This is a genomic window from Shewanella sp. 0m-8, from assembly GCF_052977265.1.
The window spans coordinates 1-115,343 of record NZ_JBRIMB010000002.1; the positions used below are offsets into that span (position 1 = coordinate 1).

Sequence of the window (115,343 nt, forward strand, 5' to 3'; positions counted from 1 at the left end):
TCAACAGCTAGCGGCTAGCACTGCAACGAATGTAACAGGTGCAACCGCTGTAAACAGTATTAAGCACTCACTGCCACGCTTTATCGATTGTACTAATTAACATACCAAATACCCTCAACAGCTAGCGGCTAGCACTGCAACGAATGTAACAGGTGCAACCGCTGTAAACAGTATTAAGCACTCACTGCCACACTTTATCGATTGTACTGATAACATATCAAACGCCCTTAAGAGCTAGCGGTTATGACAGTAAGCGGTACTGCGGTCTAACTGCGACCAAATGCACTGTGCTAGTCGTTCTTTCTAAAAATCCGCCCTCACAGTAGCTTAGATAAAACTTCCACATACGAATAAAGTCGTCGCCGTAGCCAAGCGCTTTTATTTGCGGCAATGCCGCATCGAAGTTATTGTGCCAATCTTTTAGGGTTTTAGCATAATCTAGCCCCATATCGTCCACCGACCAAGTGACAAAGTCGGTATGCTTAGTCAGCTCATTGGTCATACGGGTCACCGAAGGCAAGCAACCTCCCGGGAAGATATAGCGCTGAATAAAATCAGCCCCTTTACGGTAGCTATCGTAACGCTGATCAGCAATGGTAATCGCTTGAATAAGTAAACGCCCATTCGGTTTAAGTAAGCTTTGTAGCTTTTTAAAGAAACCGGGCAAATATTCATGCCCTACGGCTTCAATCATTTCAATAGAAACCACTCGGTCAAATTCACCCGTTAAAATACGATAATCATCTTTAAGTAAGCTAACACTATCCTCTAGCCCCTCTTGCTCAACACGGTTTTTCGCATACTCAAACTGTGCATCGGAGATGGTGGTGGTCGTCACCTTGACCCCATAATGCTTAGCAGCATAGATAGCCAATGCTCCCCAACCGGTTCCGACCTCCAGTAAAGTTTGCCCTGGCGTTAAATCTAAGCGCTCACAAATGGTCTTAAGCTTATGTTGCTGCGCTTCATCAAGTGTTGCACCGCTATGAGGATATAAGGCACTGGAATACAACATCTCTTGGTCGAGAAACTGCTGGTACATCTCATTACCTAAATCATAATGGGCAAGAATATTACGCTTTGACCCCGCTTCAGTATTACGATTAACCAGATGCGATAAGCGGCTAAATGGCGCGGTCAACCATGATAACTTTTGCTCTAATTTATCCAGTAGAGGCAAATTTCGAGCAAATAGCTGCACGACTTTCGTTAAATCAGGGCTAGACCAGTGATCTTGAATATAAGCTTCACCAGCGCCAATGGACCCCGACAATAACACTTGGCGATAAAAACGGGGTTTATGCACCACTATCGTGGCATGTAAGTCAGACTCTTTGCGGCCAAACTCATAACTGTTTTCACCATCGATAAGACTTAAGTGGCCCTCAGCTAAACCTGGCAGCACATTGAGGAGTAACTTTCTTGCGAGGCTATCAGGCAAGCGCTCAGTAGCCAGATTGTGTTTAGTGGTTATATTTTCCATTATGATTTCTCCGCTGGCTTATCTGGGTGGCCAATAAATGGCACGCGCTTAATAAACAGTTTTAGTGCTTGCCAATAGATCCCCTGAACGATTTTTAAGGTCATAAAAGGAAACTTAAGCAGCATTGCCTTTAAATTTTGAGCGCTCATCTCTCGCTTAAATAAGCATAAATTGGCATCGAACAGTTTCTGCGTATTACGGTTTTCAATCCCGACTCTAACGTCTGAAGCTGGCGCCTTAATCCGCCATATATATTTCATATTCAAGTCCATAAAGGGCGAGACATGAAACGCTTTATCTGTTGGCTCAGGCTTTTCAAGGTCAATCAAATAGTAATGGCGTTCATTCCAAGGTGTATTGCTCACCTCAGCGAGTAAGTATTTCGCTTTAGTATCCCTGTAACAGAAAAAGCAATTTATCGGGCTAAAGTAGAAACCGAAGTGACGAACTTGGCCGATAAATACCACCCTATTACAAGCCTGATTAGCACCAAGCTCTGATGTCTTAAGCAATACTCGGGTTTTTAAATCCGGTTGCTCTGCCACCATCTGATTCAAGTAGTCAGTTTGCTTAAACCTTAGCGGCGCAAAATGCTTAGATGAAAATACCCAGCTCATGCTTTCTAATTGGTTTAATTCATCAAGATCGATACCAAGCATCGCCATCGGATAATTAAATCCATGATGACTTGGTTGGTAACGTCGGTGCATGACATTGCCTGTATAGACACCGCTGACCAATGTCTTTAGCGCATGGCTCATAAACGCATCCCAAAGTGTTCACATACATCAAATGCACTGTGTACACCGTCCTCATGAAAACCGTTGTACCAATATGCCCCCGCAAAATGGGTATGGTTAACACCTGAAATCAGTTCTCGCTGAGATTGAGCTCGCATGCTCTGCTCATTAAAAACCGGGTGCGCATAATTAAAAGTACGCAGTACCTTATCTGGTGAGATCAACTCTGATTGATTTAATGTCACGCAAAATGTCGGAGCCGATGCTGGCAAACGCTGCAAAATGTTCATATTGTAGGTTACAGATGCTTGGCGCTGAGTATTACCGTCTAAGCGATAGTTCCAGCTTGCCCATGCAGCGCTTCGCTCAGGCATGAGCTTTTCATCTGTGTGCAAGACGACTTCATTATTCTGATAAGCCAATTGGCTTAGCACTTGCTGCTCATCGCCAGTAGCATCTTCAAGCATGTTTAAGGCCTGGTCGCTATGACAGGCCAAAACCACCTCATCAAACTCCTGCCACTCACCTTGATCAATTTTTAACTCAACTCCCTTGTTAGTTCGCTTTATCGCTGTGACAGGGCTATTTAAATGAATCGACTCTTTAAAGGGGGCGATTAGATCAGGGATATAGCTGCGAGAGCCCCCTTCAAGCACATACCATTGCGGTCTGTCGGCAATATTTAATAAACCGTGATGTTGAAAAAACTGAATAAAGAAACGCAGTGAAAAAGCGCGCATATCGTCAATACTGGATGACCAGATAGCCGCGCCCATCGGCAAAATATAATGCTCACTAAAGAAGTCGCTAAACCCCTTCGCATCTAATAGCTCACCTAATGTTTGATATTCATAGCTATCGTCGGCAAAAGCTTGTTTACAGAGCTTATTAAATCTTAAAATCTCTAAAATAAATGACCAGAACTTAGGCCTAAATAAGTTACGCTTTTGAGCAAATAAAGAGCTCAAGGTATTACCGTTGTACTCCAGTCCAGTATTGGCATTATGTACACTGAAACTCATCTCTGTGGCCAGCGCGTTAACATTTATCCTTGCCAAAAGTTGCTCAAACCTTGGGTAAGTGCGGTCGTTAAACACGATGAACCCTGTATCAATAGCATACTGCTTTCCCGCGACTTCAACATCGACCGTAGCAGTGTGGCCGCCAATATAGTCATTCGCTTCAAATACTGTGACGTCGTGCTTTTTAGATAAAATATGCGCGCAGGTGAGCCCCGAGATCCCGGTACCTACAATCGCTATTGTTTTACGCTGCTTATTATTTTCTACGATATTCATTAGCGTACCTTTTTAGCTGCTGTTGGCTTATCTGCTTGTTGTTCTGCATTCTGAGACTTCGCATTTGTAGATTCTGTATTTATAGACTCTGTATTTTCAAGCTCTGTATTTATAGACGGTGTACTTTTAGCTTGGGCCGTCAAAGGTTCAGGCGAAGCCGAATGTGGGGGACGATTTAATCTCTCCCATAGGCTTCTTGGGAGTAACGAGATGAGCTTTAGAAGTAAGGTGAATTTTTTCGGAAAATGAATTTCTCGCGCTCCTTTTTCTAGCCCGCTGCGAATCGCCTGTGATGCTTGCTCTGGCGTTTGCTGCATCGGCATTGAAAAATTGTTTTTATCCGTTAGCGGGGTTTTAACAAAGCCGGGGCAAATAACGCTCACACCGATATTGTGTGGCTTTAGGTCGATAGCAAGAGTCGCTGCTAAATATTGCACGGCGGCTTTAGATGCACCATAAGCTTCAGCGCGCGAAAAAGGCAAATACACAGCACTTGAGCCCATTAAAGCCAACCTGCCGCCCTTTGCAATCATTGAGGTAAATGCCGATAAGCAATAACCCATGGCAATCAGATTAGTACGGATCACTCGTTCAAAAAGCTCACAGTCAAAATTGAGTGCGTCATCTATGTATTCACAACTACCCGCGTTTAAAATAACTAAGTCTAGCGGGCGCGATAGTTGCGACTTCACTTTAATCGCTTGTGCTGCAACCTGTTCATTGTCTGTTATGTCAAATATAAGCTTTTCAGCCCCATGTAGCTGAGATAACGCCTGCTGATTACGTCCACAAGCAAATACCTTCCAGCCATCGGCTAAGTAGTCTTTTGCTAACTGCAAACCAATGCCAGAGCTTGCTCCAGTAATCAGCACGCTTTTTTGATCCTTGGGTGAGATTGTGGCCGCGTTCATGTTGAAGCCCTAGCCTTAATCATCTTCACTGCACTGCCGAGCAAAGGAATGTGCTCGTATAACATCGCGCCCACATCGAAGAAGTCCTGATGCTGAGTAATTTTGCGCTCAAGCCCAAGTAAACTGACCCCTTCGACTGAGATCTCTGCGCCGCCATTAAGTTTAGGGTGTACAAACTTCATGGTCCATATGAGCGTTGCAGCTCCCTTGGCATGTATCACCTGATGGATATCAAAGTGGATGAAATCGATATTCTGATAAAGTTTACCGAAATACTCGGTAAGCGCTGCAAGACCAGACACATGGTGCAGCGGATCGCTAAACTGAATATCTTCACTATAGACTTGTGCTAACTGATGCAAATTATCTTTATTAAGCACCTGATACAAAGCAATAAAGTTATCAACGAGTACTTTCTCATCGGCAAGCTGGTCACTGACATCACAAGGTGTCTTATCTGAGGTGAACACTTCAATATTGGACATCATCCAAAAATCTCCTTATCTAAATCCACAGTGCCAGTGTTAACGAATTCTTTGCTTGTAGAACGCTTCATTACGGATAACTCGGCGATAGCTCTATTTCTAGCAAACTTGTGCTCGACTATGGGTGGAACATAAACGGGTGGAACATAAACGCTACTATCAAAAAGCTGCGCAGGTGATGGCATTTTAAGCTTATGAATTAATTTCAAATCTACGCCATCTAGCTCAGGTAAATACTTACGGATGAAAGCGCCTGTTGGATCAAACTTTTCGCACTGAGAAATAGGATTAAACACCCTAAAATAGGGCTGAGCATCACACCCGGTCCCCGCAGACCATTGCCAGCCGCCGTTATTCGCCGCTAAATCACCATCGATCAACTTTTGTTTAAAATACCCCTCCCCCCAACGCCAATCGATAAGCAGATGCTTGGTTAAAAAACTCGCAGTGACCATACGTAAGCGATTATGCATCCAGCCCGTTTGATTGAGTTGCCGCATAGCCGCATCAACCAGTGGGTAACCGGTGCGCCCATCACACCAGGCTTGAAATTCTTGCGGATTATTACGCCAAGCAATGTTATTGGCGAGAAGGTTGAAATTGCCCTGCTTGGATAGTCTTGGAAAAGCCACCAGCAGATGACGGTAAAACTCACGCCAAATGAGTTCATTGAGCCAACATCGAGCGGGGCTTTCATCGTGAACGAGGGCATCTGGAAAATGGCTTAGCAATACTTGCACACATTGGCGCGGGCTAAGCACGCCTATCGCCAGATATGCAGAGATTTGACTGGTTCCATCAAGCGCGGGAAAGTCTCGTGTTTTTTGGTAGTCGACCAACTTGTGGTTTGCAAATTGACGTAACTGCTCTTGAGCCGCTTCCTCACCCGCTGTCCATGCTTGGCTCGACTGTTTTTCACAATGCAAGTTTAAGTGATTAGGTTTAGGTAGCGCTGCCGATACCGCTTGTGGCTTAGCTAAAGTCGTTATCTGATTTTGTGCCGCAATTTGACGCCACTTTTTTGCGAACGGGGTAAAAACCTTATACATCGCCCCCGATAGATTAAGCACACTAAGAGGTGCCAGCAGGCAATGCTGCTGGTAAAGCTCAATATTAATCCCGGATACTGCGACAGCATGATCTCGTTGCTGCTCGTTAAATTCTGGCTCACTGCTGGCAAAGACTTTTTCAATCTGCCAATCATTGATGTATCTGCCTAACCATTGAGGGATCTCATCGAAAGTCTCTAGATGACAAACATCGAGAGGGATCCCAAGCTTGGCGAGCTCTACAGCAAGCAAGTTAAGCTGCCTTTCAATAAAATCTAATTGGATCGGTGCGACATCATGGGCTTGCCACTGCGTTGGTGTAGCTAAAAATAACGCTCTGACACTGGCACCGCGACTGCTTGCATACTCACAAGCAGCCATTAAGGCTTGGTTATCTTGTAAACGCAGGTCATTTCTAAACCAAATCAAGGCGTGACCAAATGGTTGCTGATGCTCACTCATTAGTCTCTCCTGTGCTCAAATATCATCTCTAATAGGCATAGCGTAATTTTAGCTCTTGAGGGTGCGGGTTTAGATAGACTTGGTTTTCAATATAAGGCGTTGGAAACTCTCTTAGATAATGATTAATAAGCGTCATCGGCACCAAAATAGGTTGTAAGCCTTGGTTATATTTAAGGATGGATTCGCTCAGCTCAGACTTTTGAGCACTCGATAAATGTTTCTTGAAGTAACCTTGGATATGCTGCAGCGCACTCGTGTGATTTTTACGGGTCGCTCTGATCTTTAAGATCTGCATAAAGCCAGTAAAGTAATCGTTGGCGATTTGCTCAAGGTCGCCAGTCAAATCGGCTAGTAAAGGCCCGAGTTCTCTATATAGTTTGGGATTATGTGCCATTAGCATATATTTATAACGAGCATGAAAATCGAGGAGGTTACTTTTGGTAAAGCCTGATACTTTTAAGCAATGCCAGTCATGATAGGCATAAACGCGAGTGAAGAAGTTTTCACGGATCCGTAAATCATGCAGCCGCCCCTCCTCTTCAACAGGCAATAAAGGGTATCGCTCCATTAATTTTCTAGCGTAAACACCAATGCCCGATTTCCAGCCATTATTCGTCCCATATTTATATTCAGTCACCCGCTCCATACCACAAGTCGGTGACTTCGCGCACAGGATATAACCGCCCAAAAAATCCAATTGTTCAACTTTTTTCTCGCTAAATGCGTTCAATTTGTCAGTCACATCCACCGAACCATCAGCGCTTTTTACAAAGATGACGTCACCGTCTTTTTCAAGGCGAATCGATTTTCTTGGCGCCCCCATGCCAATCGCCATTTCAGGGCAAACTGGCACGTAATGAAAATGCTCAGCAATCTCTTTACGACAATAACTCGACGCTTTATGACCACCATCGAAACGTACTTTCTCTCCGAGTAAACAGGCACTAATTCCGATTTGGATTTTATCTGGATTAAATTGGCTCATGGTCAAACTCCTCTATTAAGAAGTACTTACGTTTCCAACTTACACAAAGATCACTTTTGCTACAATTTATATTAATAAGGACACATAAAAAACGCCAGCTATTATGCTGGCGTTTCAAGTACTTACTTAACTAGTAATCTTAACTAACAATATGCTTAACGGCTCTTTTGCGCAAAACGCTCCAAGCCCCATACCAATAAAATACCGGCAAACATGGCGATAACGGCATAAATCACCAACGAAGGTTGACCGGTAAGGTGTTCATACTGCATTGGCGAAATGATACGCTCATCAAGCGGCACCATTTGGCCTTTTGAGTTTTCGCGAAAAGTCAGCACCTCTTTCCAAGGCCAAATTTTACCTAAGGTACCCAGCATCAAGCCCGTTAAAAATACCAACGTGGCGTCATGATACTTTCTCAGCAGCGCTGACAATACGTGACTAAAACTGAGTATGCCGATTGCCGCACCTGCGGCAAAGGTCGCCATAATCGCAATGTCAAAGTTCTTCACCGCGCCAATCACTGGCGTATATAACCCCAGGAGTAACAATATAAAGCTGCCTGAAATCCCAGGCAAAATCATTGCGGTAATCGCAATACAGCCACCAAGAAAGACATTCAGATAAGTCATTTCAAGCGCTATAGGGTTTAGCATGGTAATACCCCACGCAAAAACAACGCCTAAAACAAATAATACTAAACGTCCTATGGTGATCCCCCGTACCTGCTTAAGCATGTGCACAACTGAGATAACGATAAGACCAAAGAAAAACGACCACACAGGAATTGGATGAGTATCTAGCAGATAAGTGATCAATTTAGCCAAGGTAAGGATACTGGTTAAGATCCCGCCAAAAACACACACTAAAAACGGACCATTAATATGCATGAAAGCGGCTTTTACACCTTGCTCTTTTATTACAGTCAATAAAGAGGGTCTAATCTTCTTTATACTTTCTAATAGCGGATCGAGGATCCCGGTAATAAAGGCAATCGTGCCGCCTGAAACACCAGGAACCACATCGGCGGCTCCCATTGCCATCCCTTTAAGGTAGGTCTTTAAATAATTCACTTTATTCCTTAATTCACACAAAACTTTTTGTCGGCAAAATTATACGTCCCATTTCCATAAAAAAGGAAATGAAGTTTACTTTTCTAAAGCTAAATTAACCTACGGCTGGCATTTATTGTTAATTCAATGTTAACCTCATCCGACCAGTAAGAACCACGTAAGATATACAAGGACAAGCAACTGATGAGCAACATCAATACTAATAACAAGCCCACTAAAGTCATGTCTCTCTATAACCGTGTCACTCGGTTGCCATTTGGCAATAAAATATTCTCGCTAATGGTGAGCCGTATGGCTCCTTATTTTGGCACAGTAAAGCCCATCATCAGTGAATTAAATGTGAATCGCTGTGTCTGTCAGATAAAAAAGCGCAAAGCAGTACACAATCATATCCAAACTGTACACGTTATTGCGATCTGTAACGGACTTGAGATGGCAATGGGCGTGATGGCTGAGGCTTCTATTCCACATCACTTAAGATGGATCCCAAAGGGGATGAGCGTGGACTACACCGCTAAGGCTGGCAGCGATATAACTTGTATTGCACAGGTGAAGCCTGAGCAATGGACTCCAGGTGATATGTTAGTCCCTGTCACCGCCTATGACACTGATGGGGTTGTCGTCGTGCAAGGTACTATCAAACTTTGGATCTCAGAAAAACCTGCGAAAAACTAACCTAAAAAAGCAAAAGTTCTCGACCGATACAAATAGCACTTGTCGGTCGCTGTTTTCCTGCTATCATTTCGAATAATACAGAAACATAGTCATTGTTTTTAAGCTGCGTTAACTAAAATACTTAATCTACACGCTGAATTTAAACGCTAAAAATAGCCACTCTAGATCGACTCTGCATATAGCCACTGACTATAGCCACTAAATTTTGACACTGAATATGGACACTGAATATGGACACTGAAATTGCCGCCAAAGCCCTAAAAGAGCTGGGTCACCCAACGCGCTTGACCCTATTTAGATGTCTTGTCAAAGCGGGCCATAAAGGGCTGCCGGTAGGCCAGCTACAAGAATTGTTACAGATCCCAAACTCTACCTTGTCTCATCACCTTTCAAGTTTAATGTCTGCAGGCTTGGTCAAGCAACATAGAGAGGGGCGTGTACTGCATTGCATTCCACAATTTGACTGCTTAGATGGCCTAATACAATTCTTGCAAGAAGAGTGCTGCACTGACGAGTCTTGTTAACTGGCTTTGTAATCAACAGCCTCAATGACCGTAAACTAGAGTGACAATTTAACTCAACAATCGTCCTGCCAATAGAAGCAAATGAACTCGATGACAAAAGTAGGCATAACACGTGGCACAATAGACAGTTGGGATGATACTAAGGGCTTTGGCTTTATCCAAATCCCAGGGCAAAAACTGCAAGTATTTTTACACATCTCAGCCCTCGTCAATAACAGCCCACGGCCACAAGCGGGCAATCGAGTCCAGTTTCACCAGAGCAAAGATAGACAAGGCAAATTACAAGCCCAGCGAGTGCAATTGCTGAGTACAGGCGAGGTCAAACCTAGCCGAAAGTTCACCAGTTCACGCAGTCGCTTCAGCATTGGAGTCGCCCTAAGCTTTATCTGTATCTTGAGCTTCGGTTACTCACAACAACATATCCCACTCTGGATTTTGCTCTATTTTATCATTACAAGTCTTGTGACGTTTATTGCCTACGGCTGGGATAAGCGTTCAGCACGTAAAAATCGATGGCGCGTCAGCGAATTTAAACTACACCTATTAAGCTTATTAGGCGGCTGGCCAGGAGCACTACTGGCTCAACAATGGCTCAGGCACAAGTCATCTAAAGGTCGGTTTAAGTTTATCTTATGGCTTACTATCAGCTTAAATCTCGGGCTGATTTACCTTGTTTATTCAAAGATATTAACAGCACTATTGACTTAAGTGAGTAAACTTAAGGTTTGCATCCCAATTAAGCTCTGCTTAACCACGATTTTCTGCACGGATTTACCTCTAGAGAGGGATTCGTTATCATGAGTGTCTAATCAAACCAAAGTGATTCAAAAATGAAAGTTATTTTAGCTGTTGTGATTATTGCCTGTGTTGTTTTCTACTTTTTCTCCTCTATGAATAACCAAAAGGCGTCCAAAGAGAATATCGCTATCGGCAGTGCTTTCTTAGCCGATAACAAACTAAAAGATGACGTAACAACCACAGCTTCAGGCCTGCAATATCAAGTGCTTGAACCAGGTACTGGCACTGTGCACCCGAAAGCAAGCGATACTGTAACCGTGCATTATCATGGCACCTTGATTGACGGCACTGTTTTCGATAGCTCAGTTGATCGTGGAGAGCCCATTGCCTTTCCACTTAACCGTGTAATCAAAGGCTGGACCGAAGGCGTACAGTTGATGGTGGTTGGTGAGAAAGCGCGTTTCTTTATACCAAGTGAATTGGCATACGGTAACCGCAGTGCAGGCAAAATCGCAGGAGGTTCAACCCTGATCTTTGATGTTGAACTTATCAGTATCGATTAAAGAATGAATCATCATAAAAAAGCCCGAATGCATAAACATTCGGGCTTTTTTTTGACATTCATTTGAAACGTTACGCTTCGTAGCCAAACGGATCGTCGATTGAGTGCGCTGGCTTTGTGAACCACACAGGGCCTTGCTCTGTCATATACTCTTGTATAAATAGATGGTCTTCATGGCGCACGCCAAACTTACCCGGTACACATAACCCTTGCGACATAAAAAAGACGCCTCATTACTTATAACGAGGCGTCTTTGATGACTCTTTGATAATCTAGCTTAGCAATTTACGCTTCGTAGCCAAATGGGTCGTCAATTGAGTGAGCTGGCTTTGTAAACCAAACTGGGCCATTCTCAGTCATATAGAAGTGGTCTTCATGACGTACCCCAAATTCGCCTGGTACACACAGCATTGGCTCGTTACTGAAACACATACCAGCTGCAAGTGGAGTGTGATCGTTCAGTACCAAATAAGGCCATTCATGAATATCTAAACCAACCCCATGACCAGTACGGTGTGGCAGACCCGGTACATCATAACCAGGGCCAAAACCAGCAGCTTCTAGTACATCACGCGCTGCGCGGTCAACGCTGGCACAGGTTGCACCTATTTGCGCAGCTTCAAACCCAGCTATTTGTGAGTCTTGCTCAAACTGCCACAACTCACGTTGACGTGGGCTAGGCTCACCATATACGTAGGTTCGAGTAATATCTGAGTTGTAGCCATGTAGCTGACAACCTGTATCAATCAATACCGTATCATTAAGCTCTAGCGCCTTTGGTGATTTAACGCCATGCGGGTAAGCACTGTCTTCACCGAAAAGCACGATACAGAAGTAAGAGCCTGCAGGAATGCCAACCTTAATATGTGCAGCATTGATAAAGGCTTCCACTTCGCTAGTGGTGATACCTTCATGCAAAATACGCGCTACCGCTTTATGCACTTCCATTGTCATATCTTTAGCGCGTTGTAGCAGGCTTATTTCTACAGCCGACTTGATCATGCGACAACCCGCTGTTACAGGCTTAGCATTAACATAGTTATATTGAGGATGCTCTTGGCGTACGCCATCGAAAATAAAGAAGGCTGCTGACTCATCAATGCCAATATCGCCCGATGTGATCCCCATGTTCGCCAGTACATTACCGAACAATGCAAACGGGCTTTCATCTTCTTGCCAAGTATTAACTTTACCGCCAATGACCATGTAACCATTTAAGGTATCAACTTCAAACGCTGGTGCAATATATTCAAGCGATCCCTTAGCTGGAAGAATCGCCCCCACCATACGCTCGCTGGCATACCAACGTGTACCGGTGTAATAGTAAAGGTTAGTGCCTGCATTAAGGTAAATAGCGGCAATTCCTTGCTCGTTCATAATAGCTTGCGCTTTAGCGATACGAGCTTGGTACTCTTCACGACTTATAGCCTCAACACCTTGAGTCATATTCGTTAATTTTGCTAATTCCTGCTCTGCGGTAGAACCGCCAACACCTAAGGTCATATGCTTACCCTTCACTTAATTATTTATATTTAAACCTAAACAAGGCTCATTCATTTGAACCAATGACAATGACACACTTTTATGACCCACTTTCTAGCATAAAATATACAAAGCGTCAGTAATAAATAGGACAAAATGCAAATAATTATCGATCCCAGTAATCAGTTTTGATCGCAATTAGGAGGACTAATTTTGAGGAACATGGAGGAACTTAATTAAGTAGCTATATTAAAGAGCTATATTAAAGGACTGTATTAAAGGACTAATAAATGAAGATAGTGAAATAATAGCGTGACACCAAAAATGCTGCCACATCCATTCACAGACAGTAGCGTCTGATTCATCTAAACACTATTTAGCCAGCATCACTTTTAAACCACGACAAACAATAGTCTCGCGGTCATCAACACGATTAACTTTCACTTGTGCCATAGGGATCGCTAAAGCCATCTCTTTTATAGAAGCCAAGCAACCTTGATAGTAGTGGGGGTTGCTCATCAAATTCCCCGCAAGATGGATCCGTGATGGGTTAAATAGATTTACAACCCAAGCTAAGCTGGTGCCAATATAACCACCAGCTCGAGCGAGATCTTCATTACGTACTATATTGCGACGTTTGATTGCCGCGCCGCTCGATAGCTGCTCCAGACTAAACTCTCCCGACTCGGTCATCAAACGACAATGCCCCAATTCACCAGCCATTCCAGAGGCACCAGTAAAAGGTACGCCATTAATCGCAATAGACATACCAATACCCATATCGCACATAACGAGTAGCTCACATACTTGCTTAGGGTCTATCAGCGCCTGTAAGCCAGCATCGCAGTCATTGGCAATCAGTATACGCGCAGCTTTAGTCATTAACTTATCGGCATTTAAGCCCTTAAGCCCGGGTAACGACTGACATGAAACTAATTGCTGCTCCTGTACTAACCCTGGAAGCGCAATGCCTAGCGCGTAGTCATTTAAGCCATAATCTTGCTCTAGCTCTATGATCTGAGTATTTAAACTATCTATGTTAAAGCTATCTGCCACAGCGATTTTGTACTGCTCGATTCGGCCTTGAATTTTTATCTCAAATAAGGCTTTCGACCCACTAATATCGATTGTTAATGTTTGCACTCAGCCCCCAATGACACGGTTATACCACGACTAATACCCATCCCCACGAACAAATAAAATTCTAACATAATAAAGACTTACAACCCTACACTGGGGTTTAGAATAAACGTTAACCGCGTTAATATTGAGCAATTACTCTATAGTTATCGACACGATTTCCCAAGATTGCTCAAGCTCAATTCAGCACTTATTGATCAAATACAGCTTTTACTCGGCACCACTTCCACCAAGCGATAAGGACTAGCAGTGCGGCTATCAAAGGCAAACAGCTGACCAGTAACACGCTCCAACCTAGCTTATGGATCACTAAGCCCGCACTGAGTGATGCCAGCGCCTGCGCACCAAATACAAACGTGTCGTTAAATGCTTGCACCTTGTAGCGCTCACTCTTGCTATAACAGCGTGGGAGTAAGGCTGTACCGGCTACAAATAGGAAGTTCCAGCCTATACCAAGTAGTACTAGCGCAGCCCAGTAGTTAAGTAGATCCCGCCCCATAATCGCTGTCACTATGGTGATAAGGTAAGCGCAAAGACCCAATAACATCATCTTAGATACCCCTAAACGGGCAATGAGTATGCCGCTAAATAACGAAGGTAAATACATCGCGATAATATGACTTTGGATCACCCATTTTGTATCGGCGAGGGAGTGATGCTCAACATGATGCATATGCAGCGGCGTTGCCGTCATAACAAAACTCATCATGGCATAGCCTAGGGTCGCCCCCGCAATGGCAACCCAGATCTGTGATTGGCTTAATATGTTCATTAACGGTCTAGCATCAACTTTTTCAGTCTTATTTTCTAAGGCTTGTTCGAGTTTAGGCTCTCGGTAGAAACTTAAAATTAGCGCTGCAATGAGGCTAACGACGGTTAGGCACAAAAACGCACCAACATAGGCCTGTTGCCAGACGGTTGTTCCCCACACAGCCAGTTCGGGTCCTATAACTGCCGCAGCAAGGCCGCCAAGTAACACTCTAGATGCTGCTTTCGCAGCCATAACCTCACTGACCGACTCCATAGCCGCAAATCGATACTGCTGCACCACAGCACCTGCAGCCCCAAGTAATGTGCCGCTAACGCAGAACAAAATGAAATTATGCTGAGATGTCGCTAATGCCGCAAGCAGCCCAGACATTGCCGCAACTAAGGCGCCACAGATAAAAACCGGCTTACGCCCAAAACACTGCATCAACTTAGAGACAGGCAGCACAGACAAGGCGAGTCCTATCACCATCGAGGCGATGGGCAGGGTCGCCAACTCAGGTGATGGCGCAATTTCAGCGCCAATCAAGCCACCGAGCAGCATCATCATAGGCGTGGCACTCATGGCAAATGCCTGTGCTAGCATTAATATCCAAACATTAAATGGCATAAAATAGGTATTCCTTAATGCTGCAAAGTGTAAATATTGCGCTGTGTTTATAACCAATTTTTATATTAAGCCATAGTGGCATGAACACTTGGCTTAATAAACAATTCGTCCAATTAGCTTCACACAGATACTGACTCCCGCAGATAAATTTACAGCTCTTAACCTCCCAAGCAAAAGCGCTTTATGGTAATCTCCGCGCTAAATTCGTACAAAAATAAACAGCCTATAGCCAGTACAACACGGCTTTTACGCTGATAACGGAGTTTGAATGTCAAATACTATTGCAGCACGCCTCAGCGCGATTCGCACTGAAATGGCTAAATCTAATCTGGACGCTTTTATTATTCCACGCGCCGACGAGTACTTGGGCGAGTACGTGCCAGAGCATAATGAGCGCATGTTGTGGGCCAGCGGTTTTACCGGTTCAGCTGGCGCGATTATCATACTTAAAGACAGCGCGGCAATCTTTGTCGATGGCCGTTATACCGTGCAAGTACGCCAGCAAGTAGACGCCGATTTATTTGAGTATTTAAGCCTTCACGATACGCCACAGGCGCAGTGGCTAATCGAGCAGCTTGGCACGAACGCTAACGTCGGCTTCGATGCCCGCCTGCATACTCTAGCCTGGTTTAACCACACCCATAGCGAGCTTGCTAAAGCGCAAATAAAGCTCACTCAGGTCCAGCAGAACCCAATTGATCTGCACTGGACTGACAGACCATCTCCAGCAAGCCACCCTATCATGCTATTTAGCGCGCAAAGCGCTGGTCGCAGCAGCCTAGAGAAACGCAAAACCATTGGCGCTGAGATCAAAAAACAGGGCGCCGACATTGCCATTATTTCAGCCTTAGATTCTTTCTGCTGGCTACTCAACATTCGCGGCAAAGATATCCCATGCCTACCTGTGGTGTTAGGAACGGCATTACTGCACGCCAATGGCGATATGCTGTTATTTACTGACACAAACAAGCTACCAGAAAACATCCTCGAGCATGTGGGTGAAGGGGTTAGCTTTAAAAATGAGTCAGAATTGGCAGCTGAACTTGCCACACTAAGCGGCACTAAAGTGCTGGCAAGCCCAGAGAGCTGTAACGCTTGGCTGCAACTTACAACTCAGGCGGCGGGCGCACAGCTTATCGCTGGGATCGATCCGGTCGCCTTACCTAAAGCGCAGAAAAACGAGGCTGAGCTTGCAGGCATGAAAGCCTGTCATATCCGTGATGGTGTGGCAGTAAGCCGTTTTCTTGCTTGGTTAGATCGCGAAGTTGCCGCTAATCGCCTATACGATGAAGCCGTACTTGCAGATAAACTGGAAAGCTTTCGCTTAAGCGATCCCTTATACCAGGAGCCGAGTTTCGATACGATTTCAGCCACAGGCGCCAATGCCGCCATGTGTCACTATAACCACAATAATGGCACCCCAGCTCAGATGACAATGAACAGCATCTATCTTGTCGACTCTGGTGCTCAGTATTTAGATGGCACCACAGATGTGACTCGCACCATTGCCATTGGAGATGTTACCGATGAGCAGAGGAAGATGGTCACTTTAGTATTAAAAGGTCACATTGCAATTGACCAAGCTAAGTTCCCTAAAGGCACTAGCGGTATGCAACTAGACTCCTTTGCTCGCCAATATTTATGGCAGCATGGCTTTGACTTTGACCATGGTACCGGTCACGGCGTAGGTCACTATTTAAGTGTGCATGAAGGTCCGCAAGGCATCGCTAAGGGGCGCTCAAACGTTGCCCTACTCGAAGGCATGGTGTTATCAAATGAACCAGGCTATTACCGCGCCAATGAGTTCGGTATTCGATTAGAGAACTTAATCGCTGTGCGTCCATGCCAAACACTGACCAATAGCGAACGGGAAATGCTTGAATTTGAAGCCATGACCTTTATCCCTATGGACTCGCGACTCATCGACAAACAGTATTTAACCGAGTCTGAAGTCAACTGGTTTAACCAATACCATCAACAAGTTAAAGATAAACTATCGCCTTTTATGCAAGGTGATGATTTAACTTGGCTAAATAAAGTGACCACGGCTATCTAATCATTTTATCTGTTCGAACTAACAAGCAGCGTTTAGGTGCTGCTTTTTTTTATGCCACTCCCTAGGCCTACAACTAAAAAGTGCAGGTTTTAACCTAAAAGTTTGCTATACTCCGCCACCGCCATTTTAATGGTATAGATAGCTGCTAGCGTTACCTGTTAGCAATTGAATTGTTGAACATAGGACTACTCAATCATGAGATTTGAATCTTTTAGTTTTGCTCCCGAGATTTTGCGTGCAATCTCTGAATGTGGTTATGAAAAAATGACACCAATTCAGCAGCAAGCGATCCCTGCCGTTCGTCGCGGACAAGACGTACTTGCTAGTGCCCAAACAGGTACGGGTAAAACGGCCGCTTTTGCGCTGCCAATCTTGCAAAAAATGCTCGATAACCCAAGCACGACCGGTCGCTCAAATGCTCGCGCATTAATTTTAACCCCAACGCGCGAACTTGCTGCGCAAATCGCTGACAATATTAACGATTACGCTAAGTACATCGACATGAAAATCGTCACCATTTTAGGTGGCGTAAAAATGGACAGTCAGGCGACTAAACTAAAGCGCGGCGCAGATATTATTATCGCAACACCTGGCCGCCTACTTGAGCATATCGTTGCCTGTAACCTAAGCTTATCTAACGTCGACTTTTTAGTCTTAGATGAAGCCGACCGTATGCTAGATATGGGCTTTAGTGCCGATATCCAAAAAATTCTGCAAGCGGTCAATAAGAAGCGTCAGAACCTATTGTTCTCGGCAACCTTCTCTACCGCAGTAAAGCAGCTGGCAAACACTATGATGGTTAAGCCAAATATCATTGCAGCCGACAAGCAAAACACTACCGCGGTTACTGTTAGCCAAGTAGTTTACCCTGTTGAGCAGCGCCGTAAGCGCGAACTATTGTCTGAACTAATTGGTAAAAAGAACTGGCAACAAGTGCTCGTCTTTACTGCCACTCGCGACGCTGCCGACAAACTTGAAAAAGAGCTTAACCTTGATGGTATTCCAACTGCGGTTGTTCACGGTGAAAAGGCACAAGGTAGCCGTCGTCGTGCACTACGTGAGTTTAAAGAAGGTAAGATGCGCGTGTTAGTGGCAACTGAAGTTGCAGCTCGTGGCCTTGATATTCAAGGCTTAGAGTACGTAGTTAACTACGACCTGCCTTTCCTTGCAGAAGATTATGTTCACCGTATTGGCCGTACAGGTCGTGCTGGTAAATCAGGCGTTGCTATCTCTTTTGTGAGCCGTGAAGAAGAGCGCACTCTTGCCGATATTGAAAAGTTAATTGGCCAGCAACTGCGCCGCATTAGCATTCCTGGCTATGAAGTGGGTAGCCGCGATCTATTGATCAAACAACTACAGAAACGCCGCAGTTTTGCTAAAAAACAGCAGCGTGTCGATAACGCTGGCGCACAGGTTATTGCAGAAAAAAACATGCAAGGCCGCCGCGTAAAGGTAAAAAATGCATCGCCAGCAAAAATAAAGAAGATAAAATAATCGCAGTACGGACATCGAATTATTTTATAAACAAAAAAGGCACCTAATGGTGCCTTTTTTGTGCTAAATGCATATTCCTTCAGCATTGAAATTAAAGTGACACTTTCAAGGTCTGGTAGCTACGTACCATCTTTAGCCTACGAAAAGGAACAATCATGCTAAAAAACACCTTTGCAGCTATTAGTCTACTACTGCTCTGTTTACCTACTTTTGCTAAGCCTATTGCCAGCGACGAGCTCAATGTAACGCCTCTGATGAATGGCCAAACGATCCCGGCAGCTAGCCTTAAAGATCTTAATGATCGCAACATTGATCTTGCCAAGCTCACCCAAGGTAAACCAAGTGTGATATTTTTCTATCGCGGTGGTTGGTGCCCATTTTGTAACTCACAAATGGGGCAACTCAAAGCGATTGAACCTAAGCTGGTTGAGATGGGATTTCAACTGATTGGGATCTCGCCAGATACTCCAGCTAAACTTAAAGAGTCGATGACGGAACATGAGTTAAAATACACTTTATTATCTGATGCAGACTTACATGCCAGTAAAGCATTTGGTCTGGCTTATTTTACTAGCGAGAAAGTCACCAATCGTTATTTAAGCAAGTTGAAACTTGAAAATAAGCTATGGCAAACACCACAAGGTGAGCAACGTTTAGTATTACCTGTACCAGCCATCTATATAACCGATAGTGATGGTTTAATACACTTTCAATACGTGAACCCCAATTTTAGAGTCCGTCCGGCACCAGAGTTAATCATGACTGCGGCCAGTTTAATTCCATAATGGATATTAACGGCTCGCTAAACGCCGATAGCGATCGAAAAAATACGTTTAGCGAGCAAGTAAATTTCATACTTACAACGCCATTAGGTATAATCCTCTCGCCGTCTCACTTATCACATCACCACGGCGGAGAAACAATGTCAGATATCACCTATAACCAAGCTGTTTTAGAGTTCGCCATCGCAGGACTAGACGCACTGTCTGAAGCTAGCGCTAAAAGTAGTAGTGTAAGAACGCCTACAGCTGAGAGTCACTTCCTTTGCAGCTGGATGGTAACCGCATTAAAGCAACGTACTTATTCAAAATTGGTCGCCAATGATTTAACCCTGTGGATCCGTCAGGCTCGCAGCATGGGGGCGGGTGCCGAATTAAAAACATTGCTAGAAAAAATTAAAGCTCAATACAGCTACATTAGTGACAAGCAATCGGGTTTAGGCCAGTCGCTTAAGGCCATGCTAGCTGAGCTAGAAAGCCAAGAGTGGTTAATCATTACCGATCAAGAGGTGACCAAAAAGCTCAAACTTGATAGTGATGGCTGTAACAGCTTAATTATCTCAGATGAGCAGATGGCTCAACGCATTCAAGGTGATGAGTTAATCAAACCTCTTACCTTATACGTGCGTGCAGATGAAGCCACATTCGCTAAAGCAGCTTACCAACACGGTTTATTGTTGAGCCCAGGTGATAAAAAAGCCTCATTGATTAAGCACCATAAAGCTTATCAAATTTGGCCTAAAAACCTGCAACCTGCGCTGACGATTTTACAGCCGATTTAATCTCACCTTAGCGATAAAAAAGGCCTGCAATTGCAGGCCTTCTTATGTTGAGTAGCATTATAAATACTTAGAAAGTGACTCTGACATCCGCGCTACAAGTTGATGTTCCTGCATCACAGGCTTTATAGGTATAGGTTCCGCCAGCTTTAGTCGTAATTCTGTCGGTATAGGTCGCTGCACTAGAGGCGGTATCGATTTGAGTACCGTTGCGGTAAACATCAACATTGTTACCCGCTGCGCCACTAAAGTTCAGCTCTACAATCTTTACGCCTCTTTGCTTGTAGTGATTAGTGGTTACGGTCAGTCCATCACCCGTCCCCGGATCGCCCCCGCCATCACCGCCTGCACAACCATTTGCAGTCAGGTATGTATCTGCAGCCTCTGCATTAATAATACCGTGTCCAAAGTAGACATCGTGGCCGCTAGCGCCAGAATCCCTAGCACTCGCGTTGAGTGCCGCACGGATCTCTTCACCTGTACACTGATTATGATTAGACCAAACCCGTGCTGCGATACCTGATACTGCAGGCGTCGCCATTGAGGTCCCACTCATAAAGCCGTAATCAGATGTGCCAATTGAGAGCTCAGCACTCGCCGCCCCTACGACCAATGCTCGGTCCTCAAATGCTGCGCCAACCGCTGGAATTGACGTAGCGTTTGTATCACCTAACGTGCCATAAAGCATGCCAGGTTCATTGTTGATGATAATCGCACCGACACCACCCGAGGTTTCGCAATTGAGCACCTTGTCATGGAATGAGATAACGCCGCGATCGATAACACATACTTTCCCATTCGCACCTGAATCGATTGCTTCAGCGGTGCCCATGAAGTAAGTACTGCCATTTATAGAGCCCGCGTTCTCCATTGCTGAGCTGGCTAGCGGATTGCCATCAACACTCATATTTGAAGCCGTCGCCATCCCCGCGGGGTACGTCGAGAGGGTATCGACACCACCTGCAGCAATTTCGACACAGATACTGGTGTCGGTGCGCTGCTTTTTACCTCGGCCTGTCGTACAACTTGGAAATTGCGAGAAGTCAGCAATCGCGTCATTAGCATCATTGGCGCCCACCATCATGACTGATGGATAGCCCGCGGGATAAGATCTAACACTATTACCGTCGTTACCTGCAGCAGCGACCACTAAACCACCTGCATCACTGAATGATTGGAATGCATTAGACTCGGTAGAGTTGGAGCCTCCACCACCTAAACTCATACTAATAATGTTAGCGCCGGCTTGGCTACATAGATTTGCTGCATGGGCAAGATCAGATGAATACCCCCAGCCATCAGCGTTAAACACTTTGATGATGTGCATATCGACACCCGGTGCCATGCCCACTACGCCAATACTGTTATCTGCAGCACCAATTGTTCCGGCTACATGAGTACCATGTGGCCCACCATTTTGGTCCCAGCTACCTGTGCCGCTATCGTTATCACCATCAATATTATTCCAAACAAAATCAGGGTTACTTCTATCTAAGCCTGAGTCAATAACGCAGACCTTCATACCAGCACTAGCATTAAAACTAATATCGTTGACGTTTGATTGCTTAACCGCATATGGCGTAACTTGCTCCGTCATTGGGTTACCTGCGTCATCACTAAATGACATTAAGAAACGGGGCTGATCCACTTCGACTAATCTAACATGCGGGTTATTTAATAGGCCTTTAACCTGAGCTAAATCTTTGCCTGAAAATGTCGCAGCAATAAAGCCATTGCCCTCTAGGTTTAGCTCTCCCCCCACTTTCTTAGCTAAAGCTTTAATCACGCCTTTCTTATCATTATCGACCTGAATAACATATCGCTCACTTGCCATAGCACCTGCAGACATGCCAAGAGATAAAGCGATTAACGCCGTAGCTACTTTTGTTAATTTCATATTTTTGCTCCAAAATTCAAACATTAGACCGAGCACTGCGACCCACTCTATTTTTAGTTTTATAAACTTTTTTATTATTTCTTTTTGGTGAAAACAACTAAATCACAAAATAAAACCTAGCACACGCCCGCATCGATAACGATTCATTAACAAAGGCTATAGTGAAAACTTAAAGTAGGACTGAATAATAGTTCAAAAGTATGAGGTGGGAGGAGGAGGCTGATAGGTCACATAATTTCACTTAATTATTTGCCCCTTAAGCTACAATAGCCCAGCATACAAACCCGTTAGCTCAATCCGTTTAATAAGCACAAAAAACGAATTTATATGCACAAATAATTTATGCGTTTTTAAAAATGCTACGAGTAAAAACGACTAAATCAGTCTAAACCTAATGACTCATCCTCTACCTCAATAGCTCTCAATATGACTGACTTCCCGTTATGGTTTCGACTCATGGCACGCTGGATGGATAAATTAGCGAGTAGATCTACTGACAGCATAGACTGGAGACATACCTAAGCTTTTTAGCGCTTAATGGACGCAAAATTACGTGCTAGCATAGCCGTAAACCTTTCGATCGAAATAAACATTATGAGCAGCAACACAAACCCGCACTATGAAACCTTAACTCAACACTTTCAAAGTATTAGCCATTTTGAGCATCTAAGTGCGTTAGGTGATTGGGATCAGGCCGCCATGATGCCAATGGGAGGGGGTGACGCTCGCGGCGCGGCAATGGCCGAACTTGCCAAACATATTCACTCATTAAAAACAGCGCCAATGTTAGCTCACACTATTGAGGAAGCTGAGCAGTTGCCACTCACTGTGCAGCAGCAAGCTAACTTGCGTGAAATTCGCTATCAGTACTTACAAGCTAACGTGGTTCCCGGAGACTTAGTCGAAGCCAAAACTAAGGCGGCTTATCACTGTGAACAAGCCTGGCGTGAGCAACGTCGTAATAACGACTGGCAAGGCTTTAAGCCTAATCTTGAAAGCCTTATGGAGTTAGCCAAAGAGGAAGCCTATATTCGCGCCGAAGCACAGAATGTTAGCCCTTACGATGCGCTCCTCGATAAATTTGAACCCGGAATGACCACCGCTAGCCTCGAACAAATCTTTGGTCAATTAACGTCATGGTTACCAGGCTTAATTCAAACGATTCAAGATAAGCAAAAGTCACAACCCCGTTTTACTATTCCGACTGCCAGTGCTGATAACCAAGCTAAGCTCGGCAGAGAGGTAATGAATATTCTCGGTTTTGACTTTAACCATGGCAGGCTCGATATCAGTAACCATCCTTTTTGTGGTGGCGTCGCCAGTGACGTGCGCCTAACGACTCGCTACGATGAGGCTGACTTTACCAGCGGATTGATGGGTATAGTGCATGAAACGGGTCACGCTAAATACGAGCAAGGCTTACCACTAGCCTGGCGCGGCCAACCTGCTGGACTTGCGCGCTCAATGGCACTGCATGAAAGCCAAAGTCTATTCTGTGAGATGCAATTAGGCCGTGGCCCTGCGTTTCTAAAGCTTATTCAGCCACACTTAACAACACTACTTGGCTGCGAGCTAAGCCACCAGCAACTGACAAACATCTACTCACGAGTCAAACCGGGACACATCCGAGTCGATGCCGACGAAGTGACCTACCCTTGTCATATTTTGCTGCGCTTTGAAGCAGAAAAGGCCCTGGTCACAGGTCAGCTTGCGGTCGCAGACTTACCCGACTTCTGGTCTGCTCAAATGCAGGCGCTGTTGGGGATAAACACTGACGGTGATTATAAGAATGGTTGTATGCAGGATATTCATTGGGCTGTAGGCGAGCTTGGCTATTTCCCGAGTTACACACTAGGCGCTATGTACGCGGCCCAATTTAAAGGCGCAATGGAACAAAGTATCGGTAACTTAGAGGCCTTAATTGACGCAGGAAAACTCGCAGATGTCACCGGCTGGTTACATGACAATGTTTGGTCGCAAGGTAGTCTTTTAGAGACCAACGACTTGATGCGTCAAGCAACGGGTGAAACCCTTAATCCTGCACACTTTAAGAAGCACTTAGAACAACGCTACCTTTAAGCTAGTTATAAATTACAGGCTACCGCCATTCTTCCAGCGCTTGTGTTCAAGGTGCTGGAAGTAAGGGCAACTAACAGGACACGGTATGAAGTTACGTCAGATCCAACCTCTAGATTGGGGCAATATTCTAGCAATCCAACTTGAGTGCTACCCGCAAATCGAGCCTGAATCACTCGATGTTTTGCAAAGTAAGTGGCGCCACTCTCCAGAGAGTTGCTTTGTCATTGAGTCACAATCGCAAGTGATAGGTTACTGTTTATCACACCCTTGGATACTCGATACTCCGCCCTCTTTAGAGCAAGTATTATCAGAGATAGAAGCTGCAAATACCCTGTATTTGCACGATATTGCTCTTTCATCTAAGGCTCAAGGTAAAGGAGCGGGTCGACTCGCTCTAACGGCCCTTGTTAATTTTGCGAAGCTACAGCAATACGCAACGATCTCTTTGGTAGCCGTTCAGGGCGCACACCATTACTGGGCGAAACAGGGCTTTCAGAGCAAGCCTATCGAAAAGGATCTTTCTAGCTATACCGAGGATGCCTGCTATATGGTTTATACCTTATAGCCGAGATTTGGTATCATAAGGGCAATTTCATTAGAGAAGCTAAAAATGGCAACCAGAATCACCTATAAATTTAAGAACCAAGCAAAAGAGATTAACTTTGCTTACGACAAGTTTCATGACATCTACGAAGCAGTAGCTGCAGCAGAAGGCGTTGATTTAACACAATACCTGATGATGGAGCAGCAAGTTGCTATGACCTCAAAAGGCTCCTCTGCTGTTAAAGACTTTCGCGCTAAAGAGTTCGCACGCTTTGGCTTTAGTGACATCTACTACCATAAAGATGAACCGAAAAAGTCATAACGTGTGAGCCAGTAACTGTTTATCACCATCCAATAAACCTAATAAAAGTGATATAAATGACGACTTCTTATATGCCCAATAATGAACACGCCAACTTTCCACGCGCGAGCTTTATTAAGCGCTGTGGTGCCAGTGTTTATGATCTTCTTCTCGCTGTTGCCGTTTATATGGTTGCGGGCGCGATTGGCTTCGGTATTTTTACCGGCTTAACTGCCAGTGGCCTAATCGATATGGCGGGGTTTGAGCACGTCTCTGACTTGCTTAATGAAACTGCACTATATAAAGGCATTTATCAGTTTTGGATTGTGCTATGTGTGGGTCTGTTTTATATCAGCTTTTGGAGCAAGGGGGGACAAACATTAGGGATGAGGGCTTGGCGCCTTAAAATCCAGCATCCTAATGGGCAAAACCTTAGCATGGTGACTGCGGCCGCTAGACTTGTTTGGTCACTACTTGGAATTGGTAACTTATGGATCCTTATCAATGGCGATAAGCTTGCCTTGCAAGATATGATGACTCGCTCAGAAGTTGTCGAATTGTCTAAAGAAGCAAACCAAATGCGTAACTGGCACGGCGTGTAATACACAGCTTAATGATAGGCGCTAATCAGTATTTGTCGGCTACGCCTTATACCAATCAGCGCGAAATGGCTAATGGTTGCTAAACGTCGAGTGCTAATGCTAAGTGCCAGTAACAAGTACTAGTAGCAGTGCTGAACGTTAGCACAGGTACTTACAGCATACTCTCTAAAGCCTTTGATAATCGCCCACAAAAAAAGCCAATCGCACCCCTTTAAAATCGGTGTTGATTGGCTTTTTTAATGGCGCTTTATCAGCTTATACTCTGTAGAGCATCAGCTTCCTAAAACGGTTGTCAGCGTGATTGATTACGCTAATTTAAAATCGCTACTTCCTGATAAAGTAGAGCGCTCCAATACTGAAAATCAATGCAGGCATAGCGGCACTAATAAACGCCGGCAAGCCATAAACTATACTCAATGGGCCGAAAATCTCACTACAGATATAGAAGCTAAACCCGGCTACAACGCCTAGCAATACCCGTGCGCCCATCGTTACCGTTCTCAGTGGACCAAATACAAATGAAAGCGCCACTAACATCATCACGGCGACCGTGACCGGCTGCAGCAACTTACGCCACAGGGCCAACTCATAACGTTCTGACGCCTGATTATTGCTCTTTAGATAATCCAAGTAATCAAGTAAACCTTCAATTGACAAAGATTCAGGCTTAACCGACACCACACTGAGTTTTTCCGGTGTTAGCGACGAAATCCACTTATCTTCCTCTAAGTTAGTTAGCACTACCTGATTATTGTTAATTGTGGTTCTTCTGACATCATATAACTGCCAATAATTCTTCTTATATTCAGCTGAGTCCGCATGCACTGTACTGGTTAAGTTAGTGGTATCGTCAAATTCATACAAGGTGATATTACGCAAACTATCGCTATCGACAACCCCTGCAATGTTAACAAACAGGTCACCATCTTTAGCCCAAATGCCCCGATTAGAATCGATTAAACTGCCACCGGATATATTGGTTCGCTTGATCTCTTTAGCGCGCAACTCCGCTACAGGAGCAACCCACTCTGTGAGCATCATTACGATGATCATCAATGGGATAGCCGTCTTCATCGCCGACATGGTTATTTGTAGGCGCGAAAGTCCTGATGACTGCATCACCACCAGCTCAGAGTTTGACGCGAGCATTCCCATACCAATCAAAGCGCCGAGCAAAACGGCCATAGGGAAAAACAGTTCAATATCTCTTGGGATCAAAAATAACACGTAAACACCAGCATCCATCATGGTGTAAGTGCCTCGTCCCACAAGGCGAAGTTGGTCGACCCACTTAATAATGCCTGACAAACCTGTGAGTACTAATAATGCCAATGAAGAGGTACTAATCAGTACGCGAGCGATATAGATATCTAAGATCTTCATGCTTTGGCCGCCTTTTTACGCTTAAACAGGCCAGTAACCTTCGCCCCTAACGGCCGCTCTTTACCGAGCAGTAATATGCCAATCACCAGGGCTGAAGCATGGATCCACCACATGCCTAAATACTGAGGGATTACGCCATCTTCTAAGGATTTACGGCCAGCAACCATCAAACCAAAGTAACCAAGATATAACAAAATAGCCGGGAACATCTTAGCAAACTTACCCTGACGATTATTCACGCGCGCCATTGGCACTGCAATTAAGGTCATCAATGGGATCGCCAGCGGAATTGCTAGTCGCCAGTGAAATTCAGCTGTCGCTTCTGGGCTATCTATATCCATAAGCTGACCAATTGGCATGGCCGATAACTTACGGCGCCGCTCATCAACCTCTTGTTCTTTAATCTGCATTTGATAGCCACCAAACTCGACGACTTGGTAATCGACACGTTTCGGACTGCCTTGATACTGCACGCCATCTTCTAGCTGCAAACGCTGGCCACCCGTTCCGTCTTCAACCACTTTACCAGAGCGCGCAACGACTACATTGGCGACGCCAGTTTCATCATCCGGTTCTGGCAACTGAGCCACAAACACTTTATCTAACTTGTTATCACGACCAATGCGCTCAACAAACAGTACCGCTCGTCCATTTGGACTCGTTTGGAAACGTCCTTGGGTTAATGCCGCCAGTCCCGCTTCGGATTTGGCATGTTCAAGCACTTGGTTTTGCTGCTCCTCAGCCCAAGGCGCAACATAAATTGATAGGAACGCGGTAAACACCATATTCATCACAGCAAGCAATAGTGTGACTCGGGTGATATACCACTCACTGATCCCTACCCCATGAAAAATAACCATCTCATTTTCGGCATACATACGTCCATGGGCTAATAAAATGCCCAAAAATAGACTCAGCGGTAAAACCAAAACAGTAAGAAACGGCAAGTTAAGACCCAGTAAGGTCATAACTAACGAGGCAGGAAATTCGCCGTCAGAGGCATCAGCAAGCACGCGGACAAAGTGTTGGCTAATAAAAATAGCTAACAACACCAAAAGTACCGCTATTTGCGCTTTAAAAACTTCTCGAATCAGGTATCTAAATACAATCACAGTGAGGATCCGGTCTCCAAACGTTCATTTATGCTGGTATCAATACAACTTTCATGTAGACTGTCTACTTTTAGTAGTTTTGTTACCAACAAGTACATAACATGGCCAGGGAAAACACCTGAAAAGAAAATTATAGGGTGCGCCATATTCGAGCCCTTTTGGGCACAAGCAGACATTATCTAATAAATAATAAAATTTGTCTTTAAGAATCTAGGAGAGCTCATGGAGTTTAGCGTAAAGAGCGGTAGTCCAGAGAAACAACGCTCAGCTTGTATCGTCGTAGGTGTATACGAACCAAGACGCTTGTCCGGTATCGCCGAACAGTTAGATAAAATCAGTGAAGGCTATATCAGCAACTTACTTCGTCGTGGTGATTTGGAAGGAAAGCCAGGACAAATGTTGTTGCTTCATCACGTACCGAATGTACTAAGCGAACGCGTTTTGCTCGTCGGATGCGGTAAAGAGCGCGAACTTGATGAACGTCAATACAAACAAATCATTACGAAAACAATCAACACTTTAAATGAAACGGGTTCAATGGAGGCTGTATGCTTCCTTACCGAGTTACATGTAAAAGGACGCGATACATACTGGAAAGTACGTGAAGCCGTTGAAACCACACAAAATAGCCTATATTGCTTTGACGCGCTAAAAACCCGTAAGGGTGAAACTCGCCGTCCACTGCGTAAACTAGTATTCAACGTACCCACTCGCCGCGAGCTGACGGTTGGTGAGCGTGCTATTGAACACGGTATGGCCGTTTCAGCAGGTATGCACCTTTGTCGCGACGTAGCGAACATGCCACCAAATATCTGTAACCCTGCTTACCTTGCTTCACAGGCTCGCCAGATTGCCGAAAACACTGAAAACCTAACAGTGACAACTATCGGTGAAGAGCAAATGGAAGCGCTAGGCATGAATTCATACCTAGCGGTTGGCCGTGGTAGCGATAATGAGTCAGTAATGACCATTATGGAATACAAGGGCGCCATTGATAATACAGAAAAGCCAATCGTGTTAATCGGTAAGGGACTAACTTTCGACTCTGGTGGTATTTCACTTAAACCTGGCGAAGCCATGGATGAAATGAAGTATGACATGGGTGGTGCTGCCGGTGTTATTGGCGCCATGAAAGCCCTGTGTGATATGCAGCTGCCTATCAATGTCATTGGTATTTTGGCTGGTTGTGAAAACATGCCATCAAGCAATGCTTATCGTCCAGGTGACATCCTTACCACTATGTCTGGCCAAACCGTTGAAGTGCTAAACACTGATGCCGAAGGCCGCTTAGTATTATGTGACGTGCTCACCTATGTTGAGCGCTTCGATCCTGAGCTTGTGGTCGATACTGCAACATTAACTGGCGCTTGTGTTATCGCACTAGGTAAACACGCATCAGGCCTGTTTTCTGGTCACAATCCACTCGCGCATGAGTTATTAAATGCTGGCGAGCAAAGTGGCGACCGCGCATGGCGCATGCCGTTATGGGATGAGTACCAGGAGCACTTGGAAAGCCCATTTGCTGATATGACTAACTTAGGTGGCCGCGCGGCAGGTTCAATCACTGCAGCTTGCTTCTTGTCTCGCTTTGCCAAGAAGTATAACTGGGCCCACTTAGATGTGGCTGGTACAGCTTGGAACAGCGGTGCCAACAAAGGGTCTACGGGTCGTCCAGTTCCGCTATTGACTCAGTTCTTGCTTAACCGAGCAGGCATAGAGCAAGGCGAATAACCCCACGCGAACACTTACATTAAGGCTAAACACGGTTTTCACTCTATAATCCAGCCGGTTTAGCCTTTTTTATTTCAAGCTTAAGCCCTACGTGAATAAACATCCCTGCAAGCTCGTCATGAGCAAAGAAACTCCTTTTGCTGAAAATATCTTCAAAATGAGAGCTGGCTGACATAATTATTATCACAAGATATCGACAATTAATGAATTGAGCTTACAATACGCAAAAATTCACAGCCTCAGTTTTTAAGCTACTTAATCTCGCACAAAACACTGACACCAGCCACTTAATCTTAACTAAGACTCTACTGCGAACTCCCCTCGTTAGTAGTCGCTGCCTGTGCATCAACATTTTATTTATTACTGCCGTAATCCAACATAGGCTGCAATATGCGTAACGCATTTCTGGTATTTTTTCTGTTTGTTTTTTCTTTACCCGCCATAGCGGATCAAGAAAATGAAGACTCGCACTTGCCCAATGCAGAGCAAGTGATCAGAGTCGGCTACCCAGTAGCTGACTGGCAGCCTTTTACTTACATTGGTAAAGATGGAAATGCGATCGGTTTGCTGCCGTCAATTTTACAAGAGATCACTAAGAACAGCGGCTACCGCACAGAGGTCGTGACTTATCCTAACTACCAACAAGTGAATCAAGCACTGCGTGATCGTGAGATTGATATCATTATGGGGGCGTCAAAGACTCCTGAGAGAATGACTTGGCTAAGTTTTAGTTCTCCGCTTATGTTGGTACCAATTGCAGGGATCACTTATCAAGAAAATACCAATAGCCTTTTTGAGTTAAAAGGCCTGCGCATCGCGACCGAAAAAGGCTTTGCGATTAATGAGCAACTCAGAAATGGCCCTAATAGTGTCAAAGTCATCAACTACACCGATAGCCTATCTGCTTATAAAGCGGTGCTCAATGGTAGTTCAGATGCCTACATAAGTAATGCGATCACTCTTGATTACTTACTTATCCACCAATATGCACCGAAAAAATTAAATATTCGCCTGCTTAACGACATGCCTCTTGAAAGTTTGCACTTCGCGGGACTCATCGAAAATAACAAGTTGATCGAACGATTAAATGATGGCTTCAAACAGATCCCTTCAGAGACCTTCGACAAACTCTATGAAGCCTGGCTGACCAGCTCTCAAGTTAAATATATTTATCAGCATCAAGGCTTAAACCTTACCGAATCAGAGAGCAATGCTATCAGAGATAAAAAGGTCATTAAGGTGCTTTACTCTGCTGACAGTTACCCATTTACCTTCACCAATGACGCTGGAGAAATGGATGGAATGGGCGCCGATATCTTAAAAGCGATATCCAACAAACTAAATCTAAAAATTGAAGCCACTGAATTCAATGGTCAAAATATTGAAAAGTACCTTGCTGAAAATGAGTTTGAACTCATTCCAGCCTTTACCTGCGTGCAAGGAAAACATCCATTTACGCAGTGCACAACAGCTTACATACAAGATCCTTGGATTGCGATTGCCGCAACGAACCTGGCTACTGGTCAGCTAGAAACGACTAAAAGACTGGGGATTTTAAGCAGGCATGAGCAGCAAATTGACACTAAAAAAGATTTTCCCTATGCCAATGTAACCAGGTTTAACACCACTAAACACCTGCTTAATGCCGTTATTAACGGTAAAGTTCAGGTCGGTATTTTGCCGCTATCGAAGGCGAGCAGAGTCATTAGCGCGCGTTACTTAGGGAAAATTCAGATCCTAACAACCCCGATAGAGCAGCAGAGCCGCCCCGTCAGCTTTGCAGTGAATAAAATTAACCCCGCTCTATTATCTGTTATTGATAAGACAAAACACGCTATTGATAAGGATGAATTACAGGCTATTACTCATAAATGGAATAATGTCAGTATCGATAGTGACTTCTCCTTTGAAAAAATACCCAACTGGCTATTGCTAGTACTGGGTGGCATTTTTACGCTTTTTTTAGTCATAGCCTATTCAAACAGAAAGTTAAAAGCTGAAATAGCTCAGAGACAGAGTATCGAAAAAGAGCTACGACTGGTGAATAACAACTTTGGTGGCGTCGTTGCACAACTAATACGCTATGGCGATGATATTGAAGATATTTCTTGGAGCTTTATCAGTGGTAATATCGAAAAATACTTTGGTCTAACCCCTAATCAACTCTATCAAGCGCCGCATCTGCTTATGGAATTTTTAGCCATGCACGCAGACGAGCATGGGTTCTTAACTGATATTGAAGAGTCCCGATTCCGAGATTCACTTTATACAACAATGAAGCTTAATATTGACGGTAAGATCTCTTGGTATCAGCTCACGGGCACCTGTACAAAAGAGGATAGAAATAAGCATTGGACCTACACCTTAGTCGATATCACTGTCATTAAAGAGAAACAGGCTGAACTGGACGAAGCTCGATTGATTGCTGAGTCTGCAACGGTAGCTAAGTCACGCTTTCTGGCCATGATGAGCCATGAAATTCGTACGCCAATCAGTGGTATTTTGAGCCTATTAGAGCTCATGGCTCCGCATCTAAACAGCAACGAACTTTATGGGATCCATAAAAACCTCACCCATTCAGGTAGCAACTTGCTCAATATTGTTAATGACGTTTTAGATTTTTCGAAAATCGAGGCTGGGAAATTAGAACTAAGCCCAGATGTATGTCAGTTAAGCAGTTTTATCTGTGAGTTAGTCCAACCACATATTGCCCATATTGAGCGAAAAGGCCTTAAATTCAAGCTTTGGCTTGACCCAAAACTGTCCTATTCGTTAACTCTTGATAATTTGCGGCTTAAACAGGTATTGAACAACCTGCTCAATAACGCATCGAAATTTACCACAGAAGGTGAGATCTGGTTGTCCGTCGGCCTGTTGAGCGCAACCGACAAAGAGCAAACCATCACTTTCGCTGTAACAGATAGTGGCATAGGGATCCGAGAGGAAGATATTAGCAAATTATTTTTGCCATTTGAGCAAGTTGACCTCAGCAGTGAGCGACGCTTTAATGGCACAGGCTTAGGCTTATCTATCTGCGAGCAACTGGTTAAACTCATGGGTGGAGAAATATCGGTAACCAGCACCAACGGCCAAGGCAGTACTTTCCGCTTTAATCTGACCTTGCCAACCGTAGCAGTTGAAATCCCCACTATCGTCAACAAGCGTTGCGGCATCATTGTCACTGATGAAAGTAACTACAATCTATTTAGTGAATACTTAATCAATTGGCATTGCACCACTTTTAATCTATTAGGCACAGATAATAAAACGGGGCTTGCAAGCTATGTCGCCACGCAAAAGCTCGAAGTATTACTGCTATGCGAAGCATGGTGTGAACAGCAATCGATGACCCCTAGCTGGATTAACCACAATATACCCGGCGTACAAGTCATCTTACTTAAAAACAAGAGTATGCTGTCGCCAACACCGGCAACACTAGGTTGGGCACTGTCAGTCAACCCTTTGATCCCTTTGCACTTGCTGCACCTTATGACTAAGCCAGAGTTCTTTAAAAACCAATATATCGGCATGAAGGGAGACATAAAGTTAGCCCTGACCCGTGAACAAGCCATTGCACAAAATAAGCTTATTCTGGTCGCAGAAGATCATCCAATCAATCAAGATGTCATTAGGATGCAACTCAGTAAACTGGGTTACTTTGCAGATATCTTTGATAATGGCCAGCAGGCATTAACAGCTTACCAGCAGACGAAATACATGCTATTGCTTACCGATTGCCATATGCCCGAACTCGATGGTTACGGCTTAGTAAGCGCTATCCGCGACAATGAAAGGCAAAAACAGTTGCCTCGTCTACCCGTAATCGCTCTCACTGCTAATGCCATGTCCAGTGAAAGAAACCGTTGCCATCAGCTTGGTTTCGATGACTATTTAATTAAGCCGGTCACATTACAACAGCTACAAACGGTACTGAGCAGCCACATTAAAGCCGCTGCAGACAATGTAGCTCATCTTGAGAATGCCGAGAACGTTGATAATGCCACTTATCAGCCTTGCGTAGCGACAGAGGAAAAAGTCCAACTGATTATCGATATTGCTGCACTTGAAGCTAATTTCGGCGACTTAGCGATATGTATCAGCTTACTCAATAAGTTTGTCACCACCAGTGTTCAAGATACTGCAGCACTCAACCAGGCTGTCGTAGGCCGAGATTTTATCGCTACCGCACATCACGCCCACAAGCTAAAAGGCGCAGCTGGCGTCATTGAGTGTGAACGTTTAGCCACATGTTGCAGTGAAATCGAAAAAGCAGCCTCGACTCAAGATATCGACACGGTGCAACGACAACTTGCACAATTGAAACAGCTAATGAGCCAGATCTCGACTCAGGTAAAGCGATTAACATGAAAATCCTACTGATTGAAGATCACCAGTTTCAGCGTGAAGCTATGCTAATGCAGCTAGAGCAGATTAATATGCCTCACATTGCGCAGATTAAAACCGCCGCTTCAGGTGTTGAAGCATTACAAATAATGGCAAGTTTTAAGCCCGATATCTTACTGTGTGACTTAAAAATGCCAGAAATGGACGGTATCACTTTTTTAAGTCATATCAGTGAGCTGTCTTTTACTGGCAGCATTATTATCACTAGTGCCAGTAACCAGATCGTACTCGATACCGTAAAGAAAATGTGTATGAACTATCACCTTAAAGTGATTGGTGCCATCAGTAAGCCGGTGAAGATGAATACACTAAAAGAGCTACTCGACTTGGCCAATGTTGAGCGGCTTAGCAGCGCCATGACGCCTACTCATAGATCATCGGTATTAAACAAAGTGTTTACTGAACAGGAACTCGAACATGCATTAGAGCAGGGTTGGATTAAGCCTTATTTTCAACCTCTGGTCACATTAGATACCGGTGAATGGCGAAGTAGTGAAGCGCTGATCCGTTTTGTACACCCTATCTTAGGTGTATTACCGCCAGCATGTTTTTTACCCTTATTGAGCAAAATGCAAAAAGATGCGCAATTAGCCCTATTAAGCATCAACTATGTGCTACAGCATCAACATGAGCTCGGCGAACGCCCCGTTGCAGTTAATATTACGCCTACCACTCTGACGCATAATCATTTTGTTTACCAAGTGCTCTCTTTAGCAGAACAGCAACCTAACCTTTGCAAACAACTCTATTTTGAGATCACTGAAACTGACGCCTTAGAAAATACGGGCAGAGCATTAGAGGCAGCGTCGCGTCTCGCGATGCACGGATTTAGTTTATCAATTGACGACTTCGGTACGGGTTACTCATCATTATCACTGTTAGACACCTTACCATTTGACTCTCTCAAGATAGACATGAGCTTTATTCGATCGATGGAAACGAGTAATACCGCCGCAGCGATTGTAGAAGCCTGTCTATTGTTAAGCCGTCGTTTATCGCTAGAGTCTGTTGCCGAGGGAGTGGAAACATTGCCTCTGTGGCAGCGCTTGCAATCATTAGGTTGCACCTTAGCCCAAGGTTATTATATCGCTATGCCAATGCCTGTAGAGCAATTACACGACTGGCATGAGAGCTGGAAAATCAAAGCAAATAGCATTTCCAGCAAGGCTTAACCTCAGCACAAGAAAGCCAGCGACTTAGCGCTTTAATTCAATCAAGGCGAATGATGGCTGTTCCCCTGGTAAAGTCATTAACGCAAAGGTTATTAATACAGAAGCCATTCAATACAGAAGTCGCCAGCCCAAAAAAACGGCTGAGTCTAAATAGACTCAGCCGTTTTCATATGTTCCATATGCAAATAGATTTACGCTGATTGCTTATGCTTAAGCGTTAACCTCTAGAGTCTCAGTGGTCTCTTCTTCAATTCGCGTAACCAAGAGCTGGTCGACCTTATAACTATCAACATCAACCACTTCAAACTTAAAGCCTGCATGATTAACCGAGTCGGTGCACTTTGGAATTTTGCGCAGCATAAACATCATAAAACCCGCGATAGTCTCGTAGTTATGATTTTGAGGGAACTCCTCAATATCCAGTGCTCGCATCACATCGGTAATCGGCGTCACGCCATCCATCAGCCACGAACGCTCATCGCGAGCAATAATCTGCTCTTCACATTCAGGCAAAGACCACGCGCCCATCACTGCATCTTGCAGATCCTTAGCGGTGACTACGCCCACAACTAAGGAGTATTCATTCATCACTACCGCAAAGTCTGCTCGGCTATTCTTAAAATAATCCATCGACTCAGACAAGCTTAAAGTGTCAGGAATGATAAAGCAGTTACTCACAAGGCTTTTATCTTTAAGGCTGATTTTTTCACCATTAATCAAGCAGATAAGTAGCTTTTTCGCATTGACGATGCCCACCACAGTATCTAACTGCTCGTTACAAACAAGAAAGTTAGAATGAGGCTGCTGTGCTATCTTATGCTTAATTTCATCTTCACTATCTTGCAGAAGAAAATAAGCTAAGCTTTCACGTGCTGTCATCGCTGCCGTGACGGGAATGGTTTGCATTTCAAACACTTTTTCCATCATCAGCTGATCGCCTTTATCTAGCACCCCCGCTTCTGCACCCGCATCCATCACCGCATAAATGTCATCTGAAGTCACCGCATCATTACGCGCCGTTTGCACTTGAAACACACGGAATACGAAGTTAGCAGAGCCGTTAAAGAACCACACCAGCGGTTTAAGCACCACGATGCAGACCATCATAGGGCTAACAAAGGTCATAGCCACTTTTTCCGGAAAGGCCATCGCTAAGCGCTTAGGGATAAGATCGGCAATTAAAATAAATAAGCTGGTCACAATCACAAATGACAGTAGAAAACTCATTTTGTCTAACCAAGGTCCACTCAACCAAGACGATAGGAATGCGTGAATATGAGGCGTAAACGCTGACTCACCCACGATACCACCCATAATCGCCACGGCATTTAAACCTATCTGCACCACAGTAAAGAAATTACCTGGCTGCTCTTGCAGCAACAGGACTTTATTGGCGCGAATATCACCTTCAGCCGCAAGCTGACGCAGACGAATTTTACGCCCTGCCGCCAAGGCTATTTCCGACATAGAAAAAAAACAACTCACCCCAATCAGGAGTAATATAATTACAGCATTATCAAAGAAGCTCATTTAGCACCTTTATCAAAACTAAAAACAGACTTATCCCTTTACTGCATATCATTATTTCTTCTTGGCAGTATTTATCTTTCTCCAAGTAGAACTTTGTATAATGACCAACCACTATTGGCGCGATCGCGGAGTATATCCGCAATACAGACAACTCACCAGCTAATAAATTAGACAATGTGAGCGTCTATTTTTTTATCACTGAAACAAAAAATATTGGCTTAACTTAAGCCTATGTTTGTACGAAAAATAACCACACAGTTGTAACTAACTATATGGCCTAACGCTGCCGATATAATTTCTCAAGCAACACGGGTATGAGTGGCTATTTGTCACAAAGCTGAGTAAAGTGCGAGACTCAAACTGCATTTATAAAGATTAAGGATAATCAATGAAGTTTATTGGATGGCTAGTACATTCTTTACAATGGTTAGCAGTGGCGCTATCCCCTACATTGCTTGGCACTTTTATTGGCATCGCTATCAGCCTGCAATCAGGTCAACTTAATGCTTATATGCTGGCACTGTGGGCTGCGATAGGCTTTCTTATTGGCGCTTTTTGGGCTGAGCATGTACGTAAAACTGTCGGCTTATCATTATTTTTCGGTCGCCTTGCAGGGGCACGAGATCGCCCTAAAAAATAACAAGCCGAAATAACCGAGTCTGCTAAATAAGCCGCTAGGCATGTCAATAAGAGTAGGCAGCCCCACACGTAAAGGGGTATAGGTTATTTTTTCTTTTTAGCGACAAAGTCTTTGGCGCTGCGCTTATTCTGGCTGCGTCGATTGGCTGTTTTATCCCGAGGTGCCCTTTTACTCTGACCCGACGCAGGCTTATCTGTCACCTCAAACCCTTCGAGCGATTCAAGTTTCATTTCTCGCTTAGTTAATAGCTCAATCGCCTTCAAGTTATCGGACTCGCTATGACACACTAACGAGATAGCCACCCCATTGTCACCCGCTCTAGCCGTGCGGCCAATACGGTGCACATATACAGGGGCGCTTGTTGGTAGCTCGACATTAATCACTACAGGCAGCGCATCGATATGAATGCCGCGAGACAGTAAATCCGTAGTCACTAACACTTGCAGTTTACGCGTTTTTAAATCTTCCAATGTTTGCTGCCGCTGAAGCTGCTCTTTATCACCATGCAAGGCCGCCGCATTAATACCTGCTTTAACGAGCCTTTTTGCTAACTTATCGGCATCATCTCGGGCATTAACAAAAGCTAATACCTGTGACCATTGATGCATTTGGTTCAATGCAATCAACGCTCTCGCTTTATCGCCCTTGTTGACAAGGAACAGTAACTCTTTAATGTCACTCGTTACACTGTTCACAGCTTGGGCAGCCAACTTTTTCGGAGCATGTAGTAACTTCAACGCCTTGTCCTTTAATTCAGGAGCTAACGTCGCTGAAAATAATAGGGTTTGTCGCTTTGCAGGAATACATTCAATAATGCGTTCGATATCAGGCCAAAAGCCCATTTCCATCAGCCTATCGGCCTCATCTAGCACCAACTGCTTTACACTTTCCAATGTAATAAGTTGCTGGCGTAGAAAATCGAGTAAACGTCCTGGTGTTGCCACAATAAGCTGAGGCTGTAGCTCAAGCTCTTCAAGCTGCTTGGCCTTATCAACACCACCACATAATACCGTCAACCGAATATTAACTGAGATATGCTTAAGCACCTCACCGACTTGCAACGCAAGCTCTCGGGTAGGCACCAGAATCAGCGCCTTTACTTTACCGTTTTCAACGCCATCATTAGTGATGATTTGCAATAAAGGTAAACCGAACGCATAGGTTTTACCGCTGCCCGTTTGTGCCAATGCTAAGAGGTCTTTTCCCGCTAATATTTCAGGAATAGCAAGTCTTTGGATTTCAGTGGCTACAGAAACACTGCTTGGCAGTTTAGATAGGGTTTCAACGCTGAGGTTAAGGTCGGAAAAATTCATAGTATCGGCTAATATCGGCAAGTGCATGGAGTGTAACCACAGCGACGTGATTAGTAAAATTAACTCTTTACCCCATCACCAGCCCACTCTCGATGCAAACGTGGCAACTAACCACACCGATTAACTGGGTGCATCAATAAATAAATCAGTGATTAGAGGCTGATCTATGAGCGACTTTTAGTGTAAAATCCTCTCTTTCGTCAGCCAAAAAGCTAAGACAATAACGCCAACAACCCACTATGCCGATAACCCACTATGTCTTTTAGTCAGTCGCAAGCCCTGTTTTACATGATGCCAAAGGACGCAAAACCTGCATCTAATGCGCCTAAATCTGCGCAGGACCAAGTGTACTTACTCGCTTGCCAATTGGCAGAGCGGGCTTTTGCTACTCAAGAGTTGGTTTATATCCATTGCCAAGATCAACAGCAAGCTTATGCTATTGACGAGCTGCTTTGGCAATTTGAGCCGCAATCATTTGTGCCCCACAACCTAAAAGGTGAAGGCCCAATCGGCGGCGCTCCGGTAGAAATCGGCTTTGATAGGCTTGGTGCCAACAAAAAACGTCATCTTCTGCTTAATCTTGCAGACCAAGTACCGCAATTTGCGGTAAACTTTGGACAGATTATCGATTTCGTTGCCAATGACGATAGCCACAAAGCGATTGCTCGCGATCGCTATCGGCAGTATCGCGCTCTTGGGATAGCATTAACGACCCAAGATCTAGCAGCACAACCAATTAATTTTTAGTTTGAGATAAACACGCCTCATGGAAAAAACATATAACCCGCAGTCTATCGAACAGTCTCTTTACCAAAACTGGGAAGAGAAAGGTTACTTCAAGCCACACGGCGACGAGTCTCAAGGCAACTATTGCATCATGATCCCGCCACCAAATGTGACGGGTAGTTTGCATATGGGTCACGCCTTCCAAGATACCATCATGGATACGTTAACCCGTTACCAGCGTATGAAGGGTAAGAACACCCTTTGGCAGGTCGGTACAGACCACGCCGGTATTGCCACTCAAATGTTAGTTGAGCGTAAAGTGGCAGCCGAAGAAGGCTTAAACCGCCATGATTTGGGTCGTGAAAACTTTATCGATCGTATCTGGGATTGGAAAGAGCAATCTGGCGGCACCATCACTAAGCAGCTACGTCGCCTTGGCGCATCTGTTGATTGGGACCGTGAACGTTTTACTATGGACGAAGGCATGTCTGAAGCGGTACAAGAAGTATTTGTACGCCTTTACGAAGATGACCTAATCTACCGCGGTAAGCGCCTAGTGAACTGGGATCCGACCCTGCACACCGCTATCTCTGATTTAGAAGTTGAGAACAAAGAAAAGCAAGGCAGCATGTGGCATTTCCGCTACCCACTTGCCGATGGCGCTTTGACTAGCGATGGTAAAGACTACCTAGAAGTAGCAACCACACGTCCTGAAACCATGCTGGGTGACAGTGCAGTAGCGGTTCACCCAGACGATGAGCGTTATCAATCGCTAATTGGCAAATTCATTTTACTGCCAATCGTCAACCGTCTTATCCCTATTGTCGCAGACGATTATGTTGATATCGAGTTCGGTACAGGTTGTGTGAAAATCACTCCTGCGCACGACTTTAACGACTATGAAGTCGGTAAGCGACATGAATTGCCGATGTACAACATCTTAACCATTGATGCGGCAATTCGCTCAAGCGCTGAAGTGGTTAACACCGACGGCACTGCAAACAACGAACTAGATAATAGCCTACCTGAGCGTTATGTCGGTCTTGATCGCTTTAAAGCGCGCAGCGCGATTGTTGCAGAGTTTGAAACATTAGGCCTACTGGGCAAAATCGATCCACACGGATTAAAAGTCCCTTACGGTGACCGCTCTGGTGTGGTAATCGAGCCATTACTAACAGATCAATGGTATGTTGCCGTTGCACCTATGGCTAAAACTGCCATGGAAGCGGTTGAAAACGGTGACATCAAGTTTGTACCACAGCAGTATGAGAACATGTACAACTCTTGGATGCGTGACATTCAAGACTGGTGTATTTCACGTCAGCTTTGGTGGGGTCACCGTATCCCAGCTTGGTACGACGAAGCAGGCAAAGTGTATGTTGGCCGCGATGAAGCAGAAGTCCGTGCTAAGCACAGCCTTGATGACTCAGTAGTACTTCGCCAAGACGCCGACGTACTTGATACCTGGTTCAGTTCAGCATTGTGGACGTTCTCTACACTAGGCTGGCCAAAAGATACCGCTGAGCTTAAAGCCTTCCACCCAACTGATGTGTTGGTTACTGGTTTTGACATCATCTTCTTCTGGGTTGCCCGTATGATCATGATGACCATGCATTTCATCAAAGATGAAAACGGCAAACCACAAGTGCCGTTCAAGACGGTATATGTGACAGGCCTTATCCGTGATGAAGCCGGTAACAAGATGTCTAAGTCTAAGGGTAACGTACTTGATCCATTAGACATGATTGACGGTATCGACCTTGAGTCACTAGTGACTAAGCGTACTGGCAACATGATGCAGCCACAACTTGCCGCTAAGATTGAAAAGAGCACGCGTAAAGAGTTTAGCGAAGGTATCGAGCCGCATGGTACTGACGCACTGCGCTTTACACTAGCGTCTATGGCATCAACGGGCCGTGACATCAACTGGGACATGAAGCGCCTAGATGGTTACCGCAGTTTCTGTAACAAGATCTGGAACGCATCACGTTACGTATTGATGAACACCGAAGTGCAAGCTGAAGGCGCGAGCGATGATGCTGTTGGCGAAGCGCTAGATTGTGGCCAAATTCTGGTTGATGGCAAGCCAGGCGCAATGGAGCTATCGATTGCCGATCGCTGGATTATCGGTCTGTTCAATGAAACCGTTAAAGCCTACGACGAGCACATGGCTAACTACCGTTTCGATCTTGCCGCTAACACCATTTACGAGTTCACTTGGAACCAGTTCTGTGACTGGTACTTAGAGTTAACGAAACCTGTTATGCAAAGTGGCACCGATGCACAGCTTCGTGGTACGCGCCATACTTTGGTTAACGTACTAGAGCAGATGCAGCGTCTAATGCACCCAATCATGCCATACCTAACTGAGACTATCTGGCAGCGCGTTAAGCCACTAGCCGGTGTTGAGGGTGACACATTGATGTTGGCTGCCTTCCCTGAGTATCAAGCTGACAAAGTCGATGCTGCTGCGATGGAAGATTTAGAGTGGGTTAAGCAAGTGATTGTTGCGGTACGTAACATCCGCGCAGAACTTAACATCGCGCCATCTAAGCCGCTTAATGCATTGCTACGTGGCGTGAGCTACAAAGACAGAGCACGTCTTGAAGCGAACCAGATATTCTTCACTACACTGGCAAAACTTGAGACTATCACCATTATGTCTGAAGATGATGTTGCGCCGATGTCGACTACTCAGCTTGTAGGCAACATGGAGCTATTGATCCCAATGGCAGGTCTTATCGACGTGGCTAAAGAAGTGGCGCGTATCGATAAATTACTCGAGAAAGCGGCAGCTGAATTTGCGCGTATCGAAGGTAAGTTATCTAACCAAGGTTTCGTGGCCAAAGCCCCTGCTGCCGTGATTGAAAAAGAGCGTGCTAAGCAAGCCGAATACCAACGTGATATGGACAAGCTAACTGAACAGAAAGCTGAACTGGCTAAGCTAGAAGGCTAATTCGAAAAGCTACAAATAGCGTAAAAAAAGAAAAAGGGCTGTCATCGACAGCCCTTTTTGTTAGCTAAAATCTAATACTTCAACAAAATCACACTCGGTAGTAAGCAATCTCTTGCTGCATAGATTCAGCAAGCTGGGCAAGCTCATGGGTCGCGGCCTGCGTTTGCTCTGCACCTGCTGCTGTTTGATCTGATATATCGCTAATATTAATAATATTGCGACTAATCTCTTCGGTCACTAAGCTCTGCTCTTCTGATGCGGTCGCTATCTGCGTATTCAAAGCACTAATTTGCTCGATGCTCACCATAATTAACTGTAGCGCGTCACCCGCTTGTTGTGATTTATCCACGCTTAACTTAGCTTGCTCTGTACCGCGCTCCATCATCAACATCGAGTCGCGTGCGCCCTGTTGCAAATGCTGGATCATCTTCTGGATCTCCTCAGTCGAGTCCTGAGTTCGTTTAGCCAGCGAACGTACCTCATCAGCGACAACAGCAAAACCTCGGCCCTGCTCTCCAGCCCTAGCCGCTTCAATTGCCGCGTTTAAGGCAAGTAAGTTAGTTTGCTGCGAGATCCCTTGAATAACATCAACAACTGAGCCGATTTCATCAGATGACTTAGACAACAATTGCATCGCTTCTGTCGCCCCATCCATCTCTGTTGATAACGTCTCGATCACCGCAATACTTTCACTCACAACGGTTTGCCCATGATGAGCCACGTCATTTGCTTCTGTTGACGTCATAGCTGCAGCTTCGGCACTTTGCGCAACTTCTCGCACCGTTGCAGAGAACTGATGAATCGCGGCAGCGATTTGCTGAGTTTGCTGTTGCTGGTCAATCACATTACGCTGAGTCTGAGTCGATACCACAGAGTTCTCTTCCGCTGCACTGGCTAAGCGAGCTGTCGACTCATGGGTATTTTGTACAGCATGCTGAAAGCGTGCCGCAATTTGATTCACATAGGTAGCAATATGCGAAAACTCATCATCCCCACCAAGCTCTATGCGCTTGGTTAAATCGCCATTAGCAATATCAATGGCAGTGGTTTCTAGCTCCGTCATCGCCTTGCCCATACGACGAACAATAAGTGATGAGCTAATCGTTATAACCAAGATACAAACCGTCGAGAAAACCGCCACCAGCAAGAGATAAATACGCATGTCTTCATTAAAACGATTGAAGCTATCTCGCCCCTCTACAACCTGCATATCTAAGAAAGACTGCGCCTCAGCGGTAATGTTCTTAAACAGTGGGTTAATCTGTGTCAGCAACACCCGGTTTGCCGCTTCATACTCGCCTCGCTCTAAGGCATCTATTGTTGGGTTAAACCCCTGCGCGACCACTTTATCGAGCTGAGTCTTTAAACGGCTAGCTTGCAGCCGTTCTTCATTATCTAATTTCGCGCCTAAGATTTCATTATCGATAATATTATACAGCAGCTCGATAGCCGCCTGTGCCTGGCTAACATGCAGCCTCAGAGGATGGTTATGCATTTCAGAAAACGGGCTACTTGGATCGTGCTGAAACGCTAATAAAAGCTCACTTCGAGCAGTAGCAAGTTCATTAAGCACCTGTCCAGCGCGAATACTATGCTGCATACCTTCGGCATACAGCTTTCCTATCGAATCGCCCGCATCTTGCATACCAGAAATCCCCTTATACCCTAGGAATAGGAAAGAGATCACGGTCAAAAATACAATCAGTTTTAGTTGAAAACGTACTGATTTAAATGCTGAGACAACATTCGCTTGCGAGTGATTCGATTGGCGAAGGTCTTCTCGGTCTAGCTGTTCGATTAATACAGACATACAGTTCCCTAGTCTCCGGGGTTGCCTTACTGAAATATAAGAAATGCTCGATTTAACTACCTACTCATTGCTTCTAACAATATCGAGTCGGCAAGCAGCATAGAGTAAAAGCGACAATTTAATACCTGAAAATCAATCGATTGTATAAATAGTTGATATGGGTCACAGCGAAAACGAGTCGTAGAATTGGCGGCAAAGCCAATAGTGAGAAATACTAATTTAGTCACCACTAAATTTACAACAAATGTCAATTTGATGACAACGCCAAAAAACCGCCTTAAACATTGTTTTATATAACTATTTTAAAAATAACCATTGCTTTAAACATGAAACAAATTCAAGATGTAAACAAATTGCATAGAGTGTAAATAAAATGAAGCATTTGCTTGTATCGAGTTGTTTATTATTAGGCTTATCGGCCTGTGGCGGATCAGATGATTCGGGATCTGATAATGGCGGCGTAATACCGCCCTTAGCTCAAGCTCCCACTATTGAGCTCGGCGATACCGTAACGGCATGGAATGATTCGCTGATAAACCTCACCGCTGATGTCAATATTTATGCCACTGGCGCTAATACATTTAGCTGGCAGCAAGTATCAGGACCCGAAGTCACATTACAAAACGCGACACTTGAAGGCGTAACTATTAATGCCAAAGAACTATTACAAGATAGCAAGATTGCCCTCAGCCTTACGGTTACAGATAGCAGTAACCAAAGTGCTAGCGAGCAGATAACGATTCAGCTCAATGATAAAATCAGCGCGGCGATGAAAAGCGGCGATGCCAGTATTGCCGCCGCAATGTCACCACAAATAATCAAGCGCGCCTTGAGTCACATTCAGCAGTATCGCTTAGACGGCGATACACTGCTAAAAAGCATCTACCAAAATGATAGCCTTCAATACGATCAAGGCCGTCACTCACAAATGATCCAGCTTGCAGGCGCAGAACATGCCTATCCGCAAAATAAGGCTTATGCCATTGTTACGGGTAATAAAGGCCTAACCTTCGCAGCTACCAATGACAAGTCTGGTCAACGCAATGCTGCATTCGGCACCGATATTATTTCGAGCATGCAGCAAGGTCATAACGCTAGTTTTGAACCTAGCTTTAAGCGCTTATTAGGCTGGATGCTCAAGCAGGATGAAACTGCACTGGCAAAGCCACAACAAGTACGTCTGTTTCTCATGAGCGGCAATACGGTCAGCCGCATCAATAGCTGGATTAGCGAACACTACCCTAATTGGCAGGTACAAACCTGTAGCGATGAAACCACGCTTAGCAGTTGCTTAGCCGAGGCGCAGTTGGTGATAACCGGCTCTTCAGAGCTATTTCCAATCAAAACTGTTGAGCCACTGATTGCTCAAATTCAACAGGCGACACAACCACTGCTCTATGTGCACCTACATAGCTGGAATAGTGTTCCCTTAACCCAAACCGTACTGAACCCTATGGGCTTTAGCATGCAAGGTTCTGGCGGGCCTGGTAACTATTTTGCTCAAGATAAAGCCGACTGGTCATCTGCCACCGCGATGCTCGACAGCTTCAGCGCGCTAGATAAAGAACAATTATGGTTAAGCCTATTCGATAGCGAACGCGTCGATTTTAACCTTGCCAATTGTGCAACGAGTTGCGATGCCAAATTTAACGATGATTATCGGCCAGCGCTCGGTACTATTCGCAGTAATATCCAAGCGATAGAAACCAGTAAACGTGATATTTTCAATCAGCCTGACTACTCTCTCTACAAGCTGCTTATCTTACTTGGTGATAACTATCGCCAAGCGATTCAATACCCGATGGATGTGACGACGACCGATAGCTTGAATTACCTTAAAGCCTATTACGCCGATCATAGCGTTTATAACTTCCGCGATATTAATGCTGTACCAAAGGACTTAGGCAACTTTAGTCGCACCGACTTTAGCCAAATCAGCGCTGTAGATCAGCATGTGAGTTTAAGCAGTAAAAAAGGTTTCCGCTCTGCTGGCGTTTACGCCCTACCGGGCCAAACTGTAAGCGTGACGCGAAGTGATAACAGTCAAGTCCGCACCTGGGTATTTATCAATACTCTGCGCTCAGGTTCAACTCATGAGTTTGCCAGCAACGGCTACAACCGCCCTAAATTATTGCAATCGACCCATATTGAAGTTAAGGCCGGTGAAACCATTAAGTTTACCAGTCCTTATGGCGGACCGATGCAGGTGCGTTTTGACCAAACTGACTTAGCCACTGAATTTAGCTTTAAGCAAGTAGGCCTTCATCCATATTGGCGCACAGGCATGGACGGCAACAAGTTCATGCAAGATTTAGCGGCAAATCAATATGATTGGAGTGAGCTGGCAACAGAGCATTTTGAGGTGCATTCCAAAATCGATAAGATGCAAAACACCCTAAGCCACGAGCCACGGTGGAATACCCCAGAAAAAATGGCAACCGCCATCATGACCCAGGTCCATAACTATCCACATCTATTGGCAGGTTTTAAAGGGCCGTTTATCGACGAGGTTGCAGAGATCAGTGAGTTTGCCACCAGCCAAGGCTGGCAAGTCGATACTATTGATACTGTAAAACATATGAATGCCGACCAAGCCACCTGCGGGGCGGGCTGCTCTGGCAACCCTTATGATGCGAGCTGGTCATTTAGCCCAACTGGCCACGGCGATATCCATGAGCTAGGGCATGGGCTTGAAAAAGGACGTTTACGTTTTGATGGACATGATGGCCATTCAACCACCAATCCTTACTCCTATTACACTAAGTCACGCGCCTATACCGAGCTAGGTAAATTACCTTCTTGCCAAGGTCTTAACATTGATGATGAGTTTGCAGTATTGCAACAAAGCATGAATCAAGCCGACCCATTCGCTTATATGCAAGAGGCTAAGCTAACAAGCTGGTCAAATGGCATGGCAACCATGCTGCAGATGATGGTTGCTGCGCAGAAATATGGCGCACTGGAAAATGGTTGGCATCTGCTCGCAAGACTACACATTTTATTGCGTGAATTTGAACGAGCTAAAGGCTCAGAAGAACTTTGGCTGCAAAAGCGCGCTTTACTCGGCTTTAGTCAATTTAACTTAGATGCCGCAAAGAACATCTCAAATAATGACTTCTTGATGGTGGCGATGAGCTACTCCACTCAGTTAGATTATCGTGAGCTTTATCAAATGTGGGGACTGGCGACGACACAAGCGGCCAAAGATCAAGTCGCTGGATTTAACTTTAGTGTTATCGACAGGAAAGTATATGTCTATAACCCTGGGGATTACTGCCTAAGCTTAGATCTTCAAGCTGTAGCGGTGGATGGTAAACAGGCTTGGCCACTTTAACCCGGTATTTTCAGCGGCGAGTTAAGCGCTAAATTAAGTGTAAATGTGCTTATCGATTAAATAAGCAATCAAATGATCAAAGCCACCAAGATACGGTGGCTTTAGTTTATCCCTCCTTGGTGCGTTTACAAGCCCTATAATATAGATTAAGTTGTGAACAGTTATCATAAAAAATGTACTGAACAAATCATCGAGTTATCGCCATGCATAAGCCATTTGTTATGCGAAAAAATATGCTATTCGATAAAGACTAAAAGGACATTACAACATGGACACCAACAAGCTATTACTTATCATCATTGCGATTCTATTGCCGCCATTGGCAGTATTTTTAAAAAATGGTGCGGGTAAAGACTTATTAATCAACATTATTCTCTGCCTGCTTTTCTTCGTTCCTGGTTTATTACACGCTCTGTGGGTCGTCACTAAGTCGTAATCTAACGAGTAGTTACCTAGCGAGTATTAGCAGCTTGGTATTACTTGGTTAGTTTTAGTTGCTTAGTCTTAGTCGCTTAGTTTTAAAAAGACTGTCCTTCACTATATGCTTGCTAAGTAACCCCAGCTACTGACTCGCCTATAAATGCACAAAGCCTAGTCTCTAATGAGCTAGGCTTTTTGTTTTCCAAAAAGCCAAACATTGGCTGCATTTTACTTATTCTGCGTCAACATCGCCGTCTGCTCTAACTGTTGCTTAACGAGCTCTATCATCGCCTTAGCCGCAAAAGAGAGAGTTTGCTGCTTATGCCAAAACAGGGACAATTCCCACCTAAGATCATTTGCCGCAAGGGGCACATTAACCACAGCATCAACTCGATAGCGCTCGGCAATAATCTGCGGTAACACCATAATTCCCGTACCGGCCGCAACCAGAGCTATGCCAAAGTCAGCATGGCTGACTCGAGTAATTTCAGCGGGGACAAAACCCGCCTTATCGCAGGCCTCTAAGATCAGCTCATAGAGTGCATATTCAGGTTCAAACATCACCTGCGCTAAAGATTGCAGATCTTTAAGCTGTAGCTCTTGATAACCGGCTAACGCGTGGGTTTTCGGCACCACGACGACCATAGGATCATTACGGATCCTTAATCCATCAAATTCACCATCAAATTCAATGATCCCTGTTGCCAACTCAATTTCATTTTTTTGTAAGGCTAGTGTTTGCTCAATGCCGCCACGAACCAGTAATTGCATATCAACTTTCGGATATTGCTGCCTAAACTTTGCTATAACAGGGGCAAATAGCTCGGCGCTACCAAGCGGAGCTAAGCCTAACTTTAAGCTGCCGCCGGTTAAATTACGCAACGCATCGAGCTCATTAAGCAGCTCTTGGCGACCAGCCAGCAATTGCTGCGCATGTCGATAAACCACTTCACCTGCCGCCGTTAGCTTAATTTGTGTGCCACGCTTACCACGCTCTAACAACACCATATCGAGCTCTTCTTCTAGCATTTTTATTGCCTTAGAAAGCGCAGGTTGAGTTAGAAATGCTGTGCGGCTTGCTTTTGCAAATCCACCCGCATCCACGACTTGCATAAAATAGTGCAGGGTTTTAAGATCCATTTAGATAACCAAAATTGATAGATTCCATTCTTAATATTCATTTTTTCTATCAATTAAGCAAGCGTAAACTAAGCATCAATCCTCAAAGCCCTAGTTTGGAATTCACCATGGCAACTTTTGCCAAGCCCTGTCATAAAAATGCTAAGCATATCGCTTTAGCCGCCTCACAGATGATCGCACAAATCGTTGCTTTGTGTTTATTGGCCTGGGCCTGCCAAGTATTAGCACAGAAAATTAACTCCCCTATCCCCGGCAGCGTAATTGGTTTAGGGATTTTATTACTGCTACTTGCCAGTAAGATGGTGCCTGAAAAAAGCGTCAATATGGGAGCCACTTGGCTCATTGGCGATCTACTGCTGTTTTTTATTCCTCCCGTTGTGGCGGTCATTAAATATGAAGCCTTGCTTGAACATTATGGCTTGGTGCTTATCAGTTCCATGTTAGTCGCTAGCACCTGCGTGTTATTGGGCACGGCTTTTACTGTCGATAAATTATTCAAATTTGAACGAAGGCTGCGATTAAGAAAACACTTAGCCTCTTCAAAAGCGCAAGTCATACCGCTACGCCCTGTCGATTTACCCCATGAGAAAAGGAAGGCTGCGTGAATCATTCTGCTATAGGAATATTTTGCTTGGTCTTAACATTGGCGGGTTATTACGCCAGTAAAGCCCTCTATCGCCGTCAACGTAAAGTCTGGTTTGCGCCCATTATTGTCGCGCCTGTCGTTATTTTGTTAGTGGTTGTGTGTTTGAATATTAGTGTTAACGACTACTTCAGTTACACCCACTGGCTAGCTGCGATGCTCGCTCCTGCAACAATCGCTTTTGCGCTGCCAATTTACCGTGAACGCCTGTTAATTAAGCAGTATCCACTGACCTTAAGTTTAGGTGTTATAACGGGTTTATTACTCGGCTTGGGCTCCTCTTGGCTATTGGCCTACTTAACCAACATGCCAGCCGAGTTATCTCATAGCTTAATGGTACGCTCAGTCTCAACCCCCTTCGCTATCGAAGCCACTGGCGCCTTTGGTGGTGTGCCAGAACTCACCGCTATGCTGGTGCTACTGACAGGGATCATGGGCATGCTCATTTGTGAGCCTTTATTTAAAGTCGCTAACATTCGCAGCTCTGTTGCTAAAGGCGTCGCATTAGGTGCTTCCGCCCACGGAGCTGGCGCCGCTAAGGCGAGTGAATTAGGCCGTCAAGAAGGGGTTATCGCGAGCCTGACCATGATATTTACCGGGATTGCGATGGTATTAAGCGCCCCACTCTTTGCCCGATTACTCAGCTAATCGCAACAATACCTATTGAAGTACAACTTGATTCAAGCAATAAAACGACAACTTGAATCGAACCATATTTATGCTTTATTTAGCCTTGATGTGTAATTCCGGCCTCCATAGCCATATCAGCCGCAAGCTTATGGCTTACCTCGCTCCCTCACAATTATCGGCACTTCAGAGTACTTTCCCCATAAAACTCAATTTTGTTTAAAACATCCGTTACGACTCAATGTAATAACGCATTGGTGTTTGCAACCAAATTAGGTAAAGTGTCGCATGCAATTACAAGCTTGCAGCGTTTTGGCAGAGATTCACACGCTCTACAAACCCAAAACCAACACAATTAAGATATATACATAATAACGATTAAATAATTAAAACATTTGAAGGGATAGCTATGAGTGATTCGAACGATGCTTATGCAGATAACGACCTAAGGGAAGTTAAGCAGCTGGGTATGTGGGCCTCTATTGCCAGCTTAAGTTACATTTTCTGGATTGTCGGCGGCATGGAGCTCGTTGAGCGAATCGCCTATTACGGCGTTAAAGCCAGTGCTGGCCTCTACGCCAAAGCCCCAGTATCAGAAGGTGGCTTAGGCATTAGCCTCAGTGATTATGGTGTCATTATTGCTCTGTGGGCATTTATGCAGACCTTTGTACCTGTCTTTACCGGCGGGATCTCAGACCGTGTCGGCTATAAAGAAACAATTTTTGCCTCCACACTTATCAAAATTGCTGGCTACTTAGTCATGGCGTTTTTCCCAAGCTTTTATGGTTTCTTATTTGGTGCCATCTTGCTTGCTGCCGGTACTGGTATATTTAAGCCTGGGATCCAAGGCACATTAGTCTTATCCACGGGTAGACAAAACACCTCGATGGCATGGGGTATATTCTATCAGGTCGTTAATATTGGTGGTTTCCTCGGCCCACTGGTTGCTGTGCATATGCGTCAGCTATCTTGGGATAACGTATTTTATGCCTGCGCTGCAATCATCTCGTTTAACTTCCTGTTCTTATTTGCTTATAAAGAGCCCGGAAAAGAAGAGCGTTTAGAACGTAACCGTAAAATTAAATCGGGTGAGATTAAGCAAGAAGCGCTCTGGCGCGATGCTTTACACGAGCTAAAAAAGCCTATCGTTATCTACTATATGTTGGTATTTGCGGGTTTCTGGTTCCTGTTTAACTCACTGTTCGATGTTCTACCTATTCACATTTCTGAGTGGGTCGATACCAGTGTAATTGTGACCTCGCTATTTGGTCCAGAAGGGACCTCTAATGGCTTCTTCCAATTCTGGCTAGGGCTTGATAATACCGGAACTAAGGTGATGCCAGAGGGCATGCTAAACCTAAATGCCGGCATGATCATGACCAGCTGTTTCTTGGTCGCTGCTTTAACCGCTAAATACCGTATCACTACAGCTATGCTCGCTGGCTGCTTGTTGAGTATTTTGGCGTTCGTATTGATTGGCGCAACAAACGCGGCATGGATGATTGTGCTTGCGATTGCGATGTTCTCATTCGGTGAAATGATGATCAGCCCAAAGAAGAACGAGTTTATGGGTAACATTGCACCGGAAGGTAAAAAAGCCATGTACTTAGGCTTTGTTATGTTACCGCAGGGTATTGGCTGGACGCTTGAAGGTTACTTTGGTCCTAAACTCTACGAGATGTATGCATCGAAGGAGGTTTTTTCCCGCGAACTATTGGCCGAACGTGGCATGAGCGCTGCAGATATTAGCGCGATCCCACAGGGTGAAGCTTTTACAACTTTGGTTAGCTACACCGGCGAGAGTGCACAAGCACTGACAACGCTTTTATATAACACCCATGATATAGGTATGGCTTGGTATATCATTGCCGCAATCGGTAGCATCTCAGCGATTGGTATTTACCTTTACGGTAAGTGGTTGTTTAAGCTTCAGCAGCGTTAAGCAATGTACTGTTACTAAGTATGAAATAAAAAGCAGAGACAAAAAAAGCTGACCTCGGTCAGCTTTTTTTTCGCTTTAAATTTCACATTATCGGAGATAGGTGATAATGGATAACTTATAACTTAAGCGGCTTGTTTTTCTGCAGCGGGCTCATATGCAGCAACTGCAACTGGACCAACTGGTAAAATAACGCGGCCAAACTCAGCATTTAATACTTGTGCCATAGCAAAGTAAATTGCGCTTAAACCACAGAAGATACCTTCGTAGCCAGCGATCGTGCCGATTAGCTCACTACCCGTGAAATCACGAGCTGCAAGTAGGAAGAACAAAATCGTTAATGATGCAAACACAACTTGCTTAGCACGTGGGTAACGTAGTGAGCCCACAAAAAGTGCTGCTGTGAACAGACCCCATAAACCTAAGTACCAACCCATAAAGCTAGCTGGGCTTGCTTCTGCTAGGCCCATTTTAGGCATAACGATTAAGCCAACCAAAGTTAACCAGAATAAACCGTAAGAAGTAAATGCAGTTGTACCAAACGTGTCACCACGCTTAAAGCACATGATACCAACGATAACTTGAGCGATACCGCCGTAGAAGATCCCCATTGCTAAGATCATTGAATCAATTGGGAAGAAACCTGCGTTATGGATGTTAAGTAAGACAGTTGTCATACCAAAGCCCATTAGGCCTAGTGGAGCTGGGTTAGCTAGTTGTGTCGACATTAAGTTCCCCTACAGGAAGTAGTCAAAAAATATATTCGCACCGCTAAATGCAAATATGAAATTAAGTTAATTTGAGCGCGCGCATTCTAGTCGAAGCGATGGGGCCGAGCAAATATGCTCGCAGGCGTAGGGGAAACGAGGGAAATCGAAACTAATACGGTATATTACTAATTAATCAATGTGTTATAAACAAAAAGAGGACTTTAGTTCAAGCGCAAAACCAATGCGAGACGCTGGTCACGTAAACCAATAAAAATATGACATTGAACACACTGTTCAAGTTTAGCACATTAGCAACTGATGAAATTCGCAGAGTAAAAGTGCTGAAAAATTGCACCAGCTCACAAACTAAAAAAATGGTCTTATTTTTAGCAAAAAGACCCTAAGGGTTAAGATATTTGACAGGTTTGGGCTCAACATTCTCACTTTGCTCTCTACATGGCCTTTATATAGCCTTTTACTCAGCCCTTTATTCCACCCTTTATATAGCCCGCTCAAGCGGTATATTTAACAGAAGTCCTGCACCAGAGTGAGCGACATGAGTTAAGAGAAAAACCTATGGATAGCATATTTAGGCATTCTGAATTTCTGCTATCGATAAGTCTCGACTTTCACCAGCAGTTAATTGCGGGTCGAGCACGATGGCGCCGACGGATATTCGATGTAAACCTACAACGGGGTTTCGAAAGCGGCCAAACATGCGCTTGATTTGATGATAACGCCCTTCCATCAAGGTCACCAAAGCCGTGTGTGCATCTATGATCTCCAGCTTAGCGGGTAAGGTCGTGATACCTTCATATTCAAAGTACATCCCATTGGCAAAAGCTGGAATATAAGATTCATCAATGGGATTTTGCAGCGTCACTCGGTACAGCTTTCCGACCTTATGTTCTGGCGACATCAGCTTTTTAGACCAGCGACCATCATTAGTTAACAGCAACAAACCTGAAGTATTGAGATCTAAGCGACCAACAATATGCAGACTGCACTTATCTTCTCTAGCCAGCAAATCGATAACCGTTTTATGCTTATCATCAACGGTAGCACTGACCACGCCAACGGGCTTATATAGCATCACATAGCTCGGCCGGCTGGCTTGCAACACTTGACCATCAAGACAAACATGGGAGAACTCGTCGATAATCAAATCGATATCACGCGCTATCTCACCGTCCACCTGCACTTGCCCTTTAGCCAACAGCAACCTAACATGTTTTTTATTAATACCTGTTTTGACGCTAATAAACCTATCTAGCCGTGCACGTTTTGATTCCATAAAATTCTATTGCTCAGCAGTGATAGGCTGTACTTTATAGGCGCAGCGACGTGCCCCCTGGATAATGTGTTCCTCACGGCTCACCGTAGCGTCATGCTGCAGTAAGGTCTGAAATAACTGCAATTCTGAGCGGCAAAAATTAAGACATTTTGTTGCTGCAGCGCAGATCGGGCAATGGTTTTCAAGTAGCCAGTAACAGCCGTCGCTATGCTCAACCGTCGCCATATAACCTTCATTGGTACGTAACTGTGCCAAGACTTGTAGCTTAATGGCTAAGCTATCGGCACTGATTAACGCATCACGATAAAGCGCAAGTGACACCTGTTCACGATGGCTAATAAGCTGTTCTAAGCCACTGTCGCCAAAAACAGTTTTAACCGAATCAATTAGCTGAACGCTCAGCTCTTCATGTCTATCAGAGAAATGACTATTACTTTGCGGCGTTAGCGCCCAGAAACGTGTCGGTCGCCCACGAGTCGCTTTTCTATCATCAAAAACCACATCGCAACTTTCTTCAAGGCTTTGTAAATGCTGACGCACCCCCATTGTTGTCAGGCCTAGCTCACTAGCAATCGCTTTAGCCGTTAATTCACCTTGGGTTTTAAGCATCTGCAAAATTTTGTCACTGGTCTTCATCGTTATCTCTTTATGGCAGCTTTGTTCTTTTATCGCTCAAGGCACAAAGCGGTATGACTATGGCCATTATTACTCAACCATCAATTAAGTAAACTTTTTTCTTTACTTTATTTTGTAAACTGTTTACTTTACTTAAAACTTAAATAAACAAAAAGGTTTACTAAAATGGAATTAGTCATCATTAGTGCCAGCCAGAGAAGCCCATCGCAGAGTGCCAAAGTCGCCCGTTACCTGAGCGAACAGGTGACGGGTTTTAACAGAGTCAATCACATAGAGCTTTGCCAATACCAGTTACCTTTTTGGGATGGAAGTGCAGAAACCAAATCTGCCGATGGTAGCCGCTGGCCTTTAATTTCTCAGCAAGTAAAGAAAGCAGACGCCTTAGTATTAATTACACCCGAGTGGGGCGGCATGGCATCACCTTTGATGAAGAATTTTTTGTTGATGTGCGACCACCAAGATACCGCCCATAAACCCGCTTTATTGGTTGCTGTTGTCAGTGGGATAAGTGGTGCCTACCCTATTGCCGAGCTAAGAATGAATGCATTAAAAAACAATAAACTGGTGGCGACGCCTGATCATTTAATCGTTAGAAATGTCGAAGAACTCTTCAATACTGACGCGCCACTGTGCGATAGAGAATTACATTTACGGGAACGTATCGACTACAGTTTGCATATGCTCACTCAATACAGCGAAGCCTTAAAAGGAGTGCGGATTAACCATCAAAACAAGCCATTTCCAAAACAGCAGGAGTACCATTATGGCATGTGACCATCAAAGCAAGCCATTTGCAAAGCTGCAATCAATTTAGGACAACAATACAAGGAGTCAATTATGATGCGTTTAGAGCATTTAAATTTAGTGGTCAGAGATATTTCAAAGGCATTAGCGTTTTACCAAGCAATCTTTCCTCATTGGAAAGTTCGCGGCGGAGGAAAGTCTAGTTGGCATGGCGTAGAGCGCAACTGGGTGCACTTTGGTGATGATTATCAATATTTAACGTTTAACGATGACGGTATTGAAGACAACCGTGACTTAAGTGGGCATCAAGTTGGCTTGGCCCACTTTGCATATGTCACCGATGATCTTGATGGGGTGATTGAGCGCCTCAAAACGAGCGGCCATCTTGTAGATAAAGCGGGCGCAGAAGATCCCTATCGCCGTAATGTGTACTTTATCGATCCCGATGGTTACGAAGTTGAGTTTGTTGAATATCTCACGGATATTCCGGCTATGCGCAATCAATATGAATAATCGCCGCTGTCAGCAATAGCATCAACAATAGCGATTAATCGCCAACCTGAACGTCAGTGACAACTATAGCGCCTCAGCTAAAGCTGTAAACGATGAGCCTGATCAACTCATTGTTCTTATCCAGCGACTCGGTAGTACTCTAAGTAGCCGATGCAGTATTGCCCATGGCCAGCTTGGTACAAAGCTATTGGCTTTTTCAGCCTCGATAGCTGCAACCATTGCACTACAGCCCACGTCGGTATCAACAATAAAAGGCACCTTTTCGACGTGCTCGTTTATTTCACTGCGGATAAAACCAGGATGAATACAACTGACCTTAATTGGCGTATACATTACATCAATACGAATACCTTCAGTTAACGACGTAACAGCAGCTTTTGTCGCCGCATAAACGGTCATCGCTCGCCTAAAGCCACGCACAGCACTCACCGAGGATATGGTTACTAAGTGGCCAGCATTTTGTTCACGAAAAATAATCATCGCCGCTTCAGCTTGAGCAAGTAAAGCTACAAAATTAGTTTCCGCCGTTTGCTTATTGGCCTCGAAATGTCCTGTGCCAATGGCAGCGCCCTTACCCATTCCTGCGTTAAGAATGATCCTGTCTAACTGGCCAAATTCAGACTTGAACTCATTAAACACCTTAAACACATCTTGATGCTGATTAACATCAAGCGCTTTAACCGAAACGTTAATATTTGGATTTATCTGTAAGAGATCTTGCTTTAGCTTATCTAAACGCTCAACTCGTCGCGCGCACAAAGCCAAATCTCGCCCCATGTTGGCAAACTCCAGTGCCATGCCTCTACCTAAACCAGAGCTGGCGCCGGTGATCAATATTGTCTTACGCTTAGCCATCATCTGTTTCCATCCATAGCGGTATCGTTTTTAATTCACATGGTTAACATCTAACCTAATCTAATCTAATCTAAGCTACTGTTGAAGTAATAGAATGTAAACCTCAACTCGGCGATTAGAAAGCGACAGAACAGCAGGTTTATCCAAGCCAGATGCCCAGCGATAGTAAGCCGATATAAAATACCAGCCCCACAACAAAAGGCTTATCGGTCTCAGGCAGTCTCCCTAGCAATGCCTTTTCACGTTACGCCGCTGTACTGACTAAGCATAAAAAGTAAGCGCAAAACCTAGCAATTCAATATCAACCCAATCTCAACGAACATCAACCCAGTATGGTTAATGCCTTTGAACGCGCCATCTATCGCCTCTACTTGTCATCGAGCGATGGAGATAATCGCCCCATCGACAATGCAGGTTAAAGTCAGGTTGAGGACCGTTAATAACAATGGTAATCATTTTTTATTCACAAATTATCTGCAAATTATTTGAACTCGAGAAGTAAGACAATTTTGAAATCAATGACTTAAAATCTCGTAGATTGAAAAGCACTTACAAGGAGTAATTTAAGCGTGATTTAGTATTAGCAAACCCGTGTGTTTACTGGGTTATCGACTAGATTTACAGAATTATGGACCTGTGTTAATGGCAAGGGAATGCAAGGCTGACGGAGTATTTGCCATGATTTCCTACCACCATACATTAACGGTAATCGATAATGATTCGCCGGTACAACTTGCACTCAACAAGGCGTTACAACTCGCTAAAAAAACTCATGCGAAAGTCACTGTATTGAAGATTGAGCACCCCTACAATAATGTATTAAGTCGCCTTGGATTACTCTCCAAGCAAGCACTCGACCCCATGCTAGTTGTCAAAAAGCTATTGGCTAAGTATCAACGGCTGGGGGTTGAAGTTGAGATAAAAGCCATTAAGAACCTCCAAGACCATGTTGCGATATTGAATGAAGCCAATAAGGGTAACTACGATTTAATCGTGGTCAATAACAAACACCACAACCCAGTTATCAACGAGTTCATCCCTAGCTGTGAAGCTCACCTACTTAGAGAGTGTGAGCACCCCGTCATGATAGTGGGTAATAAGACTTGGCAGCAACATGGGCATATCCTCACCGCGCTTGAAACCGCAGACCCAGATATTGAACACAGTAAGTTAAATCAATGCTTACTCGATGATACTTTGCAACTGGCGACACTGTTAGACAGCGATATTCATCTGCTTAACTGTTATCAAATAGAAAATTGGAGCATGTCTGTTGAAAAAGAAACTAACCACCTTTCAGATAAGGAGCAAAAACAGCAGCATTGGGCACGCTTACTCAGTAACGCTAAAAACTACCATATAACAAACGAACATTTACACCTTGAGCAAGGCCTACCGGATCATATTATTCCCACTATCGCTCACCAATGTAACGCTAACTTGTTGGTCATTGGCGCAGGTGAGCACCATGGCTTAATAAGTGAACTCAAGGGGCACACCTCTTCTGTGATCGTCAATCAACTCAAATGCGATATCTTGGCTATCAAGCCGCAAATCCACTAAGTCACTAATGCCCCTAATATGAGTCATTATCATGAATGACCATATGAACGCTAATCTCGTTCCGACTGGGTCTGCGCCACTATGTCAGAATCTGCTTGCGCCCAAAAGTCGACTCTAAAACAGGTATCATCCGAAAGAAGCTCAACTTTATGCCAATACTGAGGCGGCGATACCCCGACCTCACCGACTTTAATCACGATCTCTTGCTCCACCTCGCCCCGTCTATCAGTAAAACCATAGAACTTGAGTTCGCCGCTCAACACATGAATTTGTCCATAGACGCCCGCCTTAGTATTGTGCAGGTGTAAAAACATCTTTGGCACGGTCTGCTTGTCAAATACCGGACTCGATTTATAGTTCACATAATCAGTTGGGATCGTGGGCATATTCGTAGAACCTCATTTTATAACGTGTTATTAATGCCAATTAAGCTCAAGTTAAGCGACGATAAGCAAACTACGCACTATAATCGCAACATCCCCATACCAGCTGGCATGCACTTGCTGTAATAATGAGACAAAATGAACAATCAATATAGCTACACTACACAATACACGCTAGATAAAAGCCACTTTAGCGAGTGTTATGACGAATCAGTCATTGTCGATACTTCTGTGCGTGCATATCGTAAGGCCATCATTTTTGGCTTAGTGGGTACCGCCCTAATGCTAACCAATATTAATGGTTACGCTTCATGGTTTTTAATCGCCTTAGGCGCACTTGAAGCATTGAGTGTACGATTTAGAAAACCTTGGTGGCTAATGCGTCAAATGATGAGTAAAGCCGCCAATAATGAAGTGACCTTAACGGTAGATGAATCTGGGATCACTAATGACTCTTTCTACGTGCAGGGCACTATTTTATGGCAAGATGTCACCGAGATAACGGAAACTACTCAGGGCTTTCTATTAAAGCATCTAAAAGGCACCAGCTACCTCTCAAAGCGCAGCCTAGATCAACAGGCCACGCAATTTGTTGTGAGTAAAGCGGCTGAAAAAAGTCAAAAGCTGCAACAAAGCGAAGCGGATTAATCTCTCACATTCGCCATTAGAAATGCGTCAATATACTCGCCACTGCGAAAAGCATATTCACGCATTTCCCCCTCTATCACAAAGCCATGTTTTTTATATAAGCTAATGGCTAAGTGGTTATCAGTGTAGACCTCAAGCTCAATTCTCCTCACTGCAAGCCAATTTTGTGCAAGTGATACCATGGCGTCAAGCAACGCAGAGCCAATACCCATCCCTCGAAATGCCTCATCTACCGCCATACCAATATTTGCTACATGTTTACGCCTAGGGTTACTAAACACTTCCATACCTATTTGACCAACGACCTCGCCATCTCTTATTGCCACTAAGCTATAACAGTTATCAGGCAGTTCCATAAGACGTTTTTGCCAAGTATGTAATGACGGGAAAGGATGTTGTAACGTGCCTGCATAACAGCTTTGCTGACTATAAAGCCGACAGATACCATCAATATCAGCATCAAGGCTGTGACGAATATCTATATCTACCAAAATTGTTTTCTCCCTTTCTAAGGGGATACGCTCTCCAGTCACCACATTCTCCTTTTATTACACAGCACAGTTTAAACACTAACTTTCGCTAAAACAGCTTATATGTCAATACCTAAGCCAGTCTTATCCGTTGCCTGTACTTTTGAATCAAGATAAACACGCGCCTAAAACTGACTACTTTTCAAACTGTATCAGTTTGCAACAAATATCTTAACCTTCATGCTGTATATGGCAATAGATGATACCCTATAGCTTCATTTGTTAATTTTGTAATCAAGAGTTAATGTATTAGATGCCATACTTATTAGCACTTATGCTTACTATCAGCTTATATTCGGGTGCTGCTTTCGCAACCGCTTCAACGGGCTGCGATAACAATACCGACTGTATCGAAGTCGGTCGTTGGGACTTAGGCTTTGCCTTAGGCTATGGTAATAAATCTAATCCTCTTAAAGACTATAAAGACATCCCCCTGTATGTCGTCCCGACCATTGCCTATTATGGTGATAACTGGTTTTTCGATAACGGTAATATCGGCTATACCTTAACGGAGGGCGAAAACTACACCATCAATTTGATCACCACTTTTAGCAGTGATAGCGCCTTCTTCTATCGCTGGGATCCGTCGAATATTTTCCTGCTTTCAGCTGGCGGCAGTAGTCAACGTGCAACCTCCCCGCTCTCAACCTTTGGCAGAGTAAATCCAGAGCCTGCCATTGGTGAGCTAGAAAATCGAAACTTTACATATCTTGGCGGAGCCGAGGCTTTTGTTTACACCCGATTTGGTATAGTGCACGCAACGCTCGCCCATGACATACTTGATGTCCATGGCGGCCTTGAGTCTAAATTGAGGTGGTTTTACAATATTCCCCTAGATAGGTGGAATTTTGAATTTGCTGCGGTATTAGACTGGAAGAGTAAAGAGGTGGTTGACTATTACTATGGTGTCAGACCGAGTGAAAGCCTCTACTGGAGCCAAGAATATCAAGCGGAGTCTGCATTGAATAAGAGTATCGAATTTACTGGGCAGTACGTATTAACTGAAAACTGGAACTTACTCTTAGTGGCACGTTATACCGATATCAGCGATGAAATCGTCGATAGTCCTCTTTTAGAAAAAGATTACACCACCACCTATTTTGTTGGCGCAGCGTATAGGTTCTGATTAGAGTGTCTTCAAAATTCAAACTTGTATTCTTGTGTCTGTTGTTGAGCTCGTTAATGAGTACAACGGCTATTGCAAAAAATAGTACAAAACAGCCAACAACTAACCTAAAACTGTCCCCTGAGTTTTGTATCACTTCAGCTAATGAAGAGTCTTGCGATATAGAAGTCACATTAGAATGGGATATGTTAAAAAACAAAACAGTCTGTATTATTTCAGACTACAAAGATCTAAAGAAATGGTGCAGTCCTTCACCAGACATTCACTCTTTGACCGTCAATATCAGTGCTGACCGTGATATTCAGTTTGTGATGATAGACAAAGATACCCACGAAACAATTGCAGGTGTAAAATTGAAAGTCACACCCGCTTCTTCGCCTCAAGTTAGGCGACGATATCGAAACCCATGGAGTTTATTCTAATGACCAGCTCTCAATCTACGCATAGAGTATTATTAGTCGAAGATGATATTCGTTTAGCCAACTTGATTGTCGACTTCCTAAAGTCACATGGCATGCATGTTGAAGTAGAGCGTAGAGGCGACACTGTCCTTACTCGCCTAATAAACTATAAACCTGACATTATTTTACTCGATATTATGCTGCCTGGGATGGATGGCTTAACCTTATGCGAAAAATTGCCAGATTACTTTGCAGGCCCTATTTTACTGATGAGTGCCCTAGGCTCAAATGAAGATCAAATTAAAGGCTTAGAGTTAGGTGCTGACGATTACGTGGTTAAACCTGTTGACCCAGCATTATTAGTCGCGCGCATTAACAATTTACTACGTCGCCAAGCTAAACCAGCGCAAGTAGAATCTCACTGCCTAAGCTTTGGTAAGTTAAGTATCGACCCGCATACTCAAGCGATTCGTTTGGGTGAGACCGAAGTGGATCTGACCAGTCATGAATTTGAACTACTTTGGTTACTGGCATCACAAGCAGGCCAAGTAATGAGCCGCCAATATATCTATCAATACCTGCTCAATATTGATTTTGACGGTAAAGACAGAAAGATTGATGTACGTATATCACGCCTAAGAAAGAAACTTGGCGATAATATTGAAACCCCTTTTAGAATTAAAACAGTTTGGGGGCAAGGTTACCTCTTCGCGCCAGAAGCGTGGAACAACTAAGTCTGCTAATTTATTAAGATGAAACGGCTTTTCATTAGCCTTTATCTTCTGCTCAGCCTAGGTTTTTTAGGCATAGGATGGGCACTGGATAATTTATGGCAAAATAACGTTGACGAAAAAGGTGCACTCGATGCACCTTTAGTTGCTTTGGCGCAAGTGTTAGCTAAGCTGCCTCAAGATGAACGTCAAGCCATGCTAGAGAGTATTCAAGCTAGGCCTAACTTTCCACTCACCCTGCTTAATGCTGAACAGGTTGCTTTTTCTGGCGAACAATTAGTTCGGGCCGACAAAGTGATTGCCACCCCTTATGACATTAACCATGAGCTGCAATTTGTGGCTGTTGGCGAACAAGTCCTAATGGCAGGTCCGATTGAACTCGACCCAGAAGCCAGCCTAAGAAATATCTATAATATTTTCTTCTATTTTCTATTAGCCTTTATTGCACTCATTTGGGTATGGCCGCTATCGAAAGACTTAAAAATCTTGGGGAAAGCCACTAAAGAGTTTGGACAGGCAAAATGGAATACCCGAATTAAACTCACTAAGCGCTCACAGGTACTGCCTCTAGCCAACACCTTTAACGATATGGCCGCCCATATCAGTGCCCTTATTGAAAACCAAAAACATCTCTCTAATGCCGTCTCTCACGAAATAAGAACGCCACTTGCAAGGCTCAAGTTCGCCCTTGCCCTGTTGCCTCAATACTGCCAACCAGAATCGGATCCCGCTAGGCGCGAACACTTTCTTGACGAGATGAAGCTTGATATCAAAGAGATGGAAAATCTTCTACAAGAACTGCTCACTTATGCCAGTTTGGAAACCCAGCGAGAATCACTCAATTTTGAGCGCTGTGACCTAAACAGCTTAGTCACGCAAACCATCCGACGATTACAAAGCCACCACCCAACCCCGATACTTTTCGATGCCCCCGAAGAGACGATTTACTTGGTCGCAGAACCATCACTGGTTGAGCGCGCTCTGCAAAACCTCATCACCAATGCTCAGCGTTTCTCAATCGATGACATTAAGGTCAACATCGCGATAGACAGTAAAGCCGTCACCTTGTCTGTGACTGACGATGGCGAAGGGATTTTAGAGGAAGACCAAGGTAAGATTTTTGAGCCTTTCTACCGCAGTGCAAGCAGTAAAAATGGTAATAAGGGACACGGCTTAGGCTTAGCTATCATAAAGAGAATCATGGAAAGACACCACGGCGAAGTCACGCTTCTAAGTCAACCAGGCTTTACCCAGTTCACCTTAGTTTGGCCGTTAAACACCACACAGCACTAGTCCAATCCGATCAGCCTCTAGGCTTATAAAACGCCTTTTAAGAGCCATCAGAACCAAAGTCTAGAGTGGAATTCACTTTCGCCCTTTCATCAAGTAACTGCGCTTTTCTCGCTTTAAATAATGCAAGCTGACGCCTCCGTTTACGCTGCTGACATAAACGGATCACATCATATTTTTGCGCATCAGAAAACTCGAGCCAGTTAAAACGCTCATTTCTATTACGTAAGCACCCTTTGCAATAGCCTCTAGCATCACTCTGACATACGCCAATACAAGGGCTGGGGATCTCAAAAAACTCTAACTGCTCCATACCTTAAACATATACTATCTTGACAATGAAAGGCTAAAATAAATACAGTGAGATGACTAATACCAATCACTCTCCCCATGTTTGGCGAGATTAAAGTCGCCGAGAATTGAGCACTAAGAAGGTAACAATATGAAACAACAGCAACGAAGCCTCTTTGTCACACTACTCGCGTTACCGCTATTATTCTTATCGGCCTGTAGCTCTACGCCTAAGAATGATTATGACCTTGATTATAACTTTGCTAACTTAAAGAGCTTTTCACAGCTCCCCCCGCCAGCAAATAGCGACCCTCTGAGCGCTAACAGAATTAAACAAGCCATAAGCAGCTCACTGACCAGTCAAGGTTTTATCCCCAATGACCAGGCCGCTGATTTTTATGTGGGTTATGGTTTTAGAATTGATGACAAACCCAAAGACTCGGGCTTTTCAATCGGATTAGGTACGGGGACATGGGGCAGTTCTGGTGGCGCAAGTATCGGCACTAGCGTCGATGTCCCCGTTGGCAGTAATACCGCCAAAATACAAACCATACAGATTGATATTCTCGACCCTAAAACCAATCAATTAATCTGGCGCGGTACAGACAAGTTCACCTTTGATGAGGGCGGTGAAGCAAAAGCACAAGAAACTAATGCTACCGTTGCAAAAATCCTAGCGCAGTTCCCCCCTAAGCAACAAAAGTAGATTGATATACAATGAACCGCCCACAGCCCGTGTTCGGTTCATAACGAGTCACTGATAATAGGAGCACAACAAAAAGTCACTCGCTATTGGTGCGCATTGACCGTGCGTCCTTCAGCCCACTGCCTTAATGATTGCAGTTTTTCACGCATCACTACCGACAATGGGCGCGTTTTCATCAGCTCTTCTTGCAGCAGAGCTTGATCAACATCTCGCTCCGATGCTTTAGCCGTATAGATAGCAGAAATAACCGCTTGCTCAATCTCCGCCCCTGAAAAACCTTGGCTAATCTTAGCCAGCTGACTTAAGTTAAAGTGAGTAGGCTCAAGCTGACGTCGCTTGATATGAATAAGAAAAATAGCTTTACGGATCTCTGCATCGGGCAGATCCACAAAGAATATCTCATCCATACGCCCCTTACGCATCAACTCGGGGGGTAAGGCGCTAATATCATTAGCCGTAGCGACTAAGAACACATCTGATTTTCGCTCTGACATCCAGGTTAGAATTGTGCCAAGAATTCGCTTTGAAGTGCCATCATCACTACTACCACTGCTTAAGCCCTTTTCTATTTCATCAATCCACAACACACAAGGTGCCATTAAATCCGCAAGTTCTAACGCCTTTCGCAAGTTCTTCTCTGTCTCACCAATGTACTTATTATAAAGTGCTGACATATCCATCTTAAGTAATGGCCTTTGCCACAAGCCCGCGACAGCCTTAGCAGCCAAGCTTTTACCACTGCCTTGCACGCCCAGTAGCAATATACCTTTGGGTTTATCCTCCAGTATCTGCGTCTTTAATGACGGCGTTCTATAGCTCAACCATTGTTTAAGGTTATGCAATCCTGCAACTTGCGAAAAGTCACTGGTATCATATTCAAATTGAAGTACACCTTGCATATCGAGCAATTCAAACTTGCCTCGGTTAATACTGTCGATATCGGAATGGGTGATTGCGCCATCATCGACAATCGCTTTGTGCGCGAGTCGCCTGGCATCATCAAAGGTCACGCCACGTAGGTTTTCTGCAAGCTTAGCGACCGCACTATCATCGACATTGAGCCTGATCCCTTCACTGCGCACCTTATCTATTTGCTCATAAATTAGATTCAATAACTGAGCGCTATTAGGAAGTGATAGCCTAAAATGAGCACAATAGTGTTTGATTTCGGGAGGGATAGTGAAGGCATGGCTGACCAGCACCAGCGTATGTTTAAGTGACTCATACTCCAGCGCGATCTCTTTTAGCAAACGTACGTTTCTAGGCGCATCGTCAACAAAAGGGTGAAAATCACATAAAACATATATCCCTTGCTGCGTTGTCGACTTGATCTGCCCAAGAATATCGCCAGGTTCACAGTTAAATTTTTGTCTTCCCATGCCGCTATCGACTCGCATCAAGCCTTGGGTAATGCTCCAGCTAAACAGGGGTTGATACAGAATATTCGAAACTTTTCTAAGTAACTCTATCACCCGGTGCTCTTCATAGGTTTCTATGATAACTATCGGTGTATTCGATCGCAGTACTGCGGTGAGATCTTGAATATCTTGCATGTCATCTATTGCCTACACAGATTTAAATAAAAAAGGGGCCTATAGCCCCTTTATAGCCACTGTGGTTCTGTAAGTACCAGTAGTTAGTACCTGCAAATTCCACAGTGTTAAGATATATAAATTAATGGAACAGGTAATTGAGCCAGCCTTGCATTCTCAACAATACTTTTCGCATAATCGATACATGGGCAAAATGGTCAGTATAAATAGCTGCATGCCCAGAAACACCAGCTGGAAACTCAGTTTTCGCCTCATGATCTTCAAGCTTAATCAGTACTAATGCGCGGCCACGACTCATCACTCGCTGAGATGATATCAGTGAACCCGATGACTGAATTTCACCTTCAGCCATAGCAGGCAAGACTTTAGCCACTTTACCTTTAAATACTTGGCCCGGCGCAGCATCTAGAATGATTTCAGCTTCATCACCCTCTTTTAATCTGAGCAATGAGTTTTGCCAAAACGCGCCGACAAACATACGATCTTCATTTGGAATAAAGCTAATTAACGGCCTTAACGGCATAGGAACAGCAATAATACCTGGGCGCAATGCCATCTGAGTCACCATGCCATCGGCAGGCGCTTTGACTACCGTCTGATCTAGGTCAAACTGTGCTTTTTCAAGTTCGCCCTGGATCCCTGCGACCTTGGTATTCACTCCATCAACGTTTGACTCATAGGCTAAACGTACTCTTAGCTCTTCAGCATTAGCAGCAGTTAATAGTGCTTCTGATGCAAAATAAAGCTGACGCCTATTATCGAGTTCGAGCTCTGTAAAGGGTGAGTTAGCACCGCCACGCTTACGGCCTTTCTCATAACGGTCGAACGCAGACTTGGTTCTATCTCTGTCAGCGGTTGCTCGCGTCACTGCAGCTTTTGTCGCTTCCCATGCCGCTTCTAATTGTGGTACTTCAAGCTCCGCCGCCACTAATGCCGCACGTTTTTGCTTTACAATAGCCTGAAAAGGAGTGGGATCGATTTTAAATAATACATCACCTTTCTTAATCGGCGTATTGGGCTCCACCTCGACAGATACAACCATGCCCCTAACCGCTGGGTTGATGGGCGTTGTTACAAAATACTCTTTAGCATAAGGTGTATACGGATGGTTATAGTTCATCAATAAGATCAAGGCACCAACAATAAATATGCCGCCTAATATCGCCGTTGGAACGGTCCACTTAGTTAATGGGATCTTAAATATTTTAAAAATGGCAATACAGATTGCGGTGTAAGTCAGTACAAGTAGTAAATCCATATTACACCTCTGCTCTGTCTGTTGAACTATCGTCGATTTGAGTATCAACTTTAGTACCGGACTGATGATTACCAGAGCCTCTTACTTGTTTAGGCTGTTGTTTTGATAATTCCATCTCAGTGATTCTTTGTTCTAATTTTCTCACAGTTTCAGTCAAGCCTTGCACTTCACTCTCTAACAGTTGTTCTTTCTCGACGACCTCTTGGAATCCCCAACCACGGTCTTCACGATAAAGGGTTGCCCAGATCCATAAGAATGGCCAAATAGCATGTAAGGTAAATAGGCTCACCCACCCCGCAATATGCAGTGCATCTTGCTGTGGGTGATTGCGCTTCTTGGCTATCTCATAGGGGATATCATGAATGGCAATGACCCCATAGAAAATAAAAATCGCAACGAAAAAAATAATTCCTAACGCAAAATAATCTAAAAACACATCGCTCTCCTTGTGAAACCTTGAGTTACAACGATAGACACTAAAAACATCATAGCAACATTAAAGCAATATTAACCCTACAACTGCATTTTTTCGACTTAAATCTGCATATTAGCGATCCCATATTTAGCATAACAAAGTGATCTTTCGCACACTTGCCACTAAATCTAACCTAGAGAAATACACGTCACGTTACACTAATCACAAATAAAATGGGGCACTAGAATGCCTCAGTAAAGTGTTGCTAGCTTGAGTGCCATACAGGCTCTGTAACCAATAACTACTCCCTACAATCTCAAAAGGTAATCATAATGATAGGTACTGCATTATCAGCTAATGCTAAACGCGCCATGTTGCTAGGCTGCGGCGAACTCGGGAAAGAGGTCGCCATTGAACTTCAGCGCTATGGTATCGAAGTGATCGGCGTAGACCGCTACCCCAACGCCCCTGCAATGCAAATTGCTCACCGCTCTCACGTTATTAATATGCTTGATAGTGTGGCATTAAAGGCGGTTATTGAACTTGAAAAGCCTGATTTGGTGATCCCTGAGCTAGAAGCGATTGCAACTCAAACCTTGGTAGAAATGGAAACTAAAGGTGTCAACATCGTGCCAACAGCTAAAGCCACTCAACTAACGATGGACCGAGAAGGCATACGTCGCTTAGCAGCCGAAACCCTATCAATCCCAACATCACCTTTCTTTTTCTGCGATACCGAGCAAGAGTTTACCGATGCTGTCGCCACTATTGGGCTCCCTTGCGTCATCAAACCAGTGATGAGCTCCTCAGGTAAAGGCCAAAGCGTTATACGCACCCAAGATCAAATTGAGTCGGCTTGGCAATATGCACAAGAAGGTGGCCGTGCGGGCAAAGGACGGGTCATTGTTGAGGGGTTCATTGCCTTTGACTATGAGATCACCTTGTTGACCATCAGCGCGGTGAACGGCGTGCATTTCTGTGATGCTATTGGCCATCGTCAGGAAGATGGGGATTACCGTGAGTCTTGGCAGCCGCAAGCGATGTCAAATATCGTATTAGCTAAATCACAAGCCATAGGTAAAAAGGTAGTTGAAGCCTTAGGTGGTTATGGCCTATTTGGTGTTGAGTTATTTATCAAGGGCGATGAAGTTTACTTTTCTGAAGTGTCCCCTCGACCACACGATACCGGTATGGTGACCCTTATTAGCCAAGACTTATCGGAGTTTGCTCTGCATGTTCGTGCTATCTTAGGTTTGCCAATTAGTAACATCGCTCAGCACGGTCCAAGTGCATCGGCGGTGATCCTTGCCCAAGGCAGCTCAAACAACATCCAGTTCTCAGGTTTAGCTGATGCATTAGTTGAGCCCGATACACAGGTTCGATTATTTGCCAAACCTGAGATTGACGGTAAGAGACGTTTAGGTGTGGCATTAGCCAGAGATACTGATATCGATAAAGCCGTTGCAAAGGCGCTAACTGCGGCAAGTAAGGTTAAGGTTACTTTTTAACTCTACATTAGAGTGACTGATAGATAATTTCAAAATTAAAAAGCCTCAGCCTTGATTAAAAGGTTGAGGCTTTTTTAAAGTGTTTATTATTCTCTTAGTGCCTGCATAATGCGCTAACGTTTAATACATTAGCTTTTAATGCACTAGCCATTAATGTATTAGACTTTGACGCACCAAACTTTGATGCACCAGACTTTAATGCGTCAGCCTTTAATCGCCAACTCCTATGTGCTAGTTAACCCGATTGTTCGCATTATCTGTTCTAAAGCTCACTAAATTTTCAATCGCAATATTAAGCAAATTCTGCCGTGCCTCTCGCGTTGCCCAGGCGTTATGGGGAGAGATGCTGATATTGTTAGCGCTAAGAAGCGGATTATCAGCCTTAGGAGGTTCAGTTGACAATACATCAACGCCTGCAAATGCCAGTTGCCCTTGATTTAACGCTGCCGCTAATGCCGCTTCGTCAACAAGCCCTCCACGAGCGGTATTAATTAATATGCTGTTAGATTTCATGGTACTTAATACATCTGCATTAATCAGCTTATCTGTCTTTACGGTAAGCGGGCAGTGCAAAGAAACAATATCTGCCTGCTTAAATAACTCCGCTTGTTCTACCCAACTACAGTTTTCAGGTAGTGGAACTTGCGAGTTTCGAGTATTGACTATGACCTTCATGCCAAAAGCCAGTGCAATCTGAGCCACAGTTTGCCCGATATCACCAAAACCAACTAACCCTATTGTTTTATCTTTAAGTGATTGTAGTGGCGTAAGAGTAAAACAAAAATCTGCCGACTCAGCCCACATACCACGCTTTACTGCATCGGAGTGCAGACTCACTTGCTGAGTGGCATGAAGAATATGAGCAAATACCATTTGAGCAACCGCATCTGGGCCATATCCAGGCACGTTTGTGACCACAATGCCGAGCGTTTTGGCCGCTGCGAGGTCGACCACATTAGTGCCGGTTGCGAGAATGCCGATATATTTAAGCTTTGTTAACTGCTTAAGTATCGTTTCATCAAGCACGGTTTTATTGGTCAGGATAAACTCAGCATCAAGGCTACGCGCTATCACGTCATTCGGTGCGCTGCGATCATAACAAGTGAGCTCGCCGAACTGCGCTAGAGCTTGCCAGCTTAGATCTCCAGGATTGAGTGTGTATCCGTCCAATACTACTATTTTCATCTAACACAGCCCTTGTTTAAAAAATGATCGTCAGTCTCGTGGCTCTTGAAAGAAAGACTGCAAGCCGCACACTTGAGCTAAGAACTAAGAACTTAAAGCTAGAACTTAAAACTGGCACCCAGATTGGCTTGCCCTTGCCACATAATATCTGACTGAATATTCCATATACAGCCGTCATTACCACAGAACAAAGCGTTATCAGCATTGATAAACGTCGCGTAGCCCTTTACTTCAGCAAACAATGAAAAGGCTTCACTGACCTGGTATTCAATACCACCACCAAGAGCCACTGAAAAACGCGTTTCATTAGAGTAAGCGCCGCTTGGTCGCATATGGGTAAAGCCAAGGCTAGTGGTGACATAAGGTTTAACGCTTTGCATAGGGAAATATAAACTGCCACCAAAATGAAAGTAATCCACATCCATAGAGGTAATCACATTAGGGCTAAAGTTATCACCTGTTTTTAAATCGGTTGATTGGTGGCTATAAAGAAGATAGACGTTACCAGGGTCTTTTGTGGTAAAGCCCAGCATGACACCATAGTTTTGCGCCTCAGCTATTTTTACCTTTCCCACTTCATCGGTTTCTGTGCTAGCAATATCAAACTCACTAGCACCAAAGCTATAGCCACCAAAAGGGGCCACATATACTTCAGACACAGCAGGAAATGCACACAAAAAAACCAGTAATATTGCTAAGCTTCTTTTCATCATATATCCCTATTATTTTCTGATTATTAGTATTTAGCGCATGCCTCTATCAGCCTTAACTCTATCATAAGCAGCTTGAATATCTTGGGCTTTTGTTTTAGCAAGCTCCATCATCTCAGCAGGTAACCCCTTAGCGACTAGCTTATCGGGGTGATGCTCATTCATCAACTTTCTATAAGCTCTTTTGATCTCTTGATCAGACATCGACTCTGTCCCCCCCAGCACACTGTAAGCATCTTCAATCGATGTTTGATGTCCAGCCCCACCACTACGATGAAAATTAAACTCTGCCTGCCAACGTGCTAATAAGTCATTGAGTTGCTGTTGGCTAAATCCGAGCTCTTTGGCAACCACGGACAGAATTGATAACTCTTTTTGATCTAACTGAGCATCGGCAAGCGCTGTCTGAATTTGGATCTCCAAAAACATCTGTAGCACTTCTTTACGACCCATAGAGATGAGTCTAAAGGTTTTTAGGCAAGCATTAAGATCAAAGTCAGGCTCCCTGCCTTCACGAAATGCCGCCTGTGCATCTGCTCTGGCTTGGCCACTTAAGTTAAGCTGATCCATTAACGAGCTCGCCATGCGAATATCGTTTTCAGTCACTTGTCCCGACGCTTTTGCTACATGCCCCATCACCGAAAAGGTGGTATTAAAAAACAGTGCCTGACGTTTTCCGCCGCCCGCGAGCCCCGCTTTTTGGCTCTGCCTGCGGTCATACATATGCCCTAGCCAAAGCCCAAAGATGGCGCCACCAAGACGACCCGCCATATAACCAATAATAAAACCGAAAACCTTACCCCAAATACGCATTATCTAACCTTTTTTGTTTCACGTTCTGTTATTTGTGCGAGTCGCTCAATCGTACCAACATCACACCAATACATATTAAAATGCTCACCACTAACCTGACTATGACTCATGCCTTTACGGAGCAAAGGAGCCAGTGCAAACGCACCTTCTGGTGTCTCTTTAAATAAAGCCGGATGGTAAATGCCCATACCAGAGAAAGTCAGTTTTTCTGCGCCACTATCACTCACCTTGCCACCTTGCAAAGCAAAGTCTCCTTGGGGGTGTTGCGATGGATTATCCACTAACCATAGATGCGCCAGCACTCCGGTATCGAGCGCCTTGATTCTCGGTAACTCATCAATAAAAATATCACCGTTTATCACTAAAAATGGCTCGTCACCTAACAGGCCTAACGCTTGTTTTATGCCTCCACCCGTCTCCAGTGCCGAGGTTTCTTCGCTATAACGAATCTTAACTTGCCACTGACTACCATCACCTAACGTCTCGACTAACTTATGGCCAAGCCAAGCATGATTAATGATGATTTCTGAAATCCCAGCCGCAGCGAGCTTTTCGATGTGATAAACAATTAGCGGCTTGCCCGCCACCTCAACAAGAGGCTTAGGCACTGAATCTGTTAAGGGGCGCAGTCGTTCTCCACGCCCCGCCGCAAGGATCATTGCTTTCATTGATCAGCCTTTTTGATATGAATCATTATTTATGAGCATTGAATGTTGGGATGATGACTTCACCAATCCATTGAGCAAATGGTTGCAGCTCGATATAACGACCTGCAATATCGCGAATATACTCCAGAGTCAGTGGAATATCGGCCATATAAGCCGGTTTATTATCGCGATAATTAAGCCTTGCGAAAATGCCCGCAGCTTTAATGTGTCTTTGAATCCCCATCAAATCAAACCAGCGTCGATACAGCTCAAATGTGACTGCCACATCAATCAGCCCAGCGCTAACACACTGGCTGTAATGTTGATGCATTAAGGCTTCCACATCGCTATCTGGCCAACGAATGTAGCAGTCTCGCAATAGTGAAACCGCATCATAGGTTACAGGTCCAAGCACTGCATCCTGAAAGTCGATAACCTTTAACTTGCCATCTTGCAGCATAATATTACGGCTATGGTAATCACGGTGCATGCCAACTTGTGGCTGAGCCAGTGCATTATCTACTAACAGTTTAAATGCACTACTGGTGTGCGCTTTAACGTCATCAGTATCCAGCCCAAGATGATGCACGGCTAACCATTCAATAAAAATATCCAGTTCTCGTACCACAAAATCGGCATCATATTGAGGCAATGGAGCTGTTTGCGTCTCTGTCACATTGGCAATATCGTTAAGTAACACTAATGCTTGAGAATAATATTGCTGTAAGTTATCGCTTTTTAACACCGATAATAATTGCACGTCACCAAGGTCGCTAAGCAGCATAATGCCCTGTTCTTTATCGCTAGCGATCACCTTAGGCACAGCAATACCTTGACGCGCATAACTGTCAGCTAATTGAATAAACGGGGTGATATCGATAAGCTTAGGAGGGGAATCGACTACAATATAAGACAAGTTGTCGACAACAACTCTGAAGTAACGCCTAAAACTTGCGTCGCCTGAAATCAGCTGTGGCGAAACTTTTACATTAAAATACTGGTTTAGCCATGCATTTAACTGAAGAAATCTAGGATCTGACAAGGGCACCTCATGGCTCTTAAGAAGAAATTGCTTTATTATAACGACAAAATGGAATCAGCTAAGCAATTGAAAAGAATTATTTTGGCTGAGTTGCCCAAGAAAGGGTCAACTTTTCTCCTCTTTCACCGTCCAGACTAAGAAATCATAATTAATTGACCTAAGATGCAGATCCGTTATTTTCTGGCCTTGAGCCTGCTTCCCCAATTAGTCTTAGCAGACGAACCCGAAACTGTGACAGCCCCTGCGTCGCAGTGCGTAGTTGAACCTCCGGTAAAGCCGTACGTTCCGCTTTACGACATCAATAATCCAGCCGAATTAGCGCGGATCTATATTAGTTCTGATAGTTCTTCAGCCCAAATGGGTAAAGAAGCAACTTTTATTGGCGATGTAAGCTTCAGCCAGGGCGGTCGCAACATTGCAGCCGATGAAGCAATTTTAAATCAACAAACTGAAGAACTTCATGCCAATGGCAACTTAGTGTTTCAAGACGCTATGTTTACCGTTACAGCTGACTCTTTAGTTGCCAAAATGCGCAGTAACAGTGCGATCTTAAGTGGCGCTCAATATTGGTTACACGGTCAACAAATCCATGGTGATGCCGAAAGACTGGAGATCACTAAAGATAATAATCTATTGTTGTCTGGCACGAACTTCAGCACTTGTCCTGATAAAGATCCAGCTTGGCTATTAGAAGCTGACCGAATCAAGATTGATAGCTCCGAAGAGTGGGGAGAGATTTGGGACGCTAAAATTAAGATTGCTGGCGTACCTGTAATGTATGTGCCTTATATGACCATTCCGGTATCAGATAAGCGTAAATCTGGCTTTTTATTCCCAACATTTAGCACTAGTACCACCAACGGTGTTGAAGTTGCGACGCCATATTACTGGAATATTGCACCAGAATACGATTTAACCTTTACGCCAAACTATATGTCGGCTCGTGGACTATTCACCAAGACAGAGTTTAGATACCTAGCTGGCGAGAAGCAGAGTGGCCAGTTAAATTTTGAATATCTAGCCAACGATAACAAGCTAGAAAATAGTCCAGATAGATACCTGTATCACTGGGAGCATACTGGCGCATTTAATCAAAACTGGCGCGTTCATGCAAACTACACTGATGTGTCAGATAACAACTATTTCAATGACTTGAATTCAGATGTTCAACGCGCGACAGATAATCAATTAAACCGAATTGGTGAAATATCTTACTTTGAGCAGAACTGGGATTTAAGTGCACGAGTACAAGATATTAAAGTACTTGGTGAAGAGGAAAAGCCTTACCAAGTGATGCCGCAGTTTACGTTTAACTACCGTGCGCCAAGCTATTGGCACGGCTTAGACTTTAACCTATATAGTCAAGCGACTAACTTTGAACATCAAGATAGTGAATACTCGGCTGCCACTCGTGTGCATATAGAGCCAAGTATCTCCTATCCCATTCATGGTCCAGCAGGCTCGCTGACCAGTGAAGTCAAATTGCTGCAAACTAACTATTGGCAAGATGATAAGGGCAACCTCTCTGATTCAGAGCTTCGCGATCGCGTCAACCGAACGCTGCCAGAGGTACGCATTCATGGTCAAATTAACTTTGAGCGCTTTACGGATTACTTCGACACCAACTACCGCCAAACATTAGAGCCACAGTTCCAATATCTTTATGTCGGTTACCAGGACCAATCTGATATTGGTATTTACGATACTGCGCCGTTACAAGAAGATTACAACGGTCTGTTTAGAGATCGACGTTTCTCAGGCCTAGATCGCATAGCCGATGCAAATCAGTTCACGCTCGGTTTAACCACTAAGCTATTTAACGAACAAAACCGCGAAGTATTTAAATTCAGCTTGGGGCAAATTATTTACCTCGAAGACAGTCGTGTTGGTATTAACGATGTCATGGGGAGTAACGATACTTTCACCCAAGAGAACACATCGAACTCTGCAATTGCAGCCGAATTAAGTACTCAACTCTACGCAGATTGGTTTTTAAGTGGCTCGATTCAGTATGATGCTAAAGAGAGTGAAAATAAGAAGAGCGAAGTCACCGTTGACTATCGTCCGGGTACTAATAAGCTACTGCAAGCTAGCTACCGCTACGTACCGGATCTACTGAACACCAATACCAATGAGTCTGTCGATATTAAGCAGCTTGGTTTCCGGGGAGCCTGGCCGATTAACGACAGCCTCTACTTAGTGGGTAACTGGTATTACGATCTCAATGAAAGCCGAGCAGTTGAAACCTATACAGGTTTTCAATATGAATCATGTTGCTGGGCAGTCCGTTTGAGTTATCATTACCGCATCAAGACCAATTATATTGACGAAGATAATCCGGTACAGGATACTCGAGAACTATTTGAAAGCGGGATCTACCTAAACTTTATCCTCAAAGGACTCGGTGGTTCAGGCCCATTAGGGGTATCAGATATGTTAGATGACGGCCTATTTAATTATCGTAAACCGCTTTATTTGAAGAATTAGCAGATAAATAACGTAAATAAATGCTGAACCTAGCTGACGACATGCAGTCAAAGCAGAACTAAAGAATCATTAACCCGGTGAGTAATCACCGTAAATGACACTCAATAAATGCCAAGGATTTTAGTGGATGAAACGCTGTAACCAATTGATTTTTGCCCTTATAACATTGGCAATGAGCCAGACAATTCACGCTGCGCCAGAACCTCTAGACCGTGTAACAGTGCAAATAAATGAAGGGATCATTTTAGAAAGTGAAGTGACCGGAATGGTAAAGACCATCCAGGCAAATGCTGCCAATGCAGGTCAGAAGCTGCCGTCAGACACTGCACTGCGCACTCAGGTTATTGAACGTTTAATCCTAACTCGTCTGCAGTTACAGATGGCCGATAGAATTGGTCTACACATTGGTGACTTACAGTTAGACCAGACTATCGAAAATATTGCTAAAGAGCAGAAGATGACGGTTGCGCAAATGAAAGCGCAAATTGAAAGTGAAGGTACAACTTTTGCTCAATACCGCGAGCAACTACGTGAAGAGATCACCTTAGGTGAAATTCAACGTATTCAAGTTCAACGTCGCATTCAAGTCTCTACGCAAGAAATCAATAACCTTGTAAAGCTAATCAATGAGCAAGGTCTGAAAGAAGTTGAGTTTCAAATTGGTCATATCCTTATTGATGTACCAAGCGACGCTAACAGTCAGCAGCTAGAAGCTGCAAGTAAGCGCGCCGCAGTCGTGATGAAACGATTACAAGATGGTGATGACTTTAGAAGTATCGCAATTGCAGCCTCTTCAGGCCCTAAAGCACTAGAAGGTGGTATTTGGGACTACATGAACATCAACGAAATGCCAACCTTATTTGCTGAAGTGGTCACTGATGCGAAGACTGGTGATATCATAGGTCCAATTAAGAGTGCATCGGGCTTCCATATCATCAAGGTGATGGATGCTCGCGGTCTAGAAACCAAAGAAGTTAAAGAAGTTAAGTCTCGCCACATTCTACTTAAGCCGTCTCCAATTCTTTCGGAAGAACGCGCTAAGAGCATGATGGACAGATTCCTAGCTCAAGTTAAATCAGGTGAAGCTAAGTTTGAAGATTTAGCACGTCAGTATTCAGAAGATCCAGGTTCTGCTGCTAAAGGTGGTGAACTGGGTTGGGCCGATCCGAACATCTATGTTCCAGCATTTGCCAAAGAGTTAAATAGCCTTGAAATTGGTGGCTATAGCGAACCATTCCGTTCGACTCACGGCTGGCATATTGTTCAACTAGAAGAAAGACGTACAACAGATGCAACCGATAAATTTAATACGAACCGAGCTCACCAGCTGATCTATCGTCGTAAATTTAATGAAGAGTTACAAAACTGGCTAGATGAAATGCGCGCTGAAGCATTTATCGATATTTTCGAGCCAGAAACGAATCGAGGTTAATACTATTGTCAACTAAACGAATTGCCATCACGCCGGGTGAACCGGCGGGTGTAGGTCCCGATTTAGTGATACAACTAGCTCAGCAGGCTTGGCCTGCTGAGCTAGTTGTTTGTGCTGATCCCGAACTACTAAAGTCTCGCGCTAAGAAGCTTGGGCTGTCGATTACGCTACGCCCATACCAACCGAACCAGCCGCCTAAAGCACAGGAAGCTGGAACATTGACTATTGTGCCATTTACCCTTGAAGCCGACGCGGTGTGCGGGAAACTAAATGAAAACAATAGTGCCTATGTTGTTGAAACACTGAGATTTGCTGGTGAAAAGAACATGGTTGGTGAATTTGATGCTGTTGTAACTGGCCCAGTCCATAAAGGCATCATTAACCAGGCCGGCATTCCGTTTAGTGGTCATACTGAGTTTTTCGCAAACCAAGCAAATTGCCAGGATGTGGTGATGATGCTTGCAGCCCCAGGTTTGCAGGTTGCACTGGTAACAACTCATATACCATTGGCTTATGTGTCTAAAGCTATTACCCGTGATCGCTTGCATCAGATTGTCAAAATTTTACATACCGATTTAGTCGAGAAGTTTGCAATTGAGTCGCCGCGGATCTATGTCTGCGGTTTAAATCCTCATGCAGGTGAAGACGGCCATTTAGGCAGAGAAGAGATCGATATCATCATCCCTGCCCTTAATGAATTAAGAGAACTCGACATGGATATCGTTGGCCCATTACCAGCAGATACCCTGTTTCAACCTAAATACTTAGAAGATGCTGACGTTGTACTCGCTATGTACCACGATCAAGGGCTTCCAGTACTAAAATCTAGAGGATTTGGCAGTTCAGTCAATATCACTCTAGGATTACCCTATATAAGAACGTCGGTCGACCATGGTACGGCCCTAGAGCTTGCAGGCACGGGTACTGCTGATATTGGCAGTTTTGTCTGCGCATTAAATAAAGCCATTGATTTGGCTGCAAAGAATTAGTGATAAAAGTTACCTCATGAGCAATAAAGTACATTTAGGCCACACGGCCAGAAAACGTTTTGGACAAAACTTCTTAACTGACGAGAATGTGATTAATCGCATTGTTGGTGCTATTTCACCTGATAATGATCATGTGATGGTAGAAATTGGTCCCGGTTTAGCGGCATTAACAGAGCCTGTTGCAAGCGGTATCGACAAGCTTATTGTTGTCGAACTCGATAAAGACTTGGTTGAGCGTTTACAAACGCACCCGGTCCTTAAAGATAAGCTTGAAATTCACCAAGGTGATGCACTTAAGTTTGATTTCAATCAACTCGTGCGTGAAGACAAGCAGATGAAAGTGTTTGGTAACTTACCATATAACATTTCAACTCCGCTTATGTTCCATCTGTTTGAGTTTGCTCAGCATATTGAGAACATGCACTTTATGCTGCAAAAAGAGGTCGTATTAAGACTCTCTGCAAGCCCGGGTACTAAAGCTTATGGCCGCCTTACCGTAATGGCTCAATACCATTGCCAAGTCATGCCTGTGCTTGAAGTCCCACCAGGATGCTTTACACCACCACCTAAAGTGGACTCAGCTGTTGTGCGTTTAGTGCCATACAAAACTAAACCTTGGCCATGTAAAGATGTCGACCTGCTTAGAAACTTAACCACGACCGCATTTAACATGCGCCGTAAGACGCTTAGAAATAACCTTAAGCAGCTATTATCTGATGAAGACTTCGCCGCGTTAGGTATTGATGCAACGTTGAGGCCTGAACAGATCCGTGTTGACCAATACGTCGCTATGGCCAACCACGTTTTCGATAGGAAGTAGATTTATTCTCTGAATAATATACTGACCAACAAAAGGGCAATAACTGCCCTTTTTTTATACCTGCTCATAAATAATTACCTGTTAATTCAGATACTCTCCATTTAATATGGAAGCTCGTTAAAAATCAGATAACTCCATCTTTTAGAGGTCTATATGAGTCAATTAACAACGCCTGTTAGCGTCGACGTAAAAACAGAGTATATTGAAAATCAATCCTCCCCTGATGAAGAGAAATATCTATTTAGCTACACTATTACCATCAGTAATCTTGGTGATGATGACGTCACACTAAAAAGTCGCCATTGGTGTATTACAGACTCCAATGGACAAAAAAGTGAAGTTCACGGTGCGGGCGTGGTAGGCCAAACTCCGACAATCAAGCCCAATAGCTCATATGAATATACCAGCGGCACCGTATTAGAAACCCCATTGGGTGTGATGGAAGGCAGTTATACCATGGTCGACAGCAGTGGCAATGAATTTACAGCCCCCATATCCGCCTTTCGTTTAGCCGTCCCAGGTTTACTTCATTAATCACAAAACATAAATAACAAAACATAAATAATGCATAGGTAAAAATGGCGAACTATTTTGTAGGTGATATCCAAGGCTGCTTTGACGAGTTAACGTTGCTACTCGAAAAGGTAGCCTTTAATCCATCAAAGGACTGCTTATGGACCGTAGGTGATCTCGTTGCTAGGGGGCCAGGTTCCCTTGAGACACTGCGTTTTTTTAAGTCCTTGTCTGGTTCAGCTAAAATTGTCCTCGGTAATCATGATCTTCATCTGCTGGCTATTCACGGAAAGTTAAAACGTGCTAACCCAAAAGATCATTTAACCGCTCTACTAGCAGCAGATGATATCGCTAATATTATCGACTGGCTGAGACTGCAGCCACTCTATCAAGACTGGCCTGAAAAGAACCTTATTATGACCCATGCGGGTGTGCCGCCTAACTGGGATCTGCACACCTTACGCACTCAAGCAGATCGAGTCAGCCTAACATTGCAATCTCCCAACTATCTAAATGATTTGATTAGTGAGATGTATACCAATTCAGTCGATGAGTTTAATTCAAATTTAACAGCGCTTGAACAACAGATCTATTGCATTAATGCACTCACCCGTATGCGTTACTTAAAAGCCGATGGCCGCTTAGATTTTGACTGTAAGTCACCACTACAAGATTGTAATCATGACTCCTTAGTCCCTTGGTTTAACCAACCTAGTCAGCTACCCACCGACTACACTGTGATTTTTGGCCACTGGGCTGCCATTATGGGGCAAACTCACCTCGCTAATAGGCAGGCACTAGATACTGGCTGTTGCTGGGGGGAGCACATGACACTTTGGCATATGGAGTCAAACCAGAAAATTACTCAAAACAAAATAAAAGCCGTTAAAAGAAGTTAAAAAAGAGTTAAACTATTGCAACATTTGGCCGATACAGTATACGAAATAGATGTCGGCCAGATGCTGAGACTTAGATAAAAATAATAATAATGGAGCTCATATGAAGTTAAATGTAGCCACTAGAGTGATAGGTGGGTTTACGGTAGTCACTTTACTGCTAATTGTACTTGGCGCAGCTTCTTGGTTTACTAACAACCAGTTAAAGACCAGTACTCAAGTCTTACAGGAGCTAAGTCTTCCTGCATTAAAAACCAGCAATCAGCTTTCTCAGACTCTTTCTCAACAAGAAAAACAAGTTTTGATGGCCTACCACAGCCAAAGTGCAGCGATGATCCCTACAATCAACGCTCAATTTACTACTGCCAGCCAGACCTTTGAGCGTGAGCTTAAAAAACTAACCGGCCTAGTCAGTAGCAATTCAGAATTAAATTCTGTTATTCGAAATCTTGATAATCAATACGCTAAATTCAATAGCATTAGTCATGAAATGATTACGACTCATGAAACTGCTTTAGTCACTACAAATAAAATTATCAGTAAATACGATGATATTGAGATAGCCGTCGATGATAGCGCCTCTTTATTACTCGACTTAATTGACCTAGAGATGAGTGAAGATGTTGTTGAGCAAGAGATAGCAGCCACAGCAAGTTCGCTCGAACTCAGTTTTAGCAGCATCGCCAGCACCAGTTTTGACTTGATGGGCAGCACTGAAAAAGCAAAATTCGACATCATTTCAAAAGAACTCGATTATATTGTTAGCGATACAAAGAGCAAAGTTGATTATGTTACTAACCACTGGGACGGCGTTGTCGATGCCGAACTTATTGACGAGCTTAATGCTGAAGCCAGTAACGTATTTAGCATGGTTAAAGGCAATAACTCCCTCACAGCGTTAAAGCAAAAAGAACTTGAGCTTAATCGTAATACAAGCCGTTTGCTTGCTGATGTTGAACAAGCAGCAGCTAACGTCAACAAGCAGATGAAAACCTTAACGGCTAACATCGAGACCATCTCTGCCGAGATCAGTCACGATGTCATTGCTAATATCGATAGCGCGAGTATGCGCACCGTTTTATTGATGCTAGTCGCTATTATCGTTGCAGTCGTTGTTAGTATCGCAGTCGTTCGCCCACTGACTCGCTCATTAGAGAAAGTCAATCATGCTCTAAATGTACTAGCATCAGGTGATTTAACCCACAAACTTGATGAATCAGGCCATGATGAATTCGCAAAACTGTCAGCCAACTGCAATAAACTCGTCGATAGCCTAAGAGAGCTGATCCAAGGCATTTTAGAGCGCTCAGATCAGCTTGCCGCTGCAGCAGAAGAGACTTCAGCAATTACAGCCCAAACCACTGTTGGCATTCAAGAACAGAAGAGCCAAGTTGATCAAGTTGCAACAGCGACGACTCAGCTAAGCTCAAGTGCTCAGCAGGTGACGGCCAGTGCTGATGAGGCGCTAAGCCAAATCAAAGCCGCCGATGATGAAAGCCAACATATGCGCCTGATTGCTGATGAAAATAAGCGTACCATTCTAGCGCTAGCCGATGAAGTGTCTAAAGCCAGCGTCGTCATCAACAAGGTGCATGCAGATAGTGCCTCTATTGGATCTATTCTCGATGTTATTCGAGGCATTGCAGAGCAAACAAACTTACTCGCGCTAAACGCTGCAATTGAAGCCGCTCGAGCCGGAGAGCAAGGTCGAGGCTTTGCCGTTGTTGCCGATGAGGTGCGTAGCCTTGCATCAAGAACTCAGGATTCTACCCAAGAGATCCAACAGATGATTGAGGTCCTGCAACAAGGAACCCAAGAAGCGGTAGCCGTAATGGATTTGGGGCGCACACAGGCTAACTCTTGCGTTGATAAGACTGAACAGGCTAATAATGCACTTGAAAGTATTAGCGATGCTGTACATCGCGCTCACGACTCAGGAACACATATTGCTCATGCTGCGCAAGAGCAAAACTTAGTGAGTCAGCAAGTATCCGAGAAACTAGAGCATATTGCGGCGATTTCAGAGGAAACGTCGACTGGAGCCGACCAAACAGCCCAGTCAAGCCATCAAGTGGCCCAACTCGCAGAAGAACTGCAGGCTTCTGTTAAAGAGTTCAGAGTCTAATTTATACCCATTGCATTAAGTATCTGTTCATTCAGTGGGAAGCGCTATATTTGCAGCGCAATATTGACCGAGCTTAAGCAACAGATATAAATAAGCTCAATCAAGCTTAAAAATAAAAAGAGGCGCTAAGTTTAGCGCCTCTTTTTTGTTTTCTACCTGGTAAGTTCACTCGCTACAGACAAAAAAATACAGGGATAAGCCCAGTATTTTTTATTACATTGATTTCACGGTTTAACCACCTGCGATACGCTCTTTAATCGCTGCGGTTATCTCACTGCCACTGTGACCGTTACTTTCTGCCCAAGCAACAATTGTACTTCCATCACTTTCAGCAGAGCCTAAGTCAGCTGCAGGTAAGCGCTTTGCCACAAAGGTACCCACTTTATTTGAACCACTTTTCAGCGCTACTCTTAGCAGGCTATCACCATTACAAGATACGCCACTATAAATGTTGCGAAGCTTAACACGACTCTCTTTAAGCTTTTTACGTAGGCGATTTTTATCATCAGCCTGAACATAATTACAGATATTCGCGGTCAACTGGTCTTGGTTAGCAAGTGCAGTTGAAGGTACAGAAATTAAAGATGCAGCAATCAGTGTAGCGAGGCTCAGAGGCAACAAGCGCATCGGACACTCCTTATTTTTAGTTTTTATTTATTATTAGTAAAGTAGCGCTAACTAGTAGGCTTTCTTTATCGTTATACAGGGTACTAAACAACCCCTTAAATTTAACATTTTTTTACCAACTTGATAAAGCTATATTCAAGCTGTTTATCATTTTTCGCTACATCTCGAGAGACTTCTTGCCAGCTACCATCATTCCACTCAGGAAAGAAGGTATCACCCTCGACAGTTAATGCAATTTCAGTGAGATACAAGATATCTGCTTGAGCCAGTAACATTTCATATAGCTGGCCTCCCCCTATCACAACAAGCTCCGCACAGTCTCCTGCGGCAAGTTTAGCCTGCTCAAAACTCGTGACGGTTGTCACCCCTTCAATAACGAGATCTGCTTGACGGCTAATGACAATATTATGTCGTCCGGGCAATGGGCGCCCTATCGACTCATACGTCTTTCGCCCCATGACGACAGGCTTGCCCAAGGTCATGGCCTTAAAGTGGCGTAAATCTTCAGGAAGGTGCCATGGCATTTGGTTATCTTTACCAATGACGCGATTATTTGCCATTGCGGCAATCATAGCTATTTTCATGAAACTTCCTTTTATTTTTATATTGTCAGATACAGTATGTTTAGCTTACCTAAGCGTTAATGATTGAACACGTATTAGCTAAGAACGAATAACTATCGAATGAAAGATTCTAGTTACTTAATGACTGGACGCGAACGGAAATAGAGCAGACTCGGCATCGCAAGCCCCACAGAGAGTGCGCCTAAGATAAACACCGTTTTAAGGCCGTTACTGACAACTTGGTAAATCAGCTCAGGGCTCATATCGGCTTGCGCTGTTAGCTGCACCAAACCTATTACGGTATTAAATGCATAGGTGCCTGGGATCATAGGAATAATTGCAGCTACAGCATACATTAATGGCGGCGCTAAATGCTTTCTAGCAAACGCTATCGTTATAACGCCGACCAAAGCTGCGGCTAAAAATGTCGCCCACTCGATAGGCAAACCAAAGCTTAACCACATGGTACGGCTACCATGTCCCATTGCTGCCGCGATTGCACAGTAAGGTAAAAATCGACGCGGTACATTAAATACCATAGCAAAACCAATGGCTGGAATAGCAGAAAAAATGGCGTCATTGAGCATGGTTAATAATAATGAGATCACAGGAATAATCCTCCAATCTGCATTGCGATAGTAATGCCTATAACCGACGCTACCGTAAGCAAAGTGGCCTGTCCCCAGCGAGAGATCCCCACATTGAGGTGACCTTTAACCATATCCGATATGGCGTTAATCATTGGGAAACCAGGCACGAGCATTAATACACTTGCCGCCATAGGCAACTTAGGGGTATCAGTCAGGTCAAATTGATATCCCGTTTGTGCTATTAGCGTCGTCACGAAGGCAGTCACACTAAAGTTAAGCAGTAAATTATAATGACGTTTAGCAATTGACAATCTGACAAACATACCCGCTGCCGAGGCGAAAAAGGTAATCAAACAGGCCGTTAAATCACCACCAAATAAGTGGCAAAAACTTGCACATGATAAACCAATCATGGGCACGACATATTTAGCGGGGTAGGTTTTTGGTTGGATCCGGCCAACACGCTTACGTACTTCCGTTAGGCCATAAATGCCTTTTTCGGTGAGTAAACAGATACGTTGGAGTTCGCAAACTACGGTCATATTAATGCCATGTTCGCGAATGCGCCGCGTCGTTGTGATACAACGGCCGACGGCCAAGCTGGTAAGTACTAACGAGTTGGAAGAGATGGATATCTCAACGCTTTCTAAACCTAAGGCATGGCCTAAGCGCTGAGTGATCTCTTCAACAAGTTCAGATTCAGCGCCATAAGCTAGCAGAAGTTGAGCAACCCTAACGACTTGACGAGTAATGTCATTTTGCGTTGTAGCGTACACCTTTTCTCAACTTCCTCTTATGCGAATAATTATCTTTGGTAGATAATCTCTACATCGTAGTCATCTTCATCAAAGTCGTCATCGAAATCATCGTCAAAATCTTCATTGACTGATTCGTTAGCGTTCTGATGATAGTTATCCCACTTGAACTCGACTTCGGCATCGGCATCAACTTCTTCTTCAGGAGGAAGTGAAGCAATAAAGTCTAGTAGTTTAAGGGCTAACTCAGCAGTACCTTCACGGTTATAAGCTGAAATCGTATAGATATCGCCATCCCACTCAAGTTCTTTAACGATATGGTCGATTCGCTCTTGTAGCTCTTCTTCCAACATCAAATCTGCTTTGTTAATCACTAACCAGCGCGGCTTACCCGCAAGCTTTGGAGAGTGCTTTTCAAGCTCACCTACGATAGCACGAGCCGATTCAACTGGATCGCTACCATCAATTGGCTCAACATCTAGAATATGCAGCAATACACGACAACGCTCTAAGTGCTTCAAGAATTGAACACCAAGACCTGCGCCATCAGCAGCACCTTCAATAAGACCTGGAATATCGGCGATTACAAAGCTTTGACCCGGTCTAGGGTTAACAACACCTAAGTTAGGAACCAAAGTTGTAAACGGATAGTCAGCCACTTTCGGCTTAGCCTTAGACACTGAGCGAATAAAGGTCGACTTACCTGCGTTAGGCATACCTAACAAGCCTACGTCTGCTAACAATAACAGCTCCAGCTTAAGGCTACGCACTTCACCGTCGGTACCTAACGTCTTCTGCCTTGGCGCACGGTTAGTACTACTCTTGAAACGAGTATTACCTAGACCATGGAAACCACCTTTAGCCACAAGCAATTTTTGCCCGTGAGTGGTTAAGTCACCCAGTGACTCCTCAGTATCGTTATCGATAGCGCGAGTACCTACAGGCACTTTAAGGATCAAGTCTTCACCGCCGTGACCGGTACAATCACGTCCACGACCATTCTTACCGCGCTCGGCAATATGGAAGCGTTCAAACTGAAAAGTGATCAGTGTGTTAAGGTTCTCATCGGCTTGTAGATAAACACTACCACCGTCGCCACCATCACCACCATCAGGACCACCATCAGGAACATATTTTTCACGTCTAAAGCTAACGCAACCACTGCCACCATTTCCGGCTTCTACACGGATAATAGCTTCATCGACAAACTTCATACCAACTCCTGGCACCACAGAATGAAAGAATTATACTCTTAACGATTCTAGTCGCCAAAACACAATTTACTTAATTTTGAAAAAACAAAGCCCCACCAATGGCGGGGCTTAATATTAATTATTAGCTGAGCTAAGAATTAATCTTCGATGCTGATGAACTTACGGTTCTGTGGACCTTTAACTTCAAACTTCACTTTACCATCGGTAAGTGCGAATAAAGTGTGGTCACGACCGATACCAACATTAACACCAGCGTGGAATTTAGTACCACGTTGACGAACGATGATGTTACCAGCTAGAACTGATTCACCGCCGAAGCGCTTTACACCAAGACGTTTACTTTCTGAATCGCGGCCGTTACGAGTAGAACCGCCAGCTTTTTTATGTGCCATGAGTTATTCTCCTAATTAAGCGTTGATAGCTGTAATTTTAACTTCGGTGAACCATTGACGATGGCCCATCTTCTTATCGTGGTGCTTACGACGACGGAACTTAACAATAGTTACCTTCTCCGCACGGCCGTGGCTGATAACTTCAGCAACAACCTTTCCACCTTCAACTAAAGGTGCACCTACGTGTACAGTTTCACCATCAGCAACCAAAAGAACTTGGTCAAATTCGATAGTTTCGCCTGTAGCGACTTCTAATTTCTCTAAACGAACTGTATGGCCGGCTTCAACGCGATGTTGCTTGCCGCCACTTTGAAAAACAGCGTACATAGCTATTTTACTCCGATATTTCTAACACGCCGCTCAAAACATATTTGTTTGATGCAGGGGTGCTATAAAAGCTTTAATGACAATGGTCGCGGAGTTTACGCTAAGAACAGGCTGCTGACAAGCCTTAATTAACTTAGAATAAAAAAAGACCCAAATAACTCTCACATTCATCTACAACTACTGTCTTGTACCGTAAATTTAGGTAGAATCCAATTATTATAACATTAAGCCTTAATTGAGCTGCAATGTTACTCAGCAGCCAACAAGAACTAGAGCCTACTTATGGATTTAAACGCCATTCGTCAATTGACTGATAGCGATATGCAAGCTGTCAATCAACTGATCTATAAACAACTAGAGTCAGATGTTGCCCTAATTAATCAACTTGGGTTCTACATTATTAACGGTGGCGGTAAACGCTTGCGACCTCTGCTATCTATTCTAGCAGCTCGCGCCATTGACTATAAAGGTGAATCTCACCTTAAATTAGCAGCCATTATCGAATTCATTCACACCGCGTCACTTTTACATGATGATGTTGTTGACGAGTCGATGTTGCGACGCGGCAGAAAAACTGCCAACGCCCTATTCGGTAATAGCGCTAGTGTATTAGTCGGTGACTTCTTATATACCCGCTCGTTCCAAATGATGACGGAACTCAAGTGCCTAGACGTGCTAGAGATCCTCGCTGACGCAACAAACGTGCTCGCGGAAGGTGAAGTCCTACAATTGATGAATTGTAATGACCCTGACACCACAGAAGACAGCTACATGCGCGTCATCTATTGCAAGACAGCCAAGCTATTTGAAGCCGCTACTCGCCTTGCAGGTTTGCTCGCAGACAGCCCTATTGAGGTGCAAACCGCACTGGCTGAATACGGTAAGTATTTAGGTACAGCATTCCAGTTAACCGACGATCTTCTCGATTACACAGCAGAAACAGAAGAGCTAGGTAAAAACATCGGTGACGACTTAGCTGAGGGTAAGCCTACACTGCCGCTTATTTTTGCTATGGCAAATGGTAACGACACTGAAAAGACGCTTATCCGTGAAGCTATCGAGAAAGGTGACGGAACTGAGCATATCGAGGTGATCCTTGCCGCACTTAAAAACTGTGGTGCATTGGAGTACACAGAGAAGCGCGCTATCGAGGAGTCTGACAAGGCCATTGCAGCACTGGCCATCATTCCAGAGTCCGATTATAAAGAAGCGCTCATCTCGCTTGCGAGAATAGCAACTCAACGCAGTAACTAAGAGCGAAGTAACTAAGAGCGAAGTAACTAATTATTCTCTTTAAATTAGCACCTTGATGCCATTGAGAAACAAAAAAGGAGCCTAAGGCTCCTTTTTTATTATGACCCACAAGAGGTCAGTCATCGTTTATTTAACGAATTCGATACCCAGCACAATATCAGCCTTTAGTGTATCTAGCATAGCGTCACGAGCATTCGCTTCAAATGCGCTTACATCGCCATAAGCAAGGACTTGCTCAACACCGTTCTTACCAAGTACAACAGGTTGTGCAAAGAACTCAGTATGCTCACTGCCGCCATCAACATAGGCGCATTCAATCACATTTGCTTCACCTTGAAGACCACGAACAAGTGATAAGCCGAAACGACATGCAGCTTGCCCCATAGATAGGGTTGCGCTACCGCCACCCGCTTTAGCTTCAACAACTTCCGTACCCGCATTCTGGATACGTGTCGTTAATGCTGCAACTTCTGCATCGGTAAAGCTTACGCCTTCAATTTGTGACAGCAGCGGAAGAATCGTCACTCCACTGTGCCCACCGATAACATTAACTTTAACGTCTGCAACGTTTAAGCCTTTTGCTTCAGCAACGAACGTTTCTGAACGGATAACATCCAACGTTGTAACACCGAACAAACGGTTCTTGTCGTAAACACCCGCTTTTTTCAATACTTCAGCAGCAATGGCTACGGTTGTATTTACAGGGTTTGTAATGATACCGATTAATGCCGTAGGGCAAGTCGCGGCACATTTTTCAACTAGATTACGAACTATACCTGCATTGATGTTAAATAGATCTGAACGATCCATACCCGGCTTACGAGCAACACCCGCAGAGATAAGTACAACATCAGCACCTTCTAGTGCAGCAGTAGGATCTTCACCAGCGAAACCTTTTACTTCTACCGCAGTAGGGATGTGGCTTAAGTCAACCGCAACACCTGGCGTAACAGGGGCAATATCATAAAGCGACAATTTTGAACCCGCAGGTAATTGAGTTTTTAACAGTAGGGCAAGCGCCTGGCCAATACCACCAGCAGCACCAAGTACAGCAACTTTCATAATGATCTCCGTCAATTCTCAGATTTTTGTGATTTAGATCCACCTTTCCAATGCCGCAACAGTACTGGATTCACAAAAAAAATTCAATTATCCCTTAGTCGTGTTGAATATAATCTAGAACGCTAATGTAAGATGGTAAATGAGTAAAGTGAGTGTACATCAGCGATACAGAGCTAAAACCATAATAAATTAGCATAACAAAATTTAGAATAATCATTCTAACTTAAGTTGAATCATTGAGTCTAACTGGGTTTATTAATGAATTTTTATTCAAAAAAACGAATACCAATTGACAAAAACGGCGAAAATATTCATGATAAAGCAGATTTTTTTGAATAAAGAATAATAATATATGCAAGCTAGTAAAAGCCCAGATGATTTAGTTAAGACGTTCAAATCTATTTTAAAAGAGGAGCGTTTTGGCTCTCAAAGTGAAATTGTTATCGCCCTTCAAGCAGAAGGCTTTAGCAATATAAACCAATCTAAAGTTTCTCGTATGCTAAGTAAGTTTGGCGCGGTTAGAACCCGTAACGCAAAGCAAGAGATGGTATACTGCCTTCCTGCAGAGCTTGGCGTTCCTACTGCCGGAAGCCCGCTTAAAAACCTGGTACTGGATGTTGACCATAACCAAGCCATGATTGTTGTCAGAACTAGCCCTGGTGCAGCGCAATTAATCGCGCGTCTGCTCGACTCAATAGGTAAGCCTGAGGGTATTTTGGGGACTATTGCTGGTGATGATACGATTTTCATCTGTCCATCTAGTATCCATAGCATTGAAGACACGCTAGAGACAGTTAAGTCACTGTTTAATTATGCTGATTAATTACGCCGACTAAACATAAAGCGACGATTTTTTTAAATGCTGTACCCTCAGGGCTACAGCATTTTTTGTTTGTTGCATAATCAGCCTCCATCACTCGACCGTTTACCTAGGCTCTGCACCGTAACCCAATCATTTAGCTTAATGCCCCCTGTATGAAACACTATGTTTTATACAATATATTGAATAGCAGCTTCTCTCTCGAGCAATAATCGTTATAATCCTCAATGACAGTACTGTTAGTCGAGGGCAAATAATGAATAAAAGTAAAATAATAAATATCAACGATATATGCTGGGAATCTTGGCAGCATGAAGATCAGTATGCCAGCGAGCAAAAGCACATTGGCGATACCGCCGGTGGAGAAAAAATTGGCGTGACCATGGAACGCTTAGCGCCAGGTAAGTCCTCAGCTGTTGCCCATTACCATACAAAAGAAGAAGAGCATATCTACGCGATGCATGGCGAAGCGACGCTATACATTGACGGCGAGCCTCACCCTTTTAGTCAGGGAGAATATATCTGCTTTAACGCTGACACGGGTGTGTCTCATAAACTCGTCAATCATAGTGAGCAAGAGTTTGTTTTTCTGGTCGTTGGTAACCGAGACATACATGACGTAGTTGTATACCCAGAAAATAACAAGGTGCTAGTAAAATCTGTCAACGAAGTTTACGCCAAACGCCCCACCAATTATTGGGATAAAGACGAAGCTTAGCGCGAATAATTCACTTTGTTACGCCCAATAAAAAACGCACTTTACTGTGCGTTTTTTATGAGTCAGTAAAACCTTGCGAATTAGCCCGCTGTAATCATAAAGTCTAATGATGGCGCAAAGAATGACGAACCAGTTAATGCTTGAGTAAAATGCATTAAATGGTCATGGTTGCCTTCACTATCGCCATGCACCATGCTCTCTAGCATCTTTTCGAAATTAACTGAATTGCGGCAAGTAGAGATAAACATCAAGCCTTGCTCTTTAACTGAACCATAAGGCATGCTTTGCCTTAAGATCTCCATAGACTTACCTTCACTGTCTTTCAGGTTAACACGCTTAATGTGGCTCGTAAGCGGTTTATCAGCCGATGCATACTCGATATTGTCCGCTTTAGTACGCCCAATAACATCTTCTTGCTTCTTGACTGGCAGACGGTTCCACTTACTTAAGTTATGGGCAAACTTTTGTACATGAATATAACTTCCGCCTTTAAAACGGCTGTCTTCCTCGCCGATTAATGCAACTTCCTGACGACTACGTCCTTTAGGGTTCTCGGTGCCATCAACAAAGCCGCTCAAATCACGAGAGTCCATGAATCTAAAGCCACGCTCTTCATCAATGAGTTCAACTAAGCCTTCAAACATTTGATTAACTTCGTTAGCCACCAAGTGCAGAATATCAAAACGATCACAACGGATATGCACAAATAAATCATACTCGATAGCCGGTGCATCTCGATTACCTCGATTCATCGCAGGGAAAGGTTTTAGCTCTTCTGGTCGAGCATGGGGGTATAAGGTGTCCCAATAATTAGCACCAATGGCAACAAAACCATTAAAGGCACTATCAGAATATTGATCTGCTAATTCATAAATATACTGAGCCACATTCGCCACACAAGGGCGCATGTCAGACTCAACACTATCATTAGCATTAAACATTAAGTAGACACTGTGCAAGTTTCCTTCTGCACAAACTCCAAGCTGTTCACGAGGCATAACCTGACTATCCATTATTATAAGTAACCCTTAGCATAATTAATTTTCGGCAACATTATGGACAACTTTAGTGATTAATATCATTAACTGACGCACAATAACTAAAATCAATAGTCAATTCCTTGAACTAACTACAACTTAAGCAAGCAAGAAAATCTACTTTGCTCACATTATCTCACATGTAAAATAACTAAAACGCGTCTGTAAGCGGTGATGGCTTAACGATTAAGCGACTAGGACTGAGTGATTAAACTCTTTTAACTAGAACAAAACCAAACTATGGTTCTGACACGCTATAGCGACCCGCTGGCCAAGTACTAAGTCTCGCTGCGGACTGTGGATCTCTATGACAGTTTCATCGACCTGAACTTGATATTGGCAGATATTTCCTAAAAAGCGTCGCTCAATCACTTCGCCAACACCGTTAGCATCCGCTTTCAATAATAAGTGCTGAGGCCTTAGCAGCACTTCAGCCGTGGAACCGACTGGCAGCTTAAGTAAACTTTCACTCACGATTTCACCAATGCTAGTGGCAATGCAATAGTCACTAATGACTTCAGCCTTAAGGTAATTCCCCGCTCCTAGAAAATCTGCGACATATTTATCTGATGGCGCTAAATATAAGCCTTCGGCATCACCACACTGCACGATTTCACCGTGATTAAATAGCGCTAGCTTATCTGCAAATACAAACGCTTCATCTTTACTGTGTGTCACGAAAACCGCACTAACATTATGCTTTTTCAAAATATCGCGGATCTCGAGCATCATTTCACGGCGTACTTTGGCATCAATATTTGAAAACGGTTCATCGAGCAATAACACTTCAGGCTTATAAGCCAGCGCTCTTGCGATTGAGACCCTTTGTTGTTGACCACCCGATAACTCATGGGGGTAACGTTTCGCCAATCCTTCGAGTTTGACTAACGCTAACATCTCTTCTAAACGTGATCGCCTGACTGCTTTATCACGAGTTCGTAAACCAAAAAGAATATTATCAGCCACAGTTAAATGAGGAAAAAGCGCATAATCCTGAAAAATCATCCCAACGCCTCGCTGCTCGCTAGGAATAAAACAATCATCGGATGCCACGACTTTATTATTAATGATTATCTGGCCATGAGTAATCGCCTGAAGCCCCGCAATTGCGCGCAACAAAGTGGTTTTACCACAGCCGCTTGGACCAAGTAACGCGACAATCTCACCTTTCTCAACGGTTAAATCTAGGCCCTTTAAAACGACTTGCCCCTGGTAGTCGCTAACAACCTGTTGTACTTGTAATGTGGCCATATTAATTATCATGCTCCAAGGAACGATTTAGGTAGATAAGCGGAATAAGACCGACTAATACAATGACAATCGCAGCCAGTGCCCCGTGCTCTAGCTGCTCATCAGATACAAACTGAAAAACATAGGTGGCTAAGTTTTCAAAACCTATCGGCCTTAGCAATAACGCTGCAGGCAACTCCTTCATACATTCGATAAATACCAGCAATAAGCCAGCAAAAATACCTTTTCTCAGAAGAGGAATATGCACCTGTCGTAAAAGTCCTAATGGCTTAAGGCCCATAGTGATCCCCGCCATATCCAGTGAGGGGGAGATCCGTTTATAACTGTTTTCTATACTGCCGATAGCAATTGCGGCAAAGCGAATACAAAAAGCGCACACAATAATAAAGCTGCTGCCCGTTAAGATGAGCCCTGGGCCCTCAAAGCCAAAGTATTCGGCTATATCATTGATTGCAAAATCGAGTTGGGTAAAAGGTACTAAGATCCCAATGGCTAACACGGTACCTGGCAGAGCATAGCCCGTTGATGCTAAGCGAGAAGGAAGAATATCGGCCCGCCTAGGGCTAACCCTACGAATGAACATCAACACAATACCAATAGCCACACAGATGCAGCTCACCACCACCGCTATCCATAAGCTATTAAAGCTATATTCAAAGAACTCTTGATTCCAGCTTTCGGCAAAATAGCCATAGGCATACTGCACTAATATAATAAAAGGCAGTAAAAAAGCGACAAAGAGTAAGGCTGCGCAGTAACTCATTGCAGCCAGAGCTTTCAGCCCGGTCAGAGGATAGATATCGAGTTCGCCTGGCGTTGATTGTTTCTGAAACAACTTTTGTTTTCGCCTCGCGAAACGCTCAAAACCCACCATGGCAAAAATCACTAATAACATAATGGTTGAAAGCTTTGCAGCCGCTGCTAAGCTGCCATATTCAAACCAGGTATCGTAAACAGCCGTAGTCAATGTTGGCACGGCAAAATAGCTTACGGTGGCAAAATCTGCCGCTGTTTCCATAGCAACCAATGCCGCACCAACAGCCAATGCTGGACGCGTCATAGGTAAACTTAAACGCCAGAAGCTTTTCCAAGGCCCACAGCCCATCACTCTTGTTGCTTGACTTAAACTAGCGGATTGCTCCATAAAAGCCGTTCGTGCCAGTAAGTAGATATACGGAAACAACACGAGCGACAACATAATGGCAGCGCCGCCCAATGAGCGTACCTCTGGAAAGTAATAGTCTTGAGGTGTTTGCCAACCAAAAAATGTGCGCAAGCCGCGCTGCACAGGGCCAGCATAATCAAATAAGTCGGTATAAACATAGGCCACGACATAAGCTGGCATGGCTAAAGGCAGCAGTAACGCCCACTGAAAAATTCGACGCCCAGGGAAATGACATTTAGCCACCAGCCATGCGGCTGGGACCGCGATGATAAGTGAGCCAATAACGACCCAAAACATCAGCCACAGGCTATTACTGATGTAGGTGGGTAATACAGTATCAAATAGATGGGTAAATACAGAACCATCAGGCAAGAATGATTGACCGATAAGTGCAATAAGTGGCATAACAATCAATAGTGCCAAGGTATAACTTGCTACAGACCAGCCCTTGGCTAAGCCTAAAACCATAATCTTTACTACCTACATATAACGTGAAAAATTTTAGCCAAAAATAAGAAAACCTATCTCGATAGATAGGTTCAATGGTATTTCAATTGTTGGAACTAACACACTGCGAATATGACTATATACACACTTAGCAGGCTTTTCTAGAAGACTTAATCTAGAGGCTTGATCTAGAGGCTTAATCCAGAGAGCTTAATCAAGTAGAGTTGCTCTAGAGAGTTAGCCTAGAGGCTTTAACCTATCTGATTAACCTCAATAATTGAGTTTACGCCGAATATGTTAGCCCAACCTTAAATATTTTCACCATCAATTACAGATCGAACTTCACTTCATCAAGCAACTTAATCGCTGCGCCATGATATTCAGCTAATTTGTAGATAGGTAAATCATCAGCTTTAAACGTTCCCCAAGAAGCTACTATCTTAGATGGTGCGACGTTGGCTTTAACTGGATATTCAAAGTTCACTTCAGCGTAAGTGTGCTGGGCTTTATCACCAGATAAGAACTCCATCAACTTAAGTGCAGTTTGTTTATTTTTGGAATATTTCGCCAGCGCCATACCCGAAACGTTAATGTGGGAGCCATAATTGTCTTGATTAGGGAAGTTAATCTCTATGGCATCAGCCCAAGCTTTTTGCTTAGGATCTTGTAACATCTTACCTAAGTAGTAACTGTTACCAATCGCGAGATCACACATACCTTCGCTTACCGCTTTAACTTGTGCGCGATCATTTCCCTGTGGCTTTCTGGCTAAATTGGCCTTCCACCCCTCTAACCAGGTTTTTGTTTCTTGCTCACCGTGATGTGCAATCATTGAAGCCACAAGAGAAACGTTATATGGGTGTTTACCACTACGCGTACAAATTTTACCTTTATATTTAGGATCCGCTAAATCTTCGTAGTTGATATCAAGTTTGCCGAGCCTGTCTTTAGAGCTATAAATATTACGCACTCGCATTGTGAGCGCATACCACTCATCATCTGGTGAACGGTATTTTGCAGGGATATTCTGTTTTAAGGTATCGCTGTTTGCTGGAGCAACTAAATCTTTTTCTACTAACTCCATCAAACGGTAAAAGTCAGATGTCAGCACTATGTCGGCTTTAGATAAACGCCCTTCACGCATCATACGTTCAGCAATACCCTTCTTTGAGAAAACCACGTCAACTTTAACGCCAGTCTCTTTAGTAAAGTCAGCCAATATGGGGTCAATAAGAAAAGCTTGGCGATAGGAATATACCGTCAGTCTTTCAGATGCATTTGCTATTGATGCAATACATGCAAGCCCCATAACAGCAAGACTCTTTACTATTTTCATTACGCTTCTCCCTTCAAGTGCTACCCTGCGACCACCAACTGATAGTGATAACAATTCTCAATTGCGTTAATGGTAATCAAATTGGTAAGAAACAGCAAGTCATTGTGAGCGATTTAAACAAACAAAACTAAAATTGATAAAAATCAGTAAACACTTAACTTACATGCATTTAAATTAACAAATACTGATTAAACGATCCTTGTGGCCGAGATGCTAACAGTGCCGCTTACCAATATTTCTCAACCGTTATCTGCCCAGGTGCACGGCGTAGGTTTTTAGTGAGTCCTTTGTCTTTCAGCGCCTGCTGCGCCTCTGTAATCATTCCTGGATTACCACAGATCATCACCTGGGATTCAGTAGCACTTAGGGATAAGCCTGCTTTAGCTTCAAGTTCACCGCTTACAATGACATCTGGGATCCGCTTAGTTAATGCGCCATCAAATGGTTCACGAGTTACCGACAATATTAACTGAAACCGTTCAGGATAAGTTTGTTCAAATCGCTTTAAGTGCTCAAGATAGGCCAAATCTTTCCCTTCTCGTACACCATATACCAGCACCAGTTTTTCATAGTTAAGCCATGGCTCAGGGGTATCCATTATGGAGATAAAAGGTCCGACTGCTGTGCCAGTCGCTAAAAACCACAAATGCTTGCCCTGCTCTTCATCTTTAGGCAACTCATCTAAGGTCATAAAGCCGGTCGCTTTAGTAGCGACATCAATAACATCACCGACTTCTAATGCCTGTAAGTTTGGAGAGAGTTGACCATCATCGACGGCAACGGCTAACACCTCGATATAATCGCAACCTGGTGGATTAACTAACGAGTAGGCTCGTCCAATCCTTTTATCGTCAACAATGCGACTAAGCTTAATGAACTGCCCAGCAATAAAGTCACCAATATCAACTTTAATTTTGAGCGAAAACAGTTTATCGCTCCAATCTAATCTTTCAATAACTTGCCCTTCTATCCACATAAGACACTCCCCTTTCGTTTAATTGAGCATAAGCTTTTATTCTAACTTCAGAAAGATTAATCTAAAGACTGTTGTAATTTCATACAAGCAGACCCTCTATACCTTTGCTCCTCCTAGGGGAAAGTGATTTTTTAATTCGAAATTTTAGACGTTAATTCAGTAGGTAGTCGATGATTCAGGCAAAGAAAGCCCTCGCAATAACGCTAACCACCTTAGCGATTATCACTACAAGTTTTAGTTGCTACGCCCAAGAAAAGCTTGAACCTAAAGCAGACCATCAGGCAAAAATCATCGTATTGGTTAGGCATGCAGAAAAGCGTGATGATGGTTCTCGCGATCCCGAACTCAGTCAACAGGGCAGTATCAGAGCCAAGGCGCTAACAGAGGCTTTAGCTGATGTAGACTTGTCACAACTCATCGCGTCAAACTACCAAAGAACGCAGTTAACTCTGGCTCCTATAGCGCTTCAAAGAGGCTTGGATGTCGAAATCGTTCAAGTAAAATCAGGGATTAAAACCCACATAAATGACATTGTATCCTTAGTGCGTAGCTCACCGGGCAATAGCCTTATCGCTGGTCATTCCAATACTGTGCCCCTAATCATTAACGCGTTAGGCGGCCCTTTAGTGCAGCAGATAGATGAGGATAATTATGGTGAGTTATATCAATTACGCATTTCAACAACGGGGAAGGTCAGTTTGTTAAAGACCCGCTTTGGCCAACCTTTTATAGATTAAAGGGCTAGCTTACTCAGCAATAAAACCGATGAGCCCCTATTCAAAGTGAAAACAAAATAAAGACAGAATGAGGGTAAAATAAAGACAATATAAAGACAATATAAAGACAATATAAAGACGATATAAAGACGATATAAAGACGATATAAAGACAAAATGAAATATAACAAATTAGGCTTGGTATATTTGTATTTAAGTGATTAAATACCTTCCTCACAAAAGCACTAAAAATGCAATCTTGGTCACACAAATAAAGTCTTGTTTATGCAAAATCTTGTGACCATCAGGAAGAGTAAGCGCTGAAAGAATACTCACAACAAACAACGCAAAACTTAACCCACTACTTTTAAAAGTGAACCAAAGCAGATCAGCGATTGCTTTATCATACGCCATTGCTGCTTGCTTTAACCAATGACAATGTTCAAATACGGCTTTAGCTTAATAAAAGATGAGCTAAAGACAAGCTAGCGCTTACTGGAGATCAGATATGGGCAACTTAAATACACAGCCAAACAATAGATCACTTTCATCTAGCTGTAGCAGTTGTGAGCGAATGACTGTGATAGAAGGAGAGTACATCTGCTTTATAGAGGGAAAAATCATAGGGTTAACCCAGATATCCGATCCCTCTCCAAAACCTAAACTCATTTGTGATGGTTGGAAAATTGGTAAGTTACACTTTTAGGCGCTCAGCATGCCTGCATAATCTCGAGCCGAGAATTTAGGCTCATGCAATAAGCCCGGTAACGAAGCGACAGGCGCAGCCTTCGCGAGACTTAGGCCACGGGTTGTCACTCGCATTCCAGCACATAATTCAAAATACGCTACTTCAAGTTCATCATTTTCTAGCCCGCGCTTTTTTAGCGTTGCCATAATCGCAAGCCAGTCAGTATTTACTTTACTCTCTTGCCCTTCAATCTGGGCCAGTATAGGTATATTTTTCATTGTGACCTTCTGCATTAGCTTCCCGTTAAATTATGTTCAATTATAGACATATGAAACTGAACCTATGCTGAACCCGAAACAGGCTTTTCTTAATCAATCAACTCTATCGACCTGATTCTTGCTGTACTCGCCATAAATTAGCATAAAGACCGTTAGCCGCAAGTAAATCACTATGGTTACCGGTTTCGACAACCTTGCCCTTACTCAATACTATGATTCTATCCGCATCAACCACAGTTGAAAGTCTATGGGCAATGACTAAACTCGTGTGGCCTTTTGCCACCTCCTTCAGTGCCGTTAAGATTGCCTGCTCCGAATGACTATCTAATGAGGAAGTCGCTTCATCAAACACTAAAATGGGCGACTTTTTCAATATGGCTCTGGCTATTGCGACGCGCTGCTTTTCCCCACCCGACAATTTTAAGCCTCGCTCACCGACTCGAGTTTGACCACCCTCGGGTAAGCTTTCGATAAATTGACTGAGATGCGCCATCTTTATCGCGCTGTTGACCTCTTCCATAGTGGCACTTGGTCGACCATAACGCACATTTTCAATCAAGGTATCATTAAATAACACCGTATCTTGAGGGACTATAGCAATAGCCTGCCGCAAACTGTCTTGAGTAACGCTGCGAAGATCCTGCCCATCAATACAGACTCGCCCACCAACCACATCGTAAAAACGAAATAGCAATTTAACTAAGGTCGACTTACCCGCGCCACTATCACCAACTATGGCCACTTTTTGGCCCGCTTCAATGGTAAAACTGACATCATCTAAAATAGTCCGAGAGTCATATTGAAAGCTTACATTTTCAAATGATACTCGCCCTTGCGTTAGTGCTTGAGCTTTGGCATTCGCGGCATCGTTAATCATAGGAGCCCTGTCCAATAGAGCAAACATACGCTCAATATTGGCAAATGCGCCTCTGATCTCTCGATACACAAATCCTAAAAAGTTAAGCGGAATAAATAACTGCATCATAAAAGCGTTAACCAACACAAAGTCACCTATGGTCATATCGCCTTGAACAACATCGAAGGCCGCCATGCCCAGCATCAATGTCATCGCAACTGAGATGATACAAGCTTGCCCCGCATTTAACGCAAACAGGGATAAGCGATTCTTGCGCTTAGCCTGTTCCCATTGCGCCAATGCAGCATCATATTGGTTAGCTTCGTATTGCTCATTATTAAAATACTTCACTGTTTCATAGTTAAGTAAACTATCGATCGCCCGTGTACTAGAGATTGAATCTGCTTTTGCTGCGTCACGAACGTAGCCAGTACGCCACTCGGTAGCCACGATAGAATAGGCGCCATAGGCGATAACCGACAGTAATGTCACGCCAGCAAATGCATAGCCATAGTTATAAAATAAAATCCCTACAACCAAAATGATCTCTAAAATCGTCGGTACAATATTGAACACCATAAATCGCATCAAGAAACTCATGCCGCTGGTGCCTCGTTCAATATCTCGAGATAAGCCCCCGGTCCTACGCTCTAAATGAAACGCCATATCTAAACGATGTAGGTGCTCAAAGACTGCCATGCCTAATCGCCTAATTGCACGCTCGGTTACCCGTCCAAATAGGGTGTCTCTTACTTCCGAAATAATGGTATTGAGTAATCGAATACCGCCATAGGCGATAACTAATGAGATAGGGACTGCCACAAGCTCTTTCGGTGACGTACTTGATAACCCATCCACCAGCGCCTTAAGTAAAAAAGGCAGCCCAACACTGGCAAGTTTTGCTACGACTAAACACAGTAATGCCAGGCCAACCCTTTGTTTAAATTCTATTAAATATGGCCATAGCATACGCAGAACATGCCAATTTATGTTGCCAATCGGTTCATCAAAATACAGAGAGGGGCGCATTTTTTATCCCAAAGAAAATTTACAATTGACCCACTGACCACGACTCATTTAAATGACAATCAGCGAGTGATCTTAAGTACTATTAAAAAGCCATTAATGTAGCAAAAAAGTTAACAGACTCTGACGACTGTCTATGTTATCGTGCAACTTTAGCCTTACTAGGCTAAAGGAGTGGCTTTCTAAATGGGTTAGTTTGCACGTTTTTCGACAAACTTGTACGAATTAACGCAAATTCTGTTAACCCAAAGAAAAGAATTTGCTACTCTCTGCGCAATAAAACGAAGAGTGACAGGTTAAGAGCCAACTACAGCTCTTTCAAGTTAACTAGATAAAGGATGCAAACATGCTTGACTCATCCCAGCCAAAATATCCCCCCTTACCACTCATCCAAACATGGATATGGATGATGACTCAATCAGGAAATCCGGAAATTCAGGAAAAGGGTCAAAACAATCTAATTACTTCGTTTGGCAGCTTAGCTAAAGCCAATGAGTACTTACTTGAGCAAGGTAAGAAGTAATGCTAATCGAAGCTAATTGAATAAATTACTCGTTCAAAAAAGGAGGCCTATGCCTCCTTTTTTGTATTGTAAATTAAGCGACTCTGCGCTTAACAACACTATCATTCAATGTTGCCAGCAGCTTTTCACTATCTTGCCACCCAATGCAAGCGTCTGTCACACTCTGACCATAGCAAAGAGACTGCCCTTCAATATGATCCTGACGCCCTTCAACCAAGTTACTTTCAACCATCACACCAAAGATAGACGTATCACCATTAGCCATTTGCGCTCCAACATCATCGCCAACCAACATCTGGCGCTCGAACTGTTTGCTACTGTTTGCATGGCTAAAATCAATCATGATGTTATTCGCTAAACCTGCCTTGTCTAATTGCTTATTAATCGCAGCAACATGCTCAGCGCTATAGTTTGGCTCTTTGCCACCACGCAAAATAATATGACAGTCAGGATTTCCTTTGGTCTCAACAATAGCCGAATGGCCAAACTTAGTCACAGATAAGAAATGATGCGGCGCGCTTGCAGCACCAATAGCGTCAATCGCCACCTTAATTGTGCCATCTGTGCCATTTTTGAAACCCACTGGACTTGATAGACCCGATGCTAATTCGCGATGTACTTGAGACTCGGTAGTACGTGCACCAATTGCCCCCCAGCACATGAGATCGGCAACATACTGCGGCGTGATCATATCTAAAAACTCACCCGCGGTAGGTAAGCCCATGTTGTTTAAGTCTAACAAAAGCTTACGTGCGGTACGTAAACCATCATTTAGCTTGAAGCTATTATCCATATCGGGGTCGTTGATCAAACCTTTCCACCCCACCGTGGTGCGTGGCTTTTCAAAGTAGACTCGCATCACGATTTCTAGCTGGTCTTTATAACGCTCTCTAAGTTCAACTAAACGCTTACCGTATTCAAGTGCTGCGACAGGATCATGAATAGAGCACGGCCCAATAACCACTAATAGGCGGTCATCTTTCTTCGCTAAAATATTATGTATGCTTTCGCGGGCATTAAATACGGTCGCTGATGCGTTCTGTGTTGCGGGAAATCGCTCCAAAATAGCAATTGGAGGTAACAACTCTTTTATCTTATTAATTCGAACATCATCATTTTGGTAATACATGGTAATACTTAGCTCCGTCTAGCCTATGAATACAGATCTCTCAATTGCGATACTGCATTCAATTTATCCAGTATGAACTTAGATTGCAATCAAGTTATGATTATTTCATATAATTATTTTTAACTATTTGTTTAAAAAGAAATTAGAAATTAAAAATTTATATAAAGTGTCAAAGTAAGCTGCAAATAAGCCCACTAAACTGTTAATTATTCCTAAAGATTACAATTTAAAAGCTAAAGCCTGCTGTACGCAAAAAATAATAAAATTTATCCATAAAATAAGCCTGTACGGCTTGCCCGCGAGCCAATTTAAAGCGCAGTAGGCTCAGAAGTAAGTTCACCCTGTCAGTGAAACAAATGGACTCAATTAAGCTGTTTGGCGAGATAGAGCGAGACTATTAAGCGAAGCTGTTAAAGCGAAGCAGTTAAAGCGAAGCAGTTAAAGCGAAGCAGTTATGCAAAGCGAAAAATAGTCTAGCAATATATGTGCGCTGACACTTGGCAGGACTCAAGATGAATCCCGAGTAACTCCTAAACTGCCGCGATGAATATACTAACAATACCTAAATCGAACGATTAGCGCAGTTGCTCTCAAGGCCTCAAGCTCTAATCGAGAGGTACCTTAGCGCCCTGCTCTTTAGGAGAGTCGATTTGAATAAAAAGCTCCTTATTTTGGTAAGCATAAGGTCTGTAAAATAAACCTTGGCAGGAAAAGTATCGATAAGGCATTGCGAAAGGCACACAACCAAAAGGTAAGCTTTGCAATATTTGGATCTGTTGCTGATAACGAAGCGCTTCACGCCATGCATGCAGCCTTTGCACTTCATCCCTAACCGCAAATGCATCAAACGGCTCACTGGACTTTCGCACTATAACTTGGCCAGCGCTGGCACTTGTCGCCAGCGCCATAAGCAATATAGTGCTCAGTAGTTTCAATGCTTTCATAAAAGATCCATGCTCAACCCGCTGATAACTTACTTTAGCCTAATTCTGTTGAGCCTTAAACTCTCTGATCACATAACAATACATGAAACAAAAGAGCTTATACCCATAGGCATAAGCTCTTTATTTATATCACGGCTTGTAACGGTTGGTTACTCTGAAAGCCTAACTACCACTCTTAACCGATACAAACTCTGGATAAGCATCAATTCCGCAATCAGAAGCATCCATTCCATTATATTCTTCTTCTTCTGTAACACGGATCCCCATGGTCACCTTCAGTGCAAACCAAACCACAGTCGACGCTAAAAATACCCAGCCAAAAATTACGGCCGCGCCATATAACTGGGTCAAGAGTGAAGCATCAGCATTTGATACTGGCACTAATACCAGTCCAAGCAATCCTGCAATACCGTGAACAGAAATCGCACCAACTGGATCATCAATCTTGATCCTATCGAAGGCAACAATCGAGAACACCACTAAGCCACCCGCGACAGTACCAATCACACCAGCCATGACCAATGAGGGTGACAATGGATCCGCTGTAATCGCTACCAGCCCAGCTAAGGCACCATTTAAGATCATGGTCAAATCAGCCTTCCCCCAAATCAGTCGACATACAATCAGCGCAGCAATCGCGCCAAATGCTGCCGCCGAATTGGTGTTAACAAATATTTTAGCCACAGCGCTGGCATTCTCAGCATCCGATATCAAAAGCTGCGAGCCACCATTAAAGCCAAACCAGCCCATCCATAAAATAAACATACCCAGCGTTGCCATAGGTAAATTTGAACCCGGAATAGGGTTCACTTGACCGTTAGCGCCATACTTACCTTTACGCGCACCGAGCAGTAATACACCTGAAAGCGCTGCTGCAGCCCCCGCCATATGTACAATGCCACTGCCTGCAAAATCAACAAAACCAGCTTCAGACAGAAAACCGCCGCCCCATGTCCAATAGCCTTCAACAGGGTAAATTACCGCCGTCATAAATACTGAGAAACACAAAAATGCCCATAATTTCATACGCTCGGCAACCGCGCCAGATACAATAGACATTGCCGTAGCCACAAACACGACTTGGAAAAAGAAGTCTGACTCCAATGCATGATCAGCCCCTTCCCCTTGAGAGCCAATTAATGAGCCGAATGAGGGCAACCATCCCCCTTCGGCATTACCAACATACATGATGTTATAGCCCACAATCAGGTACATCACACAAGCAATAGAATATAGACACACATTTTTAGTGAGAATTTCAGTGGTATTTTTAGAGCGTACTAACCCAGCTTCTAACATGGCAAATCCTGCAGCCATCCACATGACTAGTGCGCCTGAAATCAAAAAATAAAATGTATCTAGGGCAAAGCGTAACTCTGTTACCGTCAGTCCCAACTTAGTTAAATCATCCATCAGCTTTCCCCTTACAGTGCTTCGTTATCAACTTCGCCAGTTCGAATACGGATAGCTTGCTCAAGATCCGTAACAAAAATTTTGCCATCGCCTATTTTCCCTGTTCTCGCTGCGCCAGTGATCGCTTCGAGTAACAGTTCTAGCCTGTCAGCTTTGATGGCAATTTCTAATTTCACTTTTGGTAGAAAATCCACTTGGTACTCTGCGCCACGATACAGTTCGGTATGGCCTTTTTGACGACCAAAACCTTTTACCTCTGTAACCGTCATCCCCTCAATGCCCACTTCAGCTATCGCTTCTCTAACATCGTCTAATTTAAATGGCTTAATTATCGCGCTTACCAATTTCATGGTTATCTCCCCAATTACATTCCCTATTTGCTTAAATATAATTCAAGCATTAGGCCAAAGTTATTAACCATTTGAATTCAACAAGATAAGATTTTACGCGCAATTAACACTGCATATTAATGCACCAAACAAGTGCAGGCATGCAGGGGCTGCACAAAGATAAAGCAGCAATATCGAGCCAGGTTAGACCTATTTCTAATTGGATAAACCAAACAGATCCGCTTTACTGAACAATTAACTCCCCTTGCAAAATAGAGAAGCCTAAGATGCTAAAAGCAGAAGAATGTGTATTGGTTGTGGTCGATGTACAAGGTCAACTCGCACGGGTTATGCACCAAAGTGAGCAACTGCATCGTAAGCTAGAGATATTAATTAAGGGGATACAGCTATTTGATATTCCAATTTTGTGGCTCGAACAAATACCACAGAAGTTAGGACGGACAAGTGAAAACCTAGCCCTGGCGCTGGCAAAAACCACAGAACCTATCGCCAAGGATCATTTTAGTGGGTGGCAAGCTGATACATTTAGAGAAAAGCTCAGCTCGATGGAGCGTAAGCAGGTTATCTTAGCGGGTATTGAAACTCACGTGTGTGTTTACCAGACCTGCAGAGATCTGTTAGATCATGGCTACCATGCTCATCTTGTAACTGATGCGATGTCGTCAAGAGAAGAGAGTAATAAGGTAAGCGGATTAGAGATGATGTTAAGTTATGGTGCAATGCAGACCAATGTTGAGTCACTACTGTTTGAGTTACAACATCAAGCTAATGGCGATCGTTTTAAAGCCTTGCTTAAACTCATAAAGTAAAAGCCAAAAAAAGCCCTCCGAAGAGGGCTTCTATGCTAAAGACTTATTCTAGACACTTAACTTATAAGCACTATATAGTGTCAGTAGACTTATTTGTAAGTCGCTTCACGCTTTTCAGCTTCTGCATCCCACTTAGGTAGCACAGTCTTCTTGAATTCAGCTTTATCAGCATTCATCTTATCCATATCCATACCTAGAGCCGCTTGCGCCTTAGCTTTAGTAGAGATATCTGGAAGAGCGATAGGCTGTGGTACGCCTTTCTTAGCAAGTAGTTGAGCTAGCTTAACGCGAGCATCAGCAGCTTTGTTTAGTGCTGTACCTAGTACACGTAGCGCTTCATCTGGAGCATGAGATGCTACACCATGAGAGGCGATTGCATAATCCCAGCGCCATTGACCGTGACGGATATCCAATAAGATTGGAGCCATTTCAGCTTCTGTTGCGCCGGCTTCCCAAGCTGCACCAGCTTCGAAGTGAGCTTTAACTAACTGCTCTTCAGCTTGAAGTTGGATCTGCTTAACCTTCGCTTTACGCTCGTTATCTAGGTTAACCATGAACTCTTTGCTTTGATCATGACAAGTACCACACGTTTCTTCGAAACGATCGAACGGGTTACCCACTTTGTGATCGGTAAACTTACGACCTTCAGCATTCTTAACTTTAGGCATGTGACAGTCAGTACAACTTACGTTGTTTTTACCGTGCATACCTAGCTGCCAAGTTTCATAACCTGGGTGCTGTGCTTTTAGCATTGGCGTCTTAGAAATAGCGTGTGTCCAATCTGAGAAGTCGATACCGTCATAGTATGCTTCCATATCTTCAACAGTTGTGCCCTTGTCCCATGGGAACTTAACAAAACCTTTCTTATCAGCAGTTTTTTCGAAGTAGTACTCTACGTGACACTGACCACAAACCATTGATTGCTTGTCTTTACGAGAAGCTTCATCGAATGGTGTGCCAATTGCTTCCATACCGCGCTCAGCGAATGGACGAGAGATGCGTAGCTTAGACTTGCCTTTTTCGTGACAATCAGAACAGCCGATAGAGTTAACGATTTCTGGACCGCCTTTAGACCACTTACCTTTAAAGTAACCGTCTTCACCTTGCTCTTCGATCATGCGAGGTACATCTGGGCTCTTACAAGACCAACATGCCATTGGCATTGGACCATCTTCAGCAGTCTTTGGTGCACCAGAACGTAGTGTATTACGTAAATCTGTCACTGCGTAAACGTGACCACGAGCCTTGTTATAATCTTTAGCAAAACCATAACCCGCCCAAAGAATCACTAGATTTGGATCTTGCTCAAGTGCATCAATAATTTCTACACTTTCAGATGTGTCATGCCAAGTTTTATATTGGTTAGAAAATTTATCTTTATAAACTTCGTTACGCGGCTCAGTTTTATCACTTGCGAATGCACTGCCCGCCATTAGGCTTGCTGCTACGATTGCACTCAGTGCAAAAGACTTTTTAGTTAATGTTTTCACCATCTCATCTCCATGTTACTTTTATAATATTTATATAGTCCCACCTATTTCTAGGTCGAACTTAATCACTTCCAGTTAACAAAAACATACCCCTAAGGGGGTATCCGTGGTGAAGTTTGCGTTAGATCAAATTGTGAACGTGTTGTTGCTCACACTTTTGCATTTTTGTTAATGTAATCAAGTAACCACTAATATAGAACCGCTACCAATGAATAACTCGAATACCATAACGATGAGATTTTATAAATGAAAAAAGGCAGACTCACTTCAGCGATTTGGGGCTTCATGTTAACGCTAATTTTGCTGTCGAGTGGACTGGCTATTTTTGCGATTATCAACCTGTCTTATAGCCTTGGGGATGCTAGAGCTATAAACGCTTCAGGTTCACTTAGAATGCAGAGTTATCGCTTAATGTTCTACGCCAATTCAGGTAGCGAAGCGGCTAATGAAAAAATTAAAGAGTTTGAAAATACATTAAATTCTCAGGCTCTTAAGCGCTCACTTACCTGGTATACCCCTCAAGATCTTAAAAACAAATACCTTACGGTTATCGATAAATGGCAAGTGATGCGTTACTACATAGAAACAGAAAATTCACGCCTCTATGCGGAATCGCTTAAAGACTTTGTCGATACGATTGATTTATTTGTACTCGAAACCGAACAATACGCGGCACTCAAGCTCAAAATTTTGGCCATCAGCCAGATAGGTGGATTGGGCTTAATGTTACTGATTGCCTTTATTACGGTCAGAATTGCCAAACGCAAAGTTGTTAAACCGCTGCAACAATTAATGCAAGCCGCCGATACTATTTCACAAGGTGATTTTAATGTAGAGATGCCTAAAACAGAGTACCTAGAATTAAGTGCATTAAGCAGCGCGCTAGACTCAACCGTAAAAAAATTAGCCAGTGTATATCAAGGACTCGAAGAGCAAGTCCAAGAAAAGACCATAGCCTTAACTCGTGCCAACAATGAGCTAACCTTACTTTACGATACGTTAGTGATGCTGCACTCGAGTAAACTCGATAGTTACACTTTGACCCAAGCGCTCAATCAACTTCAGGCGCATGAAAAAGGCATACGCTTACGCCTTGTTCTAGTTCAAGACGCTGATGTAGTCGATATTATTGCAGCTGAAAGCACAACAGATTGGCCACTGCATAGCGAAAACAGCAAACAATTTCCGGTTAAATTTGAAAACAACAACTTAGGTTACCTTGAAGTCGTTTCCTCTAACGCCTTCTCTTTTCCTCTGTTTAATAACTTTGCCATCATGCTTGCGCGTTCAATGGTGATCTACAATGCGGGTGAACAACGTCAGCAACTGGCCTTGATGGAAGAGCGCGGCGTCATTGCCAGAGAGCTACACGACTCTTTGGGTCAATTGTTATCTTTCTTAAAAATTCAAGTGAATCTGCTTTCTAAAGAGCTAGATAAAACTTCAAAAAGCCCACGAGCTGCCGAGCAGTTACAAGAGATAAACGAAGGTGTTAATACCGCATACGTGCAATTACGAGAATTATTGTCTACGTTCCGTCTAACCATTAAAGACCCTAATTTAGGCCATGCTATGGAAGCGATGATAGAACAGCTACGTGGTCAGTCCAATGCCAATATTACGCTAGACTACAAGTTACCCGCACAGCTCTTAGGTGCCCACCAACATATTCATATTTTGCAGCTCACCCGTGAAGCGACATTAAATGCAATAAAACATGCAAGTGCGAAGCACATACATATTAGCTGCCAAACAATTTCCGATAAAAAAGTCGTGATCAGCATCAGTGATGACGGCGTAGGCATTGAAAAATTAAAAGAAAGGGATCAACATTTTGGCTTAGGAATTATGCACGAACGCGCCAGTCGCTTGTCGGGTGTGGTAGAATTTAGCCAGAATAAAAAAGGTGGGGCCACAGTGACCCTTAGCTTCTCTCCCCAACAGGAGCCAGCTGAATAACGATAATCGCTATTCCCGCTTGCTTTTTTAAGGGAATAGCATGATTTTATTAGCTGTTTTACTTAGTCGCACATACCTCAGCAGGAGGCCTAAAGATGGGCAAACCCTATTCAGTTCTAGTTATTGATGATCACCCACTACTACGGCGTGGGATCTGTCAACTTGTCACTTCGGACTCAGACTTTACCTTATTTGGTGAAGCGGGAAGTGGCCTAGATGCATTATCAGCGGTTAGTGATAATGAGCCCGATATTATATTGCTCGATCTTAATATGAAAGGCATGACAGGCTTAGATACACTGAACGCTTTAAGGCAAGAGAGCGTCACTTCACGTATCGTTATTTTAACCGTATCCGATGCAAAACAAGATGTGATCCGTTTAATGCGCGCTGGCGCAGACGGCTATTTATTAAAAGATACCGAGCCAGACTTACTGCTTGATATGCTCAAAAATGCCATGCTTGGCCACCGTGTGATAAGCGATAATGTTCAAGACTATCTATCGGAGTTAAATACTTCGGTCAATGAACAGGAATGGATTGAAAATTTAACACCTAGAGAACTTGAAATTTTGCAGCATCTCGCTGAAGGTCAAAGCAACCGTATCGTTGCCGAACAACTTCATATTAGCGAAGGCACAGTAAAAGTGCATGTGAAAAACTTACTGCGCAAAGCCAATGCGAAATCACGTACAGAAATGGCAGTACGCTATCTCAATCAGTGATCCTGCTTAGACAATACAAATCAGTATTATGATAGAGTTTTAGATCAAAAAAGCAGCCAAAGGCTGCTTTTTTGGATTTATTTGTTCAGAAATAAATCTGAAGATCGGCAATCATTTTTCGTCTAAGAAATGACGCCAGCTGACAAGGACCTCATAAAAGTCCTCTAAACCACAAAACGCTTCGGACTCTCCGTCATAAAATGACATCGACTCATCGAGTTCTTGATCTTCGTTATCTTCAATATCATTAGCAAATATTCTTGCCTGCTCAGTATCAAGCTCAAGCGATAGCGCTTTACCTAGCAAACGCCATTCATTGCCCTGACCGTTTTGCAATCGCTCGATTTGCTGGCAGATCTCAACATACAACGGCCTATTATCGGCAAGCTCTTCCGATAACCAAAAACCTACCGCTTCATGATCCATACTAAAACGGGCAAACACCGTGTCAGTAATAGTATTGCGTAAAAATTCGTATTCCATAACTTGGCTCAAAATTAAAAATCACTCTCAGTGTTCATTTTAACGCACTTATACCAATCAGCATAAGAAACTGATCTACTCAGAGTGAATTTGGCAAACTAATTCAAGGCAAATAGATGACACAATGGTTATCCCCTTGTGAGTCTATTCAACGCAGAAGTAGACAATTGCAGACGTAAAAAAGGACGCATCTGCGTCCTTTTTAAATTTGCTGAGATTAGCGTTACCTCCCCCGATATAAAGGAGTCGATAGCAATAACCTACAAATTAGTGTGCATGTTCAGCAGCTGGAGCCGCCTTTTCGATATCTAGCAGTTCAACTTCAAATACCAGTGTTGAATTTGCAGGGATAGTACCGGTATCACGATCGCCATAAGCAAGATTTGCAGGGATAACAAACTTGTACTTAGAACCCACAGGCATCAACTGAACGCCTTCAGTCCAACCTGGAATAACGCGGTTCAGTGGGAAAGTAGCTGGCTCGCCACGTGCAACAGAGCTATCGAATTCAGTGCCGTCAGTCAATGTGCCCACGTAGTGAACTTTAACAGTATCTTCAGCAACAGGCTTGTCACCCGTACCTTCAGTGATCACTTCGTACTGTAGACCAGAGTCTGTCGTCACAACGCCTTCTTTAGCCTTGTTCGCATCGAGAAAAGCTTGGCTTTCAGCTGACGCTTTCTCAGCCAATACTAGCGCTTGTGCTTGACGCTTTTCATTTAGCTTCTCGTCAAGCGTTTGCAAAATTGTTTGCATCTCTTCTTGAGTCAGCTTTAACTCGTCGTTCAGGCCTTCGCTAAAACCAGTAACGATTAGACTTCTATCCACATTTAGACCAAGCTCTTCTTGCTCTTTAATGTGACCTGCCATGTAAGTACCAATAGACGCACCAACGCTGTAAGCTTCTTTTTGCGCTTCAGTTTTTAATTCTACAGGAGCTGTCGCAGCTGCTTGCTCTTGATTACAAGCAGTTAGACCAACTACGGCCAAAGCCACTAGTGAATATTTATAAATCGATTTCATGAAAGCTTCCTCAGCATTTACACGTGGTTACACAAACCTAATACTTTTATTTAGGCGAACCACTTTATACTAGTTAAATAGGTTATTCCAATCTGATTAATCAAATGCTTATCAACTGAAATTAAACGTACTTTTTCAATACATATTATGACAGTAGCGATGATTACGGTTTTGACCTACTAACTTAGCAATGATTATCTTATTAGTCATCTAACAGACAACAGAAATCAGCGTGAGTTCATTCACTTTGCCATACTAAACACGCTTTTATCAGCTTTCATTCAGCTTGCTGACTATTATTGACTTTGCGCCTAGTGCTTTTAAAAAGCGAGTTTCCATAAACCTAGGCAGGCGTTGTATACTCATACTCACCAATAGGATCGCCCATTGATCCTTATGTTCCATTAAGCGGTGCACTCACATAATGAGCTCACCCTATCCATCAGAGGTCAATTTGGATAATTTAGAAAGCCGTGTCGAAGAATTAGAAATGAAGATTGCGTTTCAAGATGGCACCATTGAAGAGCTAGATCAGCAAGTTATCAAACTGAACCAAGCACTTGCCATACAACAAGAGCAACTTAAGCTCTTAATCAGCAAATTTCAGTCGGTTGAGCCGAGCAATATGGCAAGTCAAGCAGACGAAACACCACCACCTCACTATTAACCGCCACACCTTTATAATGAGTCGTGTTAATCAAAGCGTAAATAGTACAAGATATCGAGTACTATTTACGCATAGGTTTACAGTATTCATGTTACGTTCAGCTTTCAAACGCTATAAAAGCCTTGATATAACCATGAAATATTGTAAGTTTTTATAGATACACTCTTGAGTAAACTTTTATCAACCTATAATGAATTGAAACACTCGGCTGATCCAATAAGGCTAAGAGCCTGTCGGCCTAACACTGTTAGCACTCAAGGAAGGCGATGCAACTAACGCAAATCAAAGAGAACCGAGAATGAGACGTTTGCTACTGCTGGCTACAATAATGCTCAGTCTAAGTGGCTGCGCGTTTAACAGTATCTTTATTAATTACCCTTCTCAAATTGCCCCAGTTAAGGCTCAGCTAAACTCGCCGACGCCGCAAAATGCAGCCAAAATAGTCGAATCTGAAACTAATGGTGCCGATGGACTCCTCTATGCGCAGGAGGCTGGACGAAGTGCACAGATTGCAGGCAACTTTGAGGCCAGTAAAAAATACTACCAGCAAGCCGTATCGGCCTATAAAGCTTTCGATGATAAAGCCAAACTCAGCCTTAGTGACGCAGGCGCCACTGCCAGCAGCCTACTAATCAACGATAACGTTATCCCGTACCGCGGCCCCGGATACGAACGTATCATGCTGCATCAGTATCAGGCCCTTAATTATCTATTTGCTGGCGATCCACAAGGCGCATTAGTCGAAGTTCGCCGCAGTAACGAGCTACAAAGCCAAGAGCAAAAGCGCTACCAAAAATCGAATAAGTCAGTGCAAGCTATGGCCAACGGCACCATTGACGCTGAAATGGACAAGCTCAGCAAGGCCGCAGGCACAACCACCAGCTCATTCTTAAATGCCTACAGCTACTACACAACGGGCATGTTACATGAGATTTTAGGTGAGCCGAATGACGCCTATATCGATTACCGCAAAGCTGCGCAGATCTCGCCTAACAATCCATACCTGCAAAAAGACTTAGTCAGGCTAGCCAAACAGTTATCAATGCCGCAGTACGAAGAGTTTAAGAAGCGTTGGGGTGATGCTATAGAGCCTAAGAAAGGCGAAGGCCAGGTCATCATCATGCTAGAGCGTGGTTTCGTCCCTGAAAAGCAAAGCTTCACCGTGCCTTTTACCATTAACGGTAATTGGCAAACCGCGTCGTTGGCAACCTATTACCCCAATAGACAACATGTCAGACCGGGGCAGATCCAAGGCTTAGGCACAGTACTTAAAACGGCACCGATTGCCAATATCGATGCCCTGGCCATCAATGCATTAAAAGAAGAGTTACCGGCAGCCCTCGTTAGGCAAGCGGCACGTATCTATGCTAAATCAGAGATGGCGCAGAGCGTTGAAAGTAAAACAAAAAAACGAAACAATGATATCGATTATGCCTCTATCGCCATGCAGATTTTTAACGTGGTTTCAGAGCAAGCCGATAGACGCAGTTGGCTTACGCTACCTCAGCAGGCACAAATAGCTCGTGCATACGTAAAACCAGGAAAATATTCATTAATGCTGGACAATGATCCGGCTGACCCCATTGAAGTTAAGAGCGGACGTACTACCTTAGTCTGGATAATTGACACTGGTAATTACACCCGTTTTTATTCAATAATCATTTAGCAATCACTTGTATGGAACTTACTATGAAACATTTAAAAGTCGTTTTTATTCTTGCAGCAGTAATAGGTTTATCAGCCTGCCAATCAAAAGTTGAATACGGTGATGCCACAGAAGTGGAAACCGTTAACGAAAACTTTGGCTCTACCGATCTACAGGCTATCGCCGCTAAGATGGTCGATAGCATGCTGACCTTCCCACCCGTTGTTGCCATGACAGCCAATGACCGCCCAATCATCTTCGTCGATAAAATTAAAAATAAAACCTCTGAGCACATCGATACCGAATCTGTTACCGATTCAATCAGCAATAAGCTACTTCGTTCTGGTAAGTTCCGCTTTATCGACATGACAAAAGTGGACTCAGTACGTAAGCAGCTAGACTACCAAAACAATTCAGGCATGGTTGATCCATCGACTGCGATTAACTTCGGTCGTCAAATTGGTGCTCAGTACATGCTATACGGCAACCTATCTAGCATCGTGAAGCAAGATGGTAGCACTAAAGATGTTTACTACAAGATGACCATGCGTTTAATGGACTTGGAAACGGGTCTTATCGAATGGTCTGACGAAAAAGAAATTCGTAAGGTTAAGTCTAAGTCTTTCTTAGGACTATAATTCTTTAACGAATTTTCTCGTCATAAATAAGCCAGCATCACGCTGGCTTTTTTATTGGCAAAAATTGAAGCGCGTTAATACTTCTTCGCTAACTAGAAATAAGGTAACTTATGGCCTTGCTGCTAGGATTAGACTGCAATTGCGTCACCAGCAGAGACTCTATTTAAAAAATAATAAACGCTAAGGGTCATTAGCTTTGATATTAAGGATGCTGTTTTGAAGTTGCTGCATATCGGTTT

Annotated in this window: 107 protein-coding genes and 1 pseudogene (1 of these 108 running past the window's edge); 52 read left to right on the forward strand and 56 right to left on the reverse strand. The window is 43.8% G+C overall.

Features of this window, described 5'->3' with window-relative positions; translation table 11 throughout:
- Window positions 1–241: 241 nt before the first annotated feature.
- From ACVBIO_RS01180 to ACVBIO_RS01215, 8 genes and pseudogenes are all read right to left on the reverse strand, one after another.
- Complete coding sequence (locus ACVBIO_RS01180; protein WP_447160321.1) at window positions 242–1,483, reverse strand: class I SAM-dependent methyltransferase; 1,242 nt, start codon at window positions 1,481–1,483, stop codon at window positions 242–244.
- The gene (locus ACVBIO_RS01185) at window positions 1,483–2,244 is read right to left on the reverse strand and encodes a DUF1365 domain-containing protein (RefSeq protein WP_447160320.1); all 762 of its coding nucleotides are present in this window, start codon (window positions 2,242–2,244) and stop codon (window positions 1,483–1,485) included. The genes ACVBIO_RS01180 and ACVBIO_RS01185 overlap by 1 nt, the downstream gene beginning before the upstream one ends.
- Entirely contained in the window at window positions 2,241–3,521 is a 1,281-nt protein-coding gene (locus ACVBIO_RS01190; protein WP_447160319.1) for an NAD(P)/FAD-dependent oxidoreductase, read from the reverse strand. The genes ACVBIO_RS01185 and ACVBIO_RS01190 overlap by 4 nt, the downstream gene beginning before the upstream one ends.
- Window positions 3,522–3,697: 176 nt before the next feature.
- Window positions 3,698–4,432: pseudogene (locus tag ACVBIO_RS01195) on the reverse strand (SDR family NAD(P)-dependent oxidoreductase); the annotation flags it as partial.
- Window positions 4,429–4,920 (reverse strand): nuclear transport factor 2 family protein, encoded by a 492-nt coding sequence (locus tag ACVBIO_RS01200; RefSeq protein ID WP_447160318.1) that lies wholly within the window; start codon window positions 4,918–4,920, stop codon window positions 4,429–4,431. The gene ACVBIO_RS01200 and the pseudogene ACVBIO_RS01195, both read right to left, overlap by 4 nt.
- On the reverse strand, window positions 4,917–6,428 hold the full coding sequence (gene phrB, locus ACVBIO_RS01205) for a deoxyribodipyrimidine photo-lyase (RefSeq protein WP_447171814.1): 1,512 nt from the start codon (window positions 6,426–6,428) through the stop codon (window positions 4,917–4,919). Before phrB ends, ACVBIO_RS01200 begins: the two co-directional genes overlap by 4 nt.
- A 28-nt stretch (window positions 6,429–6,456) precedes the next feature.
- Window positions 6,457–7,413: a YbgA family protein gene (locus ACVBIO_RS01210; protein ID WP_447160316.1), complete on the reverse strand. Its 957-nt coding sequence runs from the start codon at window positions 7,411–7,413 to the stop codon at window positions 6,457–6,459.
- A 155-nt stretch (window positions 7,414–7,568) separates the two neighbouring features.
- Entirely contained in the window at window positions 7,569–8,486 is a 918-nt protein-coding gene (locus ACVBIO_RS01215; RefSeq protein WP_447160315.1) for a DUF368 domain-containing protein, read from the reverse strand.
- Between the two features lie 183 nt (window positions 8,487–8,669).
- Here ACVBIO_RS01215 and ACVBIO_RS01220 point away from each other — a divergent pair, with 183 nt between their 5' ends.
- The 4 genes from ACVBIO_RS01220 to ACVBIO_RS01235 all read left to right on the forward strand — a co-directional run bounded on the left by ACVBIO_RS01220 (window position 8,670) and on the right by ACVBIO_RS01235 (window position 10,986).
- Window positions 8,670–9,161 carry a hotdog fold domain-containing protein gene (locus tag ACVBIO_RS01220; protein WP_447160314.1) on the forward strand — a complete coding sequence of 164 codons (492 nt, stop codon included), beginning with the start codon at window positions 8,670–8,672 and terminating at the stop codon, window positions 9,159–9,161.
- A 230-nt stretch (window positions 9,162–9,391) separates the two neighbouring features.
- Window positions 9,392–9,685 carry an ArsR/SmtB family transcription factor gene (locus ACVBIO_RS01225; RefSeq protein ID WP_447160313.1) on the forward strand — a complete coding sequence of 98 codons (294 nt, stop codon included), beginning with the start codon at window positions 9,392–9,394 and terminating at the stop codon, window positions 9,683–9,685.
- Window positions 9,686–9,766: 81 nt separating this feature from the next.
- A complete protein-coding gene (locus ACVBIO_RS01230) occupies window positions 9,767–10,393 on the forward strand; it encodes a DUF1294 domain-containing protein (protein WP_447164458.1) in 627 nt (208 codons plus the stop codon).
- A 122-nt stretch (window positions 10,394–10,515) separates the two neighbouring features.
- The gene (locus ACVBIO_RS01235; protein WP_447160311.1) at window positions 10,516–10,986 is read left to right on the forward strand and encodes an FKBP-type peptidyl-prolyl cis-trans isomerase; all 471 of its coding nucleotides are present in this window, start codon (window positions 10,516–10,518) and stop codon (window positions 10,984–10,986) included.
- 70 nt (window positions 10,987–11,056) lie between these two features.
- Here ACVBIO_RS01235 and ACVBIO_RS01240 read toward each other — a convergent pair whose 3' ends face one another.
- From ACVBIO_RS01240 to ACVBIO_RS01255, 4 genes are all read right to left on the reverse strand, one after another.
- Entirely contained in the window at window positions 11,057–11,203 is a 147-nt protein-coding gene (locus ACVBIO_RS01240; RefSeq protein WP_447160359.1) for a hypothetical protein, read from the reverse strand.
- A 67-nt stretch (window positions 11,204–11,270) separates the two neighbouring features.
- On the reverse strand, window positions 11,271–12,488 hold the full coding sequence (locus ACVBIO_RS01245; protein ID WP_447169192.1) for a M24 family metallopeptidase: 1,218 nt from the start codon (window positions 12,486–12,488) through the stop codon (window positions 11,271–11,273).
- Window positions 12,489–12,839: 351 nt separating this feature from the next.
- Window positions 12,840–13,610: an ROK family protein gene (locus ACVBIO_RS01250; RefSeq protein ID WP_447160309.1), complete on the reverse strand. Its 771-nt coding sequence runs from the start codon at window positions 13,608–13,610 to the stop codon at window positions 12,840–12,842.
- Window positions 13,611–13,797: 187 nt separating this feature from the next.
- Window positions 13,798–14,985 carry an MFS transporter gene (locus tag ACVBIO_RS01255; protein ID WP_447171815.1) on the reverse strand — a complete coding sequence of 396 codons (1,188 nt, stop codon included), beginning with the start codon at window positions 14,983–14,985 and terminating at the stop codon, window positions 13,798–13,800.
- A 268-nt stretch (window positions 14,986–15,253) separates the two neighbouring features.
- Between ACVBIO_RS01255 and ACVBIO_RS01260 the strand changes: the two genes are divergently transcribed.
- The 4 genes from ACVBIO_RS01260 (at window position 15,254) to ACVBIO_RS01275 (ending at window position 20,096) form a co-directional block, all read left to right on the forward strand.
- Window positions 15,254–17,041, forward strand: coding sequence for an aminopeptidase P family protein (locus tag ACVBIO_RS01260; protein WP_447164461.1), 1,788 nt, complete (start codon window positions 15,254–15,256; stop codon window positions 17,039–17,041).
- A gap of 195 nt (window positions 17,042–17,236) precedes the next feature.
- Complete coding sequence (locus tag ACVBIO_RS01265; RefSeq protein WP_447160306.1) at window positions 17,237–18,535, forward strand: DEAD/DEAH box helicase; 1,299 nt, start codon at window positions 17,237–17,239, stop codon at window positions 18,533–18,535.
- 155 nt (window positions 18,536–18,690) lie between these two features.
- A complete protein-coding gene (locus ACVBIO_RS01270; protein WP_447160305.1) occupies window positions 18,691–19,320 on the forward strand; it encodes a peroxiredoxin-like family protein in 630 nt (209 codons plus the stop codon).
- Between the two features lie 137 nt (window positions 19,321–19,457).
- On the forward strand, window positions 19,458–20,096 hold the full coding sequence (locus tag ACVBIO_RS01275) for a DUF2913 family protein (RefSeq protein WP_447160304.1): 639 nt from the start codon (window positions 19,458–19,460) through the stop codon (window positions 20,094–20,096).
- Between the two features lie 67 nt (window positions 20,097–20,163).
- Here the strand turns inward: ACVBIO_RS01275 and ACVBIO_RS01280 are convergent, their stop codons facing one another.
- Window positions 20,164–21,990, reverse strand: a complete 1,827-nt coding sequence (locus ACVBIO_RS01280) for a S8 family serine peptidase (RefSeq protein ID WP_447171816.1) — start codon at window positions 21,988–21,990, stop codon at window positions 20,164–20,166.
- A gap of 594 nt (window positions 21,991–22,584) precedes the next feature.
- Between ACVBIO_RS01280 and ACVBIO_RS01285 the strand changes: the two genes are divergently transcribed.
- The 4 genes from ACVBIO_RS01285 to ACVBIO_RS01300 all read left to right on the forward strand — a co-directional run bounded on the left by ACVBIO_RS01285 (window position 22,585) and on the right by ACVBIO_RS01300 (window position 25,515).
- A complete protein-coding gene (locus tag ACVBIO_RS01285; protein WP_447171817.1) occupies window positions 22,585–24,069 on the forward strand; it encodes a carboxypeptidase M32 in 1,485 nt (494 codons plus the stop codon).
- A gap of 85 nt (window positions 24,070–24,154) precedes the next feature.
- Window positions 24,155–24,634: a GNAT family N-acetyltransferase gene (locus tag ACVBIO_RS01290; protein WP_447171818.1), complete on the forward strand. Its 480-nt coding sequence runs from the start codon at window positions 24,155–24,157 to the stop codon at window positions 24,632–24,634.
- 45 nt (window positions 24,635–24,679) lie between these two features.
- Window positions 24,680–24,934 (forward strand): DUF2960 domain-containing protein, encoded by a 255-nt coding sequence (locus tag ACVBIO_RS01295; RefSeq protein ID WP_012276091.1) that lies wholly within the window; start codon window positions 24,680–24,682, stop codon window positions 24,932–24,934.
- A 71-nt stretch (window positions 24,935–25,005) separates the two neighbouring features.
- Entirely contained in the window at window positions 25,006–25,515 is a 510-nt protein-coding gene (locus tag ACVBIO_RS01300; protein WP_447160356.1) for an RDD family protein, read from the forward strand.
- Between the two features lie 324 nt (window positions 25,516–25,839).
- Here ACVBIO_RS01300 and lptG read toward each other — a convergent pair whose 3' ends face one another.
- A complete protein-coding gene (gene lptG / locus ACVBIO_RS01305) occupies window positions 25,840–26,898 on the reverse strand; it encodes an LPS export ABC transporter permease LptG (protein ID WP_447164465.1) in 1,059 nt (352 codons plus the stop codon).
- The gene (lptF, locus tag ACVBIO_RS01310) at window positions 26,895–28,010 is read right to left on the reverse strand and encodes an LPS export ABC transporter permease LptF (protein WP_447160300.1); all 1,116 of its coding nucleotides are present in this window, start codon (window positions 28,008–28,010) and stop codon (window positions 26,895–26,897) included. Before lptF ends, lptG begins: the two co-directional genes overlap by 4 nt.
- A gap of 222 nt (window positions 28,011–28,232) precedes the next feature.
- Here lptF and pepA point away from each other — a divergent pair, with 222 nt between their 5' ends.
- The 3 genes from pepA to ACVBIO_RS01325 all read left to right on the forward strand — a co-directional run bounded on the left by pepA (window position 28,233) and on the right by ACVBIO_RS01325 (window position 35,317).
- Window positions 28,233–29,741 carry a leucyl aminopeptidase gene (gene pepA / locus ACVBIO_RS01315; RefSeq protein ID WP_447160299.1) on the forward strand — a complete coding sequence of 503 codons (1,509 nt, stop codon included), beginning with the start codon at window positions 28,233–28,235 and terminating at the stop codon, window positions 29,739–29,741.
- 390 nt (window positions 29,742–30,131) lie between these two features.
- Complete coding sequence (locus tag ACVBIO_RS01320) at window positions 30,132–34,109, forward strand: transporter substrate-binding domain-containing protein (protein ID WP_447171819.1); 3,978 nt, start codon at window positions 30,132–30,134, stop codon at window positions 34,107–34,109.
- Entirely contained in the window at window positions 34,106–35,317 is a 1,212-nt protein-coding gene (locus ACVBIO_RS01325) for an EAL domain-containing response regulator (protein ID WP_447171820.1), read from the forward strand. The genes ACVBIO_RS01320 and ACVBIO_RS01325 overlap by 4 nt, the downstream gene beginning before the upstream one ends.
- Before the next feature lie 210 nt (window positions 35,318–35,527).
- Here the strand turns inward: ACVBIO_RS01325 and ACVBIO_RS01330 are convergent, their stop codons facing one another.
- On the reverse strand, window positions 35,528–36,847 hold the full coding sequence (locus tag ACVBIO_RS01330) for a hemolysin family protein (protein WP_447160296.1): 1,320 nt from the start codon (window positions 36,845–36,847) through the stop codon (window positions 35,528–35,530).
- A gap of 388 nt (window positions 36,848–37,235) precedes the next feature.
- Between ACVBIO_RS01330 and ACVBIO_RS01335 the strand changes: the two genes are divergently transcribed.
- Window positions 37,236–37,487 (forward strand): hypothetical protein, encoded by a 252-nt coding sequence (locus ACVBIO_RS01335; protein ID WP_447160295.1) that lies wholly within the window; start codon window positions 37,236–37,238, stop codon window positions 37,485–37,487.
- An 83-nt stretch (window positions 37,488–37,570) separates the two neighbouring features.
- Here ACVBIO_RS01335 and ACVBIO_RS01340 read toward each other — a convergent pair whose 3' ends face one another.
- The gene (locus tag ACVBIO_RS01340; RefSeq protein ID WP_447171821.1) at window positions 37,571–38,800 is read right to left on the reverse strand and encodes a DEAD/DEAH box helicase; all 1,230 of its coding nucleotides are present in this window, start codon (window positions 38,798–38,800) and stop codon (window positions 37,571–37,573) included.
- Between the two features lie 255 nt (window positions 38,801–39,055).
- Here ACVBIO_RS01340 and ACVBIO_RS01345 point away from each other — a divergent pair, with 255 nt between their 5' ends.
- A complete protein-coding gene (locus ACVBIO_RS01345; protein ID WP_447160294.1) occupies window positions 39,056–39,547 on the forward strand; it encodes a DNA polymerase III subunit chi in 492 nt (163 codons plus the stop codon).
- Window positions 39,548–39,566: 19 nt separating this feature from the next.
- Window positions 39,567–42,482, forward strand: coding sequence for a valine--tRNA ligase (locus tag ACVBIO_RS01350; protein WP_447164468.1), 2,916 nt, complete (start codon window positions 39,567–39,569; stop codon window positions 42,480–42,482).
- Window positions 42,483–42,570: 88 nt separating this feature from the next.
- Here the strand turns inward: ACVBIO_RS01350 and ACVBIO_RS01355 are convergent, their stop codons facing one another.
- Window positions 42,571–44,292, reverse strand: a complete 1,722-nt coding sequence (locus tag ACVBIO_RS01355; protein ID WP_447171822.1) for a methyl-accepting chemotaxis protein — start codon at window positions 44,290–44,292, stop codon at window positions 42,571–42,573.
- A gap of 373 nt (window positions 44,293–44,665) precedes the next feature.
- Here ACVBIO_RS01355 and ACVBIO_RS01360 point away from each other — a divergent pair, with 373 nt between their 5' ends.
- Window positions 44,666–47,626, forward strand: coding sequence for an ImpA family metalloprotease (locus ACVBIO_RS01360; RefSeq protein WP_447171823.1), 2,961 nt, complete (start codon window positions 44,666–44,668; stop codon window positions 47,624–47,626).
- Window positions 47,627–47,894: 268 nt separating this feature from the next.
- Window positions 47,895–48,062, forward strand: a complete 168-nt coding sequence (locus ACVBIO_RS01365; protein ID WP_447160290.1) for a YqaE/Pmp3 family membrane protein — start codon at window positions 47,895–47,897, stop codon at window positions 48,060–48,062.
- Window positions 48,063–48,274: 212 nt separating this feature from the next.
- Here the strand turns inward: ACVBIO_RS01365 and ACVBIO_RS01370 are convergent, their stop codons facing one another.
- Complete coding sequence (locus tag ACVBIO_RS01370; RefSeq protein ID WP_447160289.1) at window positions 48,275–49,186, reverse strand: LysR substrate-binding domain-containing protein; 912 nt, start codon at window positions 49,184–49,186, stop codon at window positions 48,275–48,277.
- Between the two features lie 107 nt (window positions 49,187–49,293).
- Between ACVBIO_RS01370 and ACVBIO_RS01375 the strand changes: the two genes are divergently transcribed.
- From ACVBIO_RS01375 to ACVBIO_RS01385, 3 genes are all read left to right on the forward strand, one after another.
- The gene (locus ACVBIO_RS01375) at window positions 49,294–49,791 is read left to right on the forward strand and encodes a CidA/LrgA family protein (RefSeq protein WP_447160288.1); all 498 of its coding nucleotides are present in this window, start codon (window positions 49,294–49,296) and stop codon (window positions 49,789–49,791) included.
- Window positions 49,788–50,477, forward strand: coding sequence for an LrgB family protein (locus tag ACVBIO_RS01380; protein ID WP_447160287.1), 690 nt, complete (start codon window positions 49,788–49,790; stop codon window positions 50,475–50,477). The genes ACVBIO_RS01375 and ACVBIO_RS01380 overlap by 4 nt, the downstream gene beginning before the upstream one ends.
- A gap of 388 nt (window positions 50,478–50,865) precedes the next feature.
- A complete protein-coding gene (locus tag ACVBIO_RS01385) occupies window positions 50,866–52,398 on the forward strand; it encodes an MFS transporter (protein ID WP_447160286.1) in 1,533 nt (510 codons plus the stop codon).
- Between the two features lie 122 nt (window positions 52,399–52,520).
- Here the strand turns inward: ACVBIO_RS01385 and ACVBIO_RS01390 are convergent, their stop codons facing one another.
- The 3 genes from ACVBIO_RS01390 to ACVBIO_RS01400 form a co-directional block, all read right to left on the reverse strand.
- Entirely contained in the window at window positions 52,521–53,123 is a 603-nt protein-coding gene (locus ACVBIO_RS01390; protein WP_447160285.1) for an acetate uptake transporter, read from the reverse strand.
- Window positions 53,124–53,694: 571 nt separating this feature from the next.
- A complete protein-coding gene (locus ACVBIO_RS01395) occupies window positions 53,695–54,399 on the reverse strand; it encodes a pseudouridine synthase (RefSeq protein ID WP_447160284.1) in 705 nt (234 codons plus the stop codon).
- A gap of 6 nt (window positions 54,400–54,405) precedes the next feature.
- Complete coding sequence (locus ACVBIO_RS01400; protein ID WP_447160283.1) at window positions 54,406–55,035, reverse strand: helix-turn-helix transcriptional regulator; 630 nt, start codon at window positions 55,033–55,035, stop codon at window positions 54,406–54,408.
- Window positions 55,036–55,200: 165 nt separating this feature from the next.
- Here ACVBIO_RS01400 and ACVBIO_RS01405 point away from each other — a divergent pair, with 165 nt between their 5' ends.
- Both ACVBIO_RS01405 and ACVBIO_RS01410 read left to right on the forward strand, forming a co-directional pair.
- A complete protein-coding gene (locus ACVBIO_RS01405) occupies window positions 55,201–55,809 on the forward strand; it encodes an NADPH-dependent FMN reductase (RefSeq protein ID WP_447160282.1) in 609 nt (202 codons plus the stop codon).
- Window positions 55,810–55,872: 63 nt separating this feature from the next.
- On the forward strand, window positions 55,873–56,292 hold the full coding sequence (locus ACVBIO_RS01410) for a VOC family protein (protein WP_447160281.1): 420 nt from the start codon (window positions 55,873–55,875) through the stop codon (window positions 56,290–56,292).
- A 102-nt stretch (window positions 56,293–56,394) separates the two neighbouring features.
- Here the strand turns inward: ACVBIO_RS01410 and ACVBIO_RS01415 are convergent, their stop codons facing one another.
- Window positions 56,395–57,147: an SDR family oxidoreductase gene (locus tag ACVBIO_RS01415; protein WP_447160280.1), complete on the reverse strand. Its 753-nt coding sequence runs from the start codon at window positions 57,145–57,147 to the stop codon at window positions 56,395–56,397.
- Between the two features lie 642 nt (window positions 57,148–57,789).
- Here ACVBIO_RS01415 and ACVBIO_RS01420 point away from each other — a divergent pair.
- A complete protein-coding gene (locus tag ACVBIO_RS01420) occupies window positions 57,790–58,710 on the forward strand; it encodes a universal stress protein (RefSeq protein WP_447171824.1) in 921 nt (306 codons plus the stop codon).
- 50 nt (window positions 58,711–58,760) lie between these two features.
- On the opposite strand, the gene ACVBIO_RS01425 is transcribed toward ACVBIO_RS01420, so the two are convergent.
- A complete protein-coding gene (locus tag ACVBIO_RS01425) occupies window positions 58,761–59,096 on the reverse strand; it encodes a DUF1971 domain-containing protein (RefSeq protein ID WP_447163224.1) in 336 nt (111 codons plus the stop codon).
- A gap of 135 nt (window positions 59,097–59,231) precedes the next feature.
- Between ACVBIO_RS01425 and ACVBIO_RS01430 the strand changes: the two genes are divergently transcribed.
- Window positions 59,232–59,741 carry a YcxB family protein gene (locus ACVBIO_RS01430; protein WP_447160277.1) on the forward strand — a complete coding sequence of 170 codons (510 nt, stop codon included), beginning with the start codon at window positions 59,232–59,234 and terminating at the stop codon, window positions 59,739–59,741.
- On the opposite strand, the gene ACVBIO_RS01435 is transcribed toward ACVBIO_RS01430, so the two are convergent.
- Window positions 59,738–60,274 (reverse strand): GNAT family N-acetyltransferase, encoded by a 537-nt coding sequence (locus ACVBIO_RS01435; protein WP_447163223.1) that lies wholly within the window; start codon window positions 60,272–60,274, stop codon window positions 59,738–59,740. The genes ACVBIO_RS01430 and ACVBIO_RS01435 overlap by 4 nt on opposite strands.
- Window positions 60,275–60,524: 250 nt before the next feature.
- On the opposite strand from ACVBIO_RS01435, the gene ACVBIO_RS01440 reads away from it, so the two are divergent.
- From ACVBIO_RS01440 to ACVBIO_RS01455, 4 genes are read left to right on the forward strand one after another with little or no spacing between them, the layout of a single operon-like run.
- Window positions 60,525–61,397: a MipA/OmpV family protein gene (locus ACVBIO_RS01440; protein WP_447160275.1), complete on the forward strand. Its 873-nt coding sequence runs from the start codon at window positions 60,525–60,527 to the stop codon at window positions 61,395–61,397.
- Window positions 61,398–61,453: 56 nt separating this feature from the next.
- Complete coding sequence (locus tag ACVBIO_RS01445; RefSeq protein ID WP_447160274.1) at window positions 61,454–61,819, forward strand: DUF3019 domain-containing protein; 366 nt, start codon at window positions 61,454–61,456, stop codon at window positions 61,817–61,819.
- Window positions 61,819–62,532 (forward strand): response regulator, encoded by a 714-nt coding sequence (locus ACVBIO_RS01450; RefSeq protein ID WP_447160273.1) that lies wholly within the window; start codon window positions 61,819–61,821, stop codon window positions 62,530–62,532. The genes ACVBIO_RS01445 and ACVBIO_RS01450 overlap by 1 nt, the downstream gene beginning before the upstream one ends.
- A gap of 18 nt (window positions 62,533–62,550) precedes the next feature.
- A complete protein-coding gene (locus ACVBIO_RS01455) occupies window positions 62,551–63,822 on the forward strand; it encodes an ATP-binding protein (RefSeq protein ID WP_447160272.1) in 1,272 nt (423 codons plus the stop codon).
- A gap of 37 nt (window positions 63,823–63,859) precedes the next feature.
- Here ACVBIO_RS01455 and ACVBIO_RS01460 read toward each other — a convergent pair whose 3' ends face one another.
- Complete coding sequence (locus ACVBIO_RS01460) at window positions 63,860–64,132, reverse strand: DUF1289 domain-containing protein (RefSeq protein ID WP_447163222.1); 273 nt, start codon at window positions 64,130–64,132, stop codon at window positions 63,860–63,862.
- Window positions 64,133–64,261: 129 nt separating this feature from the next.
- Between ACVBIO_RS01460 and ACVBIO_RS01465 the strand changes: the two genes are divergently transcribed.
- The gene (locus ACVBIO_RS01465; protein ID WP_447163221.1) at window positions 64,262–64,816 is read left to right on the forward strand and encodes a DUF4136 domain-containing protein; all 555 of its coding nucleotides are present in this window, start codon (window positions 64,262–64,264) and stop codon (window positions 64,814–64,816) included.
- Between the two features lie 83 nt (window positions 64,817–64,899).
- On the opposite strand, the gene ACVBIO_RS01470 is transcribed toward ACVBIO_RS01465, so the two are convergent.
- The 3 genes from ACVBIO_RS01470 to ACVBIO_RS01480 form a co-directional block, all read right to left on the reverse strand.
- Window positions 64,900–66,369, reverse strand: a complete 1,470-nt coding sequence (locus ACVBIO_RS01470; RefSeq protein ID WP_447160269.1) for an AAA family ATPase — start codon at window positions 66,367–66,369, stop codon at window positions 64,900–64,902.
- 121 nt (window positions 66,370–66,490) lie between these two features.
- On the reverse strand, window positions 66,491–67,627 hold the full coding sequence (locus ACVBIO_RS01475; RefSeq protein WP_447160268.1) for an HlyD family secretion protein: 1,137 nt from the start codon (window positions 67,625–67,627) through the stop codon (window positions 66,491–66,493).
- Window position 67,628: 1 nt separating this feature from the next.
- Window positions 67,629–68,063: a DUF3302 domain-containing protein gene (locus ACVBIO_RS01480; RefSeq protein ID WP_447160267.1), complete on the reverse strand. Its 435-nt coding sequence runs from the start codon at window positions 68,061–68,063 to the stop codon at window positions 67,629–67,631.
- A 311-nt stretch (window positions 68,064–68,374) separates the two neighbouring features.
- On the opposite strand from ACVBIO_RS01480, the gene purT reads away from it, so the two are divergent.
- Entirely contained in the window at window positions 68,375–69,550 is a 1,176-nt protein-coding gene (gene purT / locus ACVBIO_RS01485; RefSeq protein WP_447171825.1) for a formate-dependent phosphoribosylglycinamide formyltransferase, read from the forward strand.
- Window positions 69,551–69,781: 231 nt separating this feature from the next.
- Here the strand turns inward: purT and ACVBIO_RS01490 are convergent, their stop codons facing one another.
- The 5 genes from ACVBIO_RS01490 to ACVBIO_RS01510 all read right to left on the reverse strand — a co-directional run bounded on the left by ACVBIO_RS01490 (window position 69,782) and on the right by ACVBIO_RS01510 (window position 73,953).
- Complete coding sequence (locus ACVBIO_RS01490; RefSeq protein ID WP_447160265.1) at window positions 69,782–70,735, reverse strand: D-2-hydroxyacid dehydrogenase; 954 nt, start codon at window positions 70,733–70,735, stop codon at window positions 69,782–69,784.
- Window positions 70,736–70,833: 98 nt separating this feature from the next.
- Window positions 70,834–71,445 (reverse strand): outer membrane beta-barrel protein, encoded by a 612-nt coding sequence (locus ACVBIO_RS01495; protein WP_447171826.1) that lies wholly within the window; start codon window positions 71,443–71,445, stop codon window positions 70,834–70,836.
- Between the two features lie 33 nt (window positions 71,446–71,478).
- Window positions 71,479–72,258, reverse strand: a complete 780-nt coding sequence (gene djlA / locus ACVBIO_RS01500; protein WP_447171827.1) for a co-chaperone DjlA — start codon at window positions 72,256–72,258, stop codon at window positions 71,479–71,481.
- Entirely contained in the window at window positions 72,258–72,926 is a 669-nt protein-coding gene (gene murU / locus ACVBIO_RS01505) for an N-acetylmuramate alpha-1-phosphate uridylyltransferase MurU (RefSeq protein WP_447169208.1), read from the reverse strand. Before murU ends, djlA begins: the two co-directional genes overlap by 1 nt.
- Window positions 72,927–72,951: 25 nt before the next feature.
- Complete coding sequence (locus ACVBIO_RS01510; RefSeq protein WP_447169209.1) at window positions 72,952–73,953, reverse strand: aminoglycoside phosphotransferase family protein; 1,002 nt, start codon at window positions 73,951–73,953, stop codon at window positions 72,952–72,954.
- A 156-nt stretch (window positions 73,954–74,109) separates the two neighbouring features.
- Between ACVBIO_RS01510 and lptD the strand changes: the two genes are divergently transcribed.
- From lptD to ACVBIO_RS01545, 7 genes are all read left to right on the forward strand, one after another.
- Window positions 74,110–76,434, forward strand: coding sequence for an LPS assembly protein LptD (gene lptD, locus ACVBIO_RS01515; protein WP_447169210.1), 2,325 nt, complete (start codon window positions 74,110–74,112; stop codon window positions 76,432–76,434).
- Between the two features lie 127 nt (window positions 76,435–76,561).
- On the forward strand, window positions 76,562–77,866 hold the full coding sequence (gene surA / locus ACVBIO_RS01520) for a peptidylprolyl isomerase SurA (protein ID WP_447160259.1): 1,305 nt from the start codon (window positions 76,562–76,564) through the stop codon (window positions 77,864–77,866).
- 5 nt (window positions 77,867–77,871) lie between these two features.
- Entirely contained in the window at window positions 77,872–78,855 is a 984-nt protein-coding gene (gene pdxA, locus ACVBIO_RS01525; RefSeq protein WP_447160258.1) for a 4-hydroxythreonine-4-phosphate dehydrogenase PdxA, read from the forward strand.
- A 16-nt stretch (window positions 78,856–78,871) separates the two neighbouring features.
- A complete protein-coding gene (rsmA, locus tag ACVBIO_RS01530; protein ID WP_447160257.1) occupies window positions 78,872–79,675 on the forward strand; it encodes a 16S rRNA (adenine(1518)-N(6)/adenine(1519)-N(6))-dimethyltransferase RsmA in 804 nt (267 codons plus the stop codon).
- Between the two features lie 153 nt (window positions 79,676–79,828).
- Window positions 79,829–80,209 (forward strand): Co2+/Mg2+ efflux protein ApaG, encoded by a 381-nt coding sequence (gene apaG, locus ACVBIO_RS01535; protein ID WP_447160256.1) that lies wholly within the window; start codon window positions 79,829–79,831, stop codon window positions 80,207–80,209.
- A 44-nt stretch (window positions 80,210–80,253) separates the two neighbouring features.
- The gene (locus tag ACVBIO_RS01540; RefSeq protein ID WP_447160255.1) at window positions 80,254–81,087 is read left to right on the forward strand and encodes a symmetrical bis(5'-nucleosyl)-tetraphosphatase; all 834 of its coding nucleotides are present in this window, start codon (window positions 80,254–80,256) and stop codon (window positions 81,085–81,087) included.
- A gap of 100 nt (window positions 81,088–81,187) precedes the next feature.
- Window positions 81,188–83,209: a methyl-accepting chemotaxis protein gene (locus tag ACVBIO_RS01545; RefSeq protein WP_447160254.1), complete on the forward strand. Its 2,022-nt coding sequence runs from the start codon at window positions 81,188–81,190 to the stop codon at window positions 83,207–83,209.
- A gap of 231 nt (window positions 83,210–83,440) precedes the next feature.
- Here the strand turns inward: ACVBIO_RS01545 and ACVBIO_RS01550 are convergent, their stop codons facing one another.
- From ACVBIO_RS01550 to rplU, 7 genes are all read right to left on the reverse strand, one after another.
- Complete coding sequence (locus ACVBIO_RS01550; protein WP_447160253.1) at window positions 83,441–83,836, reverse strand: DUF3718 domain-containing protein; 396 nt, start codon at window positions 83,834–83,836, stop codon at window positions 83,441–83,443.
- 101 nt (window positions 83,837–83,937) lie between these two features.
- Window positions 83,938–84,420 carry a type 3 dihydrofolate reductase gene (gene folA, locus ACVBIO_RS01555; RefSeq protein WP_447160252.1) on the reverse strand — a complete coding sequence of 161 codons (483 nt, stop codon included), beginning with the start codon at window positions 84,418–84,420 and terminating at the stop codon, window positions 83,938–83,940.
- Between the two features lie 113 nt (window positions 84,421–84,533).
- The gene (locus ACVBIO_RS01560) at window positions 84,534–85,007 is read right to left on the reverse strand and encodes a threonine/serine exporter family protein (RefSeq protein WP_447160251.1); all 474 of its coding nucleotides are present in this window, start codon (window positions 85,005–85,007) and stop codon (window positions 84,534–84,536) included.
- Window positions 85,004–85,765 carry a threonine/serine exporter family protein gene (locus ACVBIO_RS01565; protein WP_447160250.1) on the reverse strand — a complete coding sequence of 254 codons (762 nt, stop codon included), beginning with the start codon at window positions 85,763–85,765 and terminating at the stop codon, window positions 85,004–85,006. The genes ACVBIO_RS01560 and ACVBIO_RS01565 overlap by 4 nt, the downstream gene beginning before the upstream one ends.
- 29 nt (window positions 85,766–85,794) lie before the next feature.
- Window positions 85,795–86,958 carry an Obg family GTPase CgtA gene (cgtA, locus tag ACVBIO_RS01570; protein ID WP_447160249.1) on the reverse strand — a complete coding sequence of 388 codons (1,164 nt, stop codon included), beginning with the start codon at window positions 86,956–86,958 and terminating at the stop codon, window positions 85,795–85,797.
- Window positions 86,959–87,095: 137 nt separating this feature from the next.
- Window positions 87,096–87,350 (reverse strand): 50S ribosomal protein L27, encoded by a 255-nt coding sequence (rpmA, locus tag ACVBIO_RS01575; RefSeq protein WP_012154114.1) that lies wholly within the window; start codon window positions 87,348–87,350, stop codon window positions 87,096–87,098.
- 15 nt (window positions 87,351–87,365) lie between these two features.
- Window positions 87,366–87,677 (reverse strand): 50S ribosomal protein L21, encoded by a 312-nt coding sequence (gene rplU, locus ACVBIO_RS01580; protein WP_028765847.1) that lies wholly within the window; start codon window positions 87,675–87,677, stop codon window positions 87,366–87,368.
- A 282-nt stretch (window positions 87,678–87,959) separates the two neighbouring features.
- Between rplU and ispB the strand changes: the two genes are divergently transcribed.
- Window positions 87,960–88,931 (forward strand): octaprenyl diphosphate synthase, encoded by a 972-nt coding sequence (gene ispB / locus ACVBIO_RS01585; protein ID WP_447160248.1) that lies wholly within the window; start codon window positions 87,960–87,962, stop codon window positions 88,929–88,931.
- Window positions 88,932–89,057: 126 nt separating this feature from the next.
- On the opposite strand, the gene mdh is transcribed toward ispB, so the two are convergent.
- Entirely contained in the window at window positions 89,058–89,993 is a 936-nt protein-coding gene (gene mdh, locus ACVBIO_RS01590) for a malate dehydrogenase (RefSeq protein ID WP_447163214.1), read from the reverse strand.
- 352 nt (window positions 89,994–90,345) lie between these two features.
- On the opposite strand from mdh, the gene argR reads away from it, so the two are divergent.
- Together argR and ACVBIO_RS01600 are read left to right on the forward strand one after the other, a co-directional pair.
- Entirely contained in the window at window positions 90,346–90,816 is a 471-nt protein-coding gene (gene argR, locus ACVBIO_RS01595) for a transcriptional regulator ArgR (RefSeq protein ID WP_439267726.1), read from the forward strand.
- Window positions 90,817–91,069: 253 nt separating this feature from the next.
- Window positions 91,070–91,531 (forward strand): cupin domain-containing protein, encoded by a 462-nt coding sequence (locus ACVBIO_RS01600; protein WP_447160246.1) that lies wholly within the window; start codon window positions 91,070–91,072, stop codon window positions 91,529–91,531.
- Between the two features lie 80 nt (window positions 91,532–91,611).
- Here ACVBIO_RS01600 and ACVBIO_RS01605 read toward each other — a convergent pair whose 3' ends face one another.
- The 5 genes from ACVBIO_RS01605 to ACVBIO_RS01625 all read right to left on the reverse strand — a co-directional run bounded on the left by ACVBIO_RS01605 (window position 91,612) and on the right by ACVBIO_RS01625 (window position 97,743).
- A complete protein-coding gene (locus tag ACVBIO_RS01605) occupies window positions 91,612–92,544 on the reverse strand; it encodes a Dyp-type peroxidase (RefSeq protein WP_447160245.1) in 933 nt (310 codons plus the stop codon).
- 246 nt (window positions 92,545–92,790) lie between these two features.
- Window positions 92,791–93,819, reverse strand: a complete 1,029-nt coding sequence (locus ACVBIO_RS01610) for an ABC transporter ATP-binding protein (RefSeq protein WP_447160244.1) — start codon at window positions 93,817–93,819, stop codon at window positions 92,791–92,793.
- Between the two features lies 1 nt (window position 93,820).
- On the reverse strand, window positions 93,821–95,452 hold the full coding sequence (locus ACVBIO_RS01615) for an ABC transporter permease (RefSeq protein WP_447160243.1): 1,632 nt from the start codon (window positions 95,450–95,452) through the stop codon (window positions 93,821–93,823).
- A 307-nt stretch (window positions 95,453–95,759) separates the two neighbouring features.
- The gene (locus ACVBIO_RS01620; protein ID WP_447160242.1) at window positions 95,760–96,767 is read right to left on the reverse strand and encodes a Fe(3+) ABC transporter substrate-binding protein; all 1,008 of its coding nucleotides are present in this window, start codon (window positions 96,765–96,767) and stop codon (window positions 95,760–95,762) included.
- A gap of 226 nt (window positions 96,768–96,993) precedes the next feature.
- On the reverse strand, window positions 96,994–97,743 hold the full coding sequence (locus tag ACVBIO_RS01625) for a ferredoxin--NADP reductase (RefSeq protein WP_447160241.1): 750 nt from the start codon (window positions 97,741–97,743) through the stop codon (window positions 96,994–96,996).
- Window positions 97,744–97,913: 170 nt separating this feature from the next.
- Between ACVBIO_RS01625 and ACVBIO_RS01630 the strand changes: the two genes are divergently transcribed.
- Complete coding sequence (locus ACVBIO_RS01630) at window positions 97,914–98,480, forward strand: histidine phosphatase family protein (protein WP_447160240.1); 567 nt, start codon at window positions 97,914–97,916, stop codon at window positions 98,478–98,480.
- Window positions 98,481–99,160: 680 nt separating this feature from the next.
- Here the strand turns inward: ACVBIO_RS01630 and ACVBIO_RS01635 are convergent.
- Window positions 99,161–99,424: a hypothetical protein gene (locus ACVBIO_RS01635; protein WP_447160239.1), complete on the reverse strand. Its 264-nt coding sequence runs from the start codon at window positions 99,422–99,424 to the stop codon at window positions 99,161–99,163.
- Window positions 99,425–99,527: 103 nt separating this feature from the next.
- On the reverse strand, window positions 99,528–101,309 hold the full coding sequence (locus tag ACVBIO_RS01640; protein WP_447171828.1) for an ABCB family ABC transporter ATP-binding protein/permease: 1,782 nt from the start codon (window positions 101,307–101,309) through the stop codon (window positions 99,528–99,530).
- Window positions 101,310–101,652: 343 nt separating this feature from the next.
- On the opposite strand from ACVBIO_RS01640, the gene ACVBIO_RS01645 reads away from it, so the two are divergent.
- A complete protein-coding gene (locus ACVBIO_RS01645) occupies window positions 101,653–101,829 on the forward strand; it encodes a hypothetical protein (RefSeq protein ID WP_447160237.1) in 177 nt (58 codons plus the stop codon).
- A 73-nt stretch (window positions 101,830–101,902) separates the two neighbouring features.
- Here the strand turns inward: ACVBIO_RS01645 and aroG are convergent, their stop codons facing one another.
- The 4 genes from aroG to ACVBIO_RS01665 form a co-directional block, all read right to left on the reverse strand.
- Window positions 101,903–102,958: a 3-deoxy-7-phosphoheptulonate synthase AroG gene (gene aroG / locus ACVBIO_RS01650; RefSeq protein WP_447160236.1), complete on the reverse strand. Its 1,056-nt coding sequence runs from the start codon at window positions 102,956–102,958 to the stop codon at window positions 101,903–101,905.
- Window positions 102,959–103,563: 605 nt separating this feature from the next.
- Window positions 103,564–103,902 (reverse strand): hypothetical protein, encoded by a 339-nt coding sequence (locus ACVBIO_RS01655; protein WP_447171829.1) that lies wholly within the window; start codon window positions 103,900–103,902, stop codon window positions 103,564–103,566.
- A 162-nt stretch (window positions 103,903–104,064) separates the two neighbouring features.
- Window positions 104,065–105,315 (reverse strand): ammonium transporter, encoded by a 1,251-nt coding sequence (locus ACVBIO_RS01660; protein WP_447171830.1) that lies wholly within the window; start codon window positions 105,313–105,315, stop codon window positions 104,065–104,067.
- An 11-nt stretch (window positions 105,316–105,326) separates the two neighbouring features.
- Window positions 105,327–105,665 carry a P-II family nitrogen regulator gene (locus tag ACVBIO_RS01665; protein WP_447160233.1) on the reverse strand — a complete coding sequence of 113 codons (339 nt, stop codon included), beginning with the start codon at window positions 105,663–105,665 and terminating at the stop codon, window positions 105,327–105,329.
- Between the two features lie 266 nt (window positions 105,666–105,931).
- Here ACVBIO_RS01665 and ACVBIO_RS01670 point away from each other — a divergent pair, with 266 nt between their 5' ends.
- Window positions 105,932–106,474, forward strand: coding sequence for an isochorismatase family protein (locus ACVBIO_RS01670; protein WP_447163210.1), 543 nt, complete (start codon window positions 105,932–105,934; stop codon window positions 106,472–106,474).
- Window positions 106,475–106,563: 89 nt separating this feature from the next.
- Here ACVBIO_RS01670 and nrfA read toward each other — a convergent pair whose 3' ends face one another.
- Window positions 106,564–107,967, reverse strand: a complete 1,404-nt coding sequence (gene nrfA / locus ACVBIO_RS01675) for an ammonia-forming nitrite reductase cytochrome c552 subunit (protein ID WP_447171831.1) — start codon at window positions 107,965–107,967, stop codon at window positions 106,564–106,566.
- Between the two features lie 243 nt (window positions 107,968–108,210).
- Between nrfA and narQ the strand changes: the two genes are divergently transcribed.
- Window positions 108,211–109,923 (forward strand): nitrate/nitrite two-component system sensor histidine kinase NarQ, encoded by a 1,713-nt coding sequence (gene narQ, locus ACVBIO_RS01680; RefSeq protein WP_447163209.1) that lies wholly within the window; start codon window positions 108,211–108,213, stop codon window positions 109,921–109,923.
- 95 nt (window positions 109,924–110,018) lie between these two features.
- Window positions 110,019–110,648: a response regulator gene (locus ACVBIO_RS01685; protein WP_447171832.1), complete on the forward strand. Its 630-nt coding sequence runs from the start codon at window positions 110,019–110,021 to the stop codon at window positions 110,646–110,648.
- A 111-nt stretch (window positions 110,649–110,759) separates the two neighbouring features.
- On the opposite strand, the gene ACVBIO_RS01690 is transcribed toward ACVBIO_RS01685, so the two are convergent.
- Together ACVBIO_RS01690 and fkpA are read right to left on the reverse strand one after the other, a co-directional pair.
- A complete protein-coding gene (locus tag ACVBIO_RS01690; protein ID WP_447160228.1) occupies window positions 110,760–111,131 on the reverse strand; it encodes a YacL family protein in 372 nt (123 codons plus the stop codon).
- Window positions 111,132–111,398: 267 nt separating this feature from the next.
- Entirely contained in the window at window positions 111,399–112,154 is a 756-nt protein-coding gene (fkpA, locus tag ACVBIO_RS01695) for an FKBP-type peptidyl-prolyl cis-trans isomerase (protein WP_447160227.1), read from the reverse strand.
- Between the two features lie 424 nt (window positions 112,155–112,578).
- Here fkpA and ACVBIO_RS01700 point away from each other — a divergent pair, with 424 nt between their 5' ends.
- The 4 genes from ACVBIO_RS01700 to pepN form a co-directional block, all read left to right on the forward strand.
- Entirely contained in the window at window positions 112,579–112,821 is a 243-nt protein-coding gene (locus ACVBIO_RS01700; protein WP_447169217.1) for a SlyX family protein, read from the forward strand.
- A 298-nt stretch (window positions 112,822–113,119) separates the two neighbouring features.
- Window positions 113,120–114,487: a COG3014 family protein gene (locus ACVBIO_RS01705; protein ID WP_447160225.1), complete on the forward strand. Its 1,368-nt coding sequence runs from the start codon at window positions 113,120–113,122 to the stop codon at window positions 114,485–114,487.
- Window positions 114,488–114,510: 23 nt separating this feature from the next.
- Window positions 114,511–115,104 carry a penicillin-binding protein activator LpoB gene (gene lpoB / locus ACVBIO_RS01710; protein WP_174208590.1) on the forward strand — a complete coding sequence of 198 codons (594 nt, stop codon included), beginning with the start codon at window positions 114,511–114,513 and terminating at the stop codon, window positions 115,102–115,104.
- Window positions 115,105–115,320: 216 nt separating this feature from the next.
- Window positions 115,321–115,343, forward strand: the 5' end (the start) of a protein-coding gene (gene pepN, locus ACVBIO_RS01715) for an aminopeptidase N (RefSeq protein WP_447171833.1). The gene runs 2,620 nt beyond the window's last position; the window shows 23 of its 2,643 coding nt (coding positions 1–23); the start codon lies at window positions 115,321–115,323; its stop codon lies beyond the right edge, outside the window.

Coding starts and splice junctions, on each gene's coding strand:
- ACVBIO_RS01180 (WP_447160321.1), bottom strand. CDS start 1,483: ATGGAAAATATAACCACTAAACACAATCTGGCTACTGAGCGCTTGCCT.
- ACVBIO_RS01185 (WP_447160320.1), bottom strand. CDS start 2,244: ATGAGCCATGCGCTAAAGACATTGGTCAGCGGTGTCTATACAGGCAAT.
- ACVBIO_RS01190 (WP_447160319.1), bottom strand. CDS start 3,521: ATGAATATCGTAGAAAATAATAAGCAGCGTAAAACAATAGCGATTGTA.
- ACVBIO_RS01200 (WP_447160318.1), bottom strand. CDS start 4,920: ATGATGTCCAATATTGAAGTGTTCACCTCAGATAAGACACCTTGTGAT.
- phrB (WP_447171814.1), bottom strand. CDS start 6,428: ATGAGTGAGCATCAGCAACCATTTGGTCACGCCTTGATTTGGTTTAGA.
- ACVBIO_RS01210 (WP_447160316.1), bottom strand. CDS start 7,413: ATGAGCCAATTTAATCCAGATAAAATCCAAATCGGAATTAGTGCCTGT.
- ACVBIO_RS01220 (WP_447160314.1), top strand. CDS start 8,670: ATGAGCAACATCAATACTAATAACAAGCCCACTAAAGTCATGTCTCTC.
- ACVBIO_RS01225 (WP_447160313.1), top strand. CDS start 9,392: ATGGACACTGAAATTGCCGCCAAAGCCCTAAAAGAGCTGGGTCACCCA.
- ACVBIO_RS01230 (WP_447164458.1), top strand. CDS start 9,767: ATGAACTCGATGACAAAAGTAGGCATAACACGTGGCACAATAGACAGT.
- ACVBIO_RS01235 (WP_447160311.1), top strand. CDS start 10,516: ATGAAAGTTATTTTAGCTGTTGTGATTATTGCCTGTGTTGTTTTCTAC.
- ACVBIO_RS01240 (WP_447160359.1), bottom strand. CDS start 11,203: ATGTCGCAAGGGTTATGTGTACCGGGTAAGTTTGGCGTGCGCCATGAA.
- ACVBIO_RS01245 (WP_447169192.1), bottom strand. CDS start 12,488: ATGACCTTAGGTGTTGGCGGTTCTACCGCAGAGCAGGAATTAGCAAAA.
- ACVBIO_RS01255 (WP_447171815.1), bottom strand. CDS start 14,985: ATGCCATTTAATGTTTGGATATTAATGCTAGCACAGGCATTTGCCATG.
- ACVBIO_RS01260 (WP_447164461.1), top strand. CDS start 15,254: ATGTCAAATACTATTGCAGCACGCCTCAGCGCGATTCGCACTGAAATG.
- ACVBIO_RS01265 (WP_447160306.1), top strand. CDS start 17,237: ATGAGATTTGAATCTTTTAGTTTTGCTCCCGAGATTTTGCGTGCAATC.
- ACVBIO_RS01270 (WP_447160305.1), top strand. CDS start 18,691: ATGCTAAAAAACACCTTTGCAGCTATTAGTCTACTACTGCTCTGTTTA.
- ACVBIO_RS01275 (WP_447160304.1), top strand. CDS start 19,458: ATGTCAGATATCACCTATAACCAAGCTGTTTTAGAGTTCGCCATCGCA.
- ACVBIO_RS01280 (WP_447171816.1), bottom strand. CDS start 21,990: ATGAAATTAACAAAAGTAGCTACGGCGTTAATCGCTTTATCTCTTGGC.
- ACVBIO_RS01285 (WP_447171817.1), top strand. CDS start 22,585: ATGAGCAGCAACACAAACCCGCACTATGAAACCTTAACTCAACACTTT.
- ACVBIO_RS01290 (WP_447171818.1), top strand. CDS start 24,155: ATGAAGTTACGTCAGATCCAACCTCTAGATTGGGGCAATATTCTAGCA.
- ACVBIO_RS01295 (WP_012276091.1), top strand. CDS start 24,680: ATGGCAACCAGAATCACCTATAAATTTAAGAACCAAGCAAAAGAGATT.
- ACVBIO_RS01300 (WP_447160356.1), top strand. CDS start 25,006: ATGCCCAATAATGAACACGCCAACTTTCCACGCGCGAGCTTTATTAAG.
- lptG (WP_447164465.1), bottom strand. CDS start 26,898: ATGAAGATCTTAGATATCTATATCGCTCGCGTACTGATTAGTACCTCT.
- pepA (WP_447160299.1), top strand. CDS start 28,233: ATGGAGTTTAGCGTAAAGAGCGGTAGTCCAGAGAAACAACGCTCAGCT.
- ACVBIO_RS01320 (WP_447171819.1), top strand. CDS start 30,132: ATGCGTAACGCATTTCTGGTATTTTTTCTGTTTGTTTTTTCTTTACCC.
- ACVBIO_RS01325 (WP_447171820.1), top strand. CDS start 34,106: ATGAAAATCCTACTGATTGAAGATCACCAGTTTCAGCGTGAAGCTATG.
- ACVBIO_RS01330 (WP_447160296.1), bottom strand. CDS start 36,847: ATGAGCTTCTTTGATAATGCTGTAATTATATTACTCCTGATTGGGGTG.
- ACVBIO_RS01335 (WP_447160295.1), top strand. CDS start 37,236: ATGAAGTTTATTGGATGGCTAGTACATTCTTTACAATGGTTAGCAGTG.
- ACVBIO_RS01340 (WP_447171821.1), bottom strand. CDS start 38,800: ATGAATTTTTCCGACCTTAACCTCAGCGTTGAAACCCTATCTAAACTG.
- ACVBIO_RS01345 (WP_447160294.1), top strand. CDS start 39,056: ATGTCTTTTAGTCAGTCGCAAGCCCTGTTTTACATGATGCCAAAGGAC.
- ACVBIO_RS01350 (WP_447164468.1), top strand. CDS start 39,567: ATGGAAAAAACATATAACCCGCAGTCTATCGAACAGTCTCTTTACCAA.
- ACVBIO_RS01355 (WP_447171822.1), bottom strand. CDS start 44,292: ATGTCTGTATTAATCGAACAGCTAGACCGAGAAGACCTTCGCCAATCG.
- ACVBIO_RS01360 (WP_447171823.1), top strand. CDS start 44,666: ATGAAGCATTTGCTTGTATCGAGTTGTTTATTATTAGGCTTATCGGCC.
- ACVBIO_RS01365 (WP_447160290.1), top strand. CDS start 47,895: ATGGACACCAACAAGCTATTACTTATCATCATTGCGATTCTATTGCCG.
- ACVBIO_RS01370 (WP_447160289.1), bottom strand. CDS start 49,186: ATGGATCTTAAAACCCTGCACTATTTTATGCAAGTCGTGGATGCGGGT.
- ACVBIO_RS01375 (WP_447160288.1), top strand. CDS start 49,294: ATGGCAACTTTTGCCAAGCCCTGTCATAAAAATGCTAAGCATATCGCT.
- ACVBIO_RS01385 (WP_447160286.1), top strand. CDS start 50,866: ATGAGTGATTCGAACGATGCTTATGCAGATAACGACCTAAGGGAAGTT.
- ACVBIO_RS01390 (WP_447160285.1), bottom strand. CDS start 53,123: ATGTCGACACAACTAGCTAACCCAGCTCCACTAGGCCTAATGGGCTTT.
- ACVBIO_RS01395 (WP_447160284.1), bottom strand. CDS start 54,399: ATGGAATCAAAACGTGCACGGCTAGATAGGTTTATTAGCGTCAAAACA.
- ACVBIO_RS01400 (WP_447160283.1), bottom strand. CDS start 55,035: ATGAAGACCAGTGACAAAATTTTGCAGATGCTTAAAACCCAAGGTGAA.
- ACVBIO_RS01405 (WP_447160282.1), top strand. CDS start 55,201: ATGGAATTAGTCATCATTAGTGCCAGCCAGAGAAGCCCATCGCAGAGT.
- ACVBIO_RS01410 (WP_447160281.1), top strand. CDS start 55,873: ATGATGCGTTTAGAGCATTTAAATTTAGTGGTCAGAGATATTTCAAAG.
- ACVBIO_RS01415 (WP_447160280.1), bottom strand. CDS start 57,147: ATGGCTAAGCGTAAGACAATATTGATCACCGGCGCCAGCTCTGGTTTA.
- ACVBIO_RS01420 (WP_447171824.1), top strand. CDS start 57,790: ATGGCAAGGGAATGCAAGGCTGACGGAGTATTTGCCATGATTTCCTAC.
- ACVBIO_RS01425 (WP_447163224.1), bottom strand. CDS start 59,096: ATGCCCACGATCCCAACTGATTATGTGAACTATAAATCGAGTCCGGTA.
- ACVBIO_RS01430 (WP_447160277.1), top strand. CDS start 59,232: ATGAACAATCAATATAGCTACACTACACAATACACGCTAGATAAAAGC.
- ACVBIO_RS01440 (WP_447160275.1), top strand. CDS start 60,525: ATGCCATACTTATTAGCACTTATGCTTACTATCAGCTTATATTCGGGT.
- ACVBIO_RS01445 (WP_447160274.1), top strand. CDS start 61,454: ATGAGTACAACGGCTATTGCAAAAAATAGTACAAAACAGCCAACAACT.
- ACVBIO_RS01450 (WP_447160273.1), top strand. CDS start 61,819: ATGACCAGCTCTCAATCTACGCATAGAGTATTATTAGTCGAAGATGAT.
- ACVBIO_RS01455 (WP_447160272.1), top strand. CDS start 62,551: ATGAAACGGCTTTTCATTAGCCTTTATCTTCTGCTCAGCCTAGGTTTT.
- ACVBIO_RS01460 (WP_447163222.1), bottom strand. CDS start 64,132: ATGGAGCAGTTAGAGTTTTTTGAGATCCCCAGCCCTTGTATTGGCGTA.
- ACVBIO_RS01465 (WP_447163221.1), top strand. CDS start 64,262: ATGAAACAACAGCAACGAAGCCTCTTTGTCACACTACTCGCGTTACCG.
- ACVBIO_RS01470 (WP_447160269.1), bottom strand. CDS start 66,369: ATGCAAGATATTCAAGATCTCACCGCAGTACTGCGATCGAATACACCG.
- ACVBIO_RS01475 (WP_447160268.1), bottom strand. CDS start 67,627: ATGGATTTACTACTTGTACTGACTTACACCGCAATCTGTATTGCCATT.
- purT (WP_447171825.1), top strand. CDS start 68,375: ATGATAGGTACTGCATTATCAGCTAATGCTAAACGCGCCATGTTGCTA.
- ACVBIO_RS01490 (WP_447160265.1), bottom strand. CDS start 70,735: ATGAAAATAGTAGTATTGGACGGATACACACTCAATCCTGGAGATCTA.
- ACVBIO_RS01495 (WP_447171826.1), bottom strand. CDS start 71,445: ATGAAAAGAAGCTTAGCAATATTACTGGTTTTTTTGTGTGCATTTCCT.
- djlA (WP_447171827.1), bottom strand. CDS start 72,258: ATGCGTATTTGGGGTAAGGTTTTCGGTTTTATTATTGGTTATATGGCG.
- murU (WP_447169208.1), bottom strand. CDS start 72,926: ATGAAAGCAATGATCCTTGCGGCGGGGCGTGGAGAACGACTGCGCCCC.
- lptD (WP_447169210.1), top strand. CDS start 74,110: ATGCAGATCCGTTATTTTCTGGCCTTGAGCCTGCTTCCCCAATTAGTC.
- surA (WP_447160259.1), top strand. CDS start 76,562: ATGAAACGCTGTAACCAATTGATTTTTGCCCTTATAACATTGGCAATG.
- rsmA (WP_447160257.1), top strand. CDS start 78,872: ATGAGCAATAAAGTACATTTAGGCCACACGGCCAGAAAACGTTTTGGA.
- apaG (WP_447160256.1), top strand. CDS start 79,829: ATGAGTCAATTAACAACGCCTGTTAGCGTCGACGTAAAAACAGAGTAT.
- ACVBIO_RS01540 (WP_447160255.1), top strand. CDS start 80,254: ATGGCGAACTATTTTGTAGGTGATATCCAAGGCTGCTTTGACGAGTTA.
- ACVBIO_RS01545 (WP_447160254.1), top strand. CDS start 81,188: ATGAAGTTAAATGTAGCCACTAGAGTGATAGGTGGGTTTACGGTAGTC.
- ACVBIO_RS01550 (WP_447160253.1), bottom strand. CDS start 83,836: ATGCGCTTGTTGCCTCTGAGCCTCGCTACACTGATTGCTGCATCTTTA.
- folA (WP_447160252.1), bottom strand. CDS start 84,420: ATGAAAATAGCTATGATTGCCGCAATGGCAAATAATCGCGTCATTGGT.
- cgtA (WP_447160249.1), bottom strand. CDS start 86,958: ATGAAGTTTGTCGATGAAGCTATTATCCGTGTAGAAGCCGGAAATGGT.
- rpmA (WP_012154114.1), bottom strand. CDS start 87,350: ATGGCACATAAAAAAGCTGGCGGTTCTACTCGTAACGGCCGCGATTCA.
- rplU (WP_028765847.1), bottom strand. CDS start 87,677: ATGTACGCTGTTTTTCAAAGTGGCGGCAAGCAACATCGCGTTGAAGCC.
- ispB (WP_447160248.1), top strand. CDS start 87,960: ATGGATTTAAACGCCATTCGTCAATTGACTGATAGCGATATGCAAGCT.
- mdh (WP_447163214.1), bottom strand. CDS start 89,993: ATGAAAGTTGCTGTACTTGGTGCTGCTGGTGGTATTGGCCAGGCGCTT.
- argR (WP_439267726.1), top strand. CDS start 90,346: ATGCAAGCTAGTAAAAGCCCAGATGATTTAGTTAAGACGTTCAAATCT.
- ACVBIO_RS01600 (WP_447160246.1), top strand. CDS start 91,070: ATGAATAAAAGTAAAATAATAAATATCAACGATATATGCTGGGAATCT.
- ACVBIO_RS01605 (WP_447160245.1), bottom strand. CDS start 92,544: ATGGATAGTCAGGTTATGCCTCGTGAACAGCTTGGAGTTTGTGCAGAA.
- ACVBIO_RS01610 (WP_447160244.1), bottom strand. CDS start 93,819: ATGGCCACATTACAAGTACAACAGGTTGTTAGCGACTACCAGGGGCAA.
- ACVBIO_RS01615 (WP_447160243.1), bottom strand. CDS start 95,452: ATGGTTTTAGGCTTAGCCAAGGGCTGGTCTGTAGCAAGTTATACCTTG.
- ACVBIO_RS01620 (WP_447160242.1), bottom strand. CDS start 96,767: ATGAAAATAGTAAAGAGTCTTGCTGTTATGGGGCTTGCATGTATTGCA.
- ACVBIO_RS01625 (WP_447160241.1), bottom strand. CDS start 97,743: ATGTGGATAGAAGGGCAAGTTATTGAAAGATTAGATTGGAGCGATAAA.
- ACVBIO_RS01630 (WP_447160240.1), top strand. CDS start 97,914: ATGATTCAGGCAAAGAAAGCCCTCGCAATAACGCTAACCACCTTAGCG.
- ACVBIO_RS01635 (WP_447160239.1), bottom strand. CDS start 99,424: ATGAAAAATATACCTATACTGGCCCAGATTGAAGGGCAAGAGAGTAAA.
- ACVBIO_RS01640 (WP_447171828.1), bottom strand. CDS start 101,309: ATGCGCCCCTCTCTGTATTTTGATGAACCGATTGGCAACATAAATTGG.
- ACVBIO_RS01645 (WP_447160237.1), top strand. CDS start 101,653: ATGCTTGACTCATCCCAGCCAAAATATCCCCCCTTACCACTCATCCAA.
- aroG (WP_447160236.1), bottom strand. CDS start 102,958: ATGTATTACCAAAATGATGATGTTCGAATTAATAAGATAAAAGAGTTG.
- ACVBIO_RS01655 (WP_447171829.1), bottom strand. CDS start 103,902: ATGAAAGCATTGAAACTACTGAGCACTATATTGCTTATGGCGCTGGCG.
- ACVBIO_RS01660 (WP_447171830.1), bottom strand. CDS start 105,315: ATGGATGATTTAACTAAGTTGGGACTGACGGTAACAGAGTTACGCTTT.
- ACVBIO_RS01665 (WP_447160233.1), bottom strand. CDS start 105,665: ATGAAATTGGTAAGCGCGATAATTAAGCCATTTAAATTAGACGATGTT.
- ACVBIO_RS01670 (WP_447163210.1), top strand. CDS start 105,932: ATGCTAAAAGCAGAAGAATGTGTATTGGTTGTGGTCGATGTACAAGGT.
- nrfA (WP_447171831.1), bottom strand. CDS start 107,967: ATGGTGAAAACATTAACTAAAAAGTCTTTTGCACTGAGTGCAATCGTA.
- narQ (WP_447163209.1), top strand. CDS start 108,211: ATGAAAAAAGGCAGACTCACTTCAGCGATTTGGGGCTTCATGTTAACG.
- ACVBIO_RS01685 (WP_447171832.1), top strand. CDS start 110,019: ATGGGCAAACCCTATTCAGTTCTAGTTATTGATGATCACCCACTACTA.
- ACVBIO_RS01690 (WP_447160228.1), bottom strand. CDS start 111,131: ATGGAATACGAATTTTTACGCAATACTATTACTGACACGGTGTTTGCC.
- fkpA (WP_447160227.1), bottom strand. CDS start 112,154: ATGAAATCGATTTATAAATATTCACTAGTGGCTTTGGCCGTAGTTGGT.
- ACVBIO_RS01700 (WP_447169217.1), top strand. CDS start 112,579: ATGAGCTCACCCTATCCATCAGAGGTCAATTTGGATAATTTAGAAAGC.
- ACVBIO_RS01705 (WP_447160225.1), top strand. CDS start 113,120: ATGAGACGTTTGCTACTGCTGGCTACAATAATGCTCAGTCTAAGTGGC.
- lpoB (WP_174208590.1), top strand. CDS start 114,511: ATGAAACATTTAAAAGTCGTTTTTATTCTTGCAGCAGTAATAGGTTTA.